Genomic DNA, 111,270 nt, shown 5'->3' with positions numbered 1-111,270 from the left:
CCCGCCCAGCTCGAGCGTGCCGAGGCGGCGACGCTCGCTCAGCCCCAGCAGCCACGAGAACACGAACACGAGCACGAGGCCCGCGATCAGCGACGGCACGAGCGGCACGAAGATCTCGCTCGGCTGCACGCCGAGGGCGGCGGCGGCGCGCACGGTGGGGCCGCCCCACGGCACGATGTTGAGCGTCCCGTTCGCGAGACCGGCGACGCAGGTCAGCACCACCGGGCTCATGCCGAGCTTGAGGTAGATGGGCAGCATGGCCGCCGTCGTCACGATGAAGGTCGTCGAGCCGTCGCCGTCGAGCGAGACCGCGCCGGCGAGCAGCGCCGTGCCGAGCACGACCTTCGCCGGGTCGTTGCCGGTCACCCGCAGGATCAGCCGCACGAGCGGGTCGAACAGCCCGACGTCGATCATCAGGCCGAAGTACATGATCGCGAACATGAGCAGCGCGGCCGTGGGGGCCAGGTCGCCGATCGCCTCTATCACCATGTCGCCGATGCCGAGCCCCGCGCCGGCGAAGAGGCCGAAGATCGTCGGGACCATGATCAGGGCGAGCATCGGCGAGAGCCGCTTGGTCATGATCAGCACCATGAAGGTGAGGACCATCAGATAGCCGAGTACAACGAGCATCAGGACTCCTTCGTCCGTCGGGCGCGGTGGCGCGTCCGGGCACGCTAGCCGGGCACGAGGAGGCGCGTCCTGCTTCTGCGCGTTGGGGCCGTTCCGCACGTTGGCCGCGTTGTGCGCGTTCTGCTCACGCACCTCCTTCGCCGCCGCCTACGCTGGCGGACGTGACCGACGACAGCTCACGGGCGGCGCCCGCCGCGACGCACGCGCCCGCGGCGACCGCACGCCCGGTGCACGCGCACGCGGCGACCGCACCCGCGCCGCGGCCTCGCCGGCGCACCCGCTTCGCGACGCAGGTGCTCCTGCTGCAGCTCGCGGTGGTGACCGCGATCGTCCTGCTCACCAGCGCCGTGTTCGTCGCCCTCGCCGTGCAGCGCCTCGAGCGCGAGGCCGAGTCGACGGCGCTCGCCGTGGCGCAGAGCGTCGCGAGCGACGTCGACGTCCGCACCGAGGTCGCGCGGCTGAGCGTCGACGGCACCGCCCTCGACGAGGAGGCGCTGGCCGACGGCGACCTGCAGCGCACGGCGGTCGCGGCCCAGCAGCGCACCGGGGCCCTGTTCGTCGTCGTCACCGACGACCGCGGGGTCCGCCTCGCGCACCCCGACCCCGACCGCATCGGCGAGATGGTCAGCACGAGCCCGGACGCGGCCCTCCGCGGCGAGGAGACCGTCTCGTGGGAGCGCGGCACCCTCGGCGACTCCGCCCGCGCGAAGGTCCCGATCTACGAGGCCGACGCCGCGGCCGGTTCCGACGCTGCCGCCGGTTCCGACGACGCGTCCGGCTCCGATGCCGCTGCCGCCGACCGTCCCGCGGTCGTCGGCGAGGTCAGCGTCGGCTACGCCCCGGCGCGGGTCTACGACACGCTGCTCCGCGACAGCCTGCCGGTGGCGGCCGTCGCCGTGCTGGCCCTCGGGCTCGGCGTCGTCGCGTCCGTCCTGATCCGGCGCCGCCTCGACCGGCTCACGCTGGGGCTGCAGCCCGACGACCTCGCGTCGCTCGTCCAGAACCAGCAGGCCGTGCTCGCCGGGGTCGGGGAGGGGGTGCTCGCGGTCGCGCGCGACGGGCGCGTGAGCGTGTGCAACGAGCAGGCGGCGCAGCTGCTCGGGCTCGGCGACGGGGCCGTGGGGCGCCTCCTCGACGAGCTCGACCTGCCCGAGCCGCTCGTCGCCCTGCTCGGCCGCGGCCCCGCCCGGCCCGAGTCGACGACGCTGGTCGTCGGGCCGCATGTGCTGTTCGTCGACGTGCGTCCGGTGCGGCGCGAGGGGGTCGACCTCGGGCGCGTCGCCGTGCTGCGCGACCGCACCGCCGTCGAGGCCCTGACCCGTCGGCTCGACGCGGTGGGCGCGATGACGACCGCCCTGCGCGCCCAGCGGCACGAGTTCGCGAACCGGCTGCACGCGGTCAGCGGGCTGCTCGAGATCGGCCGGGTCGACCAGGCGAAGCGGTACCTCGCCGACGTGCTCGAGCACGGGCCGCTCCGATACCCCGTGAAGCACGCCGACCGGCTGACCGAGCCGCACCTGCAGGCGTTCCTCGGCGCGAAGGGGGTGGAGGCGGCCGAGCGCGGAGTCCTGCTGCAGCTCGGCCCCGAGACGCTGGTCTCGGGCTCCGTGGTCGAGCCCGGAGACGTGACGACCGTGCTCGGCAACCTCGTCGACAACGCGGTGCGCGCCGCGGTGGCGGGCGGCACCTCGCCGGCGTGGGTGGAGGTCGAGGTGCTCGACGACGGACGCGACCTGCACCTGTCGGTGATGGACTCGGGCCGCGGGGTCGACGACGAGCAGGGTCTGTTCGCCCGGCGGCCCTCGGCCGAGCTGCCCGCGGGCGCCGATCACGACGCCGACTCCGACGCCGACCCGGTCGCCGACCCGGGCCAGGTGCACGGCCTCGGCTTCGGCCTGCCCCTGTCGCGCGAGATCGCCCGCCGGGCCGGCGGCGACGTCTGGCTCGCGTCGCCGCGCGGCGACGGGCACGGCGCCGTGTTCTGCGCCCGGCTCGTCGGCGCGGTCGACCCGGGTGGCACCGCCTCCGCCGGCACCGGTCTGGCCGGCACCGACCCGGCCGGCACCGCCTCGGCCCGCACCGCCTCGACCGGCACCGACCCGGCCGGCACCGACCTAGCCGGCACCGACCCGGCCGGGGAGCCCGCGCCCGTCCCGACCCCGAGGAGCACCCCGTGACCGACGCCGCCACACCCTCACCCGGCACCGCACCCGCACCCGCGCCCCTGACCGTGCTCGTGGTCGACGACGACTTCTTCGTGGCCGAGGTGCACCGCGCGCAGGTCGACGCGCAGCCCGAGCTGCGCGCGCTGCCGGCGGTCGGCACCGTCGCCGAGGCCCGCCGGGTGGTCGCCCGCGAGCGCGTCGACCTCGTGCTGCTCGACCTGTACCTGCCCGACGGCCGAGGGCTCGACCTGCTCCGCGAGCTGGACGTCGACACGTTCGTGCTCAGCGCGGCGTCCGACGGCGAGACGATCCGGACGGCGCTCCGCCGCGGAGCCCTCGCCTACCTGATCAAGCCGTTCGCGGCCGAGCTGCTCGTCGACCGGCTGCGGTCCTGGCTGCGGTTCCGGCACGTGCTCGACGGCGGCACCGACCAGGAGGCGGTGGAGCGTGCCCAGCGCATCCTCCACTCGGGAGACGCGCGCGCCTCCTCACGGTCGCGCTCGGCGACGGAGCAGGCCGTGCTGGAGGCGGTGGTCGCCTCCTCCGTCGAGGTCTCGGCCTCGGAGGTGGCCGACCAGGTCGGCGTCAGCCGCGCGACCGCGCAGCGCTACCTCGCGCAGCTCAGCGCGGACGGGCAGCTCGCGATGCAGCTGCGCTACGGCGCGACCGGCCGGCCCGAGCACCGCTACCAGCGCCGCTGACCCTCCCCGCGCCTCCTCGCGCGGACTCGGCGGGACGATGTGACGCGTCGGAGGTGTCGAGGCGGGGCGGACACCCCCGACACGTCACATCGATCTCTTCCCGGCGGGCCGGGTCAGACGGGCGGCTGGGGGACGTACTCGATGCCGCGACGGACCTGCTTGGCTCGCGCCGCGCCTCCCAGGCGCATGACGAGGTGCAGCGCCATGTCGATCCCGGCGCTGACGCCCGCCGAGGTGATCACGTCGCCGTCGTCGACGAAGCGCTCGTCCTCGCGCACGTCGATCGTCGGGTCGAGGCTGCCGAGAAGCACCGTCGAGCCCCAGTGCGTGGTCGCGGCCCGTCCGGTGAGCAGGCCGGCGGCGGCGTAGACGAGCGCGCCCGTGCAGACGCTCGTCATCAGCGGCACCGTCTCGGCCTGCTGCCGCACCCACTCGAGCCGTTCCTCGTCGTCGAGGTGGGCGCGGGTGCCCTTGCCGCCCGGGTAGATCAGCACGTCGAGCGGCGGCAGCTCGTCGATCGTCGTGTCGGGCAGCACGCGCAGGCCCTTCGCCGCGGTGACCGGCCCGGGTGCGTCGCCGAACGTGATCACCTCCCAGCCGTCGGCGGGGTGCCCCTTCGTCCAGTACGAGAGCACCTCCCAGGGGCCGATCGCGTCGAGCTCCTCGTACTGGTCGAACAGGAAGATGCCGATCGTCTTGGTCATGTGCCCAGTCTCGTCGCCGGACGCGGTCGGGGTGCCCCTCGAGAGCCCGCCGCGCCTCCGGCGGCCTCAGGTCGTGGAGACGACGGGGCCGTTCACCTGGAAGTCGACCGACCGCAGGGGTGAGTCGTCCGGTCCGCCGATGACCGTGATCGAGTACCCCTCGGCGTCGCCGGCCGCTCCGACGAGGCCGGCTCGGCGCCCGCCGTCCACGGACGGCTCGTCGGTGCGCAGCTCCCACCCCTCCGCGACGAGGGCCGCCACGAGGTCGTCGGTCAGGGCCCGCTGAGGAGCCTCGGCCGTCACGCCGACCCAGCGCCCGATGGTCCACTGGCGCTCGCTGTGGTCGGCGTCGCCCGCACCGCCCACGCCGGCGTCGCCGTCCTCGTTCTCGTGCACCTCGGTGACCCACCGAGGATCGACGAGGCCCACGACATGGTCGGCGAGCTCGTTCGACACGAGACCTGTCGCCTCGATCGAGACGCTGGTCTCGTCCGGCCCTGCGTCCGGAGGGGCGACCCGGTCGGTGGTGCAGCCGGTCAGGGCGGACCCGACGAGGGCCAGCGTCACCGCGAGCACGGCGACGGACGACCGCGCGACGGTCACCGGAACCACCAGAGCGACGGCAGCTCGAAGGGCGGCGGCCGCAGGAACGCGATCCACGCGCCGACCGGCCACAGGAGGAGCGGCACGACCACGACCACTACGACGACCGCCGCGACCAGCCCGAGCACGACGAGCCCCACGACGCCGCCGAGCGAGCGGCCCAGCACGTGACGCACCCGGTCGGCGTCGTCCACGTCGCCGTCGACGGTGGCCGGCTCGACCCCGTCGGCGGTGCCGAACAGGCGTCGGGCGTCGTCCAGCCCGTCGGGCCACGCGTCGTCGTCGCTCACGCCCCCAGTGTCGCACTGCGCCCGGCCGTGCCGTCGAGTTGCCCGAGATGGTCGCCTGCCCCACGCCCAGCCGACCATCTCGGGCAACTCCACGCCAGGACGCACCGCGCCCCCACTCCGGGGGCACGTGCCCCGCGCGGCCTTACGCACCCCCGGCCCGCGCCGATAGAGCGCCCTGAGCACGGATCGCTCGACCCCTCGGCCACGGATCGGCCCCCAGACCACACCACACCCCCGGACGGGCACCATGCCGATCGAATCCGTGACCCAGGCGGCGCTGCAGAGCGCCCTGGACGGCCTCTCGCTGCGCCAGAAGACCATCGCCGCCAACATCTCGAACGTGAACACGCCCGGCTACCAGGCCAAGCGCGTGCAGTTCGAGGAGGCGCTCGGCCGGTCCGTCGCCCAGGGCGGCGCCGTGCAGGGGGCCGGCCGCGTGCAGGCCACGACGCAGCGCTCGCTCGAGCCGACGCGACTCGACGGCAACAACGTCAACCTCGACACCGAGACCCTGTCGAACATCGACACCGTGCTCCGCTACCAGTTCGCCACCCAGGCGATGAACGGCGAGCTGACCAGCGTCCGCGCCGCGTTCAGGACGAACTGATGACCGCCTTCGACGCGATCGGCATCGCGAGCACCGGCCTGACCGTGCACCGCAAGTGGCTCGACGCCGTCTCCGACAACATCGCCAACGTCAACACGGTCAAGTCGATGGACGACACCGCGTTCCAGGCCCGCTACGTCGAGGTCCAGGAGGGCGCCGGCACCAGCGGCGTCTTCGTCAAGGCCGACCGCTACGGCAGCGAGGCCGGCCGCGTCACCTACCTGCCCGACCACCCGCTCGCCGACGCCGAGGGATACGTGCGCATGCCCGACATCGACCTGGGGGCCCAGATGGGCGACCTGATCATGGCCCAGCGCGGCTACCAGGCGAACGCCGCCGTGGTCGACCGTGCCAAGACCGCCTACGAGGCCGCTCTCCAGATCGGCCGCGGCTGATGCCGGTCGCTGGGGTCCCCGCGATCGGGACAGTGCAGCAGACCGGGTTCGCCGACGTGTCCGCCCTGCTGCAGGGCGGCGCGGTCGGGAACGCAGGAGGCGCCTCCTCCGTCACCGGGACGACCGGCGCGGCCAGCGCCTCCGGTGCCGCCTTCGGGTCGAGCATGGTCGGCGCGGTCGAGGGCCTGCAGCAGCTGCAGAGCCAGTCGAAGACGCTCGCCGTGAAGGCCGTCACCGGCGACCTCACCGACATCCACGACGCGACCATCGCGGCCACCCGTGCCCAGGTGACGCTCGAGCTCGTCGCAGCCGTCCGCAACAAGGGCGTCGACGCCTTCACCGAGATCATGAGGATGCAGGCCTGATGCCGACCGCAGTGCAGAACTCCCTCGCCCGGATGCGGGCGACGATGGGCGGCTTCACCGTCGCCCAGAAGACCATCGCGGTCATCCTGATCGCCGCGCTCGTGCTCGGCACGGTCGCCCTCGTCAGCTGGCTGACCAAGCCGAGCTGGTCGCCGCTCTTCAGCGGCATCGAGCCCGCCGACGCGAGCGCCATCGTCGAGCAGCTCAAGGCCGACGGGGTGCCCTACGAGCTGACCGCGGGCGGCGGCACGATCCTCGTGCCCGAGGAGCACGTCTACCAGGAACGCCTCACCGCCGCCGCGGCCGGCCTGCCCTCGACCGGCGGCCAGGGCGGCTACTCGCTGCTCGACACCATGGGCGTCACCTCGTCCGAGTTCCAGCAGGACGTCACCTACAAGCGCGCCATCGAGGGCGAGCTCGCCAAGACCATCTCGGCGATGGACGGCGTGAAGACCGCCACCGTGCAGCTCGCTATCCCCGAGGAGTCCGTCTTCGTGGCCGAGCAGGAGGACCCGACCGCGTCGGTGTTCGTCGAGACGCAGGGCGGCGTGACGCTGACCAGCAAGCAGGTGCAGGCGATCGTCAACCTGACCAGCGCCTCCGTCGAGGGCATGGCGACGACCGACGTCGCCGTCACCGACTCGACCGGCGCCGTGCTCTCGCAGGTCGGCACCGGGGCCGTCGGCGGCGCCGGCGACCAGGCCAGCGACTACGAGTCGAAGGTCCAGACCGCCGTGCAGACGATGCTCGACAAGGTCGTCGGCCCCGGCAAGTCGTCGGTGATCGTCGCCGCCGACCTCGACCAGAGCTCGGGCACGAAGGTCACCGAGTCGTTCGCGCAGCCCACCAGCGGCCCCATCGCCCTCAACGAGTCGAGCACCACCGAGCAGTACGGCGCGGGCTCCGGGGGAGCGGGCGGCACCGGCGCGACCGGCGTGCTCGGCCCCGACAACATCGCCGTGCCGACCGGCACCGGCACGGGCACCGACGCGGCCGGCACCGCGACCGGCGACGACGGCTACGTCAACGAGTCAGCCACCAAGAACAACGCCGTCGACAAGGTCACCGAGACGATGAGCGTGCCCGCAGGAGGCGTCAGCCGGCAGACCGTGTCGGTCGCCCTGGACGCGAACGCGGCCTCCGGCGTCAACATGCAGAGCATCAACGACCTCGTGCGGAACGCCGCGGGGATCGACACGGCGCGCGGCGACGCCGTCGAGGTCGCCCTGGTCGACTTCGACACCGAGGGCGCCGAGGCCGCGAAGGCGGCGCTCGCCGCGGCCGACGCGGCCGCCGCCTCCGAGGCCATGTGGGGCACGATCCGCACCGTCGGCATCGTCGCCCTGATCGTGATCGCGCTGATCGTGGGTCTGATCGTCTTCGCGAAGAAGAACAAGCGGCACGACCGGGAGGACGTCGACCTCGGCGAGCTCGCGGCCGGCAACGCCGCCCAGACCTGGGACGCGACCATGCGGCTCGACCTCGACGACGCGGGCGCCGCCTCCCGCCGTCAGCTGCTCGCCGACGAGGCCGCCACCGTGGCCCTGCCGGTCGCGGCGCCCGAGCCCTCGCCCGAGTACGTGTCGGCCGAGCGCCGCCGCGCCGAGATCGACGCCCTCGCCGAGCGCGACCCCGAGAAGACCGCCGAGCTGCTGCGCGGCCTGATGGACGAGCGGGTCCAGTCGTGAGCGCGACCGCGTCCGCTGCGGACCTGACCCCGACGCAGGCGTTCGGGGTGCCCGCCGCGTTCGGTGCGCCGGCCGCGCGCCCGGCGCTGACGGGGCCGCAGAAGGTCGCGGTCATCCTCATGCAGATGGAGCAGGCCCGCGCCGCCGTCGTCATGAAGCAGTTCAGCGAGGAGGAGGCCGAGGAGATCACGGCCGAGATCGTCAAGCTGCGCCGCGTCGACCCCGCCGTGGCCGAGTCGGCCGTCGCCGAGTTCCACGACCTGACCCGCTCGGGCCGCTACCAGCGCCGCGGTGGGCACGACGTCGCCGTCGGCCTGCTCGAGGCGTCGTTCGGCTCGGAGCGCGCCGCCGGCGTCATGGAGCGGCTCGCCTCGAACGCGATGGGCAAGAGCTTCGAGTTCCTCGACGAGGCCGACCCCGGCCAGGTCATCACCCTGCTCGACGGCGAGCTGCCGCAGACCATCGCCCTCGTGCTCGCGCACCTGCGGCCGCAGCAGGCCTCGGCCGTGCTCGCCGGCCTCGACGTCGCCGCCCGCACCGACGTCGCGCAGGCCATCGCCACGATGGGCACTGCGACGCCCGAGGCCGTCGGCATCGTCGCGACCACGCTCAAGGTCCGTGCCGGTGCCGTCGTCGCGCCGCGCGAGCAGGTCGAGGTCGTCGGAGGCATCCAGCCGCTCGTCGAGATCATCAACCGCAGCGACAGCGCCACCGAGCGCGCCCTGCTCGACGGCCTCGACGAGCGCGACCCCGAGCTCGCGGAGGAGGTCCGCTCGCGGATGCTCACCTTCGAGGACATCGTCAAGCTCGAGTCGCGCGACATCCAGCAGGTGCTCCGCGGGATCGACGCCGCCGTGCTCGCGACCGCGATGAAGGGGGCGCTCGCCGCCGTCGTCGAGGTCATCCGCGGCAACGTCTCGGAGCGCAACCGCGAGCTGCTCGACGACGAGCTGCAGTCGATGGGCCCCGTCCGCAAGTCGCAGGTCGAGGAGGCGCGGGCCGAGGTCGTCCGTGCCATCCGCGAGCTCGAGGCGCTCGGCACGATCACGATCCACCGGGCCGACGAGGACGCCCTCGTCGAGTAGCCCCTGCCGCCGTTCGCCCGTCTCTCCGCCGGCAAATGCCGACCGGCAGGGGCTGCAATACCGGGATATCCGGGTACCAGAGTGCGAGCCGGGCTCGTTCTGTCGGGTTCTGCGGTGCCCTGCGCTGGGCTGCCCGCGCCTCCTTCGGCTAGGTCGGGAAATGCCGACCGGCGGGACTGCAATACGGGGATGTCCGGGTGCGAGAGCGCGAGCCGGGCTCGTTCTGTCGGGTTCTGCAGCGTCCTGCGCGGCGCCGCCCGCGCCTCCTTCGGCCCAGGTCGGCAAATGCCGACCGGCGGGGCTGCAATACCGGGATGTCCGGGTGCTGCAGCGCATTCTCAGGCCGTTCTGTCGGGTTCTGCGGCGTCCCGCGCTGCCCGGGCCGCACCTCCTTCGCTCGCGACCGGATCCCTCTCGAGTTCGAGAGTGATCCGAGGGGCGATGGACATCGAGCCCAGGAGGCGCGGCCGGTCTGGGCAGGATGCGTCTCGCTTTGCAGGCGGCAGGCGGCAGGCGGCAGGCGGCAGGCGGCAGGCGCGGGAGATGGCGGCGCCAGGCGAGGCGCGACGCTCAGCGCGACGCGACGCCAGGTGCGGCACCCGACGAGACTCGAGGCGACGCGACGCGACGCGACGCGACGCGACGCGAGGAGCGGCGCGCCGCGGCGCTAGCCCGCGGCGATCTCGCGCAGCACGGCGAGGTGCGCGATCCAGGCGGCGCGCCCCTCCGGCGTGAGCTTCAGCGAGGTGCGCGGCCGCTTGCCGACGAACCCCTTCGACACCTTCACGAACCCCGCGGCCTCGAGCGTGCTGATCTGCTTGCTCAGCGCCGAGTCGGTCACCTGGACGGCGTCCCGCAGGTCCTTGAAGTCGAGCTGGTCGGCCGCCGCGAGCGCCGCCACCATCGAGAACCGCACCGGCTGGTGCAGCGTCTCCGACAGCCGGAGGCGCGGGTGCGGACCGCGGGACGTGCCGTCGCCCCCCGCACCGGCGACGCTCCCCGTGCCCGTGCCCGTGCCCGCGCCCGCGCCCGTGCCCGTGCCCGAGCCCGACCCCGCGCCCGTGCCCGACCCCGCACCGTCGCCGCTCATCGCTCCGCCTGCCGAGCCTCGTGCGTCGCCGCAGCGACCGAGACGACCATCAGCGCGGCGGCCAGCGCGCAGGTGCCGACGACGTCCTCGCCCTGGGACGAGCCGACGACGACCATCGCCACGACGTAGATCGCGAAGATCGCCCCGAGGTACAGGCCCCAGCGGCGGCCGAACCCGATGCGGTGCGACCGGAGGAACGCGAGCTGGAACGCCACGACGACCGCGATCCAGATCAGCAGCGCGATCATCGCCACGAAGTAGTTCGTGCCCGTCGTGAGCCCGAGGGCGAGCGTGCCGAGCGAGAGCACGGAGCCGAGCGAGAGCAGCACGGCGACGCCGGGCCAGCCGGCCCGAGCGGTGGCGTGGCGCCCGGTCGCGTCGGCCTCGGCCAGCAGTCGGCGGGCCTCGTCCGGGGTGGGGAGCCTGGTCTGGTCGGTCATGGTCTCGTCCTCTCGTCGATGTGCTCCCCACCCTAGGAAGTACTTTTCCGGTAAGCAAGTACTTTCCGAATGTATCCGAGAAGCCGCCTCGCCGCCCCCTGCCCCCGTTCGGGGCAACGCCTTACGCGCCCCCCCGCGACCTGCCGAGAGTCGCCCTTGAGCACGGATCGCTCGCCCCCTGGCCACGGATCGGCCGAACCGCCCTGCCCTCTGAACGGCCCGTCGATGCTCGATCCCGCGATCTCCGCCTCGGAGACGATCTCCGCCCCGGAGTCGTTCTCGCGCGTCGTCTACCCCTCGCTCACGGAGGTGCGGTCCGGCTCGACGACGACCGCCCCCGCACTCGACCCCGGTCACGCCGTGACCCGCGGCACCGGCCTCGGCACGGTCGCCGGCCTCGGCGGTGCCCACGGTGCCGCCGCCCGCAGCACGTCGCTCCTCTCTCCCCACGCCGACCCCGACGCCGCCGCGCGCGCGGCCCGTGCCGAGGCCCGCGGCCACGCGGCCGGCTACGCGGCGGGCCTCCGCGCCGCCGAGGCCGACCTGGCCGCGCGCCGGGTCGCGATGGACGCCGAGCACCTCGACTCCGTGACGCGCCTCGAGCGCTCGCTGGCCGCCTCCTTCGCCGCACTCGACGCGGCCGCCGAGGCGCTGCGGCAGCGGGTCGCGCCGGTGCTCGCCGAGTCCGAGGAGGCGCTGGTCCGGACCGCCCTCGACCTCGCGTCGGCCGTGGTCGGCTACGAGGTCGCGGCGTCCGAGCCCGCCGTCGGAACCGGGAGCCGCCCCGCGGCCGAGCGCGACGGCGTCGCCGAGCACCGCAGCGCCGGCGTGCTCGCCCCCGACGACGCCGTCGCCGAGCACGCCGCCGCCCCGCACCCCGCCGGCCCCCGCGAGGGCCGCACGGCCCGCGCCGCCGTCTCCCGCGCCCTCGACGGGCTCGACCGCTCGCTGGTCGTCGGCGTGCGCCTGCACCCGGCCGACCTGGCCGCCCTCGGGGACGCGGTCGCCGCCTCCTCGGTCCCGCTCGTCGCCGACGCCCGGCTCGCCCGGGGAGACGCCGAGGTCGACCTGCCCGCCAGCCTCGTCGACGCCCGGCTCGTCACCGCCCTCGCCCGGGCTCGCACCGCTCTGCTGGGGGCATCGTGACCCTCACCGCACCCGTCCGGACCCGGCTGGCGGCCGCCCGCGCCGCCGCGCGCCCGCTGCGCGTCGGCAGCGTCGTCAGCGCCGTCGGGCTCGGCATCACGGTGCGCGGGCTCGACGCCGCCGTCGGCGACGTGCTCGAGATCGGCGTGCCCGCCCCCGTATCCGGCGCGCCCGCGAGCGTCGCCGCGAGCACGACCGGCACCGGCTCGGCCGCCGCGCAGACGCCCGTCGCCGCGAGCACGACGACCTCCGCCCTCGCCGAGGTCGTCGCGACCACCCCCGACGGCCTCCGCTGCATGCCGCTCGGCCGCCTCACCGGCGTGACGGCCGGCACGCCGGCGCGCTCGACCGGCCGCCCCCTCCTCGTCCCCACCGGCACGGGCCTCTTCGGCCGCGTGCTCGACGGCCTCGGCCGTCCGATCGACGGCAAGGGCCCCCTCCGTGCCCCCGACGGCGGCTCCGTCGACCTCGTCCCGCTGCACCACGAGACCCCGTCCGCGATGCACCGTGCGCGGATCGACACCCCGCTCCAGCTCGGCGTCCGCGTGCTCGACACGCTGACGACCGTCGGGCGCGGGCAGCGCGTCGGCCTGTTCGCCGGCTCGGGAGTCGGCAAGTCGTCGCTGCTGTCGATGATCGCCCGCGGCACCGACGCACAGGTCAGCGTCATCGCCCTCGTCGGCGAGCGAGGCAGGGAGGTGCGCGAGTTCCTCGAGGACGACCTCGGACCCGAGGGCCTCGCCCGCTCCGTCGTCGTGGTGTCGACGAGCGACGAGCCGGCGCTGATGCGCCTCCGTGCCGCGTTCGTCGCGACCCGCATCGCGGAGTCGTTCCGCGACCAGGGCGCCGACGTCGTGCTGATGATGGACTCGCTGACCCGCGTGGCGATGGCCCAGCGCGAGATCGGGCTGTCGGTCGGCGAGCCGCCGGCGACCCGGGGCTACCCGCCGTCGACGTTCTCGGTGCTCGCCGAGCTGCTCGAGCGTGCCGGGACCGACCGGATCGGCTCCGTCACCGGCCTGTACACGGTGCTCGTCGACGGCGACGACCACAACGAGCCCGTCGCCGACGCGGCCCGCAGCATCCTCGACGGGCACGTCGTGCTCGACCGCAAGCTGGCCGTGACCGGGCACTTCCCGTCGGTCGACGCGCTCGGCTCGGTCTCGCGCGTCGCGTCGAAGGTGACGACGGCCGAGCAGCGCGCCGCCGCGACGAGCCTCCGGAAGGTGATGGCCGCGCGCCGCGCCGCGCAGGACCTGCTCGACGTGGGCGCCTACCAGCGGGGCACGAACCCGCTCGTCGACGCCGCGGTCGAGCACCAGGGCGCGATCGACGCGTTCCTGCAGCAGGGCATGGACGAGCGCGCCGACACCGCCGCCTCGTGGGCCGGACTCGCCCAGCTGACCGCCCGACTCGGAGGTGCCTGATGGCCCGCGCCTTCTCCCTCCTCGGCCTCCTGCGGCTGCGCCACGCGCAGCAGGACCAGGCCGCCGGGCACCTCGCCGAGGCGAACGACCGGCTGCGCGACGCCGCCGACCGTCGCCTCGCCGCCAAGCGCACCCTCGACGACGGGCCCGCGCAGGTGACGGACGCGGCCATGCTCAGCGCGATCGCCGCCTCCCGCGCGTCGAGCCGGGCGATGCTCGCCGAGCTCGACGCGGTCGCGGCACGCCGCCGCGCCGAGGCGGACGAGGCGCAGACGGCGTTCGGGGCGGCGCGCCGGGCCGCGATCGGCCTCGAGAAGCTCGAGGCCGCGCACGCCGTCGAGGCCGCCGCCGAGGACCTCCGCACCGAGCAGGCCGCGCTCGATGAGATCGCCGGCCAGTCGTGGCGGGTGCGCCAGGCCGAGGCCGCCGCCTCCACGACTGCTGCTGCCGATGCTGCCCGTCCCGCCGGCACCCCGACCCAGACCCCGACGCCAGGAGGCGCACAGTGAGCCCCGTGAGCGAGGTCCTGTCCCGGATCGACGACATCAGGACGCAGATCGACCAGCTGCGGAACGGACGCACGCCGTCCGTGCTCGGCACGGCAGCCGCGGCGTCCGCCGGGTCGGGCAGCTCCGCGACCTCGGCCAGCGCCTTCGCCGACGCCCTCGCCGGCACGAGCGGTGCCGGCGCGACCGGTGCGACAGGTGCCGCGGGCGGCCTCGCGACGACCCCCTCGGTGGCGGCCGTCAAGGGCTCTGTCGCGACCGGCAGCGGCGCTGCCGGCGACGACGTGGTCAGCGGCGCGAAGAAGTACCTCGGCGTGCCCTACGTGTTCGGCGGCGAGAGCGCGAGCGGGATGGACTGCTCCGGCCTCGTGCAGACCGTGTTCAAGGAGCTCGGCGTCTCGATGCCGCGCGTCGTGCCCGACCAGGCCCGGATGGGCGCCGAGGTGCCGTCGCTGGCCGAGGCGAAGCCGGGCGACCTGCTCGTCGCCAAGGGCGAGGGGCACATCGTGATCTACCTCGGCGACGGCAAGGTGCTGCACGCGCCCCGTCCCGGCAAGGACGTCCAGATCGTCGACAACTGGTACAAGGACTCCGACCTGTCGACCATCCGCCGCATCGTGCCCGCGACGGGGACCGCTGCCGCGTCGGCCGCTGCGGGCGCCTCCGTTGCAGGCGCCTCCGCGACCTCGCTGGCGTCGCTCGCGTCGTCGCTCGGCGTGACCGGCGCCGGTGCGGCGGGCGGCTCCGGCTCGACCGACCTGATGACCGCCGCGCTCCAGCGCCTGATGAGCGGAGGGGCCCCCTGATGAGCGTCCTGCGCACCCTGCCCTTCGTCGTCCCCGGCCCTGCCGACCGGGCCGACGCCTCCTCTGGTCCCGACCGCTCGGCGGGCGGGCGCTCGTCGGCCGGTCGTCCCGCGGCCGGGCGTTCCGCCGCGGGCTTCGGCGAGGCGATGTCGTCCGCCGCGCCGCGCGACCAGGCCCCGGCCCCGGCCCACGCTCCGGGCCCGCGACGCCCGTCGTCGCCCGCGACGGCGTCCGCGCCTCACGCGGCAGCCGCCGGGCGCGCGCCCGCGGCCGCTGCGGGTCCGGCCGCTGCGGCTCCGTCTGCGGCGGCAGGTCCGGTCGCGGCCGGGGAGTCGGTCGAGGACGGGACTGTGGATCGCGTCGGCGATCTTGCTCTTGCTCAGGCAGGAGCGTCCTCGCCGGGAGCGACCTCGCTCCAGGCGGCCCTGGTCGCCGCGGCCCTCGGCTCGTCGTCGTCTCCGGCGGGCGTCTCTCCTGAGGCTGATCCGTCCCGTGACGGATCAGCGACCCTCCCCCTCTCCCCGCCTGTCGGCCAGGCCCCGTCCCCGGCCCCGGTCGCGACCCCTGATCCGTCTCGTGACGGATCAGCCCTCGACCCGGCCGGCCTGAGCAGCGATCCGTCTCGTGACGGATCAGCTCTCGACCCGGCAGACGCGATCACCGATCCGTCTCGTGACGGATCAGCTGCCTCGGCCACGGGCGCCACGACACCGGGACAGCTCCCGCAGGAGGCGGCACTCGCGCCGACCGTGTCGGTCGCCGATCCGTCCCGTGACGGAACAGCCCTGAGCCCGGGCCTCCCCCCGACAGCGCCCGCCCCGACCGCGGACGGCGGCGCCGTGCCCGAAGGCCTCGTCGCCGCCGCGACCTCTGCTGCGATCGCGACCGGCTCCGCCGGCGCCGCGGTCGCCGGCTGGCGGCAGGCGGCAGCCTCGGGCACGTCGCCCGCGACGCCCGGCCCCGTCACGGCCGCGTCGCCGTCTGCAGGGGAGACTGTTCCGACGGCCCCGGCCCTGGCCGCCGAGGCCCCGGCGCCCTCGACCACCGTCCCGTCAGCATTCGTGCGCGCCGCCTCGGCGGCCGCTGCTGGTCCGACGTCCGTGCCGGTCCCCGGCTCTGCCGCCGGACTCTCGGCGACCGCCGCCGACCGTGCGCTCGTCGCCGACGCGGGCGTCGCGACCGCCACGACGACCGGCCCCTCCGCCTCCGCCGTGCCCGTCGCCCCGCCGATGGTCGCGGTGCCCGGCGCGCCCGCTCCGGCAGCCGCAGCGGGCTCGACCGCCGTCGCCGCGCCTCCTGCGGCCCCGGCGCCCCTCGGGCAGCAGCTCGCGCGTCCGCTCTTCTCGCTCGCGGCCGCCGGTGCCGGGACGCACGTCGTCACCGTCACCGTGAGCCCCGAGGCCCTCGGGCCGGTCACCGTCCGGGCGCACGTCGGCGCCCACGGCATGCACGTCGAGATGTTCGCCCCGACCGACGCCGGGCGGGAGGCGGTGCGGGCGATCCTGCCCGACCTCCGCCGCGATCTCGGGGGAGCGGGGCTCCAGGCGAGCGTCGACCTCTCGAGCCAGAACCAGCCGTCCGACGACGGTGCCGACCAGCAGCGGCTGCTCGACCAGCGGGCGGCGCAGCAGTCGGCCCAGGAGGCGCGCGACGGTTCCGCCCCGTCCGGCACCGGACAGCGCGGAGCCGGCCAGCCCGCCGGGCGCGACCCCGACGGCAGGCTCGGTCGGGACGACCCCGACCCCGACGGCCTGCGGGCCGGCGCCCTCGCGGCCGCCGCCGGTGCGGGCGGGCTGCGGGGCACCTCCTCGTCGCCGACCGTCTCGATCGACGTGCTGGCCTAGCGCCCGCACCCCCGCACAGCACGACCCTCCACAGCTCGCCCCCGTTCCGCCCTCCACAGGAAGACACAGCAGATGCCCTCGATCGACCAGATCTCCGGAACCGTCGACCCGACCGTCATGGCCGCCGCTCAGCAGTCGTCCTCGGCGCGCACGACGAAGACCGCCATGGACGGCGAGATGTTCATGAACCTGCTCGTCACCCAGCTGAAGAACCAGGACCCGTCGTCGCCGATGGACACCAACGCGATGATGGCGCAGACCACCCAGCTCGCGATGATGGAGCAGATCACCAACCAGACGACGACCGCGAACGAGGGCTTCTCGCTGCAGATGCGCACCTCGGCGTCCGCCCTGGTCGGCCGCGAGGTCAGCTACACGGGCCCCGACGGCAAGGCCGTCACCGGCACCGCGACGAGCGTCTCGTTCGCCGAGTCCGTGCCCAAGGTCACCGTCGGCGGGAAGGAGGTCGCGTTGGATCTCATCTCCGGCATCACCGCGACGCCGAAGGCCTAGCGCCTCGTTCCCTCGCGGCCCCGCCGCCCTCGCAGCCCAGCCGCACGGCACGGCCGTACAGCACCCCCGCACTTCTCAGCACCGCCCCGGACGCAGGACGCGACCGGTCTCTCCGCGCAGGACGCGCCTCCTCAGCTCCGTCCGAAAGGCAGCTCCCATGCTCCGCTCCCTCTACTCCGGCATCTCGGGCCTCCGGTCGCACCAGACCATGCTCGACGTCACCGGCAACAACATCGCCAACGTCAACACCGCCGGCTTCAAGTCGTCGACCACGCAGTTCCAGGACACCCTGTCGCAGATGACCCAGGGCGCCGGAGGCCCGCAGACCGGAATCGGCGGCACGAACCCCGCGCAGGTCGGCCTCGGCGTGCAGGTCGCGGGCATCTCGACGAACTTCGCGCAGGGCTCGGCCCAGGCGACCGGCAAGGCGACCGACCTGATGATCTCGGGCGACGGCTTCTTCGTCACGCGCCTCGGCAACGACACCGTCTACACGCGTGCCGGCGCCTTCGACTTCGACGCCGACGGCCGTCTCGTCTCGGCCGACGGCAAGATCGTGCAGGGCTACTCGGCCACGAACGGCGTCGTCAACGACGGAGGCGCGGTGGGCGACATCATGCTGCCCCTGAACGGAGCGGCGCCGGCCACCGCCACGACCGGGGCGAACGTCGCCGGCAACCTGCCGTCCGAGACCGCGGTCGGCGAGACCCTGACGCGCGACTCGAAGGTCTACGACGCGTTCGGCACCGAGCGCACCCTGACGCTGTCGTTCACGCGCACCGCGGGCGGCTGGAACGTCACCGGCACCGACGGCGTCGGCGCTCCCGGCAGCACCGCCCTCACCTTCACCGACGGCGCCCAGAACGGCGCCGGCTCGCTGACCGTCGGCGGCATCACCGTCGACCTCTCGAAGGTCACCGGCTTCGCGGCGCTGAACACGGTCGCCGTCACCGACCAGAACGGTCGTGAGGCCGGCACGCTCAAGGGCTTCAGCCTCTCGAAGGACGGCACGCTCGTCGGGCAGTTCAGCAACGGCGAGTCGCTCGCCGTCGGCCGCATCGCGCTGGCGACCTTCGCCAACCCGGGCGGCCTCGAGAAGTCCGGCTCGTCGGGCTACCGCGCCACGGCGAACTCGGGCAACGCGGCGCTCGGCGTCCCCGGCTCGCCCGGCGTCGGCTCGCTCTCGAGCGGCACGCTCGAGATGAGCAACGTCGACCTCTCGCAGGAGTTCACGAACCTCATCGTCGCCCAGCGCGGCTTCCAGGCGAACGCCCGCATCATCACCACCTCGGACGAGGTGCTCCAGGAGCTCACGAACCTGAAGCGCTAGCCGCAGCGGCGCAGGAGGCGCGGGCCCGGTCCTCGAGACCGGCCCGCGCCTCCTGCGTCCCCCGCCCGCACACCCGCCCCCACGCACCTGCACGTTCCCCGGCCTGCACCGTCCCGGGCCCGGCCCGGCCCGCACCCGTACCCCGCGCCCGACACCCCGGAGTGGACGATGCACCCCGTCGTTGCGGGTGCATCGTCCACTCCGGGGTGCGCGGGCCCGCTCCGCCTCGCGCGGGCGCGCGGGGTACGGTCGCCTGCCCTCCCAGCGCCCGCCGGGTAGACAAGATCGATGACGACGGGGACGGAGGCGCGGCGCGGCACGCAGCCGGAGCCGTCCGCCCCGCGGACCAGCGGCACCGCCGTCATGGGGCTCGCCGTGCCCCGCCCGGGCTTGGCGACGACGCTCGTCCTCCTCGGCGTCTACGCCGCCTCCCGTCTCGTCACGACGCTGTTCCTCGCCGTGGTGCACGCCCTCACGGCGACCGCGGCCTGGGCGCAGCACGACGGCGGCCCGGGCTTCGCCGGCTACCTCTCGTCGTGGGACGCCGTCTTCTACCGCGAGATCTCCGAGCAGGGCTACCCCGCCGAGCTGCCGCGGGACGACGACGGCCAGGTCGTCAAGAACGCGTGGGCGTTCATGCCGCTCTTCCCCGCGCTCGTGCGGGTCGTGCGGCCGGTGGTCGGCGGCGACTGGCTGATCGCGGCGATCGTCATGGCGGTGCTGGCCGGGGCCGGGGCGACGCTGGTGCTCCACCGGCTGATGCTGACGCGGTTCGGTGCCCGCGCCTCCTTCTGGGGTGCGGTCTTCTTCTGCGTCGCGCCGATGTCGTTCGTGCTGCAGGTGCCCTACGCGGAGTCGCTGTTCCTGCTGCTGATGTTCGGCGCGCTGCTCGCGATGACGCTGCGGCGCTGGGCTTGGTTCACGGTGCTCGGCGTGCTCGCCTCGGTCGCGCACCCCGGCAGCCTCGCCCTCTCGGCGGCGCTGGGGCTGACCTGGCTCGTGCGGCTGGTCCGTGACCGCCGCGCCACACGGCGTGACGAGCACGAGCACGAGCACGACCTCGACCTCGACCTCGACCGGACGTCCCTCGCTGAGCACCTCCGCACCTGGGCGGCCGGCCTCATCGTGACCGCGGCGGGCTTCGCGTGGCCGGTCGTCGTGGCCGTGGTCACGGGCGAGCGCGACGGCTACTTCGCGACGGAGTCGTCGTGGTGGCGTGACTACATCGGATCCGACGGCTTCGTCCCCTTCACGCCGTGGTTCCGCTTCGGCGACGCGATGGCCGGCTGGCTCGGGGTGGTGGCCGTGGTGGCGCTGCTCGCGGTCGTCGTGCTCGGGCTGGTGCGCCGCTCGCAGCGTCTCGGCCTCGAGCTGCAGACCTACACGATCGGGTGGGTCGCCTACCTGGTCGCCGTGTTCCTGCCGCAGCAGTCGAGCTTCCGCATGCTGATGCCGCTCGCGCCGCTGCTGGGCGACCCGCAGCTGTCGGCCACGACGAGGCGCGTGGTCATCACGATCGTCGCCGGCCTGGCGCTCCAGGTCGTCGCGATCGTGCTGCTCTGGACGGCCTGGCCGCCATAGATCTCAGACCGGCGAGAAGGGACGAGCACGGCAGGGGCCCGCGCTTGCCGCGTCCCACGACGCCGTCGAGATGCCGCGGTCGCGCGCCCGCACCTGCGCCGCCTGACGAGACCCGCAGACACGCAGGAGGCGCGGTGCCCGTCGAACGGGCCCCGCGCCTCCTGCGGGCGATCTCGCAGAGATCAGTAGGTCGGGACGGTGCCGACCTGCTCCATGATCATGGGCAGGAGCACCGTGATGTAGATGATGCCGAAGACGATCGACAGCAGGCCGATGATGATGCCGGCGATGGCGAGGCCGCGGCCGCGCTCGCCGGTCTTCTTGATCTGCGACAGGGCGATGAAGCTGACGACGACGCCAGCGATGTTCACGACGAAGGCCAGCACGAAGCCGACGATCGCGAGCGTGTTGAACTTGGCGGACGCGCCGGAGGTCGTGGTGGCGGGGGTGTTCTGGTCGTAGGTCATGGTCGTGACTCCTCTAGAGCGGGGTGGCCTCGACGATCGTCGGCCCGACGCCCAAGCTAGAGACTTTCTCGATTCTGTGTCCGACCTGGGAGCGATTCACCCCCAGATCACCCCCGAAGTGGTCACGTGCGACCGAGGTACCGCCCCTGCTTGTGGTTGAGGGCGAGCACGAGGTTGAGCACGACGGCGCCTGCGGCCGAGAGCAGCACGATCCACGGCGAGACGACGGTGAGCGAGAACAGGATGATGACGACGTCGACCGCCATCTGCACGTAGCCGGCCCGCCAGCCGAGCTTCTCCTGCAGCACGAGCGCGAGGATGTTGATGCCGCCGAGGCTCGCCCCGTGCCGGAACAGGATCAGCAGGCCCACCCCGACGAGCAGGTTGCCGCCGAGCGTGCCGTAGACCGGGTCGATGTCGTCGATGTGGAAAACGGCCGGGTGCAGGTACGACATCGCCGAGACCATGCCGACGGTCAGCACCGTGCGCAGGGTGAAGGCGAGCCCTTTCTTCCAGATCGCGAGCGCGAAGAACGGCACGTTCACCAGCATGAACAGCGCCCCGAACGACAGCGGCCCGGCGTAGTCGAGCAGCAGTGCGATGCCGGCGGTGCCGCCCGAGACGGCTCCGCTCGCCTTGAGCAGGAACAGCCCGAAGGAGGCGATGAAGACTCCCGTCACCACCCCCATCACGTTCTCGACCAGGGTGTGCCGGTTGGCGTCGGCGGTCGCGGCGGTCTCGGTCAGGGCCGGGTCGTCGACCAGTGGGGTCGCCGTGTCGGGCGACAGCGCGGCGTCCGGCCCGGTCGCCTCGGGCGTCGAGTAGACGGGCGTCGAGCCGGTCGGCGTCGAGCCGGTCGGCGTCGAGCCGGTCGGCATCGAGCTGGTCGACCTCGAGTCGACCGTGGGTGCGGCGCCGGGCGAGGTGGAGGCGGGGGAGGCGGAGGTGGGGGAGGAGGGCCGGGCGACAGGGGTGGCGTCGCGCGTGCCGTCGTTCGCGGGGGTGTCGGTCACCGCAGCATCTTGCCAGCCCGGTGTTGCGCGCATGTGTCGCCCGCCGCCTCCTGCTCGCCGTCCCGTTCGTCCCTCCCTCCTCGAATGTGCCCCGGGCTGCTCGAGTGGTCACTTCTGGTCCGTCCACGAGCCATGAGCGACCAGAACTGACCACTCGGCACGGTGGCCCGGCCCGCGAGCGACCAGGTCTGAGCACTCGGCGCCGACACGCGCCTAACGCCGACCCGACCCCTGCCGATAGTCCCCCCTGAGCAGCTCAGGACGAGCAGCTCGCCCGCCCCACGGACGGTGGCGGGAGACACAGACCTAGGACGGGCCGATGATCGTCGTCACGCGACTCAACGACAGCAGATTCGCTGTCAACCCAGACCTGATCGAGCGCATCCACGAGACGCCCGACACGACGCTGATCATGGTCGACGGGGCGAAGTACATCGTCACCGAGCCGATGGCCGTGGTGATCGAGATGATCGCCCGCTACCGTGCCCGCATCGTCTCGCTGGCCTACGACGCGCCCGACCTCGCCGCCCCCGCGACGCAGCCGCTCGGCAGCCGCACGTCGACCGGCCCGCAGCTCGGCATCGTCCGCGGCTCGCGAGGCGAAGGAGGCGGCGGCCTCGTCTCCGCCCTCCGCCCGGCCGAGCAGGCCCCCACCACCACCGCGCCCGCACCGACCGGAGCCCGCTGATGGACCCGGCGACGATCATCGGCATCCTGCTCGCCTTCGGCGCGCTGTTCGGGATGATCAAGCTCGAGGGCGTCCACGTCGAGGGCCTGTTGCTGCCCGCGCCGATGCTGCTCGTGTTCGGCGCCACGATCGCGGTCGGCATCGCCGGCACGACGATCAAGGACGCGATGCTGAGCTTCAAGAAGATCCCGCACGCCTTCACGGGCAAGGTGATCCCGCCGCAGTCGGTCATCGACGACATCGTGGCGCTCGCCGAGAAGGCGCGCAGCGAGGGCCTGCTCTCGCTCGAGGCGGAGGCCGAGAAGGTCGAGGACCCCTTCATGAAGGGCGCCCTGCAGAACATCGCCGACGGCACCGACGGCGAGGAACTGCGGATCCTGCTCGAGGACGAGATGGAGTCGCGTCTCGCCGCCGACCGCACGGCGAGCAAGTTCTTCAACAGCCTGGGCGGCTACGCCCCGACAGTCGGCATCATCGGCACGGTGGTCAGCCTGACCCACGTGCTCGAGAACCTCGCCTCGCCCGACGAGCTCGGCCCGCTGATCGCGGCGGCGTTCGTGGCGACCCTCTGGGGCCTGCTCAGCGCGAACTTCCTCTGGCTGCCGTTCGCCGGTCGCCTGAAGAAGCTGGCCGACCTCGACGAGGCGCGCATGACGCTGCTGATCGAGGGCGTGCTGGCCGTCCAGGCCGGGAGCCAGCCGCGCCTCCTCGGCGAGCGCCTCAAGGCCATGGTGCCGGTGCACTCCCTCGAGGCCGGCGCAGGCAAGGCAGGCAAGGCAGGCAAGGCCGGCAAGGCCGCCAAGGCGAAGGCTGGCGCCGACGACCAGGGCCTCGCAGCGTGAGCGGCGCGCGCGGCGGCCGCAAGAAGAAGGGGCACGCCGAGGAGGAGCACCCCGACGAGCGCTGGCTGGCCTCGTACATGGACATGGTCACCGTGCTGATGTGCATGTTCATCGTGTTGTTCGCGATGTCGAGCGTCGACCAGGACAAGTACATCGCCCTGCGCAACTCGCTCGCGACCGGCTTCGGCCAGACCGACGTCGGCAAGGTCGACACGGCGTCGGGCACCGTCGTCGCGGTCGACGACGTGACGGCGGAGGGCCAGGGCTACTCCACCGGCGACGAGACCGACGTGAGCAAGGCGTCGGCGAGCGGCACGGCCGGAACCGCCGAGGAGCTCGCGCAGGCGCAGGCCGAGCTCGACGACCTGACCGCCATCAAGGAGGCGATCGCTGCGGGCCTCGCCGGCTCCGGCCTCACCGCCGACGTGCAGTTCTCCACCGACGCGCGTGGCCTCACCGTGCGCCTGGTCGGCTCGGAGACGTTCTTCGGCACGAACAGCGCCGACCTCAGCGACACCGCTCGCCGCGTGATGGACGCGATCGCGCCCGTCCTCCGCGGCGCCGGCCACGACGTGTCGATCGAGGGCCACGCCGACCAGCGCAGCTCGACCGCTCCCTACGCGACCAACTGGGAGCTGTCCTCCGCCCGGGCCACGCAGGTGCTGCGCGACCTGGTCGAGCGAGGCGGTCTCCCCGTCGAGCACGCGCAGGCCGTCGGCTTCGGCTCGTCGCGTCCGCTCTCGACCGGCGGCACCGAGGCCGACTTCGCCACGAACCGCCGGGTCGACATCGTCGTCCTGTCGAACCAGTCCGACGACGTGAGCGCGCTGCTGCCCCAGCTGCAGGCGGCAGCCGAGGGCGCAGGAGGCGCGGTGACCGTCGGCAGGAACGCCGCGGCCGAGAGCCCGCCCGCCGTCGAGGACGCCGCCGCGACCACGACGACCATCGAGAAGAAGGCCGAGAAGACCGAGAAGAAGTCGGAGAAGGAGTCCGAGGACGCCCACGCCGAGGGGGCCCAGTCCGGGGGTCACTGACCACGAGCGCCTAACGACGAGGAGGCGCGGGCCGAGAGTGCCGGTCGTGACGCTCCTCGAGACCCTGCCCCCGGGCACGCCCGCACCGGCCCCGGCCGTCGCTGCGCCGCGCCCGCCGAAGCAGGTCGAGATCTACGACTTCCGTCGTCCGACGACGCTGCCCCGTGAGCACTCGCGGGCCCTCGAGCTCGCCTTCGAGACGTTCGCCCGGCAATGGGGCACGCAGCTCACCGCCAAGGTCCGCGTGCTGTCGCAGGTCACCTGCGAGCAGCTGCAGGTCCTCACCTACGACGAGTTCGCCGCCTCGCTGCCCGCGACGACCGCGATGGTGCTGTGCGGCATCGAGGGCACGACGCCCAAGGCCGTCATCCAGTTCCCGACCTCCGCGGCGCTCAGCTGGGTCAGCTACATGCTCGGCGGCACGCGAGCCTCGACCGTGCCCGAGCGCACCTTCACCCCGATCGAGCAGGCCCTCGTGCGGCGCCTCATGGAGGACGCCCTCGACGACCTCCGCTACTCCTTCGGCAACCTGCTCGTCGCCCAGATCGTCGTCGGCGGCTTCCAGTACAACTCGCAGTTCGCCCAGGCGGCGCAGAAGTCCGACCTGATGATCGTCGCCTCGTTCGACATCCGGGTCGGCGAGCGCAGCGCGGCCGGCACCGTCGCGATCCCGGCCGAGGTGCTGCTGCCCCAGCTCGGCGAGTCCGAGTCCGCCGTCGACCCGGCGGAGGTGCGCCGGCTGCTCGGCGGCCAGCTCGCCTCGGTGCCGGTCGACGTGGCGCTCCGGCTCGCCCCCGCGGCCGTGCTGCCGAGCGTCGTGCTCGACCTCGCCGTCGGCGACGTGCTGCCCCTGCCGCACCCGCAGTCGCGCCCGCTGGCGATCACGGTCGACGGCCAGGTCGTCGGCCGTGCCGCCGTCGGCTCCGCCGGCTCGCGACTCGCGGGCATCGTCGTCTCCACCTCCCTCACCGGCACCGAAGAAGGAACCTCATGACCGGCACGACCATCACCCTGCACACCGCCGCGGCGGAGGCGCTCGTCGCGCAGCTGCCGACGCCCGTGCCGCTGCGGGCCGTGCCCGTCGACGCCGCGACCGCCCAGGCTCGCCGCAGCACCGCCTCCTCGGCCGTCGTCACCTCGTTCGTCGGCTCGCTCTCGGCCGACACCGCGCTGCTGCTCGCCGACATGGACCAGGTCGCCGCGGCCGCGGGCACCGACTCGCCCCTCGTCTCGGTCGTCGACGTGCTCCGTCCGGCCCTCGAGGCCGCGACCTCCGTCCTCGGCGCCGGCGTGCTCGGCGACAGCCGGCTCGAGTCGGCCGACGCCCTCTTCGCGGACCACTCCACCGTCGTGTTCGACCTGACCGCGGCGGGCGAGACGGTCGGCTGGTTCGCCGTGCGGCTCCGGGAGGACGGCACCGTCGGCCTCGTCTCGTCGAGCTCGCCCGCCTCCTCCGTCTCCGCCGCGCCGCTCGGCGCCGGCAACCTCGGCCGCATCAACAACGTCGAGATGGCGCTGACCGTCGAGATCGGCCGCACCCGCATGTCGGTCCGCGACGTGCTCGGCCTCGAGCCCGGCGCCGTCGTCGAGCTCGACCGCTCGGCCGGGGCCCCCGCCGACGTGCTGCTCAACGGCCGCCTGATCGCGCACGGCGAGGTCGTCGTCGTCGACCAGGACTACGCGATCCGCATCACCCGCATCCTCGACGTCGCCGACGGCGTCGCCTGATCGTGGACACGCTCTTCGTCGCGCTGCGCGTCGCCCTCTCGCTGGGCGTCGTGCTCGCCCTGCTGTGGGTGCTGCAGAAGCGCCTCGCGAAGGGCGGGCTCCGCGGGGGCCGTGCCTCGGCTCCCGTCTCGATCGTCGCCCGTCAGGGCATCGGCGCCAAGGCCAGCGTCGTCGTGGTCGACGTCGAGGGCGAGCGCCTCGTGCTCGGCGTGACCGAGTCGTCGATCACCGTGCTGGCCGCGGCCGACGCGCCCGCCGCCCAGCCCGCAGTCGTCGCGCTCGAGGCTGCGCCGCCGTCTCCCGTCGTCGTGCTCGAGCCGGCCCCGCAGGAGGCGCGGGTCACCCCGATCGTCCCCCTCGCGTCGGTCGCCCCCGCCCCGGCCCCCTCCGCGACCCCGAGCTTCGACGCCGTGCTCGCCGCCGACTCCGCCCTCGCCGCGCACCCCGCTCGAGTCGCCCCGAACGGTCGGCTCGACGCGGCCGAGGCAGCGTTCTCGAGCAACTCGATCGGCGTGCCCGCGGGCGCGGCGATGCTGCGGCCGCGCGGGGCCGAGCGTCGCGCCGCGACGCGCGGCTCGCTCGCCGCACGCGGCGCGCGCGACCCGGGCGAGCGCGCCCGCGGCCGCGCCGCGAAGCCGCTCGAGGGCTCGATCCTCGCCCCGGACACCTGGCGGCAGGCGGCCGCCGCCGTCCGCGCCGGTCGCGCCGGATGAGCGCGTCCGCCGCGCACCGCGCGACCGGAGCCGCCGCTCACCGCGCGACCCGCGCCTCCTCCGCCCCGGCGTTCATGTCCGCCTTCGCCGCCGCTCTGGCGCAGCGCGTCCGCCCGACCCTGCGCGACGGACTCCGCGGCGCCCCGCTGCGGCACGCCCGCCTCGGCGCCCCCGCCGTCGGAGCCGCGCCCGTCCGCTTCGCCGACACCCGCCTCGCCCGCGCGGTCGTCGTCGCCCTGCTCGCGATGGTCGTCGCGTCGGGGCTCGTCATGCTGATCGGCCAGCAGGCCTCCGCCGCGCCGGTCGCCCCCACGTCCCCGACCGCCCCGGCACAGCCGGGCACCGGCACCGGCAGCACCGACGGCTCGACCGGCACCGGCGAGACCCCCGACTTCACCGAGTCCGACCAGACCGTCACCGACGGCACGGGCACCGGTGGCCTGAACATCGACATCAACGGCCCCGACGGCGCCCCCAGCCAGGCGATCGTCACCCTGCTCGGCATCACGCTGCTCAGCGTCGCGCCGGCCCTGCTGCTGATGATGACGTCGTTCACGAAGATCTTCGTCGTGCTCGCGATGACGCGGAACGCGCTCGCGCTGCCGTCGATCCCGCCGAACCAGGTGCTCGCGGGCCTCGCCCTGTTCCTGAGCCTGTTCATCATGGCGCCGATCCTGGGGCACATCAACGACGACGCCGTGCAGCCCTACCTGAACGGGCAGCTCGACTTCCAGGGCGCGATCGACGCCGGTGCCGCGCCGCTGCGCGAGTTCATGCTGGCGCACACCCGCGAGGAGGACCTCGCGCTGATGACCCGCTCCGCCGACCAGCCGAACCCCGCCAGCCAGGCCGACGTGCCGATGCTGACGCTCATCCCGTCGTTCATGATCAGCGAGCTCCGCGCCGCGTTCATCATCGGGTTCGTCATCTTCATCCCGTTCCTCGTCATCGACCTCGTCGTCAGCGCCGCCCTGATGTCGATGGGCATGATGATGCTGCCGCCGGTGATGATCTCGCTGCCGTTCAAGATCCTCCTGTTCGTGCTCGTCGACGGCTGGGGGCTCATCATCACGAGCCTCATCGAGAGCTACCAGGTGAGTGCCTGATGGACTCCAACGCCGTCCTCGACCTGTCGATGCAGGCCCTCATCATCACGGGCAAGCTCGCCGCGCCCGTGCTGATCACCTCGCTCGTCGTCGGCTTCGCGATCTCGCTGCTGCAGTCGATCACGCAGATCCAGGAGGTGACCCTCGCGTTCGTGCCCAAGGCCGTCGCGGTCGGGATCGCCCTGATCGTCTGCGGCCACTGGATGATCAGCGAGATGGTCTCGTTCACGACCATGGTCTTCGACCGCATCCCCCAGCTCCTGAGCGGGGGCTAGGCCGCCGTGTCGATCGACCTCAGCTGGCTCGAGGCGACCATGCTCGCCGCCGTGCGCATGACCGCCTTCATCGTCATCGCGCCTCCTTTCTCGTACCGGGCGTTCCCCGGCCGGGTGAAGGCGATGCTCGGCGTCGGCCTCGCGCTCGCCGTGGCGCCGCGCGTCGCGCCCGGCTACGAGTCGCTCGACACGGGCGGCTTCGTGCTGGCGCTCGTGCTCGAGCTGGTCGTCGGCGCGGTGCTGGGGTTCCTCGTGTTCCTGGTCTTCGCGGCGATCCAGTCGGCGGGCAGCCTGATCGACCTGTTCGGCGGCTTCACGCTGGCGCAGGCCTTCGACCCGCAGTCGATGATCAACGGCGCCCAGTTCACCCGCCTGTTCCAGATGACGGCTCTGGCGCTGATGTTCGCGAGCGGCGGCTACCAGGTGCTGATCGGCGGGCTGACCCGCTCGTTCGACGCGTTCCCGCTCGGCCTCGGCATGGACCTCTCGCGACCCGTCGAGCTGATGACGAACGGCGTCTCGCAGATGTTCCTCGCGACGCTGCAGATCGCCGGCCCCCTCTGCGTCGTGCTGTTCCTCGCCGACGTCGGGCTCGGCCTGCTCAGCCGCGTGGCGCCGGCCCTGAACGCCTACGCGATGGGCTTCCCGCTCAAGATCCTCATGACCGTGATGCTCGCCGGCGGCGTGTTCCTCGCCCTGCCCGGCGTGGTGCAGAGCCTCACCGGCGACGCGGCCGACATGGTCCTGGGGGTGAGGTAGCGATGGCGGACGACAGCGGCGAGCGCTCCGAGGCGGCCACCGACAAGCGGATGAAGGAGGTCCGCTCGAAGGGCCAGCTCTCGCGCTCGCAGGACCTCAGCGCGTGGGTCGGCGTCGGCGCGGCCGCCGTCATGATCCCCAGCACCATCCAGCGCGGCGCCGAGGCCGGCACCGACCAGCTCTTCTCGATCGGCCAGGTGATCCGCCACCCCGACGACACCACCGTGCTGCAGCTGCTCGGCGGCGGCGTGGGCTCGATGGCCGGCACGATCGGCCCGATGCTCGCGGTGGTCGGCGTGGCCGTGCTGGCGACCGCGGTCGTGCAGGGCGGCGTGCACGTCAAGCGCATGACCGGCAACTACGAGCAGTTCAACCTGCTGAACGGCCTCAAGACCACGTTCGGCACCCAGGCGCTCTGGAACGGCGCCAAGGCCCTGATCAAGACCGCCGTCGTCGGCCTCGTCCTCTGGGCGGCCGTCCAGGGCCTCCTGCCCGTCCTCATGAGCGGAGGCGGCCTCAGCGTCTCCGCGATCATCGAGGAGGCGTCGGCCGGCACCACGGTCCTGCTCCAGGCCGCCATCGCGGCCGGCCTCCTCCTGGCGGCGGCCGACGTCTTCGTCGTCATGCGGCGCAACCGCAAGAAGACGCGCATGACCAAGAAGGAGGTGCGCGACGAGCACAAGAGCAGCGACGGCGACCCCCTGGTCAAGTCGCAGCGCCGCTCGCGCCAGCTCGCGATGAGCCGCAACCGCATGATGGGCGCGATCGTCGACGCCGACGTCGTGATGGTCAACCCGACCGACTACGCCGTCGCCCTCAAGTACGAGCCCGGCAAGGCCGCGCCCCGCGTCGTCGCGAAGGGCGCGGGCGCCGTCGCCGCGAAGATCCGTGAGCAGGCCGAGGCCGACGGCGTGCCGATGGTCGCCGACGTGCCGCTGACCCGGGCGCTGCACGCCTCGTGCGGCCTCGGCGAGGAGATCCCCGTCGACCTCTACACGCCGGTCGCCCGCGTCCTCACCTTCGTGATGGCCCTGAAGGCGCGCGGCGCGACCGCCGCCGTCGGACGCGCGCACGCCAACCCCCGCCCCACGACGGCCGACGAGGTGTCGAGCGTGCTCGCTCCCGAGTCACTGGCCCCCGACGCGGTGCCGCGCGCGATCCGCGCCGCCCGCGCCGCGCCTCCTGCGCCCGTCGCCGCCCCGGCCGCCTCGCCGGCCCCCTCGCTCTCGCCCCGCCCCGCCGCCACCGGAGGAACCGCCTGATGAAGAAGACACTCCCCAAGCTCGCCGTGCCGGTCGGCGTCGTCGCGATCGTGCTGCTGCTCGTCGTGCCCGTGCCGGCGCCGATGCTCGACGTGCTGATCATCCTCAACATCCTGCTGGCGCTCGTGATCCTGCTCACGACGCTGTTCGTGAAGAAGCCGCTCGACTTCTCGGTGTTCCCGTCGCTGCTGCTCGTCGCGACGCTCTTCCGCCTCGGGCTCAACGTCGCCTCGACTCGCCTCGTGCTCGGCGAGGGCTTCGCCGGCCACGTGATCGAGGCGTTCGGCCACGTGGCGGTGAGCGGCTCGATCATCATCGGCGCCGTCATCTTCTGCATCCTGATCATCATCCAGTTCGTGGTCGTGACGAAGGGCGCCGAGCGCGTCGCCGAGGTCGGCGCCCGCTTCACCCTCGACGCCATGCCCGGCAAGCAGATGGCGATCGACGCCGACCTCAACGCCGGCCTGATCACCGACGAGGTCGCCAAGGAGCGCCGCGCCGCCGTCAGCGCCGAGGCCGACTTCTACGGCTCGATGGACGGCGCCTCGAAGTTCGTCAAGGGCGACGCGATCGCCGGCATCCTGATCATCGTCATCAACCTGGTCGGCGGCGTCGCGATCGGCGCGATCCAGAACGGCATGGCGATCGGCGAGGCCCTGAACCACTACGGCCTCCTCACCATCGGCGACGGCCTCGTCACGCAGATCCCTGCGCTGCTGATGGCGGTCAGCACCGGCATGATCGTCACCCGCTCGGGCGCCGACAGCGACATGGGGTCGCAGGCGGCGGCGCAGCTCTCGCAGTCGCGCATCGCGATCATGATCGCCGGCGTGGCCGCGATCGGCATGGGCTTCATCCCCGGCATGCCGATCATCCCGTTCCTCCTGATCGGCGCGGGCCTGCTCGTCATCTCGCAGCGGCTGGCGGCCAAGGCGAAGGCCGAGGAGGCGCAGGCGGCCCTCGAGGCGATCGCCGCGCCTCCTGCCCCCACCGACACGACCGAGGACCTGCTCGAGCAGATGCGCGTGCACGCCCTCGAGATCCTGCTCGCGCCCGACCTCGTCGACATGGTCAGCGGGTCGTCGGACGACCTGCTCGGCCGCGTCAAGGCCCTGCGCCGCAAGATCGCCGTCGACATGGGCATCGTCGTGCCGCCGGTGCGCACGCGGGACAGCGTCGACCTGCCGCCCTCCACCTACTCGATCCGCATCGCGGGCGTCGAGGCCGGCCGCGGCGTCGCCCCGACCCGCTCGGTGCTCGCCCTCGGCGACCAGCTCGACGGCCTGCCCGGCACGGCCACGGTCGAGCCCGTCTTCGGCCTCGCCGGCAAGTGGGTGCCCGCCGAGATGCGGCACAGCGCCGAGATGACCGGGGCCACCGTGATCGACCGCGTCTCGGTGCTCGTCACGCACCTGTCGTCGATCATCGGCGACAACGCCGCCCGGCTGCTCAGCCGCGAGGACGTCCGCGTCCTGACCGAGGGCCTCAAGCAGGTCAACGCCTCCGCGATCGACGACCTCGTGCCCGGCATGCTCTCGCTCGCCGAGCTGCAGCGCGTGCTGCAGGGGCTGCTCGCCGAGCGCGTCCCGATCAACGACCTCGGGCGCATCTGCGAGGGGCTGACGCTCCGCGCCAAGGTCTCGACCGACCCCGAGGGCCTGGTGGAGGCGGCCCGCGCCTCCCTCGGACCGGCCCTGACCGCGCGCCACCTCGACCAGGGCGTGCTGCGCGTCATCATGATCGACCCGGGCCTCGAGCAGTCGATGCTCGAGGGGCTGCGGCCGTCCGACCAGGGCACGCAGATCCTGCTCGACGGCCACCGCGTCGAGCAGGTGCTGGGCTCGCTGCGCGAGTCGGTCGCCTCCGTCGAGGCCCAGGGCCTCAGCGCCGTGCTCGTCTGCGCGCCGGCCCTGCGCCCCGCCATCCACCGCCTCGTCTCGGCGCAGCAGGGCGGCCTGCCCGTGCTGTCGTACCAGGAGGCCACGGCCGCCGGCTCGACCATCGAGACCGTGGGCGTCGTCCGCGCCGCCGACCCGATCACGGCGATCTGACGTGCCCACGCGGAGGATGATGAGCGGCGAGTCGCTCGAGGCGCTGCGGTCCGAGGTCCGCGCCGTGCACGGCCCCGGCGCCCGGATCGTCGCGGCGCAGAAGGTGACCGTCGGGGGAGTCGCGGGCGTCTTCGCCCGCAAGCACTACGAGGTCACGGTCGAGGTGCCCGACCCGCGCACCGACGTGCCGACGGCCCGCATCACGATCACGCCCCCGGCCTCGCGCGCCGGCATCGCGGCGCTGCTCGCGGACGCCGACGCTGCCGACGGGTTCGAGCCGCGCGGCGGTGCCGACCTGGGCGGTGCGGTCGATCAGCGCGGCGCGGCCCGTCCGCAGGCCGACGCAGGCCCGCGCGACCCGTTCGACGACGTTCTGTCCGGGCGCGAGACGACCGCGCCGCGGGTCGTCCGCGCGGTGCCTGCGTCCCCGGCGTCCGCAGCCGCAGCCGCTGGTGCTGGCGCCGCTGCCGCACGGCCGTCCGCCGCGGCCAGCCCGCGTCGCGCCGCCCGCGCCGCGGCGGCCGCTGCCGCCTCCGTCCCGTCGCCCGCCGTCGCCGCGGCCGCCGGCGACCTCTCGACCCGCACGGACGCCTTCGCCGAGATCATGGACGACTTCACCTTCAACGGCATCGCCGCCCCCGAGGCCCCGACGGCCGAGGCGCACGACGTCGAGGAGGCGCCCGCCGGCCCCCTGACGACCGCGGCCGCCTTCCTCGCCGCGGCCGCCGCCTCCTCGTCCGCCCCGTCGGCGCTCGCCCCGGGCGACGCGGGCGACCGCCCCGCACCGTCCGTGCTGCGCGGGGCCGGCGACCTCGTGGTCGTCGTCGGGCGTCCGGGCGACGCGTTCCGCGTGGCCGCCCAGATGGCGACGTCGTTCGGGCTGCGCTCGGTCGACGCCGCCGACCGTCGCGGGGCGATCCTCGCCCGGGCGACCGGCGTGCACGAGGACTCCGCCGTCGTCACCGCCCTCGCGTGGGACGCCGCCGCGCCCGCCGCCCTCGAGGCGATCGCGGCCGACCAGGTCTGGGTCGCCGTCGACGTCGGCCGCAAGCACGACGACACCGCCCGCTGGGTCGAGGCCGTCCGGGCCGTGCAGCCGGTGGCGGCGGTCGCCGTCGTCGGCGAGGACGACACGTCGACGCCCGGCACGGTGCACCTGCTCGGCGTCCCGGTCGGCTGGCGCGCCTAGCCCGCCCGCCCGCGCCCGCGCCCGGCCCGGCCCCCTCGCCCCCTGGCGCGCCCTCGTGCCCGCGCCCGGCCCCGGGAAGCGACGAGTTGCCCCGATCTGCTGCTCGGAACGCTCCCGACCAGCGTTCCGGGGCAACTCGATGCCCGCGTCGTGGTGCTCCACCCTTAAGGTGGGGGGATGCTGGTGTTGACGCGCAAGGTCGGGGAGCGGATCCTCATCGGTGACGACATCGTCATCACCGTCCTCGACTCCCGTGGCGACGGCGTGCGCATCGGCATCGACGCCCCCCGCGGCGTGAAGATCCAGCGCGAAGAGGTCGTCAAGGCCGTGACCGAGGCCAACGTCGAAGCCGCCGGCGCGACCGCCGCGGCCGACGCCGAGGCCCGCCTCCGTGCCGCCCTCGGCGCCCCTGCCCCCCGCGCCGACCAGTAGCCCCGCAGGCCAGCCGTTCCCCGCCGGCGGGCAGCCGGCGTCAGCGACTCCCGAACACGCTCCGCGACGGCTCCGGCGAGGGCACCGCGGTCGCGTCCGTGACGACCGGTGCCCCGGCGACGAAGTCGCGCAGCTCGCGCCCGTGCACGACCTTGGCCGGCAGCGGGTCCGACGAGTAGAGCCGCGGCATGCGGTCGGTGGGCAGCGGCGAGGGCGAGCCGATCAGCACGACGTTGCCGAACCTCCTGCCCTTGAGGGTGGCCGGGTCGGCGACCGCGGCGACGTGCTCGAACACGGTCGACAACGTCGACGCCTGCCCGCGGGCGAAGGCCAGCCCGGCCCCGTCGGCCGAGTTGACGATCAGCATGCCGGTCGGCGACAGGAACGAGGAGGCGGCCGTGTAGAACTCGAGGCTCGTCACGTGCGCGGGGATGCGCGACCCGCCGAAGACGTCGACGACGAGCAGGTCGACCGACCCGCGCAGGCCGGCCGGCAGCTTCTCCATCACCTCGCGGGCGTCGCCGTAGCGGAGCCGGATGGAGGCGCCCCTCGGGAACGGCAGCCGCTCGCGCACCAGCGCGATCAGGTCGGCCTCGAGCTCGATCACCTGCTGGCGCGAGCCGGGCCTCGTCGCCTCGACGTACCGGGGCAGCGTGAGCGCGCCGCCGCCGAGGTGCAGGGCCGTCAGGGGCCCCTCGGGCAGCAGGTCGATCGCGTGCCCGATGCGGCGGACGTACTCGAAGGCGAGGTGCGTGGGGTCGTCGAGGTCGACGTGCGACTGCGGGGTGCCGTCGACGACGAGGGTGAACGAGCCGGGCCGGTGCCGGTCCTCGTCGACGCGGGCGAGGCCCGCTCCGATCGAGACCTCGGCGGGCGGGTCGTCGTGGGGTGCGGCCATGTCCCGATCCTCCCACCGAGGAGGCGCGGGCGGAATTCCGCGGGATCGCCTGCGTTATACCCGAGGTCAGCCTCGAGGTCAACGACAGGGCTTGCCAGGCGTGTCCCGGCTGCATAGTATTGACCTTTGCGCTCCCTCGTGCGTCCCGTCGTCATATCTCGGTCGACGACGCACATCCGAGACAGTCCCCCGAATATCGCGGCGGGGGCGTCCTCGGTCTCGGCCTCTCGGCACGGTCCAGCGACCCTGCCGCGCGGCCGACGGTTCCCGGGAGGGCCGTTCACCACCCACTCATACTGTCCGACAGTGATGACCCGACGGGGTCCACGGAGGTAACTTCCTTGGCTGCTGCGAACACCGCATCCACCAACTCGCCCAAGAACGGCCGTGGCGCATCGCGCCTCTCGTTCGCCAAGATCACCGACACGCTCACGGTCCCCGACCTCCTGGCGCTGCAGACCGAGAGCTTCGACTGGCTCGTCGGCAACGACATCTGGAAGACCCGCCTCGCCGAGGCGACCGAACAGGGTCGCACCGACCTCGCGCTGCACTCCGGCCTGGAGGAGATCTTCGAGGAGATCTCCCCGATCGAAGACCTCGGCGAGACCATGCAGCTCAGCTTCACGGCTCCCGAGCTCGAAGACCCCAAGTACTCCATCGACGAGTGCAAGGAGCGCGGCAAGACCTACGCCGCCCCTCTCTACGTCAACGCCGAGTTCATGAACCACCTCACCGGTGAGATCAAGACCCAGACGGTCTTCATGGGCGACTTCCCCCTCATGACCGAGCGCGGCACGTTCATCATCAACGGCACCGAGCGCGTCGTCGTGTCGCAGCTGGTCCGCAGCCCCGGCGTCTACTTCGAGCGCGCCTCCGACAAGACGTCCGACAAGGACATCTACTCGGCTCGCGTCATCCCCAGCCGCGGTGCCTGGCTCGAGTTCGAGATCGACAAGCGCGACCAGGTCGGCGTCCGCATCGACCGCAAGCGCAAGCAGAGCGTCACCGTCTTCCTCAAGGCCCTCGGCCTGACGAGCGAAGAGATCACGGAGAAGTTCCAGGGCTTCGCGTCCATCGAGGCCACCCTCGAGAAGGACGCCATCCTCACGAAGGAAGAAGCCCTCAAGGACATCTACCGCAAGCTCCGTCCCGGCGAGCAGGTCGCCGCCGAGGCCGCGCGTGCGCTCCTCGACAACTTCTACTTCAACCCGAAGCGCTACGACCTGGCGAAGGTGGGTCGCTACAAGATCAACCGCAAGCTCGGCATCGACGCGCCCCTCGGCGACTCGGTCCTGACCGTCGACGACATCGTCGCGACGATCAAGTACCTGGTCTCGCTGCACGCCGAGCAGAAGACGATCGACGGCACACGCGACGGCGAGTCCGTCGAGCTGCGCCTCGACGTCGACGACATCGACCACTTCGGCAACCGTCGCATCCGCGCGGTCGGCGAGCTGATCCAGAACCAGGTCCGCACCGGCCTGTCCCGCATGGAGCGCGTCGTCCGCGAGCGCATGACCACGCAGGACATCGAGGCGATCACCCCGCAGACCCTGATCAACGTGCGCCCCGTCGTCGCCGCGATCAAGGAGTTCTTCGGCACGTCGCAGCTCTCGCAGTTCATGGACCAGAACAACCCGCTGTCGGGCCTGACGCACAAGCGTCGCCTCAGCGCGCTCGGCCCCGGCGGCCTGAGCCGCGAGCGCGCCGGCGTCGAGGTCCGCGACGTCCACCCGTCGCACTACGGCCGCATGTGCCCGATCGAGACCCCGGAAGGCCCGAACATCGGCCTGATCGGCTCGCTCGCGTCGTTCGCCCGCATCAACTCGTTCGGCTTCATCGAGACGCCCTACCGTCGTGTCAACGGCGGCAACGTCAGCACCACGATCGACTACCTCACCGCCTCCGAGGAGGACGAGTTCGTCGTCGCCCAGGCCAACGCCCCGCTCGACGACGACTTCAACTTCGTCGACGACAAGGTGCTGGTCCGCAAGAAGGGCGGCGAGGTGGAGCTCGTCGCCAAGGACGAGGTCGACTACATGGACGTCTCGCCGCGCCAGATGGTGTCGGTCGCGACCTCGCTCATCCCGTTCCTCGAGCACGACGACGCGAACCGCGCCCTCATGGGCGCCAACATGCAGCGTCAGGCCGTCCCGCTGGTCCGCAGCGAGAGCCCCCTGGTCGGCACCGGCATGGAGGGCTACACGGCCATCGACGCCGGCGACGTCGTCACCGCCGACGCCGCGGGCGTCGTCACCGAGGTCTCGGCCGACGTCGTCACCGTCCAGCTGGACGAGGGCGGCACGCAGGACTACTACCTGCGCAAGTTCGACCGCTCGAACCAGGGCGCCAGCTACAACCACCGTGTGATCGTCGACGCCGGTCAGCGCATCGAGGTCGGCGAGGTCATCGCCGACGGCCCTGCGACCGAGAACGGCGAGCTCGCGCTCGGCAAGAACCTGCTCGTCGCGTTCATGCCGTGGGAGGGCTACAACTACGAGGACGCGATGATCCTGTCGCAGAACCTCGTGAAGGACGACACGCTCTCCTCGATCCACATCGAGGAGTACGAGGTCGACGCCCGCGACACGAAGCTCGGCAAGGAGGAGATCACCCGTGACCTCCCCAACGTCAGCCCCGACCTGCTGGCCGACCTCGACGACCGCGGCATCATCCGCATCGGTGCCGAGGTCCGTCCCGGCGACATCCTCGTCGGCAAGGTCACGCCCAAGGGCGAGACCGAGCTGTCGGCCGAGGAGCGCCTCCTGCGCGCCATCTTCAACGAGAAGAGCCGTGAGGTCCGCGACACGTCCCTGAAGGTGCCCCACGGCGAGCAGGGAACCGTCATCGGCGTCAAGGTCTTCGACTCGCAGGACGGCGACGACGAGCTCGGCTCGGGCGTCAACCAGCGCGTCGTGGTGTTCATCGCGCAGCGACGCAAGATCACCGCGGGCGACAAGCTCGCCGGCCGTCACGGCAACAAGGGCGTCATCTCGACGATCCTCCCCGTCGAGGACATGCCGTTCCTCGCGGACGGCACGCCGGTCGACATCATCCTGAACCCGCTGGGCGTCCCCGGTCGCATGAACTTCGGCCAGGTGCTCGAGATCCACCTCGGGTGGATCGCGGCGCAGGGCTGGAACGTCGAGGGCATCCAGGAGTGGGCCAAGAACCTCCCGCCGGAGGCGCTCAGCGCGGCTCCCGGCACGAAGGTCGCCACCCCGGTGTTCGACGGTGCCGCCGAGCGCGAGATCGAGGGTCTCCTCGACTCGACGCTGCCCACGCGAGACGGCGACCGCTTGATCGGCTCCTCGGGCAAGACGATGCTGTTCGACGGTCGCTCGGGAGAGCCCTTCCCGAACCCGATCTCGGTCGGCTACATGTACATCCTGAAGCTCCACCACCTCGTCGACGACAAGATCCACGCTCGTTCGACGGGCCCCTACTCGATGATCACGCAGCAGCCCCTGGGCGGCAAGGCCCAGTTCGGCGGACAGCGCTTCGGAGAGATGGAGGTGTGGGCCCTCGAGGCCTACGGTGCCGCGTACGCGCTGCAGGAGCTCCTGACGATCAAGTCCGACGACATCCTCGGCCGCGTCAAGGTCTACGAGGCGATCGTCAAGGGCGAGAACATCCAGGAGCCCGGCATCCCCGAGAGCTTCAAGGTCCTCATCAAGGAGATGCAGTCGCTGTGCCTGAACGTCGAGGTCCTCTCGGCCGACGGCCAGACGGTCAGCCTGCGCGACACGGACGACGAGGTCTTCCGTGCTGCGGAAGAGCTCGGCATCAACATCTCCTCCCGCTTCGAGTCGTCGAACGTCGACGAGATCTAAGCCCCCTTCCCACAACGACACGTCGATACATCTGACAAGGGACTGAATTTTGATCGAAGCAACAACTTTCGATGAGCTGCGGATCGGCCTCGCCACGGCCGAGAACATCCGTGCCTGGTCGCACGGTGAGGTCAAGAAGCCGGAGACCATCAACTACCGCACGCTGAAGCCCGAGAAGGACGGCCTCTTCGGAGAGCAGATCTTCGGGCCGTCGCGTGACTGGGAGTGCGCGTGCGGCAAGTACAAGCGCGTCCGCTTCAAGGGCATCGTCTGCGAGCGCTGCGGCGTCGAGGTCACGAAGTCGTCGGTGCGCCGTGAGCGCATGGGCCACATCGAGCTCGCCGCCCCCGTCACGCACATCTGGTACTTCAAGGGCGTCCCGTCGCGCCTCGGCTACCTGCTCGACATGGCGCCGAAGGACCTCGAGAAGGTCATCTACTTCGCCGCCTACATGGTGATCTCGATCGACGACGAGGGCCGTCACGCCGACATGCCCGGTCTCGAGAACGAGCTCCGCCTCGAGATCAAGCAGCTCGAGACGCAGCGCGACACGCGCATCGCCGACCGTCTGCAGAAGCTCGAGGTCGACCTCGCCGCTCTTGAAGAAGAAGGCGCGAAGAGCGACCAGAAGCGTCGTGCGAAGGACGTCGCCGAGAAGGAGATGGGCCAGACCCGCAAGGCCTTCGACGAGGACATCAACCGCCTCGAGCGCGTGTGGGAGGACTTCCGCACGCTGAAGGTGGGCGACCTCAAGCCCGAGGACGCCGTCTTCCACGAGCTCCAGGACCGCTTCGGCATGTACTTCGAGGCCCACATGGGCGCCGAGGCCATCAAGAAGCGCCTCGAGGGCTTCGACCTGACCACCGAGGCCGAGAACCTGCACCTGCAGATCTCGGAGGGCAAGGGCCAGAAGAAGATCCGCGCGATCAAGCGCCTGCGCGTCGTCAGCTCCTTCCTCGCCACGGGCAACTCGCCCGCCGCGATGGTGCTCGACGTCGTCCCGGTGATCCCGCCCGAGCTGCGCCCGATGGTGCAGCTCGACGGTGGCCGCTTCGCGACGTCCGACCTGAACGACCTCTACCGTCGCGTCATCAACCGCAACAACCGCCTCCGTCGACTGCTCGACCTCGGTGCCCCCGAGATCATCGTCAACAACGAGAAGCGGATGCTGCAGGAGGCGGTGGACGCGCTCTTCGACAACGGTCGCCGCGGCCGTCCCGTCACGGGCACCGGCAACCGCGCCCTGAAGTCCCTGAGCGACATGCTCAAGGGGAAGCAGGGTCGGTTCCGCCAGAACCTGCTCGGCAAGCGCGTCGACTACTCCGGCCGTTCGGTCATCATCGTCGGCCCGACGCTCAAGCTGCACCAGTGCGGTCTGCCCAAGCAGATGGCGCTCGAGCTGTTCAAGCCGTTCGTGATCAAGCGCCTGATCGACCTGTCGCACGCTCAGAACATCAAGAGCGCCAAGCGCATGGTCGAGCGTTCGCGCCCGCAGGTGTGGGACGTCCTCGAGGAGATCATCCGCGAGCGCCCCGTGCTGCTGAACCGCGCGCCCACGCTGCACCGTCTCGGCATCCAGGCCTTCGAGCCCCAGCTGGTCGAGGGCAAGGCCATCCAGCTGCACCCGCTCGTCTGCGCGGCGTTCAACGCCGACTTCGACGGCGACCAGATGGCCGTGCACCTGCCGCTGTCCGTCGAGGCCCAGGCCGAGGCGCGCATCCTTATGCTCGCGTCGAACAACATCCTGAAGCCGTCCGACGGCCGACCGGTGACCCTGCCCGCACAGGACATGATCATCGGCCTGCACTACCTGACGACGGTCACCGAGGGCGCAGTCGGCGAGGGCCGTGCCTTCTCGTCCGTGTCCGAGGCGATCCTCGCCAAGGACCAGGGCACGCTCGACCTGAACGCGATGGCCAAGATCCGCATGAACGGCGTGCACTTCGCCGAGGGCGAGGCTCCCGAGGGCTACGAGGTCGGACAGGACATCCTGCTCGACACGACCCTCGGTCGCGCGCTCTTCAACGAGAACCTGCCGGCGGACTACCCGTTCGTGCAGCAGGTGACCGACAAGGGCATGCTCTCGACGATCGTCAACGACCTCGCCGAGCGCTACCCCAAGGTCGCCGTCGCGGCTGCCCTGGACAACATCAAGGACGCGGGCTTCTACTGGGCCTCGCGCTCCGGTGTCACGGTCGCCCTCTCCGACGTCCTCACGCCTCCGCGCAAGCCGGAGATCGTGGCGGGCTACGAGAAGCAGGCCGCAGCGGTCCAGTCCGAGTTCGACAAGGGCCTCATCAGCGACGCCGAGCGTCGTGCGGACCTGATCAAGATCTGGACGGAGGCCACGAACGAGGTCGCCGCCGAGATGCGGGCGAACTTCCCGGTCGACAACACGATCAACCGCATGGTCACCTCGGGTGCTCGTGGTAACTGGCTGCAGGTGCGCAACATCGCCGGCATGCGAGGCCTCGTGAACAACCCGAAGGGCGACATCATCCCCCGCCCGATCATCTCGTCGTACCGCGAGGGCCTGTCGGTGGCCGAGTACTTCATCGCGACGCACGGTGCCCGCAAGGGACTGGCCGACACGGCCCTCCGTACGGCCGACTCGGGGTACCTGACCCGTCGACTCGTCGACGTCTCGCAGGACGTCATCATCCGTGAGGACGACTGCGGCACCTCGCGCGGTCTCGAGATGCCCATCGCCGCACCCGACGCCGACGGCGTCATGGTGCGCGACGCGACCGTCGAGAACACCGTGTTCGCTCGTTCGCTGGCGGCCGCGGCCGTCGACGCGAAGGGCACCGTGCTGGCCGAGGCCGGCGCCGACGTCGGAGACGTTCTGATCGACGAGCTCGTGGCGGCAGGGGTCGAGACCATCAAGGTCCGTTCCGTGCTCACCTGCGAGGCCGCGGTCGGCGTCTGCGCCCAGTGCTACGGCCGCTCGCTCGCGACCGGCAACCTGGTCGACATCGGCGAGGCCGTCGGCATCATCGCGGCCCAGTCGATCGGCGAGCCCGGCACGCAGCTGACGATGCGCACCTTCCACACCGGCGGTTCGGCCTCGGCCGACGACATCACGCAGGGTCTGCCCCGCGTGACGGAGCTGTTCGAGGCACGTACCCCCAAGGGTGCGTCCCCGATCGCCGACGGTGCCGGTCGCATCACGATCGAGGACACGGACAAGGCCCGACGGGTCATCCTCAACCTCGACAACGGCGACGAGCCGGTCATCTACCCCGTGCTCAAGCGCTCGACCCTCCTCGTCGAGGACGGTCAGCACGTCGAGCTCGGTGCGCAGATCATCGCCGGTGCGGTCGACCCGAAGGAGGTCCTGCGAGTCAAGGGCGTCCGTGCGGTGCAGCAGCACCTCGTCGGGGGCGTCCAGGACGTCTACCGTTCGCAGGGCGTGCCGATCCACGACAAGCACATCGAGGTCATCGTCCGTCAGATGCTCCGCAAGGTCACCGTCGTCGACCACGCCGACACCGACCTGCTCCCCGGCGAGCTCGTCGACCGGTCGAAGTACAACGAGATCAACCGTGCGGCGCTGACCGAGGGCAAGCGGACCGCGTCCGCCCGCCAGGAGGTCATGGGCATCACCAAGGCCTCGCTCGCGACCGAGTCGTGGCTGTCGGCCGCCTCCTTCCAGGAGACGACCCGCGTGCTCACGCAGGCTGCGATGGAGGGCAAGAGCGACCCCCTGGTCGGTCTGAAGGAGAACGTGATCATCGGGAAGCTGATCCCCGCCGGAACCGGTCTGTCGCGCTACCGCGACGTCTCGGTCGAGGCGACGGAAGAAGCGAAGGCCGAGCGGTACCCCAACCGCGTGTTCACGGACGACGCGTCGTTCACGGAGGCTGACCTCAGCTTCGTGGACTTCGACTCGTTCTCGTCGGACGACTTCACCCCCGGCACCTACAACTGATCGGGATCGTCTGAAGGCGCCGCGGGTCTGATGACCTGCGGAGCCACCAGGCACCACGACGGGCCCCGGCCCTCGCACCACGCGAGGGACGGGGCCCGTCGTCGTTCCCGGGCGACCTCGGGGAGGCGCGGGTCGGTCCCGCAGGCTCGCGGGCGGTCCCGTGACCTGGGCGGCTCCCGAGACCAGACAGTATGGAGCGATGAGCACCGAGCAGTCCGCACAGCCGTCCCCGTCCGTCGAGCCCCCCGAGTCCACGGTCGCGCGGGGCGAGGCCGCGGCGGGGGTCCGGCTCGACGCGGTCGACCTGCCCGTCAGCGCCCGGGTCCCGAGGCCGGACGCGCGCCTCCCTCGTGACCGCGACGGCCTGCGCTGGCGCCCGGCGACCCTCGCCGACCTCGAGGCGCTGCACGCGCTCGACGGGCGCGTGGCGTCGCTCGACCACCCGCTGCACGTGACGTCGCTGTCGTCGATGCGCCAGCTGCTCGAGATGCCCGGCATCGACCTCGAGCGCGACTCCCTCGTGGCCGACGAGGGGGACGGCCAGCTGGTGGCCTGGGGCCTGAGCTTCCTCTGGCCCGTCCGCGAGTCGGTCGTGCGCGTGTCCGTCGACGGCGGCGTCGACCCGCGTCGGCGCGGGCGGGGCCTCGGGCGCGACCTCGTCGAGTGGCAGCGGCTGCGTGGCGAGCAGCACCTGTCGGCCTCGGACGACGTGCTGCCGGCCGTGCTGGCGGCGGGCGTCGAGCAGGAAGCGAAGAGCCACGCGGCGCTGCTGGGGCGGCAGGGCTTCGGCCCCGCCCGGTGGTGGAGCACCCTCAGCCGCGACCTGACCCGCCCGGTCGAGCCCGTGCCCCTCGACCCCGCGGTGCGGCTCGAGGACTACTCGACGCACCGCGAGGAAGCGACCCGTCTGGCCCGCAACGAGGCCTTCGTCGACCACTGGGGCAGCCAGGCGAGCACGCCCGAGGTGTGGCGCATGCTCGTCGGGGCGGCGACGTTCCGCCCCGACCTCTCGTTCGTGGCGGTCGCCGCGGGCGACGACGGCGAGGAGGAGGTGGTCGCCTTCGTGCTCACCACCGTCGAGCCCGAGCAGTGGCCGGCCCACGGCGGTCGCAGCGCCCACGTCGACTACGTGGGCGTCCGGCGGGCCTGGCGAGGCCGGCACCTCGCGCAGTCGGTGCTCGCGACGGCCCTCGCGCGGCAGGCCGACCAGGGCTTCGAGCTCTGCGTGCTCGACGTCGACTCGACGAGCCCCACGGGCGCCGTCGGGCTCTACGACCGTGCGGGCTTCACGGTCGCGGGCCGTCGCGCCGCGTACCTCCGCGAGTACTGACCGCCGAACGAGATGACGCGTCGGAGGCGTGAGCGACCGCCGCACCTCCTCGACGCGTCACCTCGATCGTGACGAGCCGGTCGAGCTAGCCGCGGACGGTCAGGATCTCCGCGCCGTCCTCGGTGATGGCGACCGTGTGCTCGCTGTGCGCCGTGAGGCAGCCCGTCGCGCTGCGGAGCGTCCAGCCGTCGTCGTCGGTCACGAGCTCGTCGGTGTCGGCCATGACCCACGGCTCGAGGGCGAGCAGCAGGCCCGGGCGCAGCTTGTAGCCGCGGCCGGGGCGGCCGATGTTGGCGACGTGCGGGTCCTGGTGCATGGTCGAGCCGATGCCGTGGCCGCCGAACTGGACGTTCACGGGGTAGCCCGCCCCGGTCAGCACCGAGCCGATGGCGTACGAGACGTCGCCCATCTTCGCTCCGGGTACGGCGGCGGCGATCGCGGCGGCCAGGGCGCGCTCGGTCGTCTCGATCAGCTCGGTGCTGCCCGCGGGGCGCGAGGTGCCGACGACGAAGCTCAGCGCGGAGTCGGCCGCGATGCCGTTCAGCACGACCGCGAGGTCGAGCGTGAGCAGGTCGCCGTCGCGCAGGGCGTAGTCGTGGGGGAGGCCGTGCAGCACCGCGTCGTTGACGGCCGTGCAGATCCAGTGCCCGAACGGCCCGCGGCCGAACGACGGCGCGTAGTCGACGTAGCAGGACTCGGCACGGGCCTCGACGATCATCTCGCGAGTCCACTCGTCGATCTCGAGCAGGTTCGTGCCGACCGCGACGCGCTGCGACACGGTGTGCAGGATGTGCCCGACCAGCGCTCCGGAGTCGCGGGCACGGCCCAGCTCGGCGGGGCTGAAGATCTCGATCACGGGGCGTCTCCTCGGGTCTGCCGGCGGGCGGCGGGACAACTGTCCCGGTAATGCTATCCCGGCAGGCGCCTCCTCGGGCTAGGCTCTGCGCATGGTCCGTCTGCCGCTGAGCCCCGCCGAGGTCGCTCGAGGCCGCCGCCTCGGGGCCCTGCTCCGGCAGGCGCGCGGCGAGCGGTCGATGCTCCGCACGGCCCTCGACGCCGGCGTCTCGCCCGAGACGCTGCGCAAGATCGAGTCCGGCCGGGTCGCGACCCCGTCGTTCCCCACCATCGCGGCGATCGCCCAGGTCGTCGGCGTCTCGCTCGACGACGTCTGGGCCGAGATCAGCCGGCCGGCGCAGGGCGACCAGGCGCAGGAGGCGGTCGTCCCCGTCGACGCGCCGCTCGCCTCCAAGCACCCTCGGCCGCCGCCTCCCCGGCTGCTCGTCCCTCGCCCCGAGACGGCGTAGGCGAGAAGGGACGCCGCAGGCGTGGGCCCTCGCCCACGTCGTCCCACGACGCCTGCGTCGCTGTCCGCGACGACCGACACGGGCGCGGCCTAGGGTCGGGGGGTGCAGTTCGAGCAGGCCCTCACCGACACCGTCCTCCTGCGGGAGGCGCGGGTCGGCGACGCCGCCGCCCTCGCCGAGGCGCACCGGCGCAACCGCGAGCACCTCGCGCCGTGGGACCCGGAGCGGGCGCCGTCGTTCTTCGAGCCCGCCGGCCAGCGGGCGATGCTCACGGCGCGCATCGCGTCGGCCGCCGCCGGCGAGCAGCAGCCGTTCCACCTGATGGAGGGCGACCGCGTGGTCGGCACGATCGCCCTCAACCAGATCGTCCGGGGGCCCCTGCAGAAGGCGGCCGTCGGCTACTGGGTCGACCGGGAGCGGACGGGGCAGGGCCTGGCGAAGGCGGCGTTGGCGGTCGTCGTCGACCTCGCGGCGACCGGCCTCCGCCTGCACCGCCTCGAGGCGAGCGCCCTGCCGCACAACGCGGGGTCGCGTGCCGTGCTCGCCGCCTCGGGCTTCGAGCAGTACGGCTCGGCGCCGGGCTACCTCCGCATCGCGGGGGAGTGGCGCGAGCACGTGCTGTACCAGCGCCTCCTCGACTAGGCCACCCGCAACCGCCCGCACCGGAGCACGACGACGGGGCGCCGACCTCAGTGGTCGACGCCCCGTCGGGGTGCTGCGGCGCAGGGAGCCGCGGCGTGGGTCAGAAGGCCAGCTGGCCCTCGACCTCCTTGGACTTCATGCGAGCGAGGGCGAGGTTCGCCTTCGAGCGGTCGAGCACGAAGTAGATGAAGACCTCGCGGTTGCTGGCGAGGGGGCGGATGATGTGGATCTGGCTCGACAGGGTGATGAGGATGTCCTCGATCGAGTCGGCGAGGCCGAGCGACTTGGCCGTCTTGAGCTTGGCGCGGACGACCTCGGTGTTGCCGGCCGCGGCCAGCTCCAGGTCGATGCCGCTGCCGGCGCCGCCGAGCAGCATGCCGGACGCGCTGTCGACGACGGCGGCCGCCATCGCGCCGTCGACGGTGAGGAGGGTCTCGAGGGACTCGGAGATGTTCGCCATGGTGTCAGTGCTTCCTGTTCGGGTCAGGGCAGTTCGGGTGTGAGCTGTCCGGCCCTGACCTGGTCGGGTCAGGGGTGGTGCGGGCAGCGGTGCCGGCGTCGGGCGGGCACCGCTCGGCAGCCGGCCGCGGAGGTGCGGCCGGAGCGGTCGGAGGGGCAGGGCTGCGTGCCTGGCCAGGGTCAGAGCGCTGGGACGCCGTAGGCGTCGGCGCGTGCGGGTGCGTCGCCGTGCTCGACGGCGGCGTCCGGCTCGTGGGCGGCCGCGGCGGGCTGCACGGCCGGGCGGTCGGCCAAGGAGGCGGCCAGCTGCTGGGCGCAGCGGCGCGCGACCGAGAGGGCCTTGCCGAGCGTCTCGTCGTCGCCGAACAGCGCGCCGAGCACGACGGGGTGCCCGGGGACGCGCAGCTGGATGACGTGGCCCTTGTCGGACGCGATGATGACGTACTCGCTCGAGCCGATCCGCACCTCCCGGGCGACGGCCTCGCTGAGCGCCTGGATGGAGCTGGCCATGCTGGCGAAGCGGTTCGCGTCGACCTTGCCGTCGGGCACGTGGACGACCTCGAAGCCGTCGTCGGTGAGGAACGAGCCGTAGACGAGCGAGCGGCTCACCTCGCCCATGTCGAGCAGGGCCCGGCGGCCGAGGTCGACGACGACGGGGTCGAGGTGGGGCGCGAGGCTCACTCGGCCACCGCCACGGCGGGCTGCGAGGGCGCGGCGGAGGCAGCGGGTGCAGAGAACATCTCGCGCATCTCGATGTTGGCGACGAGCGTCATGAGGACGGTGCGCATCTGGTCTTCCTCTCGGGGGTCGACCGTGAACACCGGCACGACCAGGTCGGGGCGGCGCTCGGTCAGCGCCGCCGAGTAGTCGGCCACCGTCGGGGTGGCCGAGACGTCGGAGCGCGTCGCCGCGACGACGACGCCGCCGCGGTCGTGGAGGTCGCGGAACTCGTCGAGGAACGTCAGCATCTCGCCCACCGGGTCGGCGGCGTCGTTGTTGACGAGCAGCACCATGCCCTTGGCGCGCTCCTTGAGGATCGTCCACATGAAGTCGAACCGCTGCTGGCCGGGGATGCCGTAGAGGCGCACCTTGTCGGTCTCGCCGAGCGTGATCTCGCCGTAGTCGAGCGCGACCGTCGTGGTGTCCTTGTCGGCGGTGGCCCGGTCGGTGTTCGCGGCCTCGGTGCGGACGACCTCGGTCTCGCTGAGCGTCTCGATCGCGGTCGTCTTGCCGGCGCCCATCGGGCCGCCGAAGAGGATGACGTGCTCGGCCATCAGAGGCCGAGCCGGTCGCGCAGGCGGCTGAACAGGCCGCCGCGGCGGGGCTGCGGGGCGACCCGGACGTGGTCGGGGTCGGCGGACGACGACGAGGCCGACGACGAGCCGGCGGCGGCGACCGCGGCCGGCTCGGGCGACTCGGAGCGCAGCAGGCGCATCAGGCTGAACGCGTTGACGAGGCGCCGGGCCTCGGCCGGGTCCGACTCGCTGGCGTTGGCCAGCTCGCCGACCGGGAGGAACGTGTAGCCGAGCATCGCGGTCATCCGCATCTGCTCCGGGGTGTGCGTCAGCATCGTGAAGTTGGGCCAGCGCACCAGCTTGTAGCGGTCGTCGCGCTGCAGCCACCACGCGAGCTCGCCGAGGAACGAATTGGTGCCGATCAGCCAGAGCAGAGCGTCGAGGTCGGTGCCGGGCGGGCGCGACGCCTCCACGGCGGGGTCCTTGGCCTCGACGACCACGTCGATGTCGACGGGCTCGGCGGGGAACGCGGTCAGGGGGGTGTCCCACCAGTACGCGTTCGTCTCCACGTCGACGACGAGGGGGAGGTGGTCGGCCTGGCGGACGACCACGATCGACGCGGTCGGCTGCTGCTGGAGGCGGTGGAGGGCGATGGCCACGCCGGTCCAGCCGAACGACGGCACGGTGATGCCCGTCGTCTCGGGGCCGGCGGCGCTGCCTGTGTGGGGGTCCTGCGGGTCCGCTGGCGCGGTCCGGGCAGGCTCGAACGTCATCTCGTGACCGTGCATCGTGCGTGGCTCCTCGGGGGGTTCGGCGGTCGTCATCCGTGAAACCGGGCCACACGTGTCGTCGGGCCCGGGACCGCCGCCGACCACTAGACCAGTCCCGTCCGTCGACGTGCCACCCCCTGTTCTGGGCGACGGCGACCCCCTTTCTGGGCGGTCGCCGCGCCTCCTCGTCCCTGTGGGGGAGTCGTCGCGGAGCCCGCCGCGGGGGGCTGTGACGCAGACGGGGGGCACCCTCACTGGGACGTGTCGGGGAGGCGGCCCCGCCGTAGCGTGGCGACTGCTCGGGACGACTCCCGACGACCTGCCGCCCGGACCCCGACATGCCGGGCGCGCGTACCGAGGAGATGCACCCGTGGCTTCGATGACCGAGATCCTGATCCTGCACGGGCTGCTGCCCATGGAGCACCTCGACCGCGTGGGGCGCCGGGGCGCCGACGAGGAGGCGTCCATCCGGGAGCTGCTCGAGTCCGGCACCGTGACCTCCGCGCAGGTCGCCCGCGCCCGGGCCCAGGCCAACGGCGTCGACTTCGTCGAGCTGGTCGACTACCCCGTCGACCGCGCCGCCGTGACGATGGTGCCCGCCGCCGTGTGTCGCCGGCACAGCGTGCTGCCGATCGCGGTGCGCGACGGCCTCCTCCTGCTCGCGATGGCCGACCCGGGCGACGTCTTCGCGATCGACGACGTGCGCGCCGCGCTCCGCATCGGCGTCGAGCCGGTGCTCGCCGACCGCGCCGACCTGCAGGCCGCGCTCGACCGCTACCTCCGGGCCGACGACGAGCTCAACGACCTCACCTCGACGCTCGAGGAGGAGACCAGCGCGGTCGAGGCCGCCCAGGCCGACATCGCCTCCTCCGGCCCCGACGACGACGTGCCCATCGTGCGGTTCGTCAACCTGCTCGTCAGCCAGGCCATCACCGACCACGCCTCCGACATCCACATCGAGCCGGCCGAGCACGACGTGCGCATCCGCTACCGCATCGACGGGGTGCTGCACGAGATGCAGCCGGCCCCGAAGGCCATCCAGAACGGCGTGATCTCGCGCCTCAAGATCATGAGCGAGATCGACATCGCCGAGCGTCGGCGCCCGCAGGACGGCCGCATGTCGGTCCGCCACGGCGGCCGCCAGATCGACCTCCGCGTCGCGACGCTGCCGACCGTGTGGGGCGAGAAGGTCGTCATGCGGATCCTCGACAACTCGAACACGTCGATGAGCCTCCGCGACCTCAACCTGCTCGAGCGCAACTTCGACGTCTACGCCGCGTCGTACTCGAAGCCCTACGGCATGATCCTCGTGACCGGCCCCACGGGCTCGGGCAAGTCGACGACGCTCTACACGACGCTCAACGCGGTCGCGCGCCCCGAGATCAACGTCATCACCGTCGAGGACCCGGTCGAGTACCGGATGGACGGCATCAACCAGGTGCAGGTGAACCCCAAGGCGGGCCTCACCTTCGCCGGCGCGCTGCGGAGCATCCTGCGGTCCGACCCCGACGTCGTCCTGCTCGGCGAGATCCGCGACCACGAGACGGCGCAGATCGCCATCGAGGCGTCGCTGACCGGCCACCTCGTGCTCAGCACGCTGCACACGAACGACGCCCCGAGCGCGATCACCCGCCTCACCGAGATGGGCATCGAGCCGTTCCTCGTCGGCAGCGCGATCGACTGCGTCGTCGCCCAGCGCCTCGCGCGCCGCCTCTGCGACCGCTGCAAGACGCCGACCTCGTACACGCCCCGCCAGCTCGAGCACCTGCGGTTCCCGGTGCGCCTCGACGAGCCCGCGCCGCTCGTCTACCAGCCCGTCGGCTGCGCGCAGTGCTCGAACACCGGCTACCGCGGTCGCATCGCCCTGCACGAGGTGATGAGCGTCTCCGAGGAGATCGAGCGCCTCGCCGTCGCCCGGGCGTCGAGCGCCGAGATCGCCCGCGTCGCCACCGAGCAGGGCATGGTCAGCCTCCGCCACGACGGCTGGGCCAAGGCGAAGCTCGGCCTGACCAGCGTCGAAGAGATCCTGCGGGTCGTCGCGTGAGCGCCTCGCCCGTCCGCACCCGCCCCGCACCCGTCCGCACCGCCCGCTGCACCGCACCCGAGGGAACGCCCGCATGAGCGACAACGTCTTCGAGATCCCCGACCAGGTCGACCCGGCCGACGGCTGGACCCCGGGCACGCCCGGCAACGACCTGAGCACCCACACCCCCGCGACCGAGTGGGAGCTGCCGAAGGCGCCGCCGACGCTGGCGCCGCACATCGACGAGGCCGACCGAGGCCCGGTCTACACGATGGACGACGCCGGCGGGGAGGCGGTGCTCGGCTGGAGCCCCACCCCCGCGCCGACCAGCCGTCGCGCCGCGCGGCTCGCGAGCGCCCTCGAGGGCGGCGGCATGGCCGCCCGCACCCCGTGGAGCGACCCTCGCTTCGACGACTTCGACGACTCGGCTGCCCAGGTCGCCACGGCCAGCCCCGCCGTGGGCGAGGTCGGCTCGGCCGCGGCACCGCAGGCGTTCATGCCGCCGTACCTGCCAGCCGACACAGCCCTCGCCGCCGAGACCGCCCTCGACGCCGCGGCCGCCGCCTCCTCGGCCCCCTCGCTGCCCGACGTGTCGTCGGCCGCGCCGACCTCGCCGGTCGTGCCCGCCGCCTCCTCGGCTCCCTCGCACTCCGCCGCCCCGGCGCCCGCCTCGCCCCAGCTCGGCGACGGCGGCCTGCTGCGCGTGCCGTCGTTCGCGCCGTCCAGCGCGCAGCACGCCGCCGAGGAGGCGCCCCCCGCCGCCCAGGTCGAGTCCCGACCCGGCATCGAGCTGCACGAGCACGCCCGCACGGTCGCGCACCCCGCGCTCATCGCGGCGCTCTGCGAGGTCGTGCTGCAGGGCGCCTCCGACCTGCACGTCACGGTCGACGCCGCCCCGACCCTCCGCGTGGACGGCGGCCTCCAGCCCGCCCTCGCCGGTGGCGAGCCCTGGGACGCCCCGACGGTCTCCGCAGCCCTGACCAGCCTGCTCACCCCGGCGATGAAGGAGCATTTCGACGAGCGGCTCGAGCTCGACTTCGCCTACTCGCTGTCGGACGAGTCGCGCTTCCGCGTGAACTTCTACCAGCAGCGCGGCGCGATGGGAGCGGCCTTCCGCCTCATCCCGACCGAGATCAAGCAGCTCGCCGACCTGGGCGTGCCCGAGGTCGTCAGTCGCTTCGCGAAGCTGCCCCGTGGCCTCGTGCTCGTCACGGGCCCCACCGGCTCGGGCAAGTCGACGACCCTCGCCGCCCTGATCGACCTGGTCAACCGCACGCGCGCCGACCACATCGTGACGGTCGAGGACCCGATCGAGTTCATGCACCAGCACAAGAAGGCGATCGTCAACCAGCGCGAGGTCGGCCACGACACGCACAGCTTCGCGAACGCGCTCAAGCACGTGCTGCGCCAGGACCCCGACGTCATCCTGATCGGCGAGCTCCGCGACCTCGAGACCATCTCGGTCGCGCTGACCGCCGCCGAGACCGGCCACCTCGTGTTCGCGACCCTGCACACGCAGAGCGCCGCGCAGACGATCGACCGTGTGATCGACGTGTTCCCGCCGCACCAGCAGGACCAGGTGCGCACCCAGCTCGCGTCGACGCTCCAAGGCGTCGTCTGCCAGACGCTGCTGCCGAAGGCGGGCGGCAAGGGCCGTGTCGTCGCGACCGAGATCATGATGATGACCCCGGCCATCGGCAACCTCGTGCGCGAGGGCAAGACGTACCAGATCGCGTCGTCGATGCAGGCGGGGCGCGACCTCGGCATGCACACGATGGACCAGAAGCTGGCCGACCTCGTCAACACCGGCACCGTCACGCACAAGGCCGCGATGGAGAAGGTGCACGACGCCGAGGGCTTCGACCGTCTCGTCACCCGTGTGATCAACAAGGCCGAGACGACCGGCCTCGACGCCGGCATCGACTTCGGCGACGCCTTCTCGATCGGGAGCAACTGATGGCCACCAGCACCGCCTACGCCTACAAGGGCCGCGACTCGGCCGGCAAGGTCGTCAAGGGCAAGGTCGACGCGTCCAGCGAGGGCGCCGTCGTCACCCGCCTGCGCACGATGGGCGTGCAGCCCATCTCGATCGCCGCGGCGAGCGACGGCACCGGCCTGCAGCGCGAGATCTCGATCGGCGGCCTCGGCGGCGGCGGCGTCAAGATGAAGGAGATCGCGGTCATGTCGCGCCAGATGGCGACCATGATCGCGTCCGGCCTGTCGCTGCTGCGCACCCTGACGATCCTCGCCGACCAGGTCGACAACAAGACGCTGCAGAAGGTCATGCAGGAGGTGCGCGACGACGTCGAGACCGGCGTCTCGTTCTCCGACGCGGTCGGCAAGCACGACAAGCACTTCCCGCCCCTGATGATCAACATGATCCGGGCCGGCGAGGTCGGCGGGTTCCTGGACAAGGCGCTCGAGTCGACTGCGGACAACTTCGAGAAGGAGGTGGCGCTGCGATCCACGATCAAGTCGGCGATGACCTACCCGGTCGTCGTGCTCGTGATGTCCCTGCTCGCGGTGATCATCATGTTGACCTTCATCGTGCCCATCTTCCAGGACATGTTCACGAACCTCGGCGGCCAGCTCCCCCTGCCCACGATGATGCTCGTCTACGCGTCTCGGGCCATGCCCTACGTGCTGCCGGTGCTCATCATCGGCGGCATCGGCGGGTCGATCTGGTGGAAGACGAACAAGAACTCGGTCAAGGTCCGTTCGAAGCTCGACCCGCTGAAGCTCAAGCTGCCGGTGTTCGGCGAGCTGCTGCGCAAGATCGCGATCGCCCGCTTCTCGCGCAACTTCTCGAACATGATCGGGGCCGGCGTCCCCATCCTCACCGCCCTGCGGATCGTCGGCGAGGTCTCGGGCAACTACGTGCTCGAGGAGGCGCTGGTCGAGGTCGCGGAGTCGGTGCGGCAGGGCGAGTCCATCGCCGCGCCCCTGACCGCCTCCGGGGTCTTCCCGCCGATGGTCACGCAGATGATCTCGGTCGGTGAAGACGCGGGCTCCCTCGAGACGATGCTCGAGAAGGTGGCGGACTTCTACGACCAGGAAGTGAAGTCGACCACGGAGTCGCTCACGGCCCTCATCGAGCCGCTGCTGATCGCGTTCCTCGGCGTCGTCGTGGGCGGCATGATCGTCGCGCTGTACCTGCCGATCTTCCAGATCACGTCGTTGATCAAGTAGGCGCTGCGCCGTTCTGCCCGAAGGGCCCGACCATCGGTCGGGCCCTTCGTCGTGTGCAACGGGTGTCGCTTTGCTGGTGACCCCTGAACAGGGGTTCTGCCCTTTCGGGGGTGACCCGGACTGGGGCCGTGTCGCCGGCATAAACCCCCCGTCTGCGGGATTCTCGCGGGTCTCGGGGGCTGGGAGAGTCATCTCCGGCGGGAACGACGTGACCGCCTCCGATCACCTCTCCCGCACCCGATCTCGAACGGACCAGTCATGTACTTCGCACTCATGGGCAAGCTCTCCGCCCGCCGCCAGGACCTCGCCCAGGACAAGGACAAGGGCTTCACGCTCATCGAGCTCCTCGTCGTCGTCATCATCATCGGCATCCTCGCCGCGATCGCCATCCCCGTGTACCTCGGCGTGCAGAACAACGCCAAGGACTCGTCGGTCAAGAGCGACGTCGGCAACGCGAAGACCGCCATCGTGACGGTCCAGACGAACACCGGCTCGCTCCCCGCGACCAACACGAACGTCGGCGCTGTCGATGGCATCGCTGCGGCTGGGTACACCAAGGGCGATGCGGTCGACGGCAACATCAAGTACGCCAAGGGCACGGGCACGGCTCCGACCACGTTCTGCCTGACCGCCAAGAGCGTGACGGGCAACGTGTTCTTCGCCACCGAGTCGTCCGGCGTCACCCAGGTCACCGCCACCGTGACCCTCCCCGCGGGCTGCACCGCCGCGTAACGCGCAGGGGAGGTGCGGCCTGGACGGCTGCACCTCCCCATCGCACCCTCCGCCCCCTGCACGCACCCTCGAACCCGACCGGGAGGTGACCCACCATGTTCCGACGCATCGACGACGTCCTCCGCCCCGCCTCCCCGGCGCAGCGCGACGCCGGACTCAGCCTCGTCGAGGTCATCGTCGCGATGATGGTGTTCACGATCATCTCCGTCGGGGTCGCCTACACGATCACCAACTCGCTCGTCCTCACCCGCGAATCGCGGGCCCGGGCGGTCGCCACCAACCTCGCCGCGCAGGAGATCGACCTGCTCCGCAGCGTGGACGACGTCTTCAGCGTCGTCTCCAAGACCTGGGTCACCGAGGTCGGCGGCACCACGTTCACCATCGCGCGGAGCGCCGAGTGGACGACCTCCGCCACGAACTCGACCGCCTGCGGCACCGGCACCGGCACCCTGCAGTACAAGCGGGTGCAGGTCTCGGTCACCTACGCGGGCCAGCGCACGGTCAGCGCCCCGATCACCTCCGCCACCGTCCTGGCGCCCAACGGCCGGATCAACGACCCCGCGAAGGGCACGATCGTCGTGTCGGTCATCGGCGCGTCCGGCGCCGGCGCCGAGGGCGTGACTGCGACCGTCAAGGCGGCCGCCAAGGACCCCAACGGCGCCGTCACGCCCCCTGCTCTGGACCCGACCGACAGCTCCGGGTGCACCTACGCCCTCAAGGTCGCCCCCGGCAACTACGACGTGACCATCTCGAAGGCCGGCATGGTCGGCCTCGACCAGGCCGCCACCCAGACGACCACCCCCGTCACCGTCTCGGCCGGCGGGGCCGGCACCGCCTCCTTCTCCTACGACACGGCCATCTCGTTGCAGACGAACTTCGCGACGAACTTCCCGAGCCCCGTGGTGCTGCCCGGCAACCTCGACGTGACGTTCCGCAGCACCGTGGTGGGCGACTACACGATGTCCGCCGCCGCCACGAAGCCGGCGAAGCTGTTCCCCTTCTCGGGCGGCTACGCCGTCGTGGCCGGCAAGCACCTCGACCCGAGCACGGACCCCAAGACGAACGTCGTGTCGAGCTGCCTCTCGCCCGATCCTGCCGCGTGGGTCACGCCCGCGGCCGACAAGGCCATCGGGGCAGCCCCCGTGCCCGTGGGCGCTGCCCCCGGCGGGTCGGCCACGGTCGGCGTACCGATGGGCGTGCTGCAGCTCAGCAAGATCAGCGGCACGGTGAAGGTCGTGGCCGTGCAGCAGAAGACGGGCGCAGCCGGCGACCCCGGGTGCCTGGTCCCGTCCACCTACACGTTCGCCGCCGTCACGAAGGACACCCTGCTGGCCCTGCCGTTCGGGACGTGGTCGTTCTACACGGTGACGGACCTGCTCAACCTCGGGCTGATCACGTCGAGCAACCAGGTCAACCCCCAGGACTCCGTGCTCCGGACACGCGGATCGATCGACATGCCGACCAAGACCATCACGCTCGACCCGCGGGGGCTGACCCCGTGACCCGCCTCCGTGCTTCCCTCGCCGCGCTCCGTGAGCGGCGCGACGCCGGCGTCAGCCTGGCCGAGCTGCTCGTCGCCATGATGGTCTTCGCGATCCTCATCGCCATCACCGGCGGCTTCATGGTCAGCGCCTCGCGCGCCTCCTCGCAGACGCAGTCGATCGACTCGGCCACACGCGTCGCCACCAACGGCATGACGGCCGTGACCCGCACTCTCCGTGCCGCGACCGAGAACCCCGTCAAGGGCCAGACCCTGCCCGACGCCGCCTTCCCGCAGGCGGCGGCCAACGCCGTCACCGTCTACGCGTACGTCAACCTCGGCTCGTCCGACGCGACCCCGGTGATGGTGCAGTACTACCTCGACGGCGCCGCCCTCAAGGAGAAGACCTGGCCCGGCGTCGTCTCCACCGACGGCTTCTGGACCTTCGGCACCACGCCCACGACCCGCACCGTCGCGTCTCCCCTCGTGACGGGCACCGACCTCTTCGCCTACGTCGACGCCGACGGCGCCACCATCTCGCTCGCCGCCGGCGCGGTCCCCGCAGCCAAGATCGGTTCGATCGCCGCGGTCCGGGTCCGCGTCCAGGCGGGGACGGCCAACACCTCCGCCGCCTCCACCACGCTCGTCAACACGGTGGGCCTGCCCAACCTCGACATCGCCAGGGACCTCTGATGATCCGCCTCCTGCACGCCCGCCTCGTCCGGCTCCGCCGCGACGGAGCCGACCGCGGCGTCGCCCTGGCCAGCGTCATCGGGCTCGGTGCCGTCCTGCTGCTGCTCAGCGTCACCATGGCGTCCGTCGCGGTGAGCGGCACGGTCAAGGCCCGCGACGACTCCGACTTCAACGCGGCCATCGCGGCCGCCTACGCCGGCGTCGAGGATTACCAGAGCAAGCTCGCCAACAACAACGCTTACAGCCAGTACGGTGCGAAGGTCACGGCCTTCAGCACGGGCTCCACCTTCACCGGGACCGACGGCAACCCAGCGTTCGGCAAGGGCACGGCGGGAAGCTGGCAGACGGTCGGCGACGGCACGGGCGCCTCGTACCGGTACGAGGTCGACAACTCGAAGTACTCGACCGCCGGCACGCTGCGCATCCGGTCGACGGGCCGGGTCGGCGACACGACGCGGTCGGTCGTGGCCGACCTGAAGCAGGACGGGTTCCTCGACTACGTCTACTTCACCGACTACGAGATCAGCGACCCGGTGCTCTCGAGTGCATCGTGCTCGCCCAAGTACGAGTGGGCGGTGACCGAGCGGCCCAGCTGCACGACCATCCAGTTCTCGGCGACGGACGTCATCGACGGCCCGATGCACACCAACGACACCATGAGGGTCTGCGGCGGCACCCAGTTCAAGGGGGCGACCACGACCTCGAGCACCCGGTCCAACCGGTACGTCGCGGTCACGGGCACCAACTGCACGGGGACGCCGAGCTTCGGCGGCCAGTCGAAGCCCGCCTACGCCCAGGCGATCACCATGCCTCAGACCAACGAGGCCATGCGCCAGGAGACGCGGACCGACCTCAAGACGACCACCGTCCCGAACCCCGGGTGCCTCTACACGGGCCCCACCCGCATCACGTTCAAGTCCGCCGGCACGATGAACGTCTACTCGCCCTACACGAAGGCCACGCAGATCGAGTCCGACCCGAGCAAGGGCTCGGCCCCTGCGATGTGCGGCACGCCGGGCGACGGCGCCAAGGGCGGCACGCTCGGCAGCGTCGGCGGGCAGGACGTCACGGTCCCGGCGAACAACCTGGTCTACGTCCAGGACGTCCCGGCGTCGTCGACCGACGTCAACTACTGGAGCGGGAAGCCGACGAACTTCAGCTGCCGCAACGCGGACGACTCGGCCGCCGGCAACGGGCTGGGGTTCCCCGCCAAGGACGAGGTGAACGCCACCTACAGCTGCACCGCAGGCGACGTCTTCGTCCAGGGCACGCTCCAGGGCAACGTGACCGTCGCCGCGCAGAACTTCGTCTACGTCACCGGCGACGTGAAGTACTCCGACGTCTCGAAGGACATGCTCGGCCTCGTCGGCACGAACGCCGTCTACGTCTACAACCCGGTCAAGAACTACGGCACCAGCAAGAACCCGGACATCGGGCTCATCGACCGCACGAAGTCGAACCGTGTCATCCAGGCAGCCATCCTCTCCGTCTCGCACACGTTCACGGTCCAGAACTACGCCGCCGACAGCGGCAAGCCCAAGGGCACCCTGCAGGTCCTCGGCTCGATCTCGCAGAAGTTCCGCGGCCCCGTCGCGACCAGCGGGAACGGCGACAGCGGCTACACGAAGGCCTACGTCTACGACCCGCGCATGCGCTACACGGCCCCGCCCAAGTTCCTCTCGCCCGTCTCGACCAGCTACGGCGTCACGCAGGTCGTCGAGAGCAAGACCGCCGTCGCGGCCTCGGGCAAGGAGCTCGTCCCGTGACCGCCCTCCTCCTCGCCGCCCTCACCGCCGGCGGCCTCGGCCTCCTGATCGGCTCGTTCCTGAACGTCGTCGTCCACCGCGTCCCCGCGGGCATGTCGATCGCGTCGCCGCCGAGCGCCTGCCCCGGCTGCCACTCGCCGATCAAGGCGTACGACAACGTGCCCGTGTTGAGCTGGCTCGCCCTCCGCGGCCGCTGCCGCAGCTGCCGGACGGCCATCTCCGCCCGTTACCCGATCGTCGAGCTCGCCACGGGCCTGTTCTTCGTCGTCGTGGCCGCCCGCATCTGGCCGCTCGGCGACGTGCCCATCGAGGCCGCCCCGCTCGTCGCCGCGCTGCTCGAGCTCGTCGCGTTCCTCTGGCTGGCCGGCGCGAGCGTCGCGCTCGCGATCATCGACGTCGAGCACCACCGGCTGCCCGACGCGATCGTGTTGCCGTCGTACGCGGTCGGCCTCGTGCTGCTCGGGGCCTCCTCGGCCCTGTCGGGCGAGTGGGACGCGCTGCTCCGCGGCGTGGTCGGCATGGCCGCCCTGTTCGTCTTCTACCTGGCCCTCGCGCTCGTCAAGCCCGGGGCCATGGGCCTCGGCGACGTCAAGCTCGCCGGCGTGCTGGGCCTCTGGCTCGGCTGGCTCGGCTGGGGCGAGCTCGTCGTCGGCGCGTTCGCCGCGTTCCTGCTCGGCGGCCTCTTCTCGATCGTCCTGCTCGCCACCCGTCGTGCCCAGCGCACCGGCGGCATCCCCTTCGGCCCCTGGATGCTCGCGGGCGCCTGGGTCGGCGTGCTCGTCGGCGGCATCGTCGCCGCCTCCTACCTCCAGCTACTCAGCGTCGCGTGACCCCGACCTCACGCAGAAAAGAGACCACCCCATGACGAAGAACATCGTCGGCGTCGACATCGGCAGCCGATCGCTCCGTGCGGTCGAGGTCGCCGACGTCGACAAGCCGCGGCCCACCGTCGTCCGCTTCTCCGAGATGGCCCTCAGCGACGGTGCTGCCAGCCGCGGAGAAGTGCTCGAGCCGCAGACCGTCGCCAGCGCCCTCAAGCAGCTCTGGAGCGCCGGCGGCTTCAAGAGCAAGAACGTCGTGCTCGGCATGGGCAACCAGCGCGTGCTGGCCCGCGACCTGACCGTGGCGAAGGCGTCGCGCGAGCGGATCCGCGAGTCGCTGCCGTTCCAGGTGCAGGACATGCTGCCCGTTCCCGTCGCCGACGCGCTGCTCGACTTCTACCCCTACAAGGAGAGCGAGGGCGAGAACGGCCCCGTGCTCAACGGGCTGCTCATCGCCGCCGTCAAGGACGCCGTCCTCGGCAACGTCCGCGCCAGCAAGCTCGCCGGGCTGTCGACCATGGGAGTCGACCTCATCCCGTTCGCGAACACGCGCCTCCTGGTCAACCGCCCCGGCCTCACCGGCACCGTCGCCCTGATCGAGATCGGCCACAGCACCTCGTCCGTGATCGTCGCGACCGACGGCGTGCCGCAGTTCGTCCGCATCATCCCCTCGGGCGGCGACGACGTCACGCAGGCGATCGTCGCCAAGCGGGGCATCTCGGTCGAGGAGGCGGTGGCCGTCAAGCGTCAACGAGGCCTCAGCACCGTGATCACCAACGCCGAGGAGCAGGCCTCGTCGGCCGCCATCTTCGAGTCGGTGAACGAGCTGCTCGGCAGCTTCCGCAACACCGTCCAGTACTTCGTCAACACCCGGTCGACCGAGACGATCTCGCAGATCGTCCTCGCCGGGGGCGGCGCCCTGCTGCCGGGGCTCCCGGACGCGCTGTCCGAGGTGACGCGCCTGCCCGTGGTCGTCGCCGACCCGTTCGCCACCGTCGCGTTCGGCAAGAACGTCGACGAGGCCACCCTCCGCGGACGCGCCTCCGACATGACCGTGGCCCTCGGGCTCGCACTGGGGAGCGCCGCATGAGCCGCACGAAGAAGACCGCCACGGCGGTCGTCGGGGGACTGCCCCGCGTCGACCTGCTGCCCCCGGAGGTCCGTGCCGAGCGGCACACGGGCATCGTCGTCCGTCGTGCCTGGATGGGGGTGGCCGTCGCGGCCGTCGTCGTCGCCATCGGTGCGGGAGGGGCCACGATCGTCTCGATCCAGGCGAACGACGAGCTGCTCGCCTCGCAGGCCGAGACCCAGCAGCTCCTGATGGAGCAGGGCAAGTACACCGAGGTCCGCGAGGTCAAGTCGGACATCCAGCTGCTCACCGCCGCGCAGACGGTCGCCGGCGCCGCGGAGATCCCCTGGCCCTCCTACCTCGCGCAGATTCAGGCGACCCTGCCCGCCGGCGTCACCGTGACGACGATCACGATCGACCAGGCCTCGCCCATCGCCGAGTACCAGCAGTCGGACACTCCGTTGCAGGGCGCCCGCGTCGGCACCGTGACCTTCACGGCCCAGAGCGCGACGCTGCCGAGCGTCCCGGACTGGCTCGACGGCCTGGCCACCCTGCCCGGCTACACGGACGCCACCCCCGGCTCGGTCACCCTCGAGGAGGGCGTCTACGAGGCGACCGTGACCATGCACATCGACCAGGGCGCGTTCTCCAACCGCTTCGCCCCCGCTGAGAGCGAGTGACCTGATGGACCGCAACCGCATCAAGCTGATCATCGCGATGGTGAGCGGCGTCGCCGTGCTCGCCCTCGGCTTCCTCCTCGGCGTGCAGCCGCAGCTGACGGCCGCCTCGACCGCAGCCACGCAGAAGGCGACCGTCGACCAGCAGAACGAGGGCATCCGGGCGGCCGTCGAGCAGCTGATCGCCGAGAACGAAGGGCTGCCGGGCCTGGAGGCGGAGCGCGACTCCAAGCTGGCGTCCGTGCCCGCAGCACCCGACATGCCCGCTCTCATCCGGCAGCTCGACACGATGGCCGGCGAGGCCGGCACCGTGGTGACGTCGTTCACGACGGCTGACCCCGTGTCCTACGTCGCACCGGCGTCCGCGACGGCTCCGGCTGCGGCGGCGCCCGCGGAGGGGACCGAGTCGTCGGAGGGCACGGACGGCAGCGCCGACGCTGCTGCCGCCGCGCCGGCCGAGGCCGCCCTGCCGACCGCGCCGGCGACCGTCACCGACCCAGCCGTGACGACGGCGAACTTCTCCACGATCGCCGTCACCGTCGACATCCAGGGCTCGTACGACCAGGCGCTGGACTTCGTCGACCGCATCCAGAAGGGCCCGCGCCTGTTCCTCGTGACCGCCATCACGAGCAGCGAGCCCGAGGAGGGCAGCGAGACCGCCGAGGGCCAGACCTGGACGGTCGGCGGCCTCGTCTTCGTCCTCCAGGACGGCGACACCGCCCCCGCCGACGGCGACGCCACGACGACGGCGCCGACGCAGGCCGAGGGCACCGACGAGGGCACGGACACGACCGCCAGCGGTCGCTGACCGGCCGACCCGCGCCTCCTGCGCTCGGCTGAGCGCCCAGAGCCCGGCTCCTCCCTCCACAGGGACGAGCCGGGCTCTTCCGCCGCCCGCACCCGTCCTGGCCCGACGCCTGCGGACGTCCCGCGGCGTACCCTCACCTCATGACACGTGCCGTCTACGCCCTGATGGCGAGCGTCCTCTTCGGCGCCCTGCTCGTGGCGACGGCCGGCTTCGAGAGCCTGCTGCTCGACCGCGACGTCATCGGCGAGCCCGACGCGGGCCCCTTCCTCGGCCCGGCCATGGGCGGCTCTGCGCTCCTCGTCGTCCTCCTGGCCCTGATGCGCTCGGCCGCGCTCGCCGACGCCCGCGACGGGGGAGCGCCGGAGGTGCGGGGAACGTTCCCCGCCCAGCCCCTGCACGACGCCCGCCCGGCCCGCCGGGGCCCGCGCCCCGGAGACGAGGGCGGCGGCGTCCCCGGTCCCCGACCCGTGCCTCCGAGCCCCTGGCCCGCCGTCGTCTCCGCGGCCGCCGCCGTCTGGGCGGTCATGCTCCTCGTCGGGAGCGTCGGCTACGCCGTGGTGCGCGGCGAGGTCGTCTGGCTGGTGCTCTTCGCCGCCCGCTACGCGCTGTCGCCGTTCGTGCTCGGCGCGGTCGTCTGCGCCGCCCTCGTCGTGCTCGGCACGCTGCTGCTCTCGAGGGCCGAGCCCGCCCGCTGACCGGGCGGGGAGGCGCCTGGCCGTTCGCCGTGGGCGTCCCGTCGCAGCCCGGAGACATTTGATTAACCCCCTGGCCGAAGCTATGCTCTATCGGGTGTGCGCTTCATCGCGCGCCCGAAAATCCCGCTCGTACCACGGTCGACGACCCGGCACGAGCAGGGTCACACCGTCCCCCAGCTGCTCCGCGTGCTCGTCACGCGGCGGTCGCCGGGCGGGGCAGGGCCTCATGTGGCCCGGTCCCGACGAGACGAGGACGCCGACCATCCGGTCGGACAGAGCAGAGCACTGCACGGCGCAGCACCGGCCGAGAGCAGAGCGCAACCAAGGAGAACCAGTGCCAACCATCCAGCAGCTGGTCCGCAAGGGACGCACGCCGAAGGTCGTCAAGACCAAGGCCCCCGCCCTGCGGTCCAACCCCCAGCAGCGTGGCGTGTGCACCCGCGTGTACACCACCACCCCCAAGAAGCCGAACTCCGCGCTCCGCAAGGTCGCCCGTGTGAAGCTCTCCAACGGCACCGAGGTCACCGCCTACATCCCCGGCGAGGGCCACAACCTGCAGGAGCACTCGATGGTGCTCGTGCGCGGCGGTCGTGTGAAGGACCTCCCCGGCGTGCGCTACAAGATCGTCCGTGGCGCCCTCGACACCCAGGCCGTGAAGAACCGCAAGCAGGCTCGTAGCCTCTACGGTGCGAAGAAGGACAAGAAGTAATGCCTCGTAAAGGACCCGCGCCCAAGCGCCCCGTCGTCGCCGACCCGGTCTACGGTGCGCCGATCGTCAGCCAGCTCGTCAACAAGATCCTCCTCGACGGCAAGAAGGGCCTCGCCGAGCGCATCGTCTACGGTGCTCTCGCCGGCGTCTCCGCCAAGAACGACCAGGATGCCGTCGTCACGCTGAAGAAGGCGCTCGACAACGTGCGCCCGACCCTCGAGGTGCGTTCGCGCCGCGTCGGCGGCTCGACCTACCAGGTCCCCGTCGAGGTCAAGCCGCACCGCGCGAACACGCTCGCGCTCCGCTGGCTCACCACCTACGCCAAGGCTCGTCGCGAGAAGACGATGACCGAGCGCCTCATGAACGAGATCCTCGACGCCTCCAACGGCCTCGGCGCCGCTGTCAAGCGCCGTGAGGACACTCACAAGATGGCCGAGGCGAACAAGGCCTTCGCGCACTACCGCTGGTAACAGCCACGGAGGCGCGGTGTGCGCACGACGTGCACCGCGCCTCCTCGGCTCCCGCTTTCCCCACCTACCCCTTCGGAGGAACCTGTGGCACAGGACGTGCTCACCGACCTGAACAAGGTCCGCAACATCGGCATCATGGCGCACATCGATGCTGGCAAGACGACGACGACCGAGCGCATCCTGTACTACACCGGCATCACCCACAAGATCGGTGAGGTCCACGACGGTGCGGCCACGATGGACTGGATGGCGCAGGAGCAGGAGCGCGGCATCACGATCACGTCCGCCGCGACGACGTGCTTCTGGAACAAGAACCAGATCAACATCATCGACACCCCCGGCCACGTCGACTTCACGGTCGAGGTCGAGCGCTCGCTCCGCGTCCTCGACGGCGCGGTCGCCGTGTTCGACGGCAAGGAGGGCGTCGAGCCCCAGTCCGAGACCGTCTGGCGTCAGGCCGACAAGTACGACGTGCCCCGCATCTGCTTCGTCAACAAGATGGACAAGCTCGGCGCCGACTTCTACTTCACGGTCGACACGATCATCAACCGCCTGGGTGCCAAGCCCCTCGTCATGCAGCTCCCGATCGGTGCGGAGTCCTCGTTCGAGGGCGTCGTCGACCTGGTCGAGATGCGCGCGCTGACGTGGCGCGGCGACTCCAAGGGAGACGTCGAGCTGGGTGCGAAGTACGAGATCGAGGAGATCCCGGACGACCTCAAGGAGAAGGCCGCGGAGTACCGCGCCAAGCTCCTCGAGACGGTCGCCGAGTCGGACGACGTGCTGCTCGAGAAGTACTTCGGCGGCGAAGAGCTCACGATCGACGAGATCAAGGGCGCTGTCCGCAAGATGACGGTCAACAGCGAGCTCTACCCGATCTTCTGCGGCTCCGCGTTCAAGAACCGCGGCGTCCAGCCGATGCTCGACGCGGTCATCGACTACCTCCCCTCGCCGCTCGACGTGCCTCCCATGGAGGGCCACGACGTCCGTGACGCCGAGAAGATCATCATCCGCAAGCCCGAGTCGAGCGAGCCGTTCTCGGCCCTCGCCTTCAAGGTCGCGGTGCACCCCTTCTTCGGTCGCCTCACCTACGTCCGCGTGTACTCCGGCTCGATCGAGTCGGGTGCCCAGGTCATCAACTCGACCAAGGACAAGAAGGAGCGCATCGGCAAGATCTTCCAGATGCACTCCAACAAGGAGAACCCGGTCGACAGCGTCACCGCCGGCCACATCTACGCGGTCATCGGCCTGAAGTTCACCACCACCGGTGACACGCTGTGCGACCCGTCCGAGCAGATCGTGCTCGAGTCGATGACGTTCCCCGAGCCCGTCATCGAGGTCGCCATCGAGCCGAAGACGAAGGCCGACCAGGAGAAGCTCTCGCTGGCCATCCAGAAGCTCGCCGAGGAGGACCCGACGTTCCGCGTCGAGCTCAACGCCGAGACCGGCCAGACGGTCATCAAGGGCATGGGCGAGCTCCACCTCGACATCCTCGTCGACCGCATGAAGCGCGAGTTCAACGTCGAGGCGAACGTCGGCAAGCCGCAGGTGGCCTACCGCGAGACGCTCAAGAAGGGCATCGAGCGCTACGACTACACCCACAAGAAGCAGACCGGTGGGTCGGGTCAGTTCGCCAAGGTCCAGATCGCGCTCGAGCCCTTCGAGGTCACGGCGGAGTCGACCTACGAGTTCGTCAACAAGGTCACCGGCGGCCGCGTCCCGCGGGAGTACATCCCCTCGGTGGACGCCGGCATCCAGGACGCCATGCAGGTCGGAGTCCTCGCGGGCTACCCGACGGTGGGCGTCCGGGCGCTGCTCCTCGACGGTGCGGCGCACGACGTCGACTCGTCGGAGATGGCCTTCAAGATCGCTGGGTCGATCGCCTACAAAGAGGCGGCTCGCAAGGCCCAGCCCGTTCTCCTCGAGCCGCTCATGGCGGTCGAGGTGCGTACGCCCGAGGAGTACATGGGCGACGTCATCGGCGACCTCAGCTCGCGACGCGGGCAGATCTCGTCGATGGAAGACGCCAGTGGTGTGAAGGTCGTTCGGGCCAGCGTGCCGCTGTCGGAGATGTTCGGCTACGTCGGAGACCTGCGGTCGAAGACCTCGGGTCGTGCCGTCTACTCGATGACGTTCGAGTCGTACCAGGAAGTCCCCTCGGCCGTCGCCGAGGAGATCATCCAGAAGAACAAGGGCGAATAGTCCCGAATCTCGCGGCCGTTCCTCGACCGCGTAACATGTACACACACCAATCCGCAGTGTCCGGTAGGCCGGGTCATCGACCCGGCCCCCGGCCCCACTGCAACCGAGTCCTGAGGAGGACCCACAGTGGCTAAGGCCAAGTTCGAGCGGACCAAGCCGCACGTCAACATCGGAACGATCGGTCACGTCGACCACGGCAAGACCACGCTCACCGCGGCGATCACCAAGGTGCTGCACGACAAGTACCCGACCCTCAACGAGGCGTCGGCCTTCGACCAGATCGACAACGCGCCCGAAGAGAAGCAGCGCGGCATCACGATCAACATCTCGCACGTCGAGTACCAGACGGAGAAGCGTCACTACGCTCACGTCGACGCTCCCGGTCACGCCGACTACATCAAGAACATGATCACCGGCGCCGCTCAGATGGACGGCGCGATCCTCGTGGTCGCCGCCACCGACGGCCCGATGCCCCAGACGCGTGAGCACGTCCTGCTCGCCCGCCAGGTCGGCGTGCCCTACATCGTCGTGGCCCTCAACAAGTCCGACATGGTCGACGACGAGGAGATCCTCGAGCTCGTCGAGATCGAGGTGCGCGAGCTCCTCTCCAGCCAGGACTTCGACGGCGACAACGCCCCCGTCGTGCAGGTCTCCGCTCTCAAGGCCCTCGAGGGCGACGAGAAGTGGGCCGCCACGGTCGCCGACCTGATGGACCAGGTCGACGAGAACGTCCCCGAGCCCGTCCGTGCCACGGACCAGCCCTTCCTCATGCCCGTCGAGGACGTCTTCACGATCACCGGTCGTGGAACCGTCATCACCGGTCGTGTCGAGCGCGGCATCCTGAAGCCGAACGACGAGGTCGAGATCGTCGGCATCAAGGAGAAGTCGTCCAAGACGACCGTCACCGCCATCGAGATGTTCCGCAAGACCCTCGACGACGCGCGCGCCGGTGAGAACGTCGGACTCCTCCTCCGCGGCACCAAGCGCGAGGACGTCGAGCGCGGCCAGGTCGTGGTCAAGCCCGGCTCGATCACGCCCCACACCGAGTTCGAGGCGAACGTCTACATCCTCTCGAAGGACGAGGGCGGCCGTCACAACCCGTTCTACGCGAACTACCGCCCGCAGTTCTACTTCCGCACCACCGACGTCACGGGTGTCATCACGCTGCCCGAGGGCACCGAGATGGTCATGCCCGGCGACACGACTGAGATCACCGTCCAGCTGATCCAGCCCATCGCCATGGAAGAGGGCCTGCGCTTCGCCATCCGCGAGGGTGGCCGCACGGTCGGCGCCGGCACGGTCGTCAAGATCCTCAAGTAGCACCTGCCGCACCAGCACCACCCGAACACCCGAGAGGGGTCGGGCCCGAGAGGGCCCGGCCCCTCTCGTCGTGCGCCGGGGGCACGAAGGGGGTGCGTCGATCGCCCTTTCGCGGCAGAGTGGTGGCGAGCCGGAGATGCCGGCCCAGAGGAGGCGCACCATGGCAGGCTTCGACGACATCACCAAGAAGGCCCAGGAGTTCCTGAAGGACGGCAAGGTCCAGGACGCCCTGAAGAGCGAGAAGGCCGAGGGCGTCAGCGACACGATCCTCGACGCCGTCGCCGGCGCCGCCGACAAGGCCACCGGGGGCAAGTACAGCGACAAGATCGCTCAGGCGAAAGAGCAGGCCGACAAGAAGATCGGCGACCAGTAGCCCAGGTCCTCCCGACGCCCCGTCCTCTCCAGGGCGGGGCGTCTCCTGTGCCGGGGCCGACCACGCGGCCTGCCTCGGTGGTTCGATCGACTGATGCCGCGCCTCCGCAGGACGAACTCGAGCTCCCCGGGCCTCACGCGCGTCCGGAGCGGGGCGGGCTTCACCTACCGTGACGCGGACGGCGCCACCGTCACCGACCCCGAGCTCCGTGAGCGGTGCGAGCACCTGGGCATCCCCCCTGCCTGGACGGACGTCTGGATCGCCCCCTACGCGAACGGGCACATCCAGGCGACGGGCGTCGACGGCGCCGGGCGGCGCCAGTACATCTACCACCCGACCTGGCGTGAGCAGAAGGACCGCCTAAAATTCGACCGCGCCCTCGCCCTGGCCGAGTCCCTCCCCGCGGCGCGACGTCTCGTGACACGCGACCTGCGCCTCGATGAGCCGGTACGTGACCGCGCCCTCGCGGCGGCCTTCCGCATGCTCGACACCGGCTCCCTGCGGGTCGGGTCGGAGCGGTACGCCGAGCAGCACGGCAGCCACGGCCTCAGCACCTTGTTGTGCGCGCACGCGAAGGTGTCGGGCGACGTCGTCTCGCTCGCCTTCCCGGGCAAGAGCGGCCAGGACTGGGACTCCGAGATCCGAGACCACGACCTCGCGACGGTCGTGCGCAGCTGCAAGCAGCGCGGCGGACGGGCTCGCCTGCTCGCCTGGCGTCCCGAGGCAGGCTCTCCTTGGCGACCGCTGCACGCCTCCGAGATCAACGAGTACGTGAAGCTCCGCGCTGGGGACGACTTCACGGCCAAGGACTTCCGCACCCTTCACGGCACCGTCGCCGCCGCGGTCAGCCTCGCGAGGACGGGCCCGCAGGCGGGAGCGGGCCGGAGGAAGGCTGCCGTGTCGCAGGCCATGCGCGACGCGGCCGACGTGCTCGGCAACACCCCGTCCGTCGCCCGCTCGTCGTACGTCGACCCCCGTCTCGTGGACGCCTACCTGCACGGCGAGACCATCGACCCCGGCCGCCTGGGGTCGGCGGAGACCGAGGTGCGGTCGCTGCTCTTCCGCTGACCCGGCGACGAGGAGGCGCCCCGCCGCCCCACGGGCGGTCGCGAGCGGGTGGCCCCATGACGTACCGTAGAGGGTTGCGTCCGTTCGAGTCGGGCGCTCGAGAGGACCAACTGCAGTGACTGACGAGTGCATCCACGGTTTCGAGCGAGAGCTGTGCGACATCTGCGCACCGCGCAAGCGGGAGCCCCTGCTCGACGCTGACGGGCAGGCACGGACGCTGGTCACCAAGCGCCGCGCGCCGTCGCGCAAGCCCGAGTCGCTGCGCAGCACGCCGGCCCTCGCCCGGGACTCCGCCGCCGTGGCGGTCGCTGCGCAGTCCGCCGCTCGCGTCGCGCCCGCGTTCGAGGCGCAGCGCGTCTACCACTGGACCCACGTGAGCAACCTGCCCGCCGTGTTCGCCGCGGGCGAGCTCGTCCCCGCCGCCGAGGCGGCCCCCGTCCTCGACGTGAGCTCCGAGGCGACACGCGCCCTCCGCGCCGGCGTGACGACCGCCTCCGGCTCCGCCGTGGCCGCGCACGTGCCCTTCTCCCTCTCGCCGCACGCCTCCGCGTGGGAGGTCCTCCGCTCGGGTGCCGAGGGCTACGAGTGGTCCGACGCCGCCCGCAGCGCGAAGGCGACCGACTTCGTGATGCTCGTCGTGCCCGTGACCGCGCTGGAGGACGACTTCGTCGTCACCGAGCGCGACGCCGCTGTGCAGGGGGTCCGCTCGGCGGCCGGCGTCGACGCCGCCTCCTCGATGGTGCGCCGCTTCTCGCTCGCCGACCCCGACCTGCTCGAGCCCGAGGTGCTCGTCCCGCACGCCGTCCCGCTCGACTCCGTCATGCTGATCGGCGTCCCGAACGACAAGATGCGCGACCGGGTCAAGCAGCTGCTGGTCGAGGCCGGGGGTGCGGCCCCTCGCGTGGCGGTCTACCCGCCGTGGTTCCGCCCCGCCGAGACGGCCTGACGACGGCCTGAGGAAGACCCGAGGGGGCCCGTCCGGCCCCCTCGACAGCGTGGCCGACATCCACGACACGCCCGGGTTGCAGCTTGTGCCCAGGTGTGGCAAAATCGTCTAGTTCAACATTCCGAGCTCGCCGTGCGCGAGTGCCGGATCACTGCCAGGCAGTGCACAGACGCAAGACGTCTGGGCCGCGGGTAGCAGGACACATCTCACACAGGAACACCGCCAGGGCCGAGCTCTGCGCGACGGTGGACACGATGATGACCTCCCCGAGGTCCTCTCGCGCGGAACCCGTCGGGCGGCCGCCCGCATCGTTCCCGAGATGGCTTGACACCAGAACAGCGGTACGCGAGGGCGACAGCCCTCGGAGATCGTGTAGAGCCAGATGTTCGCCCAGCGAACAGCGTCAGGCGGCCCCCGAGGTGCGCGACGTCCGAACGAGAGAGAGTCACACATGGCGGGACAGAAGATCCGCATCCGGCTGAAGTCGTACGACCACGAGGTCATCGACACCTCCGCGCGAAAGATCGTCGACACGGTCACCCGCGCGGGCGCCACGGTGGTCGGCCCCGTGCCGCTGCCGACCGAGAAGAACGTGGTCGTCGTGATCCGTTCGCCCCACAAGTACAAGGACTCGCGCGAGCACTTCGAGAAGCGCACGCACAAGCGCCTCATCGACATCGTCGACCCGACGCCCAAGGCAGTCGACTCGCTCATGCGCCTCGACCTCCCGGCCGACGTCAACATCGAGATCAAGCTCTAGGGGAGGCGACCATGACCATCAGCAGCACCAAGAACGTCAAGGGCCTCCTGGGCAAGAAGCTCGGCATGACCCAGGTCTGGGACGAGAACAACAAGCTCGTCCCCGTCACCGTCGTGGAGATCGCTCCCAACGTCGTGACCCAGATCCGCTCGCTCGAGAAGGACGGCTACAGCGCCGTCCAGATCGCCGCCGGCCCCATCGACCCCCGCAAGTCGAACAAGCCCGCCACGGGCCACTTCGACGCCGCGGGCGTCACGCCCCGCCGCCACCTCACCGAGGTCCGCACCGCCGACGCTGCCGAGTACGCACTCGGCCAGGAGCTCACGGCCGCGACCTTCGAGGCCGGCCAGAAGGTCGACGTCGTCGGCACCTCCAAGGGCAAGGGCTTCGCCGGTGTCATGAAGCGTCACAACTTCAAGGGCGTCAGCGCCTCGCACGGTGCGCACCGCAACCACCGCAAGCCCGGCTCGATCGGTGCTTCGTCGACCCCCAGCCGTGTCTTCAAGGGCATGCGCATGGCCGGTCGCATGGGTGGGGACCGCGTCACCATCCTCAACCTCACGGTGCACGCCGTCGACGCCGAGAAGGGTCTGCTGCTCGTCAAGGGCGCCGTCCCCGGCGCTCGTGGCCGCATCGTCTTCGTCCGCACCGCCGTGAAGGGGAAGTAGCTCATGGCCACCATCAACGCAACGGCCACCTCGGTGGACGTCCTCGACGCCAAGGGCGTGAAGACCAGCACGGTCGAGCTGCCCGGCGAGATCTTCGACGTCGTCACGAACGTGCCGCTCATCCACCAGGTCGTCGTCGCCCAGCAGGCCGCCGCTCGCCAGGGCACGCACAAGACCAAGCGTCGCGGCGAGGTCTCCGGTGCCGGCCGCAAGCCGTTCAAGCAGAAGGGCACCGGCCGCGCTCGTCAGGGCTCGATCCGTGCTCCCCAGATGACCGGCGGTGGCATCGTCCACGGTCCGCAGCCGCGTGACTACTCGCAGCGCACCCCCAAGAAGATGATCGCCGCCGCTCTGCTCGGCGCTCTGTCCGACCGTGCCCGCGGTGCTCGCGTGCACGTCGTCGAGAGCTTCGTCGCCGACACGGTGTCGACCAAGGTCGCACTCGAGCTGCTCTCGACGATCTCGTCGAGCAAGCACGTCCTGGTCGTCATCGACCGCGACGACGCGCTCACCCGCAAGAGCGTCAACAACGTGCCCACGGTCCACGTGATCACGTTCGACCAGCTCAACGCCTACGACGTCCTCGTCAGCGACGACATCGTCTTCACGAAGAGCGCCTTCGACGGCTTCGTCGCCTCGAAGAGCAAGAAGGAGGCCACCGCATGAGCGGCTACGGCAAGGACCCCCGCGACGTCATCATCGCGCCCGTCGTCTCCGAGAAGAGCTACTCCCTGATCGATCAGGGCAAGTACACCTTCATCGTCGACCCGCGGTCGAACAAGACCGAGATCAAGCTCGCGATCGAGAAGATCTTCGACGTCAAGGTCGACAGCATCAACACGTTGAACCGCGTCGGCAAGACCCGTCGCACCCGCTTCGGCACCGGCAAGCGCAAGGACACCAAGCGCGCCATCGTGACGCTCAAGTCGGGCTCCATCGACATCTTCACGGCTGTCGGCTAGGGCCCGGAGGGAAAACAAAATGGCTATTCGTAAGTACAAGCCCACGACTCCTGGTCGTCGCGGTTCGTCGGTCGCCGACTTCGCGGAGATCACGCGTTCCACCCCGGAGAAGTCGCTGCTCCGTCCGCTCTCCAAGAGCGGTGGCCGCAACAACGCCGGTCGGATCACGACGCGTCACATCGGTGGTGGCCACAAGCGCCAGTACCGCGTGATCGACTTCCGTCGCAACGACAAGGACGGCGTCAACGCCAAGGTCGCTCACATCGAGTACGACCCCAACCGCACGGCGCGCATCGCGCTCCTGCACTTCGTCGACGGCTCGAAGCGCTACATCATCGCGCCGAACAAGCTGTCGCAGGGCGACATCGTCGAGTCGGGTCCCGGCGCCGACATCAAGCCCGGCAACAACCTGCCGCTCAAGAACATCCCGGTCGGAACCATCATCCACGCGATCGAGCTCAAGCCCGGCGGCGGCGCGAAGATGGCCCGCTCGGCTGGTGCCTCGGTGCGTCTCGTCGCCAAGGACGGCCCCTACGCGCAGCTCCGCCTGCCGTCGGGCGAGGTCCGCAACGTCGACGCACGCTGCCGCGCCACCATCGGCGAGGTCGGCAACGCCGAGCAGTCGAACATCAACTGGGGCAAGGCCGGCCGCATGCGCTGGAAGGGCGTCCGCCCGACCGTCCGTGGTGTCGCCATGAACCCCGTCGACCACCCGCACGGTGGTGGTGAGGGCAAGACCTCCGGTGGACGCCACCCGGTCAGCCCGTGGGGCCAGAAAGAGGGCCGCACGCGCCACCCCAACAAGGAGAGCGACAAGCTCATCGTCCGCCGTCGTAACGCTGGCAAGAAGCGTAAGTAGGAGTTGTAGAAGATGCCACGCAGTCTTAAGAAGGGCCCCTTCGTCGATGACCACCTGCTTCGCAAGGTCGTCACGCAGAACGAGGCCAACACCAAGAACGTCATCAAGACCTGGTCGCGCCGTTCGATGATCGTCCCCAACATGCTGGGACACACCATCGCCGTGCACGACGGGCGCAAGCACATCCCCGTGTTCGTGACCGAGAGCATGATCGGCCACAAGCTCGGCGAGTTCGCGCCCACCCGCACCTTCCGCGGCCACGTGAAGGACGACAAGAAGGGTCGTCGCCGCTAACGCGGCGACGTAAGGAGGAGAGAAATGGTGGAGTCGATCGCACGCGTGCGTCACATCCGCGTCACCCCCATGAAGGCCCGTCGCGTCGTCAACCTGATCCGCGGCAAGCAGGCCCTCGAGGCCCTGGCCATCCTGAAGTTCGCGCCCCAGGGCGCCAGCGAGCCCGTCTACAAGCTCGTCGCGTCGGCCATGGCCAACGCGCGTGTCAAGGCGGACAAGGACAACAGCTACCTGGACGAGCAGGACCTCTACGTGAGCCGTGCATTCGTCGACCAGGGCGCGACCCTCAAGCGGTTCCAGCCGCGTGCCCAGGGGCGTGCCTTCCAGATCCTGAAGCGCACCAGCCACATCACGATCGTCCTCGCGACGCCGGATGAGGTCGAGGCTGCCGCTGCTACGAAGAAGGCGAGCAAGTAATGGGCCAGAAAGTCAACCCGTACGGCTTCCGTCTGGGCATCACCACCGACCACGTGTCGCGGTGGTTCACCGACAGCACCAAGGCCGGTCAGCGCTACAGCGACTACGTCGCCGAGGACATCAAGATCCGCACGCTGCTCAAGACCTCGCTCGACCGCGCCGGCGTGGCCAAGATCGAGATCGAGCGCACCCGTGACCGCGTCCGCGTCGACATCCACACGGCCCGTCCGGGCATCGTGATCGGGCGTCGTGGCGCCGAGGCCGAGCGCATCCGCGGCGACCTCGAGAAGCTCACGAGCAAGCAGATCCAGCTGAACATCCTCGAGGTCAAGAACCCCGAGGCCGAGGCTCAGCTCGTCGCGCAGGGCATCGCCGAGCAGCTCGCTGCTCGTGTGGCGTTCCGGCGTGCGATGCGCAAGGGCCTCCAGGGCGCCCAGCGCGCCGGCGCCAAGGGCGTCCGGATCCAGGTCTCGGGTCGCCTCGGCGGCGCCGAGATGAGCCGCTCGGAGTTCTACCGCGAGGGCCGTGTGCCCCTGCACACCCTCCGCGCCAACATCGACTACGGCTTCTACGAGGCCAAGACCACCTTCGGTCGCATCGGTGTCAAGGTCTGGATCTACAAGGGCGACATCACCAACAAGGAGCTCGCGCGCGAGCAGGCGAACCAGAAGTCGTCTCGCCCCGAGCGCCGCAACGACCGTGACGGTGCACGTCGCGGGGGCAGCGACCGCGCCCCCCGCGAGCAGAAGGCACCCGCCACCACAGGAGCTGAGGCGTAACCATGCTTATCCCCCGTCGTGTCAAGCACCGCAAGCAGCACCACCCCGGCCGTAGCGGCCAGGCCACTGGTGGCACCAAGGTCAGCTTCGGTGAGTACGGCATCCAGGCACTCACGCCCGCCTACGTGACCAACCGTCAGATCGAGTCCGCTCGTATCGCCATGACGCGTCACATCAAGCGTGGCGGCAAGGTCTGGATCAACATCTACCCCGACCGTCCCCTCACGAAGAAGCCCGCCGAGACCCGCATGGGTTCCGGCAAGGGCTCGCCCGAGTGGTGGGTCGCCAACGTCAAGCCGGGTCGCGTGCTCTTCGAGCTCAGCGGCGTCAGCGAGGAGATCGCCAAGGAGGCGCTCACTCGTGCAATCCACAAGCTGCCCCTCAAGGCACGCATCATCAAGCGCGAGGAGGGCGACGCATAATGGCGATCGGTTCCAAGGAGCTCCGTCCTGTCGAGCTCGACACTTTCGAAGACGAGCGTCTCGTCGACGAGCTGAAGAAGGCCAAGGAAGAGCTGTTCAACCTGCGCTTCCAGTCGGCCACCGGCCAGCTCGAGAACCACGGCCGCGTGCGCGCCGTGAAGCGCGACATCGCTCGCATCTACACGGTCCTGCGTGAGCGCGAGCTCGGCATCCGTGCCACCCCCGCCCCGGTCGAGGCCGCCCCCAAGGCGACCAAGAAGTCGACCAAGAAGGCTGCCGCCGCCGACGAGGCGCCCGCCGCCGACACCGTCGAGACTGCCGAGGAGAAGTAATGGCCACCGAGAACAAGACCGAGGTCGACTCGGCAGCCGTCGAGGTCCGCGGCTACCGCAAGACCCGTCGCGGCTACGTGACCAGCGACAAGATGGACAAGACCATCGTCGTCGAGGTCGAGGACCGCGTGAAGCACCCCCTGTACGGCAAGGTCATCCGCCGCACCTCCAAGGTGAAGGTCCACGACGAGGCCAACGCGGCCGGCGTCGGCGACCTCGTCGTGATCAGCGAGACCCGTCCGCTCAGCGCCACCAAGCGCTGGCGCCTGGTCGAGATCCTCGAGAGGGCGAAGTAGGCCTCGCGGTCTGCTCGCGTAGAAGGAGACAGAAGTGATTCAGCAGGAATCCCGCCTCAAGATCGCCGACAACACCGGCGCCAAGGAGATCCTCACCATCCGCGTCCTCGGTGGCTCCGGCCGTCGTTACGCCGGACTCGGTGACGTGATCGTGGCGACCGTCAAGGACGCGATCCCCGGCGGCAACGTCAAGAAGGGTGACGTCGTCAAGGCCGTCATCGTTCGCACCAAGAAGGAGGTCCGTCGTCCGGACGGCTCCTACATCAAGTTCGACGAGAACGCCGCAGTGATCCTGAAGGCCGATGGCGACCCCCGTGGCACGCGCATCTTCGGACCGGTCGGTCGCGAGCTTCGCGACAAGAAGTTCATGAAGATCATCTCGCTGGCGCCGGAGGTTATCTAAGTCATGGCAAACATCAAGAAGGGTGACCTCGTGCAGGTCATCACCGGGGCGACCCAGGCCCGCGGCGGCGACCGCGGCAAGCAGGGCAAGGTCCTCGAGGTCCTCGTCGAGCGCAACCGCGTCGTGGTCGAGGGCGTCAACCTCGTCACGAAGCACGTGCGCGTCGGCCAGACGCAGCGCGGCACCAAGACCGGTGGCATCGAGACGCACGAGGCCCCCCTCCACGTCTCGAACGTCGCAATCGTCGACCCCAAGACCAAGAAGCCGACCCGCGTCGGCTTCCGCGAAGAGACGGTCACGAAGAACGGCGTCACCAAGACCGTCCGCGTCCGCTACGCCAAGGCGTCGGGAGAGAACCTCTGATGACTGACACCACCACGAGCACGCCGGCCGCGCTGCCCCGCCTCAAGGCGAAGTACCGCGCCGAGATCCTGCCGCAGCTGAAGAGCGACTTCGGTTTCACGAACGTCCACCAGGTCCCCGGCCTGGTCAAGATCGTCGTGAACACCGGTGTCGGCGAGGCAGCTCGCGACAGCAAGATCATGGACGGCGCCATCAAGGACCTGACCGCCATCACGGGTCAGAAGCCGCAGGTCACCAAGGCACGCAAGTCGATCGCGCAGTTCAAGCTGCGTGAGGGCCAGGCCATCGGCGCTCACGTCACGCTGCGTGGCGACCGTGCCTGGGAGTTCCTGGACCGACTGCTCTCGCTGGCGCTGCCGCGCATCCGCGACTTCCGTGGTCTCAGCGACCGCCAGTTCGACGGCAACGGCAACTACACCTTCGGCCTCAACGAGCAGAGCATGTTCCACGAGATCGACCAGGACCGCATCGACCGTGTCCGTGGCTTCGACATCACCGTCGTCACCACGGCCCGGAACGACGACGAGGGCCGGGCTCTGCTCAAGGCTCTCGGCTTCCCGTTCCGCACGGCCGACCAGGCCAACTAAGATCGTCCGGTCGGCAACTCCACATCGGAGTTGCCGACCGTTCCCCTGAGGTCACGGAGAATCGCTCCGTGACCGCCCGATCATCGAGGTCGGCACCCGGTGTACCGGATGTCGAAACCGGATGAGGAAGAGATCAACCGCATGACGATGACAGATCCGGTCGCAGACCTGCTGACCAGACTGCGCAACGCGAACTCGGCTCACCACGAGACCGTCTCGCTCCCCAGCAGCAAGCTCAAGTCCCACATCGCTGAGATCCTCAAGCGTGAGGGCTTCATCGAGTCGTGGAAGGTCGAGGACGCCCGTGTGGGCCAGACCCTCACCATCGACCTCAAGTACGGCCCCGACCGCCAGCGCTCCATCGTGGGCATCAAGCGCGTCTCGAAGCCCGGTCTCCGGGTGTACGCGAAGTCGACCGAGATCCCCCAGGTCTTCGGTGGCCTCGGCGTGGCGATCCTGTCCACCTCCTCCGGTCTGCTGACCGACCGTGAGGCCGAGAAGAAGGGCGTAGGCGGAGAAGTCCTCGCCTACGTGTGGTAACCCGCCATGTCTCGAATCGGAAGACTCCCCATCTCGATCCCTGCCGGGGTCGACGTGAAGATCGACGGCCAGGCCGTCTCGGTCAAGGGCCCGAAGGGCGAGCTCGCGCTCGTCGTCAAGAGCCCCATCGAAGCCAAGCTCGAAGAGGGCACCGTCGTCGTGACGCGTCCCGACGACGAGCGTGAGTCGCGTGCCCTGCACGGCCTGACCCGTACCCTCATCGCCAACCAGATCATCGGCGTGACCCAGGGCTACACCAAGGGCCTCGAGGTCGTCGGCACCGGTTACCGCGTGCAGGCGAAGGGCTCGAACGTCGAGTTCGCGCTCGGCTACTCGCACCCCATCACCGTCGAGCCGCCCGCGGGCATCAGCTTCACGGTCGAGGGCAACAACAAGCTCACGGTCGTCGGCATCGACAAGCAGGCCGTCGGCGAAGTCGCCGCCAACATCCGCAAGCTGCGCAAGCCCGAGCCCTACAAGGGCAAGGGTGTCCGCTACGCCGGCGAGGTCGTCCGCCGCAAGGCCGGAAAGTCAGGTAAGTAATCATGGGTCTCGGTACACGAGGAAAGTCCAAGTCGGCAGCCACCAAGCGCCGTCACACCCGCCTGCGCAAGAAGGTCGTGGGCACCGAAGAGCGCCCCCGTCTCGTCGTCACCCGCTCGGCCCGTCACGTCTTCGTGCAGGTCGTCGACGACAGCAAGGGCTTCACCGTCGCCAGCGCCTCGACCCTCGAGGCCGACATGCGCACGTTCGACGGTGACAAGACCGCTAAGTCCCGCAAGGTCGGCGCGCTCGTCGCCGAGCGTGCGAAGGCCGCGGGCATCGAGGCCGTCGTGTTCGATCGCGGCGGCAACAAGTACGCCGGACGCGTCGCGGCCATCGCCGAAGGCGCCCGAGAGGCTGGTTTGAACCTGTGAGCGACGCTACGAACACCACTCCCCCCGAGGCCCCGGCCGAGGCGACGACGGAGGCCGCCAAGGCTCCCGCCGAGGCCGTCGTCGAGCGCCCCGTCGAGACGGCTGCCGGCTCGGAGTCCAACAACCGCGAAGGCGGTCGCACCGACCGTCGCGGCGGTCAGGGCCGCGGAGACCGCAACGCCGGTGGCCGTGGCCGCGGCGACCGTGACGACAAGAGCCAGTTCCTGGAGCGCGTCGTCACCATCAACCGCGTGTCCAAGGTCGTCAAGGGCGGTCGTCGCTTCAGCTTCACGGCGCTCGTCGTCGTCGGTGACGGCAACGGACTCGTCGGCGTCGGCTACGGCAAGGCCCGCGAGGTCCCGACCGCCATCAGCAAGGGCGTCGAGGAGGCGAAGAAGAACTTCTTCCGCGTCCCCCGCATCGGCAACACCATCCCGCACCCCGTGCAGGGCGAGGCTGCTGCCGGCGTCGTGATGCTGCGTCCGGCCTCGGCCGGTACCGGTGTCATCGCCGGTGGTCCCGTCCGCGCCGTGCTCGAGTGCGCCGGCATCCACGACGTGCTCAGCAAGTCGCTCGGCTCGTCCAACACGATCAACATCGTGCACGCGACCGTCACTGCGCTGAAGCTCCTCGAGGAGCCTCGTGCCGTCGCGGCCCGTCGTGGCCTCGACATCGACCAGGTGATGCCGGCGTTCCTGCAGCGTGCAGAGGACGCAGCGCGCACCGCCGCGACCGAGAAGGCAGGTGCCTGATGGCCGCCAACCTCAAGGTGACCCAGATCAAGTCCGTAATCAGCGAGAAGCAGAACCAGCGTGACACGCTGCGGAGCCTGGGCCTCAAGCGGATCGGCCACTCGGTCGTTCGCGAGGACACCAAGCAGAACCGTGGCTACGTCAACGTGGTCGCTCACCTCGTGAAGGTCGAGGAGATTGACTAATGGCTGACGAGAAGAAGGAGCCGGCCGCGAAGGCCGCTCCCAAGAAGGCCGCCGCCCCCAAGGCGACGACCACCAAGGCTGCTGCCCCCAAGGCCGCCGCCAAGAAGCCGGCTGCCGACAAGGCCGCCGCGTCGACGGCGTCCAGCACGACGTCGGCCCCGGCCGGCTCGTCGGACGTCGCGCGTCCGCAGGTGCTCAAGGTGCACCACCTCCGCCCGGCTCCCGGTGCCAAGAAGGCGAAGACCCGCGTCGGACGCGGTGAGGGCTCGAAGGGCAAGACGGCCGGACGTGGCACCAAGGGCCAGAAGGCCCGGTACCAGGTCAAGGTCGGCTTCGAGGGCGGCCAGATGCCGCTGCACATGCGTACTCCGAAGCTGCGCGGGTTCAAGAACCCGTTCCGCGTCGAGTACCAGGTCGTGAACCTCGAGAAGCTCGGCGAGCTCTACCCCCAGGGAGGCGACGTCACCATCGTCGACCTGGTCGCCAAGGGCGCCGTCCGCAAGAACGAGAAGGTCAAGGTCCTGGGTCAGGGCGACCTCAGCGTCGCGCTGACCGTCGCGGTCGACAAGGTCTCCGGCTCTGCCGAAGAGAAGATCGTCGCCGCAGGCGGATCCGTCACCAAGTAATGCCCTGAGGGGGTGGTCCGTCAGGGCCACCCCCTTCAGTCGTCTATCCTTCACACCGGGAGGCCCACCATGTTCAGAGCTGTCGCGCGCATCATGCGCACGCCCGACCTTCGCCGCAAGATCGGGTTCACGCTCGGCATCATCGCGCTCTTCCGGCTGGGGTCCTTCATCCCTGCTCCGTTCGTGGACTACCAGAACGTGCAGCTCTGCCTCGCCGGCAGCCAGGGCACGTCGGGCCTCTACGAGCTCGTGAACCTCTTCAGCGGCGGCGCACTGCTGCAGCTGTCCGTGTTCGCGCTGGGCATCATGCCCTACATCACGTCGTCGATCATCGTGCAGCTGCTGCGCGTGGTCATCCCGCACTTCGACACCCTCTACAAGGAGGGCCAGTCCGGCCAGGCCAAGCTGACCCAGTACACGCGGTACCTCACCATCGCGCTGGGCATCCTGCAGTCGACCACCCTCATCACCGTCGCCCGCTCCGGCACGCTCTTCGCAGGCTCCGGCGCCGCGGAGTGCCAGCAGCTCATCACGAACGACGCCTGGTACGCCGTGCTCCTCATGGTCATCACCATGACCGCCGGCACCGGCCTCATCATGTGGATGGGCGAGCTCATCACCGAGCGCGGCATCGGCAACGGCATGTCGCTCCTCATCTTCACGTCGATCGCGGCCCGCTTCCCCACGGCCCTCTGGAGCATCGCCCAGGCCCGCGGCTTCGAGATCTTCCTCATGGTCATCGCGGTCGGACTGGTCATCATGGCCGCCGTCGTGTTCGTCGAGCAGTCGCAGCGGCGAGTGCCCGTCCAGTACGCCAAGCGCATGGTCGGCAGGCGGACGTACGGGGGCAACAACACCTACATCCCGATCAAGGTCAACATGGCCGGCGTCGTGCCCGTCATCTTCGCCTCGTCGCTGCTGTACCTGCCTGCCCTCGTCGCCCAGTTCAACCGGCCCACCGACGGCACCGCTCCGGCGGCGTGGGTCTCGTGGGTCGAGGCGAACCTCACCTCGGGCGACAACCCGCTCTACATGGCCGTGTACTTCGCGCTCATCGTCGGGTTCACCTACTTCTACGTCGCGATCACCTTCAACCCCGAAGAGGTCGCTGACAACATGAAGAAGTACGGCGGGTTCATCCCCGGCATCCGTGCCGGCCGTCCGACGGCCGAGTACCTCGACTACGTCCTGACGCGGGTCACCCTGCCCGGCTCGTTGTACCTCGGCATCGTGGCGCTCATCCCGCTGATCGCCCTCGCCACCGTCGGCGCGAACCAGAACTTCCCCTTCGGCGGCGCGAGCATCCTGATCATCGTCGGCGTGGGCCTCGAGACGGTCAAGCAGATCGACTCGCAGCTCCAGCAGCGTCACTACGAGGGGCTCCTCCGATGACCGGTGCACAGTCGGTCCCGGCGCCGCGGCTCCTGATCGTCGGTCCGCCCGGCGCGGGCAAGGGCACCCAGGCCGTGCGCATCGCCGAGTCGTTCGGCATCCCCGCGATCTCGACGGGCGACATCTTCCGGGCCAACGTCGCAGGCGAGACCGATCTCGGCCTCAAGGTCAAGGCGATCCTCGACGCCGGCGACTACGTCCCGGACAGCCTGACCAACGAGCTCATCAGCGACCGCCTGACGGAGGCGGACGCCGAGCAGGGGTTCCTGCTCGACGGCTACCCGCGCACCGTGCAGCAGGTCGAGTTCCTCGACGAGTTCCTCGCCGGTCGCGGCGAGGCCCTCGCGGCCGTGGTGCAGCTCGTCGCCGATCGTGACGAGATCGTCGAGCGCCTGCGCCGACGCGCCCTCGACCAGGGGCGCTCCGACGACACGGAGGAGGCGATCCGCCACCGGCAGGACGTCTACCTCCGCGAGACCGCTCCCCTGATCGAGACGTACCGCGACCGCGGCCTGCTCGTCGAGGTCGACGGCCTCGGCACCATCGACGAAGTAGCCTCGCGCATCGACGACGCTCTCGTGGGCGCCGGCTTCCGGCCCACCGCCTCCGCGTCCTGACCGACGTGGCGTTCCGCAAGCCCGGGATCTACAAGACCCCCGACGAGCTCCGGCTCATGGTGCGCCCGGGCGTCCTGACTGCGGAGGCGCTGGACGCCGTCGCTGCCGTCATCCGACCCGGGGTCACCACCGGTGAGCTCGACGCCGTGGCAGAGCGCGCGATCCGCGAAGGCGGAGGCGTGCCCAACTTCATGCTCGTGCCGGGCTACCGGCACACGATCTGCTCCTCCGTGAACGAGGAGGTCGTCCACGGCATCCCCGGCGATCGCGTCCTGCGGGCAGGTGACATCGTCTCCGTCGACTGCGGCGCCGAGGTCGACGGCTGGAACGGCGACAGTGCTCGCACGTTCGTCCTCGACGACCCGTCGCGCCCCGAGCTCGTGGCCGCGCGGCGGCTCCTCGCCGAGGTCACCGAGGAGGCGCTCTGGCGCGGCATCGCGGCCCTGGCCGTCGCCCGCCATCTCAACGAGGTCGGCGACGCCGTCGAGGACCACGTGGAGTCCCGCGGCGACTTCGGCATCGTCGAGGACTACACGGGCCACGGCATCGGTCGGTCGATGCACGAGGAGCCACCCGTCTTCAACTACCGGATCAAGGGCCGCGGCCCGGCGGTGCGGCCCGGCCTCGTCGTCGCCATCGAGCCCATGGTCACGGGCGGAGGCGGCGACACGGTCACCCAGGACGACGACTGGACCGTGTCCACGGTCGACGGCTCGGACGCCGCGCACTGGGAGCACTCGGTGGCTGTCCACGAAGGCGGAATCTGGGTCACGACGGCCCACGACGGGGGAGCAGCCGGCCTCGCCGCGCTCGGCGTCCGGCCCGTCCCCGTCGCCTGAGGCGTCGTCAGGCCACGTCAGTCGACGAGACGAGACGCGTCGGTGCGTCGTCCGCGCGTGGGGGCGATGGTCGGGCCTGCCTCAGCCCCGCGAGGACCCGACCGAGCAGGTCGCCTCGGCGGCCGTCTGGCCCGTGATCGTCGACGGCAGTGTCGTCGTGACCGGTGCCGGCTCCGTCGGTGCGGTGGTCCCCGCATCGTCGGCGCCGGTCGTTCCGGTGGCCTCGGGCGCGGGCGTCTCGGGCGCAGGTGCGGGCGCGGCCGACTCGTCCACGGTGGAGCCTCGGCCCACCGCCTCATCGCCGAGCGTGAACTTCTGGTCGGCCTGCAGCGCCGCCTCGAGCACTGCGGCATCCGACTCGGCGGGGATCACCCGACCGGCCTGGTCGGGGTCGTCGACCACCGGGTACTGCACGAACACGATGTCTGCCGGGGTCAGGTTCCTCAGCGCGAGCGCGAGCGACACCAGCGTGTCGGGCGAGCTCAGGGACGACGAGAGGGTCATGTTGCCGAGCGCTGCCGAGGCCAGCTTGTAGAGCGTCGTCGGGCTGCCGAGCGTGCCGCCGGAGATGATCGTGCGCATCATCGACGACAGGAACACCTGCTGCGAGCTGATGCGGGCGAGGTCGCTCCCGTCGCCGACGCCGTGGCGCGTCCGGAGGAACTCGAGGGCGTCCTTGCCCTGCAGGGAGTGGGTGCCGGCCGAGAGGTCGAGCCCGGTGTCGGTGTCGCGGATCCGCTGCGTCACGCAGACGTCGACCCCGCCTAGAGCGTTCGACATCTCGATGACGCCGTCGAAGGTGATCATGCCCGCGTAGTAGACGCTCAGCCCCGTCATGCTCTCGACGGCGGCGACCGTGCAGCTGATGCCGCCGTCGCCGTAGAGGGTGTTGAACTGCTGGTACGAGGCGGCCGGATGGGCCGCCCCGTCGTCGCCGGTGCACGCAGGGCGGTCGATCATCAGGTCGCGCGGGAAGCTCACGGCCGTGAGCTGGGTCTGGTCCTCGGACAGGTGCAGGAGGATGTTGACGTCGTTCCGCACCCCGTCGACCACGCCGGCGTCCACCGCGCTGCCGGGATCACGCTGGTCGCTGCCGATCAGGAGGATGTTCGCGCCGCCGGGGATGGCCGAGATCTCCTTCGGGGCGGCCGTCTCGTTGTCCAGGGCGACCGACGTCACCGACGAGGTGAGCTGCTGGGCGGTGATGGCGGCCAAGGAGGCGCCGCTCACGAGCAGCACGGCCAGTGCGCTGGCCACGAGGGTCACCAGGGCCCGGAACGGCCCTCGCCGTCGGAGGCGACCGTGACGGGCGGCGCCTCGGCGGCCGGGCGTGCGTGTCTGCTGGGGCATGCGGAGCTCCTGGTCGGCGTCTCGTCGTCGACTCGGCGTGTCGGGTCGACGGGCGGGTTGCTGAAGTGTAGCGGCATCACCTAGGATCGATCTTTGGTGTTCCCAGGCCACATCTGTGTGCCCGGGGCGCCGACTGCCCGCACGACCAACACCCCCAACTCTGAGCGACTGTGAGTCCATGGCCAAAAAAGACGGTGTCATCGAAATCGAAGGAGCTGTGATCGAAGCTCTGCCCAACGCGATGTTCCGCGTCGAGCTGACCAACGGTCACAAGGTTCTCGCCCACATCTCGGGAAAGATGCGTCAGCACTACATCCGCATCCTCCCCGAAGACCGTGTGATCGTCGAGCTGAGCCCCTACGACCTGACCCGCGGCCGGATCGTCTACCGCTACAAGTAGGGCGTGCTGGAAAGGAACGGCCCCGCGCACCCGTGGGGCACGAAGCCAGCGAGATCAAGGAAACAACGATGAAGGTCAACCCCAGCGTCAAGCCCATCTGCGAGCACTGCAAGGTGATCCGCCGCAAGGGCAACGTCATGGTCATCTGCAAGAGCAACCCGCGTCACAAGCAGCGTCAGGGCTAGTCAGCGGCCACGCTCGACCGCGACAGCGGTCAGCAGCAGCCGGGGCTCCCGAGCCCCACAGCACCACCCCACGAGCAGCACCAGAGCCCGTCGACACGTCGCCCCGCGCGGCGTCCGGCGGGGGACACCCCGGGCGGAGGCCCGGGCACCGGTGCTGCGTCACACCTCCACCACTCTCTGAGGAGAAGCCACCATGGCACGTCTAGCAGGCGTTGACATCCCGCGTGACAAGCGCGTCGAAGTCGCACTGACCTACATCTACGGAGTCGGCCGCACCCGCGCGCTCAAGACTCTCGCCGAGACCGAGATCGACGGCAACATCCGCGTCAAGGACCTCACGGACGACCAGCTCGTCCTGCTCCGCGACCACATCGAGGGCAACTACAAGGTAGAGGGCGACCTCCGCCGTGAGGTCGCCGCCGACATCCGCCGCAAGGTCGAGATCGGCAGCTACGAGGGCATCCGCCACCGCCGCGGCCTGCCTGTGCGCGGCCAGCGCACCAAGACGAACGCGCGTACCCGCAAGGGCCCGAAGCGCACCGTCGCCGGCAAGAAGAAGGCTCGCTAGGCCCCGGCTCCCGCCGTACGCCTCTAGGTTCGTAGGAGATCAAAATGGCAGCACCGAAGTCGGCCGCGCGCAAGCCCCGCCGCAAAGAGAAGAAGAACGTCGCCGTGGGCCAGGCCCACATCAAGAGCACGTTCAACAACACCATCGTGTCGATCACCGATCCCTCGGGTGCCGTGCTGAGCTGGGCTTCGTCCGGCGCCGTCGGCTTCAAGGGCTCGCGCAAGTCGACCCCGTTCGCCGCGCAGCTCGCGGCCGAGTCGGCTGCGCGTCAGGCGCAGGAGCACGGCGTCAAGAAGGTCGACGTCTTCGTCAAGGGCCCGGGCTCGGGTCGCGAGACCGCGATCCGCTCGCTCCAGGCCGCAGGCCTCGAGGTCGGCTCGATCAACGACGTCACCCCGCAGGCGCACAACGGCTGCCGCCCGCCGAAGCGTCGTCGCGTCTAACTGAGTTGCCGCCCGCGTGCCTCCTCCTCCCCTCGTGGGGCGAGGAGGCGCGGCGGGCTCGACCGCGTCACCACCGCCTCCTGCGTCCCTCGCACGGGGCGCCCACAACTCAAGAGACCGACGGGCCAGCCACCCTGTCGTACCGCCGAGAGTCATATAGCGGACTCTCCGCCGAAAGGAACCCACAGTGCTCATTGCACAGCGCCCCACCCTCACCGAGGAGAACATCTCGGAGTTCCGCTCGCGTTTCGCGATCGAGCCCCTCGAGCCCGGCTTCGGCTACACCCTCGGCAACTCGCTGCGTCGCACGCTCCTGTCGTCGATCCCCGGCGCGGCCGTCACCAGCATCCGGATCGACGGCGTGCTGCACGAGTTCACGACCGTCCCCGGCGTGAAGGAGGACGTGACCGAGGTCATCCTCAACATCAAGCAGCTCGTCGTCTCGAGCGAGCACGACGAGCCCATCACGGCCTACCTGCGCAAGCAGGGCGCGGGCCAGGTCACGGCCGCCGACATCTCGGCTCCGGCCGGCGTCGAGATCCACAACCCCGAGCTCGTCATCGCCACGCTCAACGACAAGGCGAAGTTCGAGCTCGAGCTGACGATCGAGCGTGGCCGCGGCTACGTCTCGGCCGTGCAGAACCGCGCCGAGTTCAGCGAAGCCGGTCAGATCCCGATCGACTCGATCTACTCGCCCGTCCTCAAGGTCACCTACCGCGTCGAGGCGACTCGTGCCGGTGAGCGCACCGACTTCGACCGCCTCGTCGTCGACGTCGAGACGAAGCCCGCGATCACGCCGCGCGACGCCATCGCGTCGGCCGGTCGCACGCTGACCGAGCTGTTCGGCCTGGCACGCGAGCTCAACACCGCCGCCGAGGGCATCGAGATCGGCCCCGCGCCGGTCGACGCCGTCCTCTCCAGCGAGCTGCAGACGCCGATCGAGGACCTCGACCTGTCGGTGCGCAGCTACAACTGCCTGAAGCGCGAGGGCATCAACACGGTGTCCGAGCTCGTCGCCCTCTCGGAGACGCAGCTCATGAACATCCGCAACTTCGGTCAGAAGTCGGTCGACGAGGTGAAGGACAAGCTCGTCGAGCTGGGTCTCTCGCTCAAGGACACGGTCCCCGGGTTCGACGGAGCCCACTTCTACAGCGGCTACGACGAGGAAGAGACCAACTAGGTCTCGTCTCCCGACGCCCTCCATCTTCGACAGCTAGGAACCAACGATCATGCCCAAGCCCACCAAGGGTCCCCGCCTCGGAGGCGGACCGGCTCACGAGCGTCTGATGCTCGCGAACCTCGCCGCATCGCTCTTCGAGCACAAGAGCATCAAGACGACCGAGACGAAGGCCAAGCGCCTCCGTCCCGTCGCCGAGCGCCTCGTCACCTTCGCGAAGCGGGGCGACCTCGCGTCGCGTCGTCGTGCGATGCAGACGCTGCGCAACAACAAGGACGCCGCGCACATCCTCTTCACCGAGATCGCGCCGCTCGTCGAGAACCGTGAGGGCGGCTACACCCGCATCACGAAGCTCGGCTTCCGCAAGGGCGACAACGCCTCGATGGTGTCGATCGAGCTCGTGCTCGAGCCCGTCACCCCCAAGGTCAAGTCGTCGTCGAGCTCGAAGGCCACGCCGGCCGCCGCGCCCGTCGAGGAGCCCGCCGAGGCCCCCGTCGACGAGACCGAGACGGTCGAGCAGAGCGAGCCCGTCGAGGCCGAGACCGAGACGGCTGCCGCCGACGAGGTCGAGACCGACGCCGCCGCGAAGTCGGACGACGTGAAGTCGGACGACAAGTAGTCACGAGCACCACCGGCAGAGGGCCCGTCACCGCGAGGTGACGGGCCCTCCGTCGTTCTCGGCCCCAGGCCGCCCCGCTGGTGGGGCGTCGTGCCGACAGGCGACGTCCCCCGAACAGGTGTCGTTCACCTAGGCGACACGTGACGGAAACCAGCCGGGCCGGCGGCGCGCCTAGGGTCACAGGGTCCCGTTCTCCCTGCCGAAGGAACTCATGTCACCCCGACCCCGACACACCACCCCGAGGGCGGTCGCCCTGGTGGCCGGTCTCGCCGTCCTGCTCGGTCCTCTCGTCCCCGCCGCCGCCGCCTCCGCGGCTCCCGGCGACGCCGGCGTCGTCATCGCGGAGGTGTACGCCAAGGGCGGCAGCGCGAACGCCCCGTACACGAACAAGTTCGCCGAGCTGTACAACCCGACCACCGCCTCCGTGGCGCTGGCGGGCTGGTCCCTCCAGTACCGCTCCGCGACCGGCACCGGCGCCTTCACCGCGGCGGACCTCTCGGGCGCGATCGCTCCCGGTGGCCACTACCTCGTGCAGATGTCCTCGAACGGCTCCACCGGTGCCGCGCTGCCGACGCCCGACGCGGTCACGACCCTCAACCCGGCCGGCGCGAGCGGCGTGCTGGTCCTGTCGAACGCGGCCACGCCGCTGACGCTGCCCGCAGGCTCCGTGTCGTCCACCACGCCCGGGGTCGTCGACGCCCTCGGCTGGGGCCTGGCGTCGGTGTTCGAGACGAGCGCGGCCGAGCTCGGCTCCGGCAACGGGACCCCCACCTCCTACGTGCGCACCGACTTCGCCGACACCGACGTCAACTCGGCCGACTTCACGCAGCAGTCGCAGGTCACGCCGCAGAACTCCGGGGGAGGCGGCACGACGCCCACCGACCCGGTGCCGGTCCCCGACCCGGTCAGCGAGGCCGACGTCACGATCGCCGAGCTGCAGGGCACGACCGACGTCAGCCCGTGGGCCGGCCGCACCGTGACCACACGCGGCGTCGTCACCGCGACCTACCCGACCGGCGGGCTCAACGGCTACGTCATCCAGACGCCGGGCACCGGCGGCGCGCTCGACCTCGGCACGCACCTCGCTTCCGACGCCGTCTTCGTCTACTCGGCGTCGACCGTCGGCTCGGTCGAGCTGGGCGACCACGTCGAGGTCGTGGGCGGCGTCACGGAGTTCAACGGCCTGACGCAGGTGGTCGTCACCGGCGCCACCTCGCTGACGGTGCTCGACGAGCCCGCCGTCGCCCCGCTGCCGGCGACCCTCGGCTTCCCCGCGACCGACGCGCAGCGCGAGTCGCTCGAGAGCATGCTCGTGCTGCCCCAGGGCGGGTTCACGGTCACCGACACGTACACGACGAACCAGTACGGTGAGGTGAAGCTGGCCGTCGGCGACCGTCCGCTGATCCAGCCGACCGAGGTCGCCCTGCCGGGCAGCGCCGAGGCCGCGGCCGTCGCGGCCGACAACGCCGCGCGCGCCGTCACGCTCGACGACGGGCAGTCGACGGCCTTCTTCACGAACCAGTCGGCGCCCGTGTCGTACCTCTCGAACGAGGACCCGGTGACGGTGGGCGCAGCGGTCGCGTTCACGAAGCCCGTCGTCCTCGAGTACCGGAACGGCGTGTGGAAGTACCAGCCCACCACCACGGTGACGGGCGAGACCCCGTACGCCGACCTCCCGGTCACCTTCGAGGACATCCGGACGGATGCCCCGCTCGAGGTGGGGGGCGACGTGAAGCTCGCCAGCTTCAACGTGTTGAACTACTTCACCACGACGGGCGACTCGATCCCGGGCTGCACGTTCTACCGCGACCGTGCGGGTGCTCCGCTGACGGTGAACAGCGGCTGCGACGCCCGCGGCGCCGCGAACGCCGAGAGCCTGGCACGCCAGCAGGTCAAGATCGTCACGGCGATCAACGCCCTCGGCGCCGACGTGGTCTCGCTCGAGGAGATCGAGAACTCGGCCCGCTTCGGCAAGGACCGCGACGAGGCCCTCCGCATCCTGGTGGCAGCCCTGAACGACGCTGCCGGCGGAGCCGTCTGGGACTACCCGCGCTCGCCCGCGGTCCAGCCGGCGAACCCCGACGTCATCCGTCTGGCCTTCATCTACAAGAAGGCCGTCGTCGAGCCGGTCGGCGAGTCGACCATCCTGGTGGGCTCCGCAGCGTTCAGCAACGCCCGGCAGCCCCTGTCGCAGGCGTTCCGCCCCGTCGGCGGCGACGCCGGGTCGACCTTCGTCGCGATCGCGAACCACTTCAAGTCGAAGAGCGGCGGCACCGGTCCGGACGCCGACGCAGGGGACGGCCAGGGCGGGTCGAACGGCTCGCGCATCAACCAGGCGAACGCCCTGGTCGCCTTCGCCGCCGAGCGTGAGGCCGCGGCCGGCACCGACAAGGTGTTCCTGCTGGGCGACTTCAACGCCTACAGCATGGAGGACCCGATCGAGGTGCTCAGGGCCGCCGGCTACGTCGACCTCGGCTCGACGGAGACGGACGAGTACAGCTACGTGTTCAGCGGGCTCAGCGGCTCGCTCGACCACGTGCTCGCCTCGCCGGCAGCGGCTGAGGTCGTCACGGGCGTGGACATCTGGAACATCAACTCGGGCGAGGGCATCGGCCTGGAGTACAGCCGCTTCAACAACAACGTGAGGCCGCTCTGGCAGCCCGACCAGTTCCGGTCGAGCGACCACGACCCCGTCGTCGTGGGCGTCGACCTGCTCGCCGACGTGATCGAGCCGACCGACCCGACGCAGCCGATCGACCCCGACGCGCCTGCCCAGCCCGGCCCGCCGGCCGACCCGGCGGCGCCCGCAGCCCCTGGCGGCACCGTCCCCGCGGGCCAGGGCTCGACGACCGCCGACGGGCTCGCCTTCACCGGCTCGGACTCCGTCGCGGCGTGGGTCGCGCTGGCGCTCGGGCTGCTGACCGCGGGCGGGACCCTCCTCGTCCGCCGGCGCCGCACCTCCTCGGGGGCCTGACGCCCCTCGCCGATCGACGGCCGCGACACGGGAGACCGTGCCGCGGCCGTCGTCGTCCGCGGGGGAGGGCGACGAGGAGGCGCGCCCCGGTCCCCGTAGGATCGACCCCGTGACGAACGCCCCGGCCCTCGACGACCCGGCCTTCGTGCAGGCGGGCCTGACCCGGGTGCGGCTGACCGTGGCCTACGACGGCACCGCGTTCTCGGGCTGGAGCGAGCAGCCCGGCCGGCGCACGGTCCAGGGCGAGATGGAGGCGGCGCTCCGCACGCTCTTCGGCCGTCACGAGCATGTCCCGACCGTCACGGTCGCCGGCCGCACCGACGCCGGCGTCCACGCGCGCGGCCAGGTGGTGCACCTCGACCTGACGGACGAGCAGATCGCCCAGCTGCAGCGGCCGCACCGCGGCATGGTCGACCGGTCGCCGCTCGACGCCCCGACCGTCCTGGCCCGGCGCCTGAACGGGCTGGCCGGCTCCTCGGACGAGATCGTCGTCTCCGGGGCGCGACTCGCGCCTCCTGGCTTCCACGCGCGCTTCGGCGCGCTCTGGCGGCGCTACGAGTACCGCATCGCCGACCGCGGGGCCGAGCGCGACCCGACGAGGCGCAGCCACACGCTCTGGTACGACCACCTGCTCGACCTCGACCTGATGAGCGCGACGGCCGCGGGCCTCGTGGGGCTGCACGACTGGGCCGCCTACTGCCGGCACCGCGACTACGCGACCACCATCCGCGAGCTCCAGCACTTCACCTGGAGGCGCGACGCCGACGGCGTGCTCGTCGCGACCGTGCAGGCCGACGCCTTCTGCCACAACCTCGTGCGCAACCTCGTCGGCGCCTGCGTCGCGGTGGGGGAGGGCGCGATGCCCGAGCACCGGGCCGTCGGCGTGCGCCGCGAGGCCGCGCGCAACGGCGAGTTCCGCGTGGTCCCGGCGACGGGCCTGACCATGGTCGAGGTGGGCTACCCGCCCGACGACGAGGTCGCGGCGCGCGTCGTGCTCACGCAGGTGAAGAGGTCGGCCGCTAGCCTCGACGGATGAGCGCTCCCCGCCCCGCTGCCCCGTCCGACGTCCCCGAGCTGCTGCGCCTGATCGTCGAGCTCGCGGTCTACGAGGAGGAGCCGGACGCCGTCAAGACGACCGAGGCCGACCTCGAGCGCGCGCTCTTCGGCGAGGCGCCCGCCGTCTTCGCCTTCGTGGTAGACGGCGACGAGCCGGGCGAGCTGGCGGGCCTCGCGATCTGGTTCCTCACCTTCTCGACCTGGGAGGGCGTCCACGGCATCCACCTCGAGGACCTGTACGTCGCGCCGCAGCACCGGGGCGCCGGCCACGGCCGGGCCCTGCTGGCGAGGCTGGCGCAGGAGGCGGTGGCCAGGGGGCTGGCCAGGGTCGAGTGGGCGGTCCTCGACTGGAACGAGCCCTCGATCGGCTTCTACCGGTCGCTCGGCGCCTCGTCGATGGACGAGTGGACCACCTTCCGGCTCGACGGCGACGCGCTCTCCTCGCTCGGTGCCTCCTGACGAGGGAGCGGTCCGCCGGCCGGGTCGGCCGGGCGCGACCGTTTGACGCCTCCGGGCGTGTCGGGTATCGTCGACCCTTGGTGCCTGCGCAACTGCGCGCGGCGCCCGAAGTTGAGCCCTCCACCTGACTCGTTCTCGCGACATCGTCGCGACAACGGCAACGGAGCGGGATTCACGGACACCTCACCTCGACCAGGAAGCAGCACTACTGTGACGCGCACTTTCTCCCCCAAGCCGGCTGACGTCCAGCCGCAGTGGCTGATCATCGACGCGAACGACGTCGTCCTCGGCCGTCTGGCCTCGCACGTGGCAGCCCTGCTGCGCGGCAAGCACAAGGCGACCTTCGCCCCCCACATGGACATGGGCGACTTCGTCATCGTCATCAACGCCGACAAGGTGGCCCTCACCGGCTCCAAGCTGGCCGAGAAGCTCTACTACCGCCACTCGGGCTACCCGGGCGGCCTGACGGCGACGACCTACTCCGAGATGGTCGAGAAGCACCCGACGCGTGCCGTCGAGAAGGCCATCCGCGGCATGCTGCCGAAGAACTCGCTGGGCCGTGCCCAGATCAAGAAGCTGAAGGTGTACGCGGGTGCCGAGCACCCCCACGCTGCTCAGCAGCCCACGGTTTACACCCTCGACCAGGTCGCCCAGTAGCGTCCGCCTTCAGACTTAAGGACCCCCACACAGTGGCTCAGATCGCAGATTCCATCGACCAGGCTCCCGAGAGCTTCACCACCGAGAGCTCGGCTCCCGAGGCCCAGGCGACGCCCCGCGCCGTCCTGAACGTCTCCGGCTCGGCCGTCGGCCGCCGCAAGGAGGCCATCGCCCGTGCGCGCCTCGTGCCCGGCACCGGCACCTTCGTGGTCAACGGACGCACCCTCGAGGAGTACTTCCCGAACAAGCTGCACCAGCAGCTGATCAACGACCCGTTCAAGGTGCTCGACCTGCTCGGCGCCTACGACGTCACCGTCAAGGTCACCGGCGGCGGCCCCTCGGGCCAGGCGGGCGCCCTGCGTCTCGCCATCGCCCGCACGCTGAACGAGATCGACCGCGAGAACAACCGCGCCACGCTCAAGAAGGCCGGCTTCCTCACCCGCGACGCCCGCGTCATCGAGCGCAAGAAGGCCGGTCTCAAGAAGGCCCGCAAGGCCTCGCAGTTCTCGAAGCGCTAAGAACCACGAGGGGCAGGTCCGCGATGTCGCGACTCTTCGGTACCGACGGCGTTCGGGGACTTGCCAACCGTGAGCTGACCGCCGCGCTCGCCCTGGGCCTCGCCCAGGCGAGCGCGGTGGTGCTCACCAAGGGACACCACGCCGAGGCGCGTCGTGCCGAGGGCCGACGGCCGGTGGCCGTCGTCGCTCGTGACCCCCGCATCTCGGGGGAGTTCATCACCGCCGCCGTCTCGGCGGGCCTGGCCAGCTCCGGCGTCGACGTGCTCGACGCAGGGGTCATCCCGACCCCCGCGGCGGCGTTCCTCGTCGACGACATCGGCGCCGACTTCGGCGTGATGATCAGCGCCTCGCACAACCCCGCGCCCGACAACGGGATCAAGTTCTTCGCGTTCGGCGGCACGAAGCTGCCCGACGAGGTCGAGGACCGCATCGAGGCCGCCATGAGCGAGCCGCAGCTGATGCCGGTCGGCGGCGACGTCGGTCGCATCCGCCGGTTCGCCGACGCCGAGGACAGGTACGTCCTCCATCTCCTCGGCGCCCTGCCGAACCGGCTCGACGGCATCCACGTCGTGCTCGACTGCGCCCACGGCGCGGCGTCGGCCGTGTCGCCCGAGGTCTTCACCGACGCCGGCGCCAGGATCACCCTGATCGGGGCCGACCCCGACGGCATGAACATCAACGACGGCGTGGGCTCGACCCACCTCGACAACCTGGCCGCCGCCGTGCTCGAGCACGGCGCCGACGTCGGCATCGCCCACGACGGCGACTCCGACCGGTGCCTCGCGGTCGACGCCACCGGCGCGGTCGTCGACGGCGACCAGATCATGGCGATCATCGCCGTCGCCCAGAAGGAACACGGCAAGCTGGCGAAGGACACGCTCGTCGCCACGGTCATGAGCAACCTCGGGCTCATCCGGGCCATGGGCGACCACGGCATCACCGTCCGCCAGACGCGCGTCGGCGACCGCTACGTGCTCGAGGACATGAACGAGCACGGCTTCACGCTCGGCGGCGAGCAGTCCGGCCACATCGTCTTCAGCGACTACGCGACGACCGGCGACGGCATCCTCACGGGCCTCTCGCTCGTGGCGCGCATGGCCGAGACCGGCAAGACCCTCGCCGAGCTGGCCCAGGTCATGACGGTCTTCCCCCAGATCCTGATCAACGTGAAGGGCGTCGACCGCGAGCGCCTGGCGGGCGACGAGGGCGTCGCCGAGGCCGTCGCCGCCTTCGAGCGCGAGCTCGGCGACTCGGGTCGCGTGCTGCTCCGCCCGTCGGGCACGGAGCCCGTCGTCCGGGTCATGGTCGAGGCCGCCGACCAGGAGACCGCCGACCGCGTCGCGCACGCGCTCGCCGACGTCGTCCGCGAGCGGCTCGCCCTCTAGCGACCGCTCGGACGGCACGCGCATCGTGCCGCGCCACCGCTGGTCGGGCACGATGGGCGCATGACGTTCCTCGTGCCGGCCGCCGTCTTCGGGATCCTCTACGTCGTGAGCCGGCGCCGCGACGCCCGGCGGCTGCGCAACGGGGTCTTCCTCGTCGGGGCGCTCGGTTCGCTGTTGCTCGCAGGGGTGCTCGAGCTGGCGGCCGCCAGCGCGCTGCTCCAGCTGGTCGTCTTCCTCGGCTTCGGGCTCGCGGGCGTCCTGATCCTCGTCCTGGCCGTGTTCCTGGTGGCCAACGGGGTCACGATGCTGCGCCTCGAGGGGCGCAGCCTCGGCAACCTGCTGTCGCTGCTGGCCGGGCTGGCACTGGTCGCCCTGCCGACCGCCGCCGTGCTGCTCGTCTTCCTCCCCGCGAGGACGGCGCTGCCGTCGGGCCTCGTCACGGTGCTCGTGTCGCTCGGCGTCCTCGTCTTCCTGGCCTGCCTCTACGCCGCCGCCACCTTCGCGGCCTTCGGGCTCTACTCGCTCGTCTACAGCCGGTACCGCCACACGGACCGTCCCGACGCGCTGGTCGTGCTCGGCTCCGGGCTCATCCGCGGCGAGGTGCCCCCGCTGCTGCGCAGCCGGCTCGACAAGGCCCTCGCGATCTACCGGTCGGTGCCGGTCGGCACGGCGCGACCGATCCTGGTGCCGTCCGGCGGGCAGGGCTCCGACGAGCCGCGGCCGGAGGGCGAGGCCATGGCCGAGTACCTGCTGGCCCAGGGAGCCGACCCGGCCGACGTGCACCCCGAGACCGCGTCCACCAGCACCCGCGAGAACCTCGTGCTCTCGCGCGAGGTGCAGCACGCGGCAGGTCGCGGGGGCAGCACGCTCGTCGTCACCAACGACTACCACGTGCTCCGTGCCGCCCTGCTCGCCAGGGCGGTCGGCAGCGACGCCCAGGTGGTCGGCTCGCCGACGGCCGCGTACTACGTGCCGAGCGCCTTCCTCCGCGAGTACGTGGCCATCATGGTCGAGCACGAGCGCCTCAACGCGGTCGCGATCGGCGCCGTCGTGGCCTTCGTCGCGTTGCTGACCGTGGTGTCGTTCCTGCCGGTGTGACGACCGGCGGCGGGCCAGGTTGCCGGCCCGCGCCTCCTCGGGCCTAGATCTTGCGGAGCAGGACCGAGCTGACCTTGTGGTCGGCGGCCTTGCGGAGCACGAGCGTGGCGCGCGACCGCGTCGGGAGGACGTTCTCGATCAGGTTGGGCTCGTTCACCGAGCGCCACACGGTCGAGGCGAAGGCCCTGGCCTCGGCCTCGTCCATGTCGGCGAACCGGTGGAAGAACGAGCGCTCCTGCGTGAAGGCGCTCTTCTGCAGCGCGAGGAACCGGTCGACGAACCAGCTCTCGATGTCGCTCGTGCGGGCGTCGACGTAGACGGTGAAGTCGAAGAGGTCGCTCAGCGCGAGCCGCCCCGCGACGGGGGGCTGCAGCACGTTGAGGCCCTCGACGATCAGGATGTCGGGCCGCCGCACGACCACCTCGGCCCCCGGCATGATGTCGTAGCTCGTGTGCGAGTAGAAGGGCGCCCGCACCTCTTCTGCACCGCTCTTGACCTGCGAGACGAAGCGAAGCAGGTGCCGGCGGTCGTACGACTCGGGGAACCCCTTGCGGTCCATGATGCCGCGGCGCTCGAGCTCGGCGTTCGGGTAGAGGAACCCGTCGGTGGTGACGAGCTCGACGCGGGGCGTGTCGTCCCAGCGGCTCAGGAGCTCGCGCAGGAGGCGCGCGACGGTCGACTTGCCGACGGCCACCGAGCCCGCGACGCCGATCACGAACGGGGTGCGCTGCGCCCGCTCGCCCAGGAAGTCGCTGGTGGCCCGGTGCAGGTTGCGTGCGCCGGCGGCGTAGAGGTTGAGGAGGCGGCTGAGCGGCACGTAGACGTCCTGCACCTCGCGCATGTCCAGCCGGTCGCCGAGGCCGCGGAGCTGCACGATCTCCGTCTCGGTCAGCGGGAGGCGCGTCGCCGGGGCGAGGTCGGCCCAGGCGTCGCGGTGGATCTCGACGAACGGCGTCGCGTGGGTCGTCGGGGAGCTCGCGTCGGCCATGGGCCCGAGGCTACCCGGTCAGCCGCTCGGCGCACGCGGGCGTGCACCGGGGCCGACCGTGCCGTCTCGTGGGGGCTCGTCGGGTCGTCTCGCGACGCCTCGCCGGGCCACGCCCGGGGGCCTCGCCGACCGACCAGTGCCGACGCCCTAGGATCGTCTGCATGTGTGGAATCGTGGGATACGTGGGCTCTGCCGGAGCCGGTGAGAAGAGCGTCGAGGTGCTGCTGGGCGGCCTGAAGCGGCTCGAGTACCGCGGCTACGACTCGGCCGGGGTCGCGGTGATCGGCGCGGACGGCGCGCTCGACAGCCGCAAGAAGGCCGGCAAGCTCCAGGTGCTGGTCGACGACCTCGAGGCCGACCCCCTGCGCGACGGCCAGACCGGCATCGGCCACACCCGCTGGGCGACGCACGGCGGCCCGACCGACGAGAACGCGCACCCGCACCTCGCCGACGACGGCAAGCTGGCGCTCATCCACAACGGCATCATCGAGAACTTCTCCGAGCTCAAGGCCGAGCTGCTCGCCGAGGGCGTCGAGTTCCTCAGCGAGACCGACTCCGAGGTCGCGGCGCACCTCGTGGCCCGCGCCTACCGCGCCACCGGCGACCTGGCCGAGGCCCTGCGCACCGTCGTCGCCACCCTCGACGGCGCCTTCACCCTGCTCGTCGTGCACGCGGACCAGCCGGGCGTCGTCGTCGGGGCCCGCCGCAACTCGCCGCTCGTGATCGGGCTCGGCGACGGCGAGAACTTCCTCGGCAGCGACGTCGCGGCGTTCGTCGCGCACACCCGTCGCGCCATGTCGATCGGCCAGGACCAGCTGGTCACCATCCGCCCCGACTCGGTCGAGGTCGTCGACTTCGACGGCGCACCCGTCGAGACGAGCGAGTTCGAGATCGACTGGGACGCCTCGGCCGCCGACAAGGGCGGCTGGTCCAGCTTCATGGCGAAGGAGATCAGCGAGGAGCCCGAGGCCGTCGCGAAGACCCTGCTCGGCCGCGTGTCGGGCGGCCTCGTCTCCCTCCGCGAGCTCGACGGCGTCGCCGACCGGCTCGCGACGGTGGACCGCGTCATCGTCATCGCCTGCGGCACCGCCGCCTACGCCGGCATCCTCGGCAAGTACGCCATCGAGCAGTGGGCCCGCGTGCCCGTCGAGGTCGAGCTCGCCCACGAGTTCCGCTACCGCGACCCCGTGCTCGACGGGAAGACGCTGGTCGTCTCGATCAGCCAGTCCGGCGAGACCATGGACACGCTCATGGCCGTCAAGTACGCCCGTGAGCAGGGCGCGCAGGTCCTGTCGATCTGCAACACGCAGGGCTCGACCATCCCGCGCGAGTCCGACGCGGTCATCTACACGCACGCCGGCCCCGAGGTCGCCGTCGCGTCGACCAAGGCGTTCGTCGCCCAGGGCACGGCCCTGTTCCTGCTCGGGCTGCACCTCGCGAAGCTGCGCGGCACGCTCAGCACCGACGAGATCGCCGCGCAGGTCACCGACCTCCAGGCCATCCCGGAGAAGATCGAGCGCGTGCTCGAGTCGTCCGAGCGCATCCGCACCCTGGCGGGCTGGATGGCCGACACGCGGTCGGTGCTGTTCCTCGGCCGCCACGTGGGCTACCCGATCGCCCTCGAGGGCGCACTCAAGCTCAAGGAGCTCGCGTACATCCACGCCGAGGGCTTCGCCGCCGGCGAGCTGAAGCACGGCCCGATCGCGCTGATCGAGCCCGGCCAGATCGTCTTCGTGATCGTGCCGTCGCCCCGCGACCCGCGCTCGCTGCACCCGAAGGTCGTCTCGAACATCCAGGAGATCCGCGCCCGAGGTGCCCGCGTCATCGCGATCGCCGAGGAGGGCGACGCCGCGGTGCTGCCCTTCGCCGACGAGGTGCTGCACATCCCGCTCGCCGCGCCGCTCTTCGAGTCGTTGCTCGCCGTCGTGCCGTTGCACGTCTTCGGGATGGAGCTCGCCGCGGCCAAGGGCCTGGACGTCGACCAGCCGCGCAACCTCGCCAAGTCGGTCACCGTCGAGTAGCGGGCCGCCGATGACGCACCCCCGCAGATCGTGATCGTGGGCATCGGGGTCGACGTGGTCGACCTGGACCGCTTCGAGGGCTCGCTCGACCGCACGCCGGCCCTGCGCACCCGCCTGTTCGGCGAGGCCGAGCTGGTGCTGCGTGACGGCTCGCCCCGTCGCGTCGAGTCGCTGGCGGCCCGCTTCGCCGCCAAGGAGGCGCTCATCAAGGCCCTGGGCGGCTCGGCCGGGGTGCGCTGGCACGACGTCGTCGTCGAGTCGGACCCCGACGGGGCGCCGAGCCTCGTGCTCGCCGGGGGAGCGCGGTCGCTGGCCGACTCGCGGGGCGTGACGCGCCTCCACCTGTCGCTCAGCCACGACGGCGGCGTCGCCGTCGCGTACGTCGTCGCCGAGGGGCCCGAGCCCGGCCAGGAGCCGTCGGCGCGCTCGGCGCGCTCGGCGCGCTCGTCGGACGAGGAGGCGGTGGTCGCGTGACGCAGGACGTCCGGCTCGCCGTCGACACGGCGGCCCTCGCCCACAACGTCGGGGTGCTCCGCGAGAGGGCGGGCTCCGCCCTCGTGATGGTCGTCGTCAAGGCGAACGCCTACGGGCACGGCGCGGTCGAGAGCGCCCGGGCCTTCGCCGCCGCCGGCGTCGACTGGCTCGGCGTCGCCGACCTCGACGAGGCCCTCGAGCTCCGCCGCGCGGGCATCACGACGCCGGTGCTCGCCTGGCTGCACGCGCCCGGCGAGACGTTCGAGCAGGCGGCCCGGCACGACGTGACGCCCGCGGTCTCCGACCTCGCGCAGCTCGAGGCGGCCGCGGCGGCGGGCGTCCGCGCCGTCCACCTCTGCGTCGACACCGGGCTCAGCCGCAACGGGGCCGTCGAGTCCGAGTGGCCCGCCCTGTTCGACCGGGCCGCCGAGCTGCGCGACGTGCTGCCCGTCGAGGGGCTGATGAGCCACCTCTCGAACACGTCGCCCGAGGAGGACGGGCTGCAGCTCGCCTCCTTCCTCCGTGCCTCCGCCGCCCTCGGCGAGCGGGGCGTCGAGCCGCCGCTCCGGCACCTCGCGGCGTCGGCGGCGGCCCTGCACTACGAGGGCTCCCACACCACGATGGTGCGTCTCGGGCTGGCGGCCTACGGACTGAGCCCGTTCCCCGACCGCACCTCGGCGGACCTGGGTCTCCGGCCTGCCCTGACGATGACGGCGCCCGTGACGTCGACCAAGCGCGTCCCCGCCGGCGAGGGCGTCTCGTACGGGTACCTGTTCCGGCCCGAGCGCGACACCACCATCGCCGTCGTCCCGGTCGGCTACTCGGACGGGATCGACCGCGCCGCGAGCGACCGCGCGTCGGTGACGATCGGCCAGCGCACCTACCGCGTGCGCGGGCGCATCGCCATGAACGCCCTCGTGATCGACGTCGGAGACGACCCGGTCGAGGTCGGCGACGAGGTCGTCGTGTTCGGCGACCCGGCGCTCGGGCGACAGGGCGCCGACGACTGGGCCCGCGCCTCCGGCAGCATCACCTGGGACGTCGTCGCCTCGCTCTCCGCACGACTCCCGAGGAGCACCGCATGACGGCCTGGATGCGCCGCGCGACGATCGACCTGGCCGCCTACCGGGCGAACCTGACCTCGCTGATCGAGCGCATGGCGCCGGTCGAGGTGCTCGCGATCGTCAAGGCCGACGCCTACTCGCTGGGCGCCGAGGTGATCGTGCCCGAGGCGCTCGCCGCCGGGATCCGCTGGTTCGGCACGGTCGAGCCGCAGCCCGCGTACGAGATGCGCCGGGCGGGCGTCGGCGACGAGGCGTCGTTCTTCGCCTGGCAGCTCGGCCCCGACGAGGACTGGGACGCCGCCGTGCGGCTCCGGGTCGACCTCGGGGTCTCGACCCTCGAGCAGCTCGAGTCGTTCGCCGCCGCCGCCCGGGCGGCGGGCCCGGGCCACGAGGCCCTCGTCCACCTCACGATCGACACCGGGCTGCACCGCGAGGGCTGCCTGCCCGCCGACTGGCCCGCCTTCGTCGCGCGCGCCGTCGAGCTGCGCGACGAGGGCACGGTGCGGCTGCGCGGCGCGTTCTCGCACGTGTCCGAGACGAGCGAGGCCGACGACCACGCCGCCTCCCTCGTGTTCCGCAGGGCGCTCGAGGACGCGGAGGCGCTGGGCGCGACGTTCGAGAAGCGCCACATGTCGTCCAGCTCGGCGGGCATGGAGCACCCCGAGCGGCGCTTCGACATGGTCCGCATGGGCTCGAACGGCTACGGCAACCCCGTCACGGAGGGCGTGACCGCCGCCGACCGCGGGCTCCGCCCCGTGCTGACCCTCGGCGCCCGCGTGGTGCGCGTCAAGCGCGTCGCGGCCGGCACCGGCGTCTCGTACGACTACACCTGGCGGGCCGAGCGCGACACCACGCTCGCCCTCGTGCCCCTGGGCTACGCCGACGGCGTGAGCCGGCGTGCGCAGCAGCGGGCCCAGGTGACGATCCACGGCCGGCGGTACCCGATCGTGGGCCGCGTCGCGATGGACCAGTTCCTCGTCGACGTCGGCGACGACGAGGTCGAGGTCGGCGACGAGGTGCTGCTCTTCGGCCCCGGCGACGACGGCGAGCTCACCATCGGCGAGTGGGCCGACCTGACCGACAGCATCCCGGAGGAGGTCTCCTGCCGCATCGGCGCGCGCGTGCCGCGGCACTACCTCGGCCGGACCGGCGGGGGAGTCGACTCTGGTGCGACCGCGACCGCGCCCGACGGGACGGCCGCCGGGGCGTCCTCGTGACCGTGCCGCCGCCTCCTGCGGGCCGGGTGCTGTTCGCCGGCGACCTCGTCGACACCGAGGCGACGGAGGCGCTCGGCCGCCGGCTCGCCGGGGTGCTGCGGGCCGGCGACCTGCTGGTGCTGACCGGGCCGCTGGGCGCCGGCAAGACCACGCTCACCCGCGGCCTCGGCGCAGGGCTGCAGGTGCGCGGCCAGGTGGCGAGCCCCACGTTCGTCCTCGCGCGCACGCACCCGACGGCGTCGGGCGTGCCGCTCGTGCACGTCGACGCGTACCGGCTGGGCGGCGCCGACGAGCTCGACGACCTCGACCTCGACTACGAGGGGTCGGTCGTCGTGGTCGAGTGGGGCGCCGGGCTGCTCGACGGCGTGGCGGAGTCGTGGCTCGACGTCGTGATCGAGCGCCCGACGGGAGCGGGAGGCGAGCTCGGCGACGACGGCCGCGACCCCGAGGGCCTCCCCGACCCCGACGGCCTCGCCGATTCCGACTCCGACACCGACCCCGACGACGTCGCCGACGAGCCGCGCCGCCTGACGGTCACGGCGCACGGCCCGCGCTGGGAGGGCGTCCGGCTCACGACCGGCTGAACCGCTGCTCCCCCACGACGCCGAGCAGCCCGAGCGCCTCGGCGGCGCCCGACCCGGGCACGGGGGTGAGCACGAGCAGCACCTGCGACTGGTCCTCGGTGAAGAGCGCCTGGCAGTGCACCTCGATCTCGCCGACCTCGGGGTGCCGCAGGGTCTTGTGCTCGTCGAAGCGGCTGCCCACCTCCTGCAGGTCCCAGTAGCGACGGAACTCGTCGCTCGACGCGAGGAGGCTCGCCACGACGCGCGCCGCCAGCGGGTCGGGATCGGGCATCGACGCGGCGACGCGCAGCTGCGCGACCTGGAGCCGGCCCTGGTGCTCGTGGTCGTGCTCCGGGTACTGGCCGCGCGCCTCCGGGTGGGCGAACCAGCGGTGGATGCCGCTGCGGTCGAGGCCGGTCCAGCCGAGCCCGTCGCCGAAGACCGCGGCGGCGAGCCGGTTCTGCGCCAGGGTCTCGCCGAGCTCGGTGATGACGAGGGCAGGAGTGTCGTCGAGGCGGTCGAGCACGCGCATCAGGCCGGGGCTCACGTGCGGAGAGCGGCGTGCGCGGCGGGGAGCCTCGTGGCCGGCGAGGCGGAACAGGTGGTCGCGCTCGTCGAGGTCGAGGCGCAGCCCGCGGGCGATGGCCGTGAGCATCTGGTCGGAGGGCTGCGGCCCCCGGCGCTGCTCGAGGCGGGCCCAGTAGTCGGACGACATGCCGACCACCGCGGCGATCTCCTCGCGCCGCAGGCCGGCGGTGCGACGACGGGCGCCGGCGGGCAGGCCGACGTCGGAGGGCTGCAGCGCCTCGCGGCGTGCGCGGAGGAACTCGGCGAGTCCGGGACGGTCCATGGGGCCATCCTCGCCCCTGGCGGCGGCGCGGACCAGGGACCGGCGCTCCCCCGATGGGCGCTCCCTTCCCAGACAGGGAGGCGCGGCGCAGGCTGGGCTGCGACGGGGCCCCGGGCCCCGACGCCGCCGGACGACACCGACGGGCCGCACGACCGAGGAGACACCATGAAGACCACCGGGAACACCGTCCTGATCACCGGCGCCACGTCCGGGATCGGCCTCGGCCTCGCCGAGCGCCTGAGCGCCCGTGGCGACACCGTCATCGTCGCGGGACGCCGCCGTGCGCTGCTCGACGAGATCGTCGCGACGCACCCCGGCGTGCACGCGGTCGAGCTCGACGTCGCCGACCCCGAGTCGATCCGCTCGGCCTTCGGGACGGTCACCCGCGACCACCCCGACCTCGACGTCGTCGTGACGATGGCGGGCATCATGCTCCCCGAGGACCTCCGTGACCCCGGGCACCTCGACGTCGCCGAGTCGATCGTCACGACGAACCTGCTCGGCACGATCCGCACGGCGGCCGCGTTCGGCCCCTGGCTCGCGGCCAAGCCGGACGGCGTGCTGATGACCGTCTCGTCGGGCCTGGCGTTCGTGCCCCTGCCCGTGACGCCGACCTACTCCGCCACGAAGGCCGCGGTGCACTCGTTCACCCAGAGCCTCCGCGTGCAGTGGGCCGACACGCCCCTCCAGGTCGTCGAGCTCGTGCCGCCGGCCGTGCAGACGACGCTCATGGGCCAGCAGGACGACGAGTCGGCCATGCCGCTCGAGGAGTTCCTCGACGAGACCGTGCGGATCCTCGAGCAGCAGCCCGACGTCGAGGAGGTGCTCGTGCAGCGCGTGCGGTTCCTCCGCGACGCCGAGGCCGAGGGGCGCCACGCTGACGTGCTCGACCTCCTCTCGCAGCACCGCTGACCTGCCCGTCCCGGTCGAGCCGAGGAGGCGCGGGCCGCGTCGGCGGCACCGCCTACGATTGACCTCGTGATCCTGGCCATCGACACCTCCGCCGGCACGGCCGTCGCCGTCGTCGACCGCGACGGCGGGGTCCTCGCCGAGCGGTCGGTCGCCGACACGCGTCGGCACGCCGAGGTGATCGGCACGCTGATCGAGGCCGTCACGACCGAGGCCAGCGTCGCCCCGCGCGACCTCAGCGCGGTCGTCGCGGGCGTCGGGCCCGGCCCGTTCACCGGTCTCCGGGTCGGAATCGTCGCCGCCCGTGCCTACGCGTTCGGCGCCGGGGTGCCCTGCCTCGCTGTCGGCAGCCACGACGCGATCGCCTTCGAGCGCCTCAGCGCCGCGGCCGGCAGATCGGTCTCCGACGCCGGCGGCCGTCTCGACTCCCCGCTCGTCGTCGTGACCGACGCGCGCCGTCGCGAGGTGGCCTGGACGGCGTGGTCGGGCCTCGACGACGACGGCCTCCCCGTGTCCGCCGGGGGGCCGGCGCTCGTGGTGCCGGCGCTCCTCGACGACGCGACCGGCGCCTCCTCGGCCTGGCCCCGCACCGATCCCGACGACACCGTCGTCTCGGCCGGTGCGCTCGGCATGCTGGCCGAGCGGCTCTTCGAGCACGGCCGGCCGTTCGCCGACGCTGCTCCGCTCTACCTGCGCGAGCCCGACGTGACGCCGGCGGCCCGGCCGAAGACGGTCAGCCAGTGAGCTTCCGGCTGCGACGCGCCTCCGTGGACGACCTCGACGCCGTGATGGCGATCGAGACGTCGGTCTTCGTGAACGACGCCTGGTCGAGCGACGGGATGGCGCACGAGCTCGCCTCCCGCGACGGCTTCTACCTGGTCGCCACGCCCGACGCCGACGACACCCGCATCGTGGGTTACAGCGGTCTCATGGTGCTGCCCGGCGCTCCCGACGCCGACGTCCAGACCATCGCCGTGCTGCCCGAGGCTCGGCGTTCGGGGCTCGGACGGGCGCTGATGGGCCAGATGATCGCCGAGGCCCGGCGTCGGGGCGTCCGCGAGGTGTTCCTCGAGGTGCGTGCCGACAACCCCGGGGCGCAGAGCCTCTACGAGTCGCTCGACTTCGAGGCGATCGCCGTGCGCCCCCGCTACTACATGCCCGACGCCGTCGACGCGGTGGTCATGCGGCTGCGGGTGCCGGCGACGACGACCGAGCCGGCAGGCGCGACGATCGAGACGAGCGAGAGCGAGCCCCTGCTGTGACCGAGACGACCACCTCCTCGGCGCCGATGCACGCCCCCGTCGTGCTCGGCATCGAGACGAGCTGCGACGAGACCGGGGTCGGCATCGTGCGCGGCACCGAGCTGCTCGCCAACGTCATCTCGTCGTCGATGGACGAGCACGCCCGCTACGGCGGCGTCGTGCCCGAGGTCGCCGCCCGCGCCCACCTCGACGCGATGGAGCCCGCCCTGCGCGCAGCGCTCGCCGAGGCCGGGCTGACGCTCGACGAGGTCGACGCGATCGCCGTCACGAGCGGCCCCGGGCTGGCCGGCGCCCTCATGGTCGGGGTCGGCGCGGCCAAGGCGCTCGCGCTCGCCACCGGCAAGCCCCTCTACGCCGTGAACCACCTCGTCGGGCACGTCGGCGCCGACGTGCTGCGCGACGACGGCAGCGACCTCGAGCTGCCGACCGTCGCCCTGCTCGTCTCGGGCGGACACACCTCGCTGCTGCACGTGCGCGACCTCGTCGACGACGTCGAGCTGCTCGGCGAGACGATCGACGACGCGGCGGGCGAGGCCTTCGACAAGGTCGCCCGTCTGCTCGGCCTGCCCTACCCCGGCGGACCGCACATCGACCGCGTCGCCGTCGGGGGAGACCCGGCCGCGATCCGGTTCCCCCGGGGGCTCACCCTGCCGAAGGACAGGGCGGCCCACCGCTGGGACTTCTCGTTCTCGGGTCTCAAGACCGCCGTCGCCCGGTGGGTCGAGCGCCGCCGCGACGAGGGGCAGGAGGTGCCGGTCGCGGACGTGGCCGCCAGCTTCCGCGAGGCGGTCGCCGACGTCCTGCTCACGAAGGCGCTCGACGCGTGCGCCGAGCTCGGCGTGCCGCGCCTGCTGCTCGGCGGGGGAGTCGTCGCCAACGCCCGGGTGCGGCAGCTCGCGGAGGAGCGCTGCGCGGCAGCCGGAGTGGAGCTGCGCGTGCCGCCCCTGTCGCTCTGCACCGACAACGGCGCCATGATCGCGGCCCTCGGCGCACAGCTCGTCTCCCGGGGGCGGGCGCCGTCGCCGCTCGACTTCGGGGCGGACTCCACGCTGCCGGTGACGGTCGTCCAGGTCTGACGCGCACCGCGCCTCCGTCGTCCACAGGCCCCGAGCGCTGCCGAGCCGTCGCTGGCCCCTCGCGCTAAGGTGGGGGCCTCACGACCAAGGAGACCCCGGACATGACCGACCAGAACCCGGCCCCCCAGGGCCAGCCCTACCAGCAGGACGCCTACCAGCAGAACCCGTACCAGGCGCCCCCGGCGCCGAACGGCGGCTACGGCGCCCCGGCCCAGCGCAACTCGCTCGCCCTCGTCGCCCTGATCCTCGGCATCGCCGGCTTCTTCACGGGCATCGCCAGCATCGGCGCCATCGTCGTTGGCCACATCTCGCTGAGCCAGATCAAGAAGACCGGCGAAGAGGGCCGCAGCATGGCGCTGTGGGGCACGATCCTCGGCTACGCCGCGATCGCGCTGGGCATCATCCTCGTGATCATCTTCGTCGTCTTCTTCGCGGCCGCCGCCTCGGCGGGCCTCGGCGACTACGAGACCTACTGACACGTCCGCGGGCCTCTGGGTCCGCGACCGGGGTCCTGGGTCCCCTCATCGACTCGGTGGATAGCATGACGGGGTCCGCGCTCACCGGCGCGGGCCCCGTTCCCGCATCCTGAGCGTGCCGACCGCACGACTCGTCCGCAGCAGCCCCGCACGCGAAAGGCTCCCCATGGCCACCGACGACCCGAACACCGAGCAGCCGGCAACCGGCTCGGCTCCCGCGCCTGCCCCGTCGGGCGAGCACGCGCCTGCCTCGTCGGGCGACCACGACCGACCCGCCTCGTCGCCGCCGCTGCCGCCCACCGCCTTCCCCGGCGCCGCCTCGCAGCCGCCCGCGCCCCAGCCCTCGCACCACCCGTTCGTCGCGCCGGGCGCCGCGCCGTCCGCGCCGCAGGCTCCCGCGTCGGCTCCGTACGGTGCGCCGCAGCCTCCGGCGTCTGCTCCGTACGGTGCGCCGCAGCCTCCGGCGTCGGCTCCGTATGGTGCGCCGCAGCCTCCGGCGTCGGCTCCGTATGGTGCGCCGCAGCCTCCGGCGTCTGCTCCGTATGGTGCGCCGCAGCCTCCGGCGTCTGCTCCGTACGGTGCGCCGCAGCCTCCGGCGTCTGCTCCGTACGGTGCGCCGCAGGCTCCGCCTCGGCCCGTGTACGGGCAGCAGGGGCAGCAGCCCTACGGCGGCCCGTCGCAGCCTCAGCAGCAGTACGGCGTGCCCCCGCAGCAGTACGGCGTGCCCCCGCAGCAGTACGGTGCTCCCGCGCAGCAGCAGTACGGCGCGACTCAGCAGCCCTACGGCGCACCCCCGCAGCAGCAGCCCTACGGAGCGCAGCAGCAGTACGGCGCCCCCCAGCAGCCCTACGGCGCGGCGTACTCGCCCTACGCTTCGGCAGGTGCCACGAAGCCCTCGAGCGTCCTCAGCGTCCTGTCGCTCGTCGCGTCGATCGTCGGGTTCCTCGGGGTCATCGTCACCTTCGGTGCCGGCGTCGTGTTCTCGATCGCGGCGGTCGTGCTCGGCCACATCGCCGGCCGGCGTGAGCGGCAGGCCCGCAAGCTCTGGCTGCCGGGCCTCATCGTCGGCTACGCGGGCATCGCCCTCGCGGTGATCATCTGGATCGGGCTGATCGTCTTCTTCGCGAGCATGCCCGGCGGGTCGTCCGGAACCTTCGACGGCGGCTACGGGCAGTCCTGACCCGCGCCTCCTGGGGCAGGCCCGCAGAGGGGCAGGTCGTCCGGGCGGCGGGCCGTCAGGACGACGGGCCGCCTGGGTGGCCAGTCGTCAGACGCGCTCGCAGAGCAGAGCCGTGTGGCGACCGGCCACCCGGGTCAGCACCAGGGTCGCGGCGTGCGTGCCCTGCAGCGACAGCCGCTTGCGGAACGCGGCGGGGTCGACGTCGACGCCGCGCTTCTTGATCTCGAGCCGGCCGATGCCCCGGGTGCGCAGCTCGCGTTTGAGGGTCTTCTCGTCGAGCGGGAACGTCTCGACGACGCGGAACACCTGGGCGAACGGCGTCTCGACCGCCTCGTCGGAGGTGAGCCACGCGATGTCCCGGCTGAGCGACCGGGCACCGAGCCGCCGAGCCAGGTCGCCGATCAGCCGGGCGCGGATGACGGCTCCGTCGGGCTCGTAGAGGTACTCGCCGAGCTCGCCGACCTCGACGTCGTCGGAGTCGGCGGGAGCGGTCAGCTCGGCCGTGCCGTGCGCTCCCACGACGAGCGCGGCCCGGCCCACGCCGGGGCGGGCGAGCGGCCCGAACCAGACGCCGACCTCGACGACCTCGCGGTCGACCGAGATCCACTGGCACTCGGCGTCGAGGGGCAGCAGCTCGCGGTCGACGCCGGGGCCGAGCTTGACCCCGGTGGGCAGTCGCTCGGCCCAGCCGAACGCGACGTCGAGCGAGGGCGACCAGTCGGCCGGGTCGGCCAGGCGCCTCGTCGCGGCGTGGCCGGCCGTGCGGCGGGCCGGGTCGAGGAACACGCCCTCGACGTCGCCGACGTCGACCGTCGCGGCGTCGCCGTGCACGACGCGGGACGAGGCCCACGGCGCGAGGTTGTAGGAGGCGACGGCCGCGGTGACCTCGTCGCGGTCGACCGCCAGCACGTCGAGCTCGAGGGCGGCCAGGGCGAGCGCGTCGCCGCCGATGCCGCAGCCGAGGTCGGCGACGCTGCGGAGCCCGGCGGCCCGGTAGCGGCCGGCGTGACGGGCGGCGACGGGGAGGCGCGTGGCCTGCTCGAGACCGGCCTCGGTGAAGAGCATGCGGCTGGCGAAGTCGCCGAACTTCGCGACGGCCTTGGCCCGGAGCCGGGACTGGCTCAGCACGGCCGCGACCAGGGAGGGCGAGTGGCCCTGCCGGCGGAGCGCCGCGACGGCGCCGACGACGTCGTCGGACGCGCTCCACGCAGGGAGCGAGTCGAGCAGTCGGAGCCCCTCGGGCGAGAGCACGTCGAGCAGCTCAGCAGTGTCCATGCCACCAGTCTCGCCCATCGCCGACCGACTCTGGCACTCGGATTGACCGAGTGCCAGTTCGGCTCTACAGTTGTTCTGGCACTCGCACGTGGCAAGTGCCAGCCCACGTTCTACGAAGTTCCGAGAAAGCAGAGGTCAACCGTGTCGGTCTCCATCAAGCCGCTCGAAGATCGCATCGTCATCCAGCAGGTCGAAGCCGAGCAGACCACGGCTTCCGGCCTCGTGATCCCCGACACCGCCAAGGAGAAGCCCCAGGAGGGCGAGGTCGTGGCGGTCGGACCGGGTCGCATCGACGACAACGGCAACCGCGTGCCGCTCGACGTCGCCGTCGGCGACAAGGTCATCTACAGCAAGTACGGCGGCACCGAGGTCAAGTACGCCGGCGAGGACTACCTCGTCCTCTCGGCGCGCGACGTCCTCGCCGTCATCGTCCGCTAGGCAGACGACGCACCTGCTCCACCCGGAGGCCCCCGCCCAGGCGGGGGCCTCCGTCGTCCCCGGGCGGGAACGGCAGCGGAGCGAGCCAGCGTGGCAGGAGTGGCCGTGTCCGACGACGGCGGCCCGCCCTAGAGTCGTCCCGTGAACCGCAGAGCGCTCTCGTGACCCGCACCCGCACCTCCTCGTCGGGCGGCCTCGCCTACGCCGTCAGCGCCTACGGCCTGTGGGGCGTGCTGCCGGTGTTCTTCCTGCTCATGTCGCCCTCGGGGCCGTTCGAGATCGTCTCGTGGCGCATCCTCTTCTCCCTCGCCTTCTGCGTCGTGCTGCTCGCCGTCACCCGCGGGTTCCCGGCTTTCCTCGCGCTGCTGCGTCAGGGGCGGGTCGTCGGCACCATGGCGCTGGCCGGCGTGCTCATCGTCGTCAACTGGACGACCTTCATCGTCGCGACCCTGGCCGGGCACGTGGTCGAGGCTGCCCTCGGCTACTTCATCAACCCGATCGTCACGGTGCTGCTCGCGGTGCTGGTGCTGCGCGAGCGCCTCCGGCCGGTGCAGTGGGTCGCGATCGGCCTGAGCGCCGTGGCCGTCGTCGTCATCACGGTGGGCACGGGCGGGGTGCCGTGGCCCTCGCTGATCATGGCCTTCTCGTTCGGGGCCTACGGGCTCGTCAAGAAGCAGATGGGCGGCAAGGTCGACGCCGTCAGCGGGCTGACCCTCGAGACGATGGCGGTCGCGCCGTTCGCGGCGGTCGCGCTCGTCGTGCTGGCCGTCACGGGCATCGGCGGGGGTGTCGTGTTCGGCACCGTCAGCCTCGTGCACACGCTGACGGTGATCAGCTCGGGGATCGTGACGGCGGTGCCGCTCCTGCTCTTCGCCGCCGCCGCACGTCGGCTGCCGCTGGCGACCATCGGGCTGACGCAGTACCTCGCGCCCGTGCTGCAGTTCGTCGTCGGGGTCGTGCTGCTGCACGAGGAGATGCCGACGAGCCGGTGGATCGGCTTCGCCATCGTCTGGGTCGCGCTGATCGTGCTCACCACCGACATGGTCGTGACGAGCCGGAGGAGCCGTGCGCGAGGCCGCGAGGCCGACCGTGCGGCGGCCCTGGCCCCTGACCCCGCCGGCGGACGTGACGCCGGCCCTGCGGGCGACCGCGCGGCAGGTGCTGAGTCGATGTCACGAATTGCTAACGAAACGGCAGGGTGACCGGGAGAACACACGCAGGAAACATTCCGCCCCTAGTTTCTTCTCAATCGCGGGGACCGTCCACCTAGTGTCGGTCCGGCTGTACGCGCTTCATGAAAGGGACCACGGATGATCCGATCCACCAAAGGGCTGAGGGCCCTGGCGCTCGCAGGAGCCGCCTCCGTTCTGCTCGCAGCCTGTTCCACCACCTCTTCCTCGACCGACGACCCCTCGTCGTCCGCGTCGTCGACGACCAAGGCCGACCCCGCGGCCTCCTGCGAGGCGCCCAGCAGCCCCGGCCAGGACGCCCTCCGCATCGGCACCATCCTGCCGAACACGGGCACGCTCGCCTACCTGGCCCCGCCCGCCGAGGCCGGCGTCGGCCTCGCCGTCGAGGACATCAACGCCGCCGGCGGCGTGCTCGGCCAGGACGTCACGATCGACCCCGCGACCGACTCCGGCGACAGCAACGACCTCACCGTCTCGAGCGCCGCAGCGACGCAGCTGATCGACGCGAAGGTGCCGGTCGCGATCGGCGCAGAGTCGTCGAGCGTCACGCTCAACGTCATCGACCAGCTCACCGCCGCCTGCATCGTCGAGATCTCGCCCGCCAACACGGCGACCTCGCTCAGCGGCTACTCGTCGTACTACTTCCGCACCGCTCCGCCGGACTCGGTCCAGGGCAGCGCGCTCGGCACGCAGATCGTCAACGACGGCCGTGCCAACGTCGCGTTCCTCGTCTTCAACGACACCTACGGCACCGGCCTGCGCGACTCCGTCCAGGAGTCGATCGAGGCCTCGGGCGGCACCGTCGTCTACGGCGCGTCCGGCGAGGGCCAGGAGTTCCCCCCCGGCCAGACCACGTTCTCGTCCGAGGTGACGGCCGCGCTGGCCACGAACCCCGACGCGATCGTCACCTTCGACGAGACCAAGTCGATCGTCCCCGAGCTCATCTCGCAGGGCGCCGACATCAGCACGGTCTACATGTCGGACGGCAACACGGCCGACTACAGCGAGGACTTCGACCCGGGCACCCTCGCCGGCGCCCAGGGCACCATCCCCGGTGCGTTCCCGTCGACCGACCTGCAGTCGCGCTTCGCCGAGTACTACCAGCGCACCGCGGGCTCGGCCCTGGCCGACTACTCGTACGCGCAGGAGTCCTACGACGCCGTCATCCTCGCCGCGCTCGCCGCGGTGAAGGGCGGGGGCACGGACTCGGGCACCATCCAGGCCAACATGGCTGCGGTGTCCGGTGCTGACGAGGGCACCGAGTGCACCACGTTCGCGGAGTGCGTCACGGCCATCGAGGCCGGCGACGACATCCACTACACCGGCCCCTCGGGCATCGGTCCGTTCGACGACCAGAACGACCCGTCGAGCGCCTTCATCGGCATCTACAAGTTCGACGACAACAACGTCCCCGTCTACCAGACGGCGGTCGAGGGCCAGGTCGAGTAACACGGCCCATGCGTGACGGAGAGG

The 111,270-nt window shown here is 71.5% G+C and carries 120 protein-coding genes (1 of these 120 only partly in view); 102 read left to right on the top strand and 18 right to left on the bottom strand.

Going from position 1 to position 111,270, the window contains the following annotated elements; all coding sequences use genetic code 11:
* Positions 1-630, bottom strand: partial view of a CitMHS family transporter gene (locus IFT77_RS10960; RefSeq protein ID WP_192169995.1) — the beginning only. 894 nt of this gene lie to the left of the window's left edge; only the first 630 of its 1,524 coding nucleotides appear in the window; it begins with the start codon at positions 628-630; its stop codon lies off the left edge, out of view.
* Between the two features lie 161 nt (positions 631-791).
* Here IFT77_RS10960 and IFT77_RS10955 point away from each other — a divergent pair, with 161 nt between their 5' ends.
* On the top strand, positions 792-2,807 hold the full coding sequence (locus IFT77_RS10955; RefSeq protein ID WP_371741023.1) for an ATP-binding protein: 2,016 nt from the start codon (positions 792-794) through the stop codon (positions 2,805-2,807).
* Entirely contained in the window at positions 2,804-3,496 is a 693-nt protein-coding gene (locus IFT77_RS10950) for a response regulator (protein ID WP_371741022.1), read from the top strand. Before IFT77_RS10955 ends, IFT77_RS10950 begins: the two co-directional genes overlap by 4 nt.
* A gap of 113 nt (positions 3,497-3,609) precedes the next feature.
* Here IFT77_RS10950 and IFT77_RS10945 read toward each other — a convergent pair whose 3' ends face one another.
* From IFT77_RS10945 to IFT77_RS10935, 3 genes are all read right to left on the bottom strand, one after another.
* Positions 3,610-4,200: a DJ-1/PfpI family protein gene (locus IFT77_RS10945; RefSeq protein WP_192169994.1), complete on the bottom strand. Its 591-nt coding sequence runs from the start codon at positions 4,198-4,200 to the stop codon at positions 3,610-3,612.
* Between the two features lie 66 nt (positions 4,201-4,266).
* Positions 4,267-4,803 carry a hypothetical protein gene (locus IFT77_RS10940; protein ID WP_192169993.1) on the bottom strand — a complete coding sequence of 179 codons (537 nt, stop codon included), beginning with the start codon at positions 4,801-4,803 and terminating at the stop codon, positions 4,267-4,269.
* Positions 4,800-5,093, bottom strand: a complete 294-nt coding sequence (locus IFT77_RS10935; RefSeq protein ID WP_192169992.1) for a hypothetical protein — start codon at positions 5,091-5,093, stop codon at positions 4,800-4,802. The genes IFT77_RS10940 and IFT77_RS10935 overlap by 4 nt, the downstream gene beginning before the upstream one ends.
* A gap of 247 nt (positions 5,094-5,340) precedes the next feature.
* Between IFT77_RS10935 and flgB the strand changes: the two genes are divergently transcribed.
* The 5 genes from flgB to fliG are packed head-to-tail and all read left to right on the top strand — an operon-like array spanning position 5,341 to position 9,233.
* Complete coding sequence (gene flgB, locus IFT77_RS10930; protein WP_192040689.1) at positions 5,341-5,700, top strand: flagellar basal body rod protein FlgB; 360 nt, start codon at positions 5,341-5,343, stop codon at positions 5,698-5,700.
* Complete coding sequence (locus IFT77_RS10925) at positions 5,700-6,095, top strand: flagellar basal body rod protein FlgC (RefSeq protein ID WP_043596823.1); 396 nt, start codon at positions 5,700-5,702, stop codon at positions 6,093-6,095. Before flgB ends, IFT77_RS10925 begins: the two co-directional genes overlap by 1 nt.
* A gap of 32 nt (positions 6,096-6,127) precedes the next feature.
* Positions 6,128-6,460 carry a flagellar hook-basal body complex protein FliE gene (gene fliE / locus IFT77_RS10920; protein WP_371741021.1) on the top strand — a complete coding sequence of 111 codons (333 nt, stop codon included), beginning with the start codon at positions 6,128-6,130 and terminating at the stop codon, positions 6,458-6,460.
* Complete coding sequence (gene fliF, locus IFT77_RS10915) at positions 6,460-8,148, top strand: flagellar basal-body MS-ring/collar protein FliF (protein ID WP_192040691.1); 1,689 nt, start codon at positions 6,460-6,462, stop codon at positions 8,146-8,148. The genes fliE and fliF overlap by 1 nt, the downstream gene beginning before the upstream one ends.
* A gap of 47 nt (positions 8,149-8,195) precedes the next feature.
* The gene (gene fliG / locus IFT77_RS10910; RefSeq protein WP_371741045.1) at positions 8,196-9,233 is read left to right on the top strand and encodes a flagellar motor switch protein FliG; all 1,038 of its coding nucleotides are present in this window, start codon (positions 8,196-8,198) and stop codon (positions 9,231-9,233) included.
* 667 nt (positions 9,234-9,900) lie between these two features.
* Here the strand turns inward: fliG and IFT77_RS17460 are convergent.
* Positions 9,901-10,323, bottom strand: a complete 423-nt coding sequence (locus tag IFT77_RS17460; protein WP_192169991.1) for a transcriptional regulator — start codon at positions 10,321-10,323, stop codon at positions 9,901-9,903.
* Positions 10,320-10,763 carry a hypothetical protein gene (locus tag IFT77_RS10900; protein WP_192040694.1) on the bottom strand — a complete coding sequence of 148 codons (444 nt, stop codon included), beginning with the start codon at positions 10,761-10,763 and terminating at the stop codon, positions 10,320-10,322. The genes IFT77_RS17460 and IFT77_RS10900 overlap by 4 nt, the downstream gene beginning before the upstream one ends.
* Before the next feature lie 225 nt (positions 10,764-10,988).
* On the opposite strand from IFT77_RS10900, the gene IFT77_RS10895 reads away from it, so the two are divergent.
* The 8 genes from IFT77_RS10895 to IFT77_RS10860 all read left to right on the top strand — a co-directional run bounded on the left by IFT77_RS10895 (position 10,989) and on the right by IFT77_RS10860 (position 19,916).
* Positions 10,989-11,909 (top strand): hypothetical protein, encoded by a 921-nt coding sequence (locus tag IFT77_RS10895; RefSeq protein ID WP_192169990.1) that lies wholly within the window; start codon positions 10,989-10,991, stop codon positions 11,907-11,909.
* A complete protein-coding gene (locus IFT77_RS10890) occupies positions 11,903-13,336 on the top strand; it encodes a FliI/YscN family ATPase (RefSeq protein ID WP_371741044.1) in 1,434 nt (477 codons plus the stop codon). Before IFT77_RS10895 ends, IFT77_RS10890 begins: the two co-directional genes overlap by 7 nt.
* Positions 13,336-13,845, top strand: a complete 510-nt coding sequence (locus IFT77_RS10885) for a hypothetical protein (RefSeq protein WP_192040696.1) — start codon at positions 13,336-13,338, stop codon at positions 13,843-13,845. Before IFT77_RS10890 ends, IFT77_RS10885 begins: the two co-directional genes overlap by 1 nt.
* A 5-nt stretch (positions 13,846-13,850) precedes the next feature.
* Positions 13,851-14,648 (top strand): NlpC/P60 family protein, encoded by a 798-nt coding sequence (locus IFT77_RS10880; RefSeq protein WP_192169989.1) that lies wholly within the window; start codon positions 13,851-13,853, stop codon positions 14,646-14,648.
* Complete coding sequence (locus IFT77_RS10875; protein ID WP_192169988.1) at positions 14,648-16,492, top strand: flagellar hook-length control protein FliK; 1,845 nt, start codon at positions 14,648-14,650, stop codon at positions 16,490-16,492. The genes IFT77_RS10880 and IFT77_RS10875 overlap by 1 nt, the downstream gene beginning before the upstream one ends.
* Before the next feature lie 72 nt (positions 16,493-16,564).
* Positions 16,565-17,005, top strand: coding sequence for a flagellar hook assembly protein FlgD (locus tag IFT77_RS10870; RefSeq protein ID WP_123547645.1), 441 nt, complete (start codon positions 16,565-16,567; stop codon positions 17,003-17,005).
* Positions 17,006-17,162: 157 nt separating this feature from the next.
* The gene (locus IFT77_RS10865) at positions 17,163-18,335 is read left to right on the top strand and encodes a flagellar hook protein FlgE (protein ID WP_192040700.1); all 1,173 of its coding nucleotides are present in this window, start codon (positions 17,163-17,165) and stop codon (positions 18,333-18,335) included.
* A 288-nt stretch (positions 18,336-18,623) separates the two neighbouring features.
* Entirely contained in the window at positions 18,624-19,916 is a 1,293-nt protein-coding gene (locus IFT77_RS10860) for a mannosyltransferase family protein (RefSeq protein WP_192169987.1), read from the top strand.
* Positions 19,917-20,098: 182 nt separating this feature from the next.
* Here the strand turns inward: IFT77_RS10860 and IFT77_RS10855 are convergent, their stop codons facing one another.
* Positions 20,099-20,383: a DUF4190 domain-containing protein gene (locus tag IFT77_RS10855; RefSeq protein WP_192040702.1), complete on the bottom strand. Its 285-nt coding sequence runs from the start codon at positions 20,381-20,383 to the stop codon at positions 20,099-20,101.
* A 122-nt stretch (positions 20,384-20,505) separates the two neighbouring features.
* A complete protein-coding gene (locus IFT77_RS10850; RefSeq protein ID WP_371741020.1) occupies positions 20,506-21,396 on the bottom strand; it encodes a YitT family protein in 891 nt (296 codons plus the stop codon).
* A gap of 319 nt (positions 21,397-21,715) precedes the next feature.
* On the opposite strand from IFT77_RS10850, the gene IFT77_RS10845 reads away from it, so the two are divergent.
* From IFT77_RS10845 to csrA, 13 genes are all read left to right on the top strand, one after another.
* Positions 21,716-22,084 carry a flagellar FlbD family protein gene (locus tag IFT77_RS10845; RefSeq protein ID WP_192040703.1) on the top strand — a complete coding sequence of 123 codons (369 nt, stop codon included), beginning with the start codon at positions 21,716-21,718 and terminating at the stop codon, positions 22,082-22,084.
* Positions 22,084-22,926: a motility protein A gene (locus IFT77_RS10840; protein WP_192169986.1), complete on the top strand. Its 843-nt coding sequence runs from the start codon at positions 22,084-22,086 to the stop codon at positions 22,924-22,926. The genes IFT77_RS10845 and IFT77_RS10840 overlap by 1 nt, the downstream gene beginning before the upstream one ends.
* Positions 22,923-23,960: a flagellar motor protein MotB gene (locus IFT77_RS10835; protein ID WP_371741019.1), complete on the top strand. Its 1,038-nt coding sequence runs from the start codon at positions 22,923-22,925 to the stop codon at positions 23,958-23,960. Before IFT77_RS10840 ends, IFT77_RS10835 begins: the two co-directional genes overlap by 4 nt.
* A gap of 46 nt (positions 23,961-24,006) precedes the next feature.
* Positions 24,007-24,954 carry a flagellar motor switch protein FliM gene (locus tag IFT77_RS10830; RefSeq protein ID WP_371741018.1) on the top strand — a complete coding sequence of 316 codons (948 nt, stop codon included), beginning with the start codon at positions 24,007-24,009 and terminating at the stop codon, positions 24,952-24,954.
* Positions 24,951-25,688: a flagellar motor switch protein FliN gene (fliN, locus tag IFT77_RS10825; RefSeq protein ID WP_192040705.1), complete on the top strand. Its 738-nt coding sequence runs from the start codon at positions 24,951-24,953 to the stop codon at positions 25,686-25,688. Before IFT77_RS10830 ends, fliN begins: the two co-directional genes overlap by 4 nt.
* 2 nt (positions 25,689-25,690) lie before the next feature.
* Complete coding sequence (locus IFT77_RS10820) at positions 25,691-26,401, top strand: flagellar biosynthetic protein FliO (RefSeq protein ID WP_192040706.1); 711 nt, start codon at positions 25,691-25,693, stop codon at positions 26,399-26,401.
* Between the two features lie 245 nt (positions 26,402-26,646).
* Positions 26,647-27,507, top strand: a complete 861-nt coding sequence (gene fliP / locus IFT77_RS10815) for a flagellar type III secretion system pore protein FliP (RefSeq protein ID WP_244638750.1) — start codon at positions 26,647-26,649, stop codon at positions 27,505-27,507.
* Positions 27,507-27,782, top strand: coding sequence for a flagellar biosynthesis protein FliQ (fliQ, locus tag IFT77_RS10810; RefSeq protein ID WP_123547654.1), 276 nt, complete (start codon positions 27,507-27,509; stop codon positions 27,780-27,782). The genes fliP and fliQ overlap by 1 nt, the downstream gene beginning before the upstream one ends.
* Positions 27,783-27,821: 39 nt before the next feature.
* Entirely contained in the window at positions 27,822-28,541 is a 720-nt protein-coding gene (locus IFT77_RS10805; protein ID WP_192041387.1) for a flagellar biosynthetic protein FliR, read from the top strand.
* Between the two features lie 2 nt (positions 28,542-28,543).
* Positions 28,544-29,803 (top strand): flagellar biosynthesis protein FlhB, encoded by a 1,260-nt coding sequence (locus IFT77_RS10800; RefSeq protein WP_123547655.1) that lies wholly within the window; start codon positions 28,544-28,546, stop codon positions 29,801-29,803.
* Positions 29,803-31,854, top strand: a complete 2,052-nt coding sequence (locus tag IFT77_RS10795) for a flagellar biosynthesis protein FlhA (protein WP_192040707.1) — start codon at positions 29,803-29,805, stop codon at positions 31,852-31,854. The genes IFT77_RS10800 and IFT77_RS10795 overlap by 1 nt, the downstream gene beginning before the upstream one ends.
* A gap of 1 nt (position 31,855) precedes the next feature.
* A complete protein-coding gene (locus IFT77_RS10790; RefSeq protein ID WP_192169985.1) occupies positions 31,856-33,043 on the top strand; it encodes a hypothetical protein in 1,188 nt (395 codons plus the stop codon).
* Positions 33,044-33,220: 177 nt separating this feature from the next.
* Positions 33,221-33,475, top strand: a complete 255-nt coding sequence (csrA, locus tag IFT77_RS10785) for a carbon storage regulator CsrA (protein WP_192040709.1) — start codon at positions 33,221-33,223, stop codon at positions 33,473-33,475.
* Positions 33,476-33,515: 40 nt separating this feature from the next.
* Here the strand turns inward: csrA and IFT77_RS10780 are convergent, their stop codons facing one another.
* Positions 33,516-34,373 (bottom strand): spermidine synthase, encoded by an 858-nt coding sequence (locus IFT77_RS10780; protein WP_133738214.1) that lies wholly within the window; start codon positions 34,371-34,373, stop codon positions 33,516-33,518.
* A gap of 341 nt (positions 34,374-34,714) precedes the next feature.
* Between IFT77_RS10780 and rpoB the strand changes: the two genes are divergently transcribed.
* The 3 genes from rpoB to IFT77_RS10765 all read left to right on the top strand — a co-directional run bounded on the left by rpoB (position 34,715) and on the right by IFT77_RS10765 (position 43,467).
* On the top strand, positions 34,715-38,206 hold the full coding sequence (gene rpoB, locus IFT77_RS10775) for a DNA-directed RNA polymerase subunit beta (RefSeq protein WP_123547660.1): 3,492 nt from the start codon (positions 34,715-34,717) through the stop codon (positions 38,204-38,206).
* Between the two features lie 49 nt (positions 38,207-38,255).
* Positions 38,256-42,137 (top strand): DNA-directed RNA polymerase subunit beta', encoded by a 3,882-nt coding sequence (locus IFT77_RS10770; protein ID WP_133738215.1) that lies wholly within the window; start codon positions 38,256-38,258, stop codon positions 42,135-42,137.
* Between the two features lie 199 nt (positions 42,138-42,336).
* Positions 42,337-43,467, top strand: coding sequence for a GNAT family N-acetyltransferase (locus IFT77_RS10765; protein ID WP_192169984.1), 1,131 nt, complete (start codon positions 42,337-42,339; stop codon positions 43,465-43,467).
* An 85-nt stretch (positions 43,468-43,552) separates the two neighbouring features.
* Here IFT77_RS10765 and map (IFT77_RS10760) read toward each other — a convergent pair whose 3' ends face one another.
* Entirely contained in the window at positions 43,553-44,323 is a 771-nt protein-coding gene (map, locus tag IFT77_RS10760; protein ID WP_192169983.1) for a type I methionyl aminopeptidase, read from the bottom strand.
* 91 nt (positions 44,324-44,414) lie between these two features.
* Here map (IFT77_RS10760) and IFT77_RS10755 point away from each other — a divergent pair, with 91 nt between their 5' ends.
* Positions 44,415-44,771 carry a helix-turn-helix transcriptional regulator gene (locus tag IFT77_RS10755; RefSeq protein ID WP_192169982.1) on the top strand — a complete coding sequence of 119 codons (357 nt, stop codon included), beginning with the start codon at positions 44,415-44,417 and terminating at the stop codon, positions 44,769-44,771.
* 102 nt (positions 44,772-44,873) lie between these two features.
* Positions 44,874-45,413, top strand: a complete 540-nt coding sequence (locus IFT77_RS10750) for a GNAT family N-acetyltransferase (protein WP_192169981.1) — start codon at positions 44,874-44,876, stop codon at positions 45,411-45,413.
* Between the two features lie 100 nt (positions 45,414-45,513).
* Here IFT77_RS10750 and IFT77_RS10745 read toward each other — a convergent pair whose 3' ends face one another.
* The 4 genes from IFT77_RS10745 to IFT77_RS10730 form a co-directional block, all read right to left on the bottom strand.
* Positions 45,514-45,873, bottom strand: a complete 360-nt coding sequence (locus IFT77_RS10745; RefSeq protein WP_192169980.1) for a hypothetical protein — start codon at positions 45,871-45,873, stop codon at positions 45,514-45,516.
* A gap of 179 nt (positions 45,874-46,052) precedes the next feature.
* Positions 46,053-46,553 carry a roadblock/LC7 domain-containing protein gene (locus IFT77_RS10740; RefSeq protein ID WP_192040714.1) on the bottom strand — a complete coding sequence of 167 codons (501 nt, stop codon included), beginning with the start codon at positions 46,551-46,553 and terminating at the stop codon, positions 46,053-46,055.
* The gene (locus IFT77_RS10735) at positions 46,550-47,146 is read right to left on the bottom strand and encodes an ATP/GTP-binding protein (RefSeq protein WP_192040715.1); all 597 of its coding nucleotides are present in this window, start codon (positions 47,144-47,146) and stop codon (positions 46,550-46,552) included. Before IFT77_RS10735 ends, IFT77_RS10740 begins: the two co-directional genes overlap by 4 nt.
* Complete coding sequence (locus IFT77_RS10730) at positions 47,146-47,880, bottom strand: hypothetical protein (RefSeq protein WP_192169979.1); 735 nt, start codon at positions 47,878-47,880, stop codon at positions 47,146-47,148. Before IFT77_RS10730 ends, IFT77_RS10735 begins: the two co-directional genes overlap by 1 nt.
* Before the next feature lie 367 nt (positions 47,881-48,247).
* Between IFT77_RS10730 and IFT77_RS10725 the strand changes: the two genes are divergently transcribed.
* The 42 genes from IFT77_RS10725 (at position 48,248) to map (IFT77_RS10520) (ending at position 81,925) form a co-directional block, all read left to right on the top strand.
* Positions 48,248-49,921, top strand: coding sequence for a GspE/PulE family protein (locus IFT77_RS10725; protein ID WP_371741017.1), 1,674 nt, complete (start codon positions 48,248-48,250; stop codon positions 49,919-49,921).
* 73 nt (positions 49,922-49,994) lie between these two features.
* Entirely contained in the window at positions 49,995-51,857 is a 1,863-nt protein-coding gene (locus IFT77_RS17335) for a type IV pilus twitching motility protein PilT (RefSeq protein ID WP_305798189.1), read from the top strand.
* Complete coding sequence (locus tag IFT77_RS10715; protein WP_192169978.1) at positions 51,857-53,089, top strand: type II secretion system F family protein; 1,233 nt, start codon at positions 51,857-51,859, stop codon at positions 53,087-53,089. Before IFT77_RS17335 ends, IFT77_RS10715 begins: the two co-directional genes overlap by 1 nt.
* Before the next feature lie 258 nt (positions 53,090-53,347).
* The gene (locus IFT77_RS16900) at positions 53,348-53,821 is read left to right on the top strand and encodes a type II secretion system protein (RefSeq protein WP_244638736.1); all 474 of its coding nucleotides are present in this window, start codon (positions 53,348-53,350) and stop codon (positions 53,819-53,821) included.
* Between the two features lie 95 nt (positions 53,822-53,916).
* Positions 53,917-55,323, top strand: a complete 1,407-nt coding sequence (locus IFT77_RS10705) for a prepilin-type N-terminal cleavage/methylation domain-containing protein (RefSeq protein ID WP_192169977.1) — start codon at positions 53,917-53,919, stop codon at positions 55,321-55,323.
* A complete protein-coding gene (locus IFT77_RS10700) occupies positions 55,320-55,994 on the top strand; it encodes a prepilin-type N-terminal cleavage/methylation domain-containing protein (RefSeq protein ID WP_192169976.1) in 675 nt (224 codons plus the stop codon). Before IFT77_RS10705 ends, IFT77_RS10700 begins: the two co-directional genes overlap by 4 nt.
* Positions 55,994-57,760: a hypothetical protein gene (locus IFT77_RS10695; RefSeq protein WP_192169975.1), complete on the top strand. Its 1,767-nt coding sequence runs from the start codon at positions 55,994-55,996 to the stop codon at positions 57,758-57,760. Before IFT77_RS10700 ends, IFT77_RS10695 begins: the two co-directional genes overlap by 1 nt.
* A complete protein-coding gene (locus IFT77_RS10690) occupies positions 57,757-58,590 on the top strand; it encodes a prepilin peptidase (RefSeq protein ID WP_192169974.1) in 834 nt (277 codons plus the stop codon). Before IFT77_RS10695 ends, IFT77_RS10690 begins: the two co-directional genes overlap by 4 nt.
* A gap of 31 nt (positions 58,591-58,621) precedes the next feature.
* On the top strand, positions 58,622-59,671 hold the full coding sequence (gene pilM / locus IFT77_RS10685; RefSeq protein WP_192169973.1) for a type IV pilus assembly protein PilM: 1,050 nt from the start codon (positions 58,622-58,624) through the stop codon (positions 59,669-59,671).
* Positions 59,668-60,330, top strand: a complete 663-nt coding sequence (locus IFT77_RS10680; RefSeq protein WP_192169972.1) for a hypothetical protein — start codon at positions 59,668-59,670, stop codon at positions 60,328-60,330. Before pilM ends, IFT77_RS10680 begins: the two co-directional genes overlap by 4 nt.
* Positions 60,331-60,334: 4 nt before the next feature.
* The gene (locus tag IFT77_RS10675; protein WP_192169971.1) at positions 60,335-61,135 is read left to right on the top strand and encodes a hypothetical protein; all 801 of its coding nucleotides are present in this window, start codon (positions 60,335-60,337) and stop codon (positions 61,133-61,135) included.
* Positions 61,136-61,275: 140 nt separating this feature from the next.
* A complete protein-coding gene (locus IFT77_RS10670; RefSeq protein WP_192169970.1) occupies positions 61,276-61,830 on the top strand; it encodes a DUF6121 family protein in 555 nt (184 codons plus the stop codon).
* A gap of 334 nt (positions 61,831-62,164) precedes the next feature.
* Positions 62,165-62,539, top strand: coding sequence for a 30S ribosomal protein S12 (gene rpsL / locus IFT77_RS10665; RefSeq protein ID WP_043593380.1), 375 nt, complete (start codon positions 62,165-62,167; stop codon positions 62,537-62,539).
* Positions 62,539-63,009: a 30S ribosomal protein S7 gene (rpsG, locus tag IFT77_RS10660; RefSeq protein ID WP_123547680.1), complete on the top strand. Its 471-nt coding sequence runs from the start codon at positions 62,539-62,541 to the stop codon at positions 63,007-63,009. Before rpsL ends, rpsG begins: the two co-directional genes overlap by 1 nt.
* A gap of 84 nt (positions 63,010-63,093) precedes the next feature.
* Positions 63,094-65,208: an elongation factor G gene (fusA, locus tag IFT77_RS10655; RefSeq protein ID WP_192040726.1), complete on the top strand. Its 2,115-nt coding sequence runs from the start codon at positions 63,094-63,096 to the stop codon at positions 65,206-65,208.
* A 126-nt stretch (positions 65,209-65,334) separates the two neighbouring features.
* Positions 65,335-66,528 carry an elongation factor Tu gene (tuf, locus tag IFT77_RS10650; protein WP_192040727.1) on the top strand — a complete coding sequence of 398 codons (1,194 nt, stop codon included), beginning with the start codon at positions 65,335-65,337 and terminating at the stop codon, positions 66,526-66,528.
* A gap of 160 nt (positions 66,529-66,688) precedes the next feature.
* The gene (locus IFT77_RS10645) at positions 66,689-66,901 is read left to right on the top strand and encodes an Rv0909 family putative TA system antitoxin (RefSeq protein ID WP_192040728.1); all 213 of its coding nucleotides are present in this window, start codon (positions 66,689-66,691) and stop codon (positions 66,899-66,901) included.
* A 93-nt stretch (positions 66,902-66,994) separates the two neighbouring features.
* Positions 66,995-67,969 (top strand): DNA topoisomerase IB, encoded by a 975-nt coding sequence (locus IFT77_RS10640; protein WP_192040729.1) that lies wholly within the window; start codon positions 66,995-66,997, stop codon positions 67,967-67,969.
* A gap of 115 nt (positions 67,970-68,084) precedes the next feature.
* Positions 68,085-68,915: a DarT ssDNA thymidine ADP-ribosyltransferase family protein gene (locus tag IFT77_RS10635; RefSeq protein ID WP_192040730.1), complete on the top strand. Its 831-nt coding sequence runs from the start codon at positions 68,085-68,087 to the stop codon at positions 68,913-68,915.
* 451 nt (positions 68,916-69,366) lie between these two features.
* Positions 69,367-69,675: a 30S ribosomal protein S10 gene (rpsJ, locus tag IFT77_RS10630; RefSeq protein WP_043593369.1), complete on the top strand. Its 309-nt coding sequence runs from the start codon at positions 69,367-69,369 to the stop codon at positions 69,673-69,675.
* 17 nt (positions 69,676-69,692) lie between these two features.
* Complete coding sequence (gene rplC, locus IFT77_RS10625; protein WP_191330343.1) at positions 69,693-70,343, top strand: 50S ribosomal protein L3; 651 nt, start codon at positions 69,693-69,695, stop codon at positions 70,341-70,343.
* Positions 70,344-70,346: 3 nt separating this feature from the next.
* On the top strand, positions 70,347-71,009 hold the full coding sequence (gene rplD / locus IFT77_RS10620; RefSeq protein ID WP_123547686.1) for a 50S ribosomal protein L4: 663 nt from the start codon (positions 70,347-70,349) through the stop codon (positions 71,007-71,009).
* Positions 71,006-71,305 carry a 50S ribosomal protein L23 gene (gene rplW / locus IFT77_RS10615; protein WP_123547687.1) on the top strand — a complete coding sequence of 100 codons (300 nt, stop codon included), beginning with the start codon at positions 71,006-71,008 and terminating at the stop codon, positions 71,303-71,305. Before rplD ends, rplW begins: the two co-directional genes overlap by 4 nt.
* Positions 71,306-71,324: 19 nt before the next feature.
* Positions 71,325-72,164 (top strand): 50S ribosomal protein L2, encoded by an 840-nt coding sequence (gene rplB / locus IFT77_RS10610; protein WP_123547688.1) that lies wholly within the window; start codon positions 71,325-71,327, stop codon positions 72,162-72,164.
* Between the two features lie 12 nt (positions 72,165-72,176).
* The gene (rpsS, locus tag IFT77_RS10605; protein ID WP_123547689.1) at positions 72,177-72,458 is read left to right on the top strand and encodes a 30S ribosomal protein S19; all 282 of its coding nucleotides are present in this window, start codon (positions 72,177-72,179) and stop codon (positions 72,456-72,458) included.
* Positions 72,459-72,482: 24 nt separating this feature from the next.
* Positions 72,483-72,875, top strand: coding sequence for a 50S ribosomal protein L22 (gene rplV / locus IFT77_RS10600; protein WP_123547690.1), 393 nt, complete (start codon positions 72,483-72,485; stop codon positions 72,873-72,875).
* The gene (gene rpsC / locus IFT77_RS10595; protein WP_123547691.1) at positions 72,875-73,654 is read left to right on the top strand and encodes a 30S ribosomal protein S3; all 780 of its coding nucleotides are present in this window, start codon (positions 72,875-72,877) and stop codon (positions 73,652-73,654) included. The genes rplV and rpsC overlap by 1 nt, the downstream gene beginning before the upstream one ends.
* Before the next feature lie 2 nt (positions 73,655-73,656).
* Complete coding sequence (gene rplP, locus IFT77_RS10590) at positions 73,657-74,076, top strand: 50S ribosomal protein L16 (protein ID WP_043593355.1); 420 nt, start codon at positions 73,657-73,659, stop codon at positions 74,074-74,076.
* Positions 74,076-74,408, top strand: a complete 333-nt coding sequence (gene rpmC / locus IFT77_RS10585; protein WP_123547692.1) for a 50S ribosomal protein L29 — start codon at positions 74,076-74,078, stop codon at positions 74,406-74,408. Before rplP ends, rpmC begins: the two co-directional genes overlap by 1 nt.
* Positions 74,408-74,704: a 30S ribosomal protein S17 gene (rpsQ, locus tag IFT77_RS10580; protein ID WP_133738229.1), complete on the top strand. Its 297-nt coding sequence runs from the start codon at positions 74,408-74,410 to the stop codon at positions 74,702-74,704. The genes rpmC and rpsQ overlap by 1 nt, the downstream gene beginning before the upstream one ends.
* Positions 74,705-74,738: 34 nt before the next feature.
* Complete coding sequence (gene rplN / locus IFT77_RS10575; protein ID WP_043593350.1) at positions 74,739-75,107, top strand: 50S ribosomal protein L14; 369 nt, start codon at positions 74,739-74,741, stop codon at positions 75,105-75,107.
* 3 nt (positions 75,108-75,110) lie between these two features.
* Positions 75,111-75,470 (top strand): 50S ribosomal protein L24, encoded by a 360-nt coding sequence (gene rplX, locus IFT77_RS10570; RefSeq protein ID WP_133738230.1) that lies wholly within the window; start codon positions 75,111-75,113, stop codon positions 75,468-75,470.
* Positions 75,470-76,057, top strand: a complete 588-nt coding sequence (rplE, locus tag IFT77_RS10565) for a 50S ribosomal protein L5 (protein ID WP_123547695.1) — start codon at positions 75,470-75,472, stop codon at positions 76,055-76,057. The genes rplX and rplE overlap by 1 nt, the downstream gene beginning before the upstream one ends.
* 141 nt (positions 76,058-76,198) lie before the next feature.
* Complete coding sequence (gene rpsH / locus IFT77_RS10560; protein WP_123547696.1) at positions 76,199-76,597, top strand: 30S ribosomal protein S8; 399 nt, start codon at positions 76,199-76,201, stop codon at positions 76,595-76,597.
* 6 nt (positions 76,598-76,603) lie between these two features.
* Positions 76,604-77,140, top strand: coding sequence for a 50S ribosomal protein L6 (gene rplF, locus IFT77_RS10555; RefSeq protein WP_123547697.1), 537 nt, complete (start codon positions 76,604-76,606; stop codon positions 77,138-77,140).
* Between the two features lie 2 nt (positions 77,141-77,142).
* Positions 77,143-77,514: a 50S ribosomal protein L18 gene (rplR, locus tag IFT77_RS10550; protein ID WP_123355181.1), complete on the top strand. Its 372-nt coding sequence runs from the start codon at positions 77,143-77,145 to the stop codon at positions 77,512-77,514.
* Entirely contained in the window at positions 77,511-78,266 is a 756-nt protein-coding gene (gene rpsE / locus IFT77_RS10545; RefSeq protein ID WP_123547698.1) for a 30S ribosomal protein S5, read from the top strand. Before rplR ends, rpsE begins: the two co-directional genes overlap by 4 nt.
* Positions 78,266-78,451 carry a 50S ribosomal protein L30 gene (gene rpmD / locus IFT77_RS10540; protein ID WP_123547699.1) on the top strand — a complete coding sequence of 62 codons (186 nt, stop codon included), beginning with the start codon at positions 78,266-78,268 and terminating at the stop codon, positions 78,449-78,451. The genes rpsE and rpmD overlap by 1 nt, the downstream gene beginning before the upstream one ends.
* Entirely contained in the window at positions 78,451-79,077 is a 627-nt protein-coding gene (rplO, locus tag IFT77_RS10535; RefSeq protein ID WP_123547700.1) for a 50S ribosomal protein L15, read from the top strand. Before rpmD ends, rplO begins: the two co-directional genes overlap by 1 nt.
* Before the next feature lie 69 nt (positions 79,078-79,146).
* On the top strand, positions 79,147-80,469 hold the full coding sequence (gene secY / locus IFT77_RS10530) for a preprotein translocase subunit SecY (RefSeq protein WP_123547701.1): 1,323 nt from the start codon (positions 79,147-79,149) through the stop codon (positions 80,467-80,469).
* Positions 80,466-81,086: an adenylate kinase gene (locus IFT77_RS10525; protein WP_192040731.1), complete on the top strand. Its 621-nt coding sequence runs from the start codon at positions 80,466-80,468 to the stop codon at positions 81,084-81,086. Before secY ends, IFT77_RS10525 begins: the two co-directional genes overlap by 4 nt.
* Positions 81,087-81,091: 5 nt before the next feature.
* On the top strand, positions 81,092-81,925 hold the full coding sequence (map, locus tag IFT77_RS10520; protein WP_192169969.1) for a type I methionyl aminopeptidase: 834 nt from the start codon (positions 81,092-81,094) through the stop codon (positions 81,923-81,925).
* An 81-nt stretch (positions 81,926-82,006) separates the two neighbouring features.
* Here the strand turns inward: map (IFT77_RS10520) and IFT77_RS10515 are convergent, their stop codons facing one another.
* Positions 82,007-83,275 (bottom strand): LCP family protein, encoded by a 1,269-nt coding sequence (locus IFT77_RS10515; protein ID WP_192040733.1) that lies wholly within the window; start codon positions 83,273-83,275, stop codon positions 82,007-82,009.
* Positions 83,276-83,453: 178 nt separating this feature from the next.
* On the opposite strand from IFT77_RS10515, the gene infA reads away from it, so the two are divergent.
* From infA to IFT77_RS10450, 13 genes are all read left to right on the top strand, one after another.
* Entirely contained in the window at positions 83,454-83,675 is a 222-nt protein-coding gene (gene infA / locus IFT77_RS10510) for a translation initiation factor IF-1 (RefSeq protein ID WP_055857193.1), read from the top strand.
* Positions 83,676-83,743: 68 nt separating this feature from the next.
* Positions 83,744-83,860, top strand: coding sequence for a 50S ribosomal protein L36 (gene rpmJ / locus IFT77_RS10505; protein WP_043593327.1), 117 nt, complete (start codon positions 83,744-83,746; stop codon positions 83,858-83,860).
* Between the two features lie 193 nt (positions 83,861-84,053).
* Positions 84,054-84,428 carry a 30S ribosomal protein S13 gene (gene rpsM, locus IFT77_RS10500; RefSeq protein WP_192169968.1) on the top strand — a complete coding sequence of 125 codons (375 nt, stop codon included), beginning with the start codon at positions 84,054-84,056 and terminating at the stop codon, positions 84,426-84,428.
* Positions 84,429-84,472: 44 nt separating this feature from the next.
* On the top strand, positions 84,473-84,871 hold the full coding sequence (gene rpsK, locus IFT77_RS10495; protein ID WP_055799944.1) for a 30S ribosomal protein S11: 399 nt from the start codon (positions 84,473-84,475) through the stop codon (positions 84,869-84,871).
* A gap of 187 nt (positions 84,872-85,058) precedes the next feature.
* The gene (locus IFT77_RS10490; protein ID WP_123547705.1) at positions 85,059-86,051 is read left to right on the top strand and encodes a DNA-directed RNA polymerase subunit alpha; all 993 of its coding nucleotides are present in this window, start codon (positions 85,059-85,061) and stop codon (positions 86,049-86,051) included.
* Positions 86,052-86,100: 49 nt separating this feature from the next.
* Positions 86,101-86,667, top strand: coding sequence for a 50S ribosomal protein L17 (gene rplQ / locus IFT77_RS10485; RefSeq protein WP_192040734.1), 567 nt, complete (start codon positions 86,101-86,103; stop codon positions 86,665-86,667).
* Positions 86,668-86,878: 211 nt separating this feature from the next.
* Entirely contained in the window at positions 86,879-89,641 is a 2,763-nt protein-coding gene (locus IFT77_RS10480; RefSeq protein ID WP_192169967.1) for an ExeM/NucH family extracellular endonuclease, read from the top strand.
* Positions 89,642-89,750: 109 nt separating this feature from the next.
* On the top strand, positions 89,751-90,677 hold the full coding sequence (locus tag IFT77_RS10475) for a tRNA pseudouridine(38-40) synthase TruA (RefSeq protein WP_371741016.1): 927 nt from the start codon (positions 89,751-89,753) through the stop codon (positions 90,675-90,677).
* Positions 90,674-91,156: a GNAT family N-acetyltransferase gene (locus tag IFT77_RS10470; RefSeq protein WP_192040736.1), complete on the top strand. Its 483-nt coding sequence runs from the start codon at positions 90,674-90,676 to the stop codon at positions 91,154-91,156. Before IFT77_RS10475 ends, IFT77_RS10470 begins: the two co-directional genes overlap by 4 nt.
* Positions 91,157-91,366: 210 nt before the next feature.
* Entirely contained in the window at positions 91,367-91,813 is a 447-nt protein-coding gene (gene rplM, locus IFT77_RS10465) for a 50S ribosomal protein L13 (protein WP_146902850.1), read from the top strand.
* Positions 91,814-91,845: 32 nt separating this feature from the next.
* Positions 91,846-92,331 (top strand): 30S ribosomal protein S9, encoded by a 486-nt coding sequence (gene rpsI, locus IFT77_RS10460; protein WP_123547710.1) that lies wholly within the window; start codon positions 91,846-91,848, stop codon positions 92,329-92,331.
* Between the two features lie 23 nt (positions 92,332-92,354).
* On the top strand, positions 92,355-93,716 hold the full coding sequence (gene glmM, locus IFT77_RS10455; RefSeq protein ID WP_192040737.1) for a phosphoglucosamine mutase: 1,362 nt from the start codon (positions 92,355-92,357) through the stop codon (positions 93,714-93,716).
* A gap of 60 nt (positions 93,717-93,776) precedes the next feature.
* Positions 93,777-94,814, top strand: coding sequence for a YdcF family protein (locus IFT77_RS10450; RefSeq protein ID WP_192040738.1), 1,038 nt, complete (start codon positions 93,777-93,779; stop codon positions 94,812-94,814).
* Between the two features lie 43 nt (positions 94,815-94,857).
* Here the strand turns inward: IFT77_RS10450 and coaA are convergent, their stop codons facing one another.
* The gene (gene coaA / locus IFT77_RS10445) at positions 94,858-95,802 is read right to left on the bottom strand and encodes a type I pantothenate kinase (protein ID WP_123547713.1); all 945 of its coding nucleotides are present in this window, start codon (positions 95,800-95,802) and stop codon (positions 94,858-94,860) included.
* A gap of 161 nt (positions 95,803-95,963) precedes the next feature.
* Here coaA and glmS point away from each other — a divergent pair, with 161 nt between their 5' ends.
* From glmS to tsaE, 5 genes are read left to right on the top strand one after another with little or no spacing between them, the layout of a single operon-like run.
* Positions 95,964-97,823 (top strand): glutamine--fructose-6-phosphate transaminase (isomerizing), encoded by a 1,860-nt coding sequence (gene glmS / locus IFT77_RS10440; RefSeq protein ID WP_192169966.1) that lies wholly within the window; start codon positions 95,964-95,966, stop codon positions 97,821-97,823.
* A gap of 30 nt (positions 97,824-97,853) precedes the next feature.
* The gene (locus IFT77_RS10435; RefSeq protein ID WP_192169965.1) at positions 97,854-98,297 is read left to right on the top strand and encodes a holo-ACP synthase; all 444 of its coding nucleotides are present in this window, start codon (positions 97,854-97,856) and stop codon (positions 98,295-98,297) included.
* Positions 98,294-99,382, top strand: coding sequence for an alanine racemase (gene alr / locus IFT77_RS10430; RefSeq protein WP_192040741.1), 1,089 nt, complete (start codon positions 98,294-98,296; stop codon positions 99,380-99,382). The genes IFT77_RS10435 and alr (IFT77_RS10430) overlap by 4 nt, the downstream gene beginning before the upstream one ends.
* Positions 99,379-100,578: an alanine racemase gene (alr, locus tag IFT77_RS10425; RefSeq protein WP_192169964.1), complete on the top strand. Its 1,200-nt coding sequence runs from the start codon at positions 99,379-99,381 to the stop codon at positions 100,576-100,578. The genes alr (IFT77_RS10430) and alr (IFT77_RS10425) overlap by 4 nt, the downstream gene beginning before the upstream one ends.
* Positions 100,575-101,162 (top strand): tRNA (adenosine(37)-N6)-threonylcarbamoyltransferase complex ATPase subunit type 1 TsaE, encoded by a 588-nt coding sequence (gene tsaE, locus IFT77_RS10420; protein ID WP_371741015.1) that lies wholly within the window; start codon positions 100,575-100,577, stop codon positions 101,160-101,162. Before alr (IFT77_RS10425) ends, tsaE begins: the two co-directional genes overlap by 4 nt.
* Here the strand turns inward: tsaE and IFT77_RS10415 are convergent.
* Entirely contained in the window at positions 101,149-101,991 is an 843-nt protein-coding gene (locus IFT77_RS10415) for a helix-turn-helix transcriptional regulator (RefSeq protein ID WP_192040743.1), read from the bottom strand. The two genes, tsaE and IFT77_RS10415, sit on opposite strands and share 14 nt — an antisense overlap.
* 165 nt (positions 101,992-102,156) lie before the next feature.
* Between IFT77_RS10415 and IFT77_RS10410 the strand changes: the two genes are divergently transcribed.
* From IFT77_RS10410 to IFT77_RS10385, 6 genes are all read left to right on the top strand, one after another.
* Positions 102,157-102,903 (top strand): SDR family oxidoreductase, encoded by a 747-nt coding sequence (locus tag IFT77_RS10410; RefSeq protein ID WP_192169963.1) that lies wholly within the window; start codon positions 102,157-102,159, stop codon positions 102,901-102,903.
* Between the two features lie 66 nt (positions 102,904-102,969).
* Positions 102,970-103,644: a tRNA (adenosine(37)-N6)-threonylcarbamoyltransferase complex dimerization subunit type 1 TsaB gene (tsaB, locus tag IFT77_RS10405; protein ID WP_192040745.1), complete on the top strand. Its 675-nt coding sequence runs from the start codon at positions 102,970-102,972 to the stop codon at positions 103,642-103,644.
* Complete coding sequence (gene rimI / locus IFT77_RS10400) at positions 103,641-104,162, top strand: ribosomal protein S18-alanine N-acetyltransferase (protein ID WP_371741014.1); 522 nt, start codon at positions 103,641-103,643, stop codon at positions 104,160-104,162. The genes tsaB and rimI overlap by 4 nt, the downstream gene beginning before the upstream one ends.
* 26 nt (positions 104,163-104,188) lie before the next feature.
* Complete coding sequence (gene tsaD, locus IFT77_RS10395; RefSeq protein WP_192041392.1) at positions 104,189-105,238, top strand: tRNA (adenosine(37)-N6)-threonylcarbamoyltransferase complex transferase subunit TsaD; 1,050 nt, start codon at positions 104,189-104,191, stop codon at positions 105,236-105,238.
* A 101-nt stretch (positions 105,239-105,339) separates the two neighbouring features.
* The gene (locus tag IFT77_RS10390; protein WP_192040746.1) at positions 105,340-105,714 is read left to right on the top strand and encodes a DUF4190 domain-containing protein; all 375 of its coding nucleotides are present in this window, start codon (positions 105,340-105,342) and stop codon (positions 105,712-105,714) included.
* A gap of 637 nt (positions 105,715-106,351) precedes the next feature.
* Positions 106,352-106,894 carry a DUF4190 domain-containing protein gene (locus IFT77_RS10385; RefSeq protein WP_192169962.1) on the top strand — a complete coding sequence of 181 codons (543 nt, stop codon included), beginning with the start codon at positions 106,352-106,354 and terminating at the stop codon, positions 106,892-106,894.
* A gap of 87 nt (positions 106,895-106,981) precedes the next feature.
* Here the strand turns inward: IFT77_RS10385 and IFT77_RS10380 are convergent, their stop codons facing one another.
* Positions 106,982-108,169 carry an SAM-dependent methyltransferase gene (locus IFT77_RS10380; RefSeq protein WP_192169961.1) on the bottom strand — a complete coding sequence of 396 codons (1,188 nt, stop codon included), beginning with the start codon at positions 108,167-108,169 and terminating at the stop codon, positions 106,982-106,984.
* A gap of 141 nt (positions 108,170-108,310) precedes the next feature.
* Here IFT77_RS10380 and groES point away from each other — a divergent pair, with 141 nt between their 5' ends.
* The 3 genes from groES to IFT77_RS10365 all read left to right on the top strand — a co-directional run bounded on the left by groES (position 108,311) and on the right by IFT77_RS10365 (position 111,246).
* On the top strand, positions 108,311-108,607 hold the full coding sequence (groES, locus tag IFT77_RS10375; RefSeq protein WP_123355202.1) for a co-chaperone GroES: 297 nt from the start codon (positions 108,311-108,313) through the stop codon (positions 108,605-108,607).
* Positions 108,608-108,768: 161 nt separating this feature from the next.
* The gene (gene rarD, locus IFT77_RS10370; protein ID WP_192040749.1) at positions 108,769-109,809 is read left to right on the top strand and encodes an EamA family transporter RarD; all 1,041 of its coding nucleotides are present in this window, start codon (positions 108,769-108,771) and stop codon (positions 109,807-109,809) included.
* A gap of 108 nt (positions 109,810-109,917) precedes the next feature.
* On the top strand, positions 109,918-111,246 hold the full coding sequence (locus IFT77_RS10365) for an ABC transporter substrate-binding protein (RefSeq protein ID WP_192040750.1): 1,329 nt from the start codon (positions 109,918-109,920) through the stop codon (positions 111,244-111,246).
* Positions 111,247-111,270 lie beyond the last annotated feature (24 nt).

Origin of the sequence: Frigoribacterium sp. CFBP 13729, assembly GCF_014841875.1 — a bacterium.
Taxonomy (GTDB): domain Bacteria; phylum Actinomycetota; class Actinomycetes; order Actinomycetales; family Microbacteriaceae; genus Frigoribacterium.
This window is presented reverse-complemented; position numbering and strand designations above follow the sequence as displayed.

What these genes read in the sequence shown, in the direction of transcription:
- IFT77_RS10945 (WP_192169994.1), bottom strand. Translation starts at nt 4,200, where the DNA reads ATGACCAAGACGATCGGCATCTTCCTGTTCGACCAGTACGAGGAGCTC.
- flgB (WP_192040689.1), top strand. Translation starts at nt 5,341, where the DNA reads ATGCCGATCGAATCCGTGACCCAGGCGGCGCTGCAGAGCGCCCTGGAC.
- IFT77_RS10925 (WP_043596823.1), top strand. Translation starts at nt 5,700, where the DNA reads ATGACCGCCTTCGACGCGATCGGCATCGCGAGCACCGGCCTGACCGTG.
- fliF (WP_192040691.1), top strand. Translation starts at nt 6,460, where the DNA reads ATGCCGACCGCAGTGCAGAACTCCCTCGCCCGGATGCGGGCGACGATG.
- IFT77_RS17460 (WP_192169991.1), bottom strand. Translation starts at nt 10,323, where the DNA reads ATGAGCGGCGACGGTGCGGGGTCGGGCACGGGCGCGGGGTCGGGCTCG.
- IFT77_RS10900 (WP_192040694.1), bottom strand. Translation starts at nt 10,763, where the DNA reads ATGACCGACCAGACCAGGCTCCCCACCCCGGACGAGGCCCGCCGACTG.
- IFT77_RS10895 (WP_192169990.1), top strand. Translation starts at nt 10,989, where the DNA reads ATGCTCGATCCCGCGATCTCCGCCTCGGAGACGATCTCCGCCCCGGAG.
- IFT77_RS10885 (WP_192040696.1), top strand. Translation starts at nt 13,336, where the DNA reads ATGGCCCGCGCCTTCTCCCTCCTCGGCCTCCTGCGGCTGCGCCACGCG.
- IFT77_RS10875 (WP_192169988.1), top strand. Translation starts at nt 14,648, where the DNA reads ATGAGCGTCCTGCGCACCCTGCCCTTCGTCGTCCCCGGCCCTGCCGAC.
- IFT77_RS10870 (WP_123547645.1), top strand. Translation starts at nt 16,565, where the DNA reads ATGCCCTCGATCGACCAGATCTCCGGAACCGTCGACCCGACCGTCATG.
- IFT77_RS10865 (WP_192040700.1), top strand. Translation starts at nt 17,163, where the DNA reads ATGCTCCGCTCCCTCTACTCCGGCATCTCGGGCCTCCGGTCGCACCAG.
- IFT77_RS10860 (WP_192169987.1), top strand. Translation starts at nt 18,624, where the DNA reads ATGACGACGGGGACGGAGGCGCGGCGCGGCACGCAGCCGGAGCCGTCC.
- IFT77_RS10855 (WP_192040702.1), bottom strand. Translation starts at nt 20,383, where the DNA reads ATGACCTACGACCAGAACACCCCCGCCACCACGACCTCCGGCGCGTCC.
- IFT77_RS10845 (WP_192040703.1), top strand. Translation starts at nt 21,716, where the DNA reads ATGATCGTCGTCACGCGACTCAACGACAGCAGATTCGCTGTCAACCCA.
- IFT77_RS10840 (WP_192169986.1), top strand. Translation starts at nt 22,084, where the DNA reads ATGGACCCGGCGACGATCATCGGCATCCTGCTCGCCTTCGGCGCGCTG.
- fliN (WP_192040705.1), top strand. Translation starts at nt 24,951, where the DNA reads ATGACCGGCACGACCATCACCCTGCACACCGCCGCGGCGGAGGCGCTC.
- fliP (WP_244638750.1), top strand. Translation starts at nt 26,647, where the DNA reads ATGGTCGTCGCGTCGGGGCTCGTCATGCTGATCGGCCAGCAGGCCTCC.
- fliQ (WP_123547654.1), top strand. Translation starts at nt 27,507, where the DNA reads ATGGACTCCAACGCCGTCCTCGACCTGTCGATGCAGGCCCTCATCATC.
- IFT77_RS10805 (WP_192041387.1), top strand. Translation starts at nt 27,822, where the DNA reads ATGCTCGCCGCCGTGCGCATGACCGCCTTCATCGTCATCGCGCCTCCT.
- IFT77_RS10800 (WP_123547655.1), top strand. Translation starts at nt 28,544, where the DNA reads ATGGCGGACGACAGCGGCGAGCGCTCCGAGGCGGCCACCGACAAGCGG.
- IFT77_RS10795 (WP_192040707.1), top strand. Translation starts at nt 29,803, where the DNA reads ATGAAGAAGACACTCCCCAAGCTCGCCGTGCCGGTCGGCGTCGTCGCG.
- csrA (WP_192040709.1), top strand. Translation starts at nt 33,221, where the DNA reads ATGCTGGTGTTGACGCGCAAGGTCGGGGAGCGGATCCTCATCGGTGAC.
- IFT77_RS10780 (WP_133738214.1), bottom strand. Translation starts at nt 34,373, where the DNA reads ATGGCCGCACCCCACGACGACCCGCCCGCCGAGGTCTCGATCGGAGCG.
- IFT77_RS10765 (WP_192169984.1), top strand. Translation starts at nt 42,337, where the DNA reads ATGAGCACCGAGCAGTCCGCACAGCCGTCCCCGTCCGTCGAGCCCCCC.
- IFT77_RS10755 (WP_192169982.1), top strand. Translation starts at nt 44,415, where the DNA reads ATGGTCCGTCTGCCGCTGAGCCCCGCCGAGGTCGCTCGAGGCCGCCGC.
- IFT77_RS10745 (WP_192169980.1), bottom strand. Translation starts at nt 45,873, where the DNA reads ATGGCGAACATCTCCGAGTCCCTCGAGACCCTCCTCACCGTCGACGGC.
- IFT77_RS10735 (WP_192040715.1), bottom strand. Translation starts at nt 47,146, where the DNA reads ATGGCCGAGCACGTCATCCTCTTCGGCGGCCCGATGGGCGCCGGCAAG.
- IFT77_RS10730 (WP_192169979.1), bottom strand. Translation starts at nt 47,880, where the DNA reads ATGACGTTCGAGCCTGCCCGGACCGCGCCAGCGGACCCGCAGGACCCC.
- IFT77_RS17335 (WP_305798189.1), top strand. Translation starts at nt 49,995, where the DNA reads ATGAGCGACAACGTCTTCGAGATCCCCGACCAGGTCGACCCGGCCGAC.
- IFT77_RS10715 (WP_192169978.1), top strand. Translation starts at nt 51,857, where the DNA reads ATGGCCACCAGCACCGCCTACGCCTACAAGGGCCGCGACTCGGCCGGC.
- IFT77_RS16900 (WP_244638736.1), top strand. Translation starts at nt 53,348, where the DNA reads ATGTACTTCGCACTCATGGGCAAGCTCTCCGCCCGCCGCCAGGACCTC.
- IFT77_RS10705 (WP_192169977.1), top strand. Translation starts at nt 53,917, where the DNA reads ATGTTCCGACGCATCGACGACGTCCTCCGCCCCGCCTCCCCGGCGCAG.
- IFT77_RS10695 (WP_192169975.1), top strand. Translation starts at nt 55,994, where the DNA reads ATGATCCGCCTCCTGCACGCCCGCCTCGTCCGGCTCCGCCGCGACGGA.
- pilM (WP_192169973.1), top strand. Translation starts at nt 58,622, where the DNA reads ATGACGAAGAACATCGTCGGCGTCGACATCGGCAGCCGATCGCTCCGT.
- IFT77_RS10680 (WP_192169972.1), top strand. Translation starts at nt 59,668, where the DNA reads ATGAGCCGCACGAAGAAGACCGCCACGGCGGTCGTCGGGGGACTGCCC.
- IFT77_RS10675 (WP_192169971.1), top strand. Translation starts at nt 60,335, where the DNA reads ATGGACCGCAACCGCATCAAGCTGATCATCGCGATGGTGAGCGGCGTC.
- IFT77_RS10670 (WP_192169970.1), top strand. Translation starts at nt 61,276, where the DNA reads ATGACACGTGCCGTCTACGCCCTGATGGCGAGCGTCCTCTTCGGCGCC.
- rpsG (WP_123547680.1), top strand. Translation starts at nt 62,539, where the DNA reads ATGCCTCGTAAAGGACCCGCGCCCAAGCGCCCCGTCGTCGCCGACCCG.
- IFT77_RS10645 (WP_192040728.1), top strand. Translation starts at nt 66,689, where the DNA reads ATGGCAGGCTTCGACGACATCACCAAGAAGGCCCAGGAGTTCCTGAAG.
- IFT77_RS10640 (WP_192040729.1), top strand. Translation starts at nt 66,995, where the DNA reads ATGCCGCGCCTCCGCAGGACGAACTCGAGCTCCCCGGGCCTCACGCGC.
- rpsJ (WP_043593369.1), top strand. Translation starts at nt 69,367, where the DNA reads ATGGCGGGACAGAAGATCCGCATCCGGCTGAAGTCGTACGACCACGAG.
- rplD (WP_123547686.1), top strand. Translation starts at nt 70,347, where the DNA reads ATGGCCACCATCAACGCAACGGCCACCTCGGTGGACGTCCTCGACGCC.
- rplW (WP_123547687.1), top strand. Translation starts at nt 71,006, where the DNA reads ATGAGCGGCTACGGCAAGGACCCCCGCGACGTCATCATCGCGCCCGTC.
- rplB (WP_123547688.1), top strand. Translation starts at nt 71,325, where the DNA reads ATGGCTATTCGTAAGTACAAGCCCACGACTCCTGGTCGTCGCGGTTCG.
- rpsS (WP_123547689.1), top strand. Translation starts at nt 72,177, where the DNA reads ATGCCACGCAGTCTTAAGAAGGGCCCCTTCGTCGATGACCACCTGCTT.
- rplV (WP_123547690.1), top strand. Translation starts at nt 72,483, where the DNA reads ATGGTGGAGTCGATCGCACGCGTGCGTCACATCCGCGTCACCCCCATG.
- rpsC (WP_123547691.1), top strand. Translation starts at nt 72,875, where the DNA reads ATGGGCCAGAAAGTCAACCCGTACGGCTTCCGTCTGGGCATCACCACC.
- rplP (WP_043593355.1), top strand. Translation starts at nt 73,657, where the DNA reads ATGCTTATCCCCCGTCGTGTCAAGCACCGCAAGCAGCACCACCCCGGC.
- rpmC (WP_123547692.1), top strand. Translation starts at nt 74,076, where the DNA reads ATGGCGATCGGTTCCAAGGAGCTCCGTCCTGTCGAGCTCGACACTTTC.
- rpsQ (WP_133738229.1), top strand. Translation starts at nt 74,408, where the DNA reads ATGGCCACCGAGAACAAGACCGAGGTCGACTCGGCAGCCGTCGAGGTC.
- rplX (WP_133738230.1), top strand. Translation starts at nt 75,111, where the DNA reads ATGGCAAACATCAAGAAGGGTGACCTCGTGCAGGTCATCACCGGGGCG.
- rplE (WP_123547695.1), top strand. Translation starts at nt 75,470, where the DNA reads ATGACTGACACCACCACGAGCACGCCGGCCGCGCTGCCCCGCCTCAAG.
- rpsH (WP_123547696.1), top strand. Translation starts at nt 76,199, where the DNA reads ATGACGATGACAGATCCGGTCGCAGACCTGCTGACCAGACTGCGCAAC.
- rplF (WP_123547697.1), top strand. Translation starts at nt 76,604, where the DNA reads ATGTCTCGAATCGGAAGACTCCCCATCTCGATCCCTGCCGGGGTCGAC.
- rplR (WP_123355181.1), top strand. Translation starts at nt 77,143, where the DNA reads ATGGGTCTCGGTACACGAGGAAAGTCCAAGTCGGCAGCCACCAAGCGC.
- rpmD (WP_123547699.1), top strand. Translation starts at nt 78,266, where the DNA reads ATGGCCGCCAACCTCAAGGTGACCCAGATCAAGTCCGTAATCAGCGAG.
- rplO (WP_123547700.1), top strand. Translation starts at nt 78,451, where the DNA reads ATGGCTGACGAGAAGAAGGAGCCGGCCGCGAAGGCCGCTCCCAAGAAG.
- secY (WP_123547701.1), top strand. Translation starts at nt 79,147, where the DNA reads ATGTTCAGAGCTGTCGCGCGCATCATGCGCACGCCCGACCTTCGCCGC.
- IFT77_RS10525 (WP_192040731.1), top strand. Translation starts at nt 80,466, where the DNA reads ATGACCGGTGCACAGTCGGTCCCGGCGCCGCGGCTCCTGATCGTCGGT.
- IFT77_RS10515 (WP_192040733.1), bottom strand. Translation starts at nt 83,275, where the DNA reads ATGCCCCAGCAGACACGCACGCCCGGCCGCCGAGGCGCCGCCCGTCAC.
- infA (WP_055857193.1), top strand. Translation starts at nt 83,454, where the DNA reads ATGGCCAAAAAAGACGGTGTCATCGAAATCGAAGGAGCTGTGATCGAA.
- rpmJ (WP_043593327.1), top strand. Translation starts at nt 83,744, where the DNA reads ATGAAGGTCAACCCCAGCGTCAAGCCCATCTGCGAGCACTGCAAGGTG.
- rpsM (WP_192169968.1), top strand. Translation starts at nt 84,054, where the DNA reads ATGGCACGTCTAGCAGGCGTTGACATCCCGCGTGACAAGCGCGTCGAA.
- rpsK (WP_055799944.1), top strand. Translation starts at nt 84,473, where the DNA reads ATGGCAGCACCGAAGTCGGCCGCGCGCAAGCCCCGCCGCAAAGAGAAG.
- rplQ (WP_192040734.1), top strand. Translation starts at nt 86,101, where the DNA reads ATGCCCAAGCCCACCAAGGGTCCCCGCCTCGGAGGCGGACCGGCTCAC.
- IFT77_RS10480 (WP_192169967.1), top strand. Translation starts at nt 86,879, where the DNA reads ATGTCACCCCGACCCCGACACACCACCCCGAGGGCGGTCGCCCTGGTG.
- IFT77_RS10470 (WP_192040736.1), top strand. Translation starts at nt 90,674, where the DNA reads ATGAGCGCTCCCCGCCCCGCTGCCCCGTCCGACGTCCCCGAGCTGCTG.
- glmM (WP_192040737.1), top strand. Translation starts at nt 92,355, where the DNA reads ATGTCGCGACTCTTCGGTACCGACGGCGTTCGGGGACTTGCCAACCGT.
- IFT77_RS10450 (WP_192040738.1), top strand. Translation starts at nt 93,777, where the DNA reads ATGACGTTCCTCGTGCCGGCCGCCGTCTTCGGGATCCTCTACGTCGTG.
- coaA (WP_123547713.1), bottom strand. Translation starts at nt 95,802, where the DNA reads ATGGCCGACGCGAGCTCCCCGACGACCCACGCGACGCCGTTCGTCGAG.
- glmS (WP_192169966.1), top strand. Translation starts at nt 95,964, where the DNA reads ATGTGTGGAATCGTGGGATACGTGGGCTCTGCCGGAGCCGGTGAGAAG.
- alr (WP_192169964.1), top strand. Translation starts at nt 99,379, where the DNA reads ATGACGGCCTGGATGCGCCGCGCGACGATCGACCTGGCCGCCTACCGG.
- IFT77_RS10415 (WP_192040743.1), bottom strand. Translation starts at nt 101,991, where the DNA reads ATGGACCGTCCCGGACTCGCCGAGTTCCTCCGCGCACGCCGCGAGGCG.
- IFT77_RS10410 (WP_192169963.1), top strand. Translation starts at nt 102,157, where the DNA reads ATGAAGACCACCGGGAACACCGTCCTGATCACCGGCGCCACGTCCGGG.
- tsaD (WP_192041392.1), top strand. Translation starts at nt 104,189, where the DNA reads ATGCACGCCCCCGTCGTGCTCGGCATCGAGACGAGCTGCGACGAGACC.
- IFT77_RS10390 (WP_192040746.1), top strand. Translation starts at nt 105,340, where the DNA reads ATGACCGACCAGAACCCGGCCCCCCAGGGCCAGCCCTACCAGCAGGAC.
- IFT77_RS10380 (WP_192169961.1), bottom strand. Translation starts at nt 108,169, where the DNA reads ATGGACACTGCTGAGCTGCTCGACGTGCTCTCGCCCGAGGGGCTCCGA.
- IFT77_RS10365 (WP_192040750.1), top strand. Translation starts at nt 109,918, where the DNA reads ATGATCCGATCCACCAAAGGGCTGAGGGCCCTGGCGCTCGCAGGAGCC.